This window comes from Herbaspirillum sp. VT-16-41, from assembly GCF_001994935.1.
GTDB lineage: Bacteria > Pseudomonadota > Gammaproteobacteria > Burkholderiales > Burkholderiaceae_D > Herbaspirillum > Herbaspirillum frisingense.
This window is the reverse complement of sequence record NZ_MUXB01000111.1, coordinates 1-115,343: the sequence shown is the minus strand read 5'-3', so window position 1 is coordinate 115,343 and position 115,343 is coordinate 1. Positions and strand designations below refer to the sequence as shown.

Genomic DNA, 115,343 nt, shown 5'->3' with positions numbered 1-115,343 from the left:
CGTGCGCGCCCTTCCATGCCGATACGCGCCAGCCCGCCGCACACCGGAAGCAATTGGCCTTTTTGCCTCCAGCGCTTGAACGGGAACTGCAAAACCACTGCTTTCACGACCCTCTTCGGGGTCCTCGTTCACGCCGGAGCGAACACGCCCTGCTCCGGCCTTTCAAATTTTTCGGACAGGAATTCCGTCACGAAGCCAAACGCCGGATTGCAGCGGGCCAGCGGTGCCAGCGCCTCGTCCAGCGCGGCCGGCCGCAACCACGGGTATGGCAGGAAGGACTGCAGCGTCGTCACCAGACCGCCCGCCCGGTCGGGCAGGCTATCCATGCGGTCGATGCGGATATGCATTTCCGAGATACGCCAGCCTTCACCCTCAGGGACGAATGACCAGCGATAGCTGCCGCGTCCGATGCGCAGCTTGGCCTGGACCTTGTCGCGCATGATGACCAGCCACGGCAGGTGATCGATTTGCGCACCTGCACCGGCTGGCACGTCGGCCAGGTAATAGGTGCGGCATTGCGAGAACTGACGACCAAAATCGGTCACCAGCGTCTGCGCGATCCCTTCGCTGCCCACCACCAGCGGCGGAAACGAAATGCCGTCATCGCACACGGCAATGGTCAACATGGCATTGGGCGCGAAGATGTCGTGGATCAGCCCGGGACTGCGTTTGTCTTTTGCATGGACGTACGCTTCCAGCAGGGATTTATGCGTCAACATAAAAGTCCTTGGTTCATGACGGCCACAGCCGTCGCTCGCGATGTGGAGGGAAGCGGCGTCCCGGGAATGGGACGCCGGCTCGGTCCCGATGGGCTACTCGTTCAGGCGGTCTGTCACGGCTTTCCTCTCGGGCATGGGGTGGGTCTGCATGTCACAGGCCGCCCAGATAGGCTTTCTTGATGTCTTCGTTGTGCAGCAGTTCGTCGCCGCTGCCTTCCATGACGATGCGCCCGGTCTGGATCACATAGCCGTAGTGGGCGATGTCCAGTGCCTTGTGCAGGTTCTGCTCCACCAGCAGGATGGACACGCCCTTGGCGTTGATCTGCTGGATGGTGTCCAACACCTTGGTCACGAACTTGGGTGCGATGCCCCAGGACGGCTCGTCCAGCAGCAGCAACCTGGGCTTGGCCATCAGGCCGCGACCGATGGCCAGCATCTGCTGTTCGCCCCCGCTCATGGTGCCGGCCAGCTGATGGCGCCGTTCCTTGAGGATGGGGAAGGTGGCATACATCTCGTCCAGGGAGGCCGCCACTTCGGCGCTGTCGGTACGGGTGTACGCGCCCAGCTCCAGATTGCGTTCCACCGTCAGGCGCGGGAACAGGCGACGCCCTTCCGGCACCAGCGACAGGCCCAGCTTGACGCGGTCGAAGGAAGGGATCTTGCCGATATCCTGGCGCTCGAAGCTGATCTGGCCGGCGTCGGGCCTGTTCAGGCCGGCGATGGCGCGCAGCGTGGTGGACTTGCCGTTGCCGTTGCCGCCGACCAGCGCCACGATGCTGCCGGCTTTGACTTCCAGGTCGACCTTGGACAAGGCCAGCACGCCGTCATAGCTGGCGCGCAGATTGGTTACTTGCAACATCATTCATCTCCCAGGTAGGCGGCAATCACGTGCGGGTCGTTGGAAACCTCGGTCGGGCTTCCATCGGCGATCTTCTTGCCGTAGTCCAGCACCACGATCTGGTTGGCGATGGGCATGATGCCTTCCAGCACGTGTTCCACGATCAGGCAGGAGATGCCACGGTCGCGGATCTTCAGCACCACCTCCACGGTTTCCTTCACCTCGGTGGGATTGAGGCCGGCCATCACTTCATCCATCAGCAGCAGCTTGGGCTTGACCGCCAGGGCGCGTGCCACCGCCAGGCGGCGTTGTTCGCTGATCGTCATGCTGCCGGCCGGCTTGTCGGCGAAACGTCCCAGGTTGACGAACTCCAGCAGCTGACGCGCCGTGTCCCGCACCTTGGAGACGCTATGCTCGTTGAGGAAGGCGCCGACCATCACGTTCTCCAGCGCAGTCATGCTGGTGAAGGTGCGCGCCACCTGGAAAGTACGGCCGATGCCGATGCGGGCGCACTGCTCCGGGTTCATGCCGGATATCTTCACGTCTTCCAGCCAGATGTCACCGGTGGTCGGCGGCGAATAGCCGGCGATGCAATTGAACATGGTGGTCTTGCCGGCGCCGTTGGGCCCGATCAGGCCAACGATCTCGCCGACCTGGACATTGAAAGAGATATCCTGGTTGGCGGTCAGGCCGCCGAATTTCTTGTAGACGTTCTCGACACGAAGCAGGCTCATTTGCTGCCCTCCTGATGTTGCTTGTTGGCTTTGCGGCGGGCCAGATAGGTCCGCACGTAACCGACGATGCCGTTCGGGTAATAGACCGCGATGGCGATGATCAGCGCGGCGTAGATGATCAGGTCGGTACCACGACCGGTGCCGCCGAAGAGGGTACGCGTGCCTTCCTCGATGGCCGTCAACAGCCCGGCACCGACGATGGGGCCGAACAGGGTGCCGATACCACCCAGGATGGAGACCAGCGCCATCTTGATCGAGATGCCGGTACCGAGTACCGATGCGGGATCGATATAGAGTTCCTTCTGGGCATACAGGCTGCCTCCCATGGCGGTGAAGAAACTGCTCACGGCAAAGGCGATCTGCTTGTACTTGGACAGGCTCACCCCCAGGCTGCGAGCGGCATCCGGTTCATCCTTGATGGCCCGGAAGTAGTAGCCCAGATAGCTGCGCTCGATCCAGGCATTGGCCAGCAAGGTCAGCAGCAACAGGCCCAGCGCGATGTAGTAATAGGGCTCCTTGCCGCTGAAGATCATCTTGGACCAGCCCTCGTCGCTCATGGGAATGGTCAGGCCCACGGCGGCGCCGGCGAAGTCCCAGTTGGTGAAGACGATCTGGATGATCTCGGCCACGGCAATGGTGGCCATCGCGAAGTAGTGACCCTTGAGGCGGAAGCAGGACCAGCCGATCACCAGACTGGTGGCGGCGGCGATCAGTCCGCCGGCCAGCATGGCGATCCAGGGGCTGATGCCCCAGATCGAGAACATGATGGCCGAGGTATAGGCGCCGATACCGTAGAACGCCACGTGGCCCAGCGAGACCTGGCCGGCATAGCCGCCGACGATGTTCCAGGACACGCCGATCTGGGCCGCCATCAGGATCAGGATCGCCAGGTTGAGGTGGGTGGGAGAGGTGACGAACGTGGGCAAGGCCACCGCCACCAGCAGCAGGATCGCCAGGGCGATGCGCATCTTGTTGGCCAGCGCGCCCGACGGCGGCGCTGTGATGATCAGGCCGGATGTATTCTTGGACATGGATTTTCCTTCTTGACTGTATCGGTGGCGTACTCAGGCTTTTCCCATCAGGCCCTGCGGACGGAACATCAGCATCCCCAGGAACAAGGCCAGCACGATCAGCATCTTGTATTGCGGTCCCAGGAGGAAACCGCCCATCACTTCGATCAGGCCCACCAGCACACCGGCGATGAGGGCACCGACCACGCTGCCGAAGCCACCCAGGTTGACCACCACGAAGGCGATCAGGATGAAGTTGGCGCCCACTTCCGGGAAGATCGGGAAGAAGGTCGACAGCAGCACGCCGGCCACGCCCGCGCAGGCCGCGCCGATACCCCAGGCCAGGGCAAACATCTTCTGCGAATCGATACCCATCAGCTGGGCGGCTTCCTTGTCGGCGGCAGTCGCCTCCAGGGCCGCACCCAGACGGGTACGGGTGAGGAAGGTATAGATCACGCCGGTGACGATGATGGCGCCCAGGCCTGCGGTCAGCTGCGGCGTGCCGATCTGGATGCCGGCGATGGACACCTGGCCGCTGACCATCGAGTTCTCGATGGTGCGGAAATCGGCCTTCCAGAAGAACTGGGCGATACCACGGAACAGGATCATCAGACCGAAGGTCGTAAATATCTGCGACACCATCGGTGCATTGGTGATCTTGCGGATGACCAGTTTGTAGAGCAGTGCACCCAGCGCAAAGAGGAACAATGCCGTCAGCGGCAGGGTGAAGATGGGGTCGAGCGCGAACAGGGCGAACAACCAGAAACTGGAGTACATCCCGAACATCAGGAATTCGCCATGCGAGAAGTTGACGATATCCATGACGCCAAAGATCAGGGTCAGGCCGATAGCAACGAGCGCATAGATCAGTCCGATCAGCAAACCGGACGCAAGGGTCTGCGCCAAAATATCCCAAGACATAATTTTTCCCTCCAACGAACTATTCACGCACCGTCTTATCAGCCGCCTGCGATGAAGATTTTTCCGCGGGGAGGCCGGCCCGGCCTACGTCGCCGGCCTGCCGCCCCGTGGCACCATGAGTGCTATCGCCTGCTTACTTGCGTTGATCCCACTTCGGCATCGGCCAGACCACGTCGCGGGTGGCCATGTCGAACGGCCACACGGTGTAGTACTTGCCGTTGATGATCTGCAGCAGAATGCCCGAGCTCAGGGTGTTCTGGCCGTGCTCGTCGAACTTGATGCCCTTCCACGGCATGATCAGCTTGTCGCCCGGGATGTTGGTCTCGGCCAGTGCCTTGCGGATGGCTTCGGCATCGGTCGAACCGGCGCGGTTGATGGCATCGGCCAGGGTCATGAGACCGGTAAAGGTGCGCGAGGAGTTGCCGGTGAAGTTGATCTTGTAGCGGTTGTAGAACAGATCGTTGACCTGCTTGATCAGCGGGTTCTTGGCAGCCAGGTCGAGCGACCAGACATCGCGGGTGATGATGTAGTCGGCGTCCTTGCCCAGCGTCTTGATGAACTCGGTATCGATGAAGCCGGCATCGTTGGCCAGGATCATGTCGGGGTTGAAGCCCAGTTCCTTGTAGGTCTTCATCGACAGGATGGCGTCACCCAGGTAGGACGACTGCAGCACCACCTGCGGTGCGGCCGCCTTGAGCTGCTGCACTTCCGAGGTCAGCTGGGTGCTCTTGGCCGGGTAGACCACGGTCTTGACCAGGTCGAAGCCACGGTCCTTGGACAGCTTGGTCTCCAGCTTGGTGGTTTCGTTGCCCCACAGGGTGTTTTCGTTGAAGGCGCCGAGCTTGTTGACCTTGATGCCCTTCTTGGCTTCCAGCTCCTTGAAGAACTCATAGAAGTTGGTCACGAACAGGTCATCGTGGGCGGTAGTGCGGAAGAACCACTTGAAGCCGCGCTGGGTCAGCGACGCCGAGGACGATTCCGGGTTCAGGTAAGGCACCTTGTAGCGTTCTGCCACCTGGCTGGTGGTGGCGGTGACGTTGCTGAAATAGCTGCCGACCAGGGCCACGACCTTCTCCTGGCTGATCAGGCGTTCGGCTTCGGTAGCACCGACCTGCGGGTTGCCCTGGGAATCGGCGAACACCAGCTTGATCTTGGCGCCCTTCAGGTTGGGCAGGCCGCCACCGGCCGAAAACGGCAGGTTGGGTACGCCCTTGGCACCGTTGTTGATGATGTCGGCAGCCAGTTCCAGCGCGTCCTTCATCTCGGCGCCGGTGGAGGCGGCAGCACCGCTCAGAGGATAGATGACACCGATCTTGATTTCTTGCTGTTGCGCGTGTGCCGCAAACGCGACCAGGGAAAACGAGACCGCTACCCCTGCCGTGCGGACCGCTTTGACGCTGTTGGAGATGAGACCTAGCATGATGAGACGCTCCTTGTTGTATTGAATGACACCCAAAATCCCCCACCGCATGAAGCCTTTAGCGGGAGCTACCCCAAATAACCGGCGCACATTGCAAGCTCTTCCCTGAAGAAGCTTGCACGACGCCCTCCTCCCCGGCGGACCGGCAAGGCTTACTGCCATCTTCGGAACCTGCGCGACATGGCTGCCCTGGCGGAACAGCCCGGCCATCGCGGCTCAGGTGATGCGGTTCTTTCTGCTGACTATCGACTGACGGATTCGGACTGCGGGAATGTCGCTGTGCTGGTTGACAGGACTCCCCGTCAACAAAGCGTCACTCCCCAAATGGCGACGTGCATTGATGCCACGTCCTTATTGCTTTGCTTCTTTTTCCATTTTTTGTCTCTGCTTGTTTTTTTTGTTGAATCCTATATTTTTCATCGATAATATGTCAATAAATTATTTTTTAAAAAAAAACTAAATACCGATAATTTCTTCGCAGTGTTATTAGCAAAGCGCGTGCCAGAATTTGAAGTCGAGTGGGGACAAGGTAGAAAACACAGGCGCAGCAAGGGTTTCAGGCCTGTTCAGGATTTTCGGCGGGGGATCGGCCGGCTCAGCAAGCAGGACTTAATCGCACGTTTTGAGTGCACTATCTCAATAATTCATCAATAAACTGCACTAATAAAGTTAATTCAGAAAGGTTAGGCGTCCATGGAACAAGGTCAGAATTTGTTGGGGGAGCAGCGTTGGCAGTTTTGGATCGACCGCGGTGGCACCTTCACCGACATCGTCGCGCGCAAGCCGGATGGCACGCTGTTGACGCACAAGCTGCTGTCGGAAAATCCCGAGCAATACAAGGATGCGGCCGTGGCCGGCATCAAGCGTCTGCTGGGACTCAAACCCGGTGAGGCGATTTCGCCACAGGTGGTCGAAGCGGTGAAGATGGGTACCACTGTCGCCACCAATGCCCTGCTCGAACGCAAGGGCGATCCGACCGTGCTGTTGATCACCCGGGGCTTCCGCGATGCCTTGCGCATCGCCTACCAGAACCGCCCGCGCCTGTTCGATCGCCACATCGTCCTGCCTGAACTGCTGTTTGAAAAAGTCGTGGAAGTCGACGAGCGCCTGGGCGCCCACGGCGAAGTGATCACGCCACTGGACACCACTTCGGTGCGCCAGCAACTGGCGGCGTTGCACCAGGAGGGCTATCGCGCCGTGGCCATCGTGCTGATGCACGGCTATCGCTTCACCGAACACGAAAAGAAGCTGGCCGACATCGCCACCGAGCTGGGCTACACCCAGGTCTCGGTCTCCCATGAAGTGAGCCCCATGATGAAGCTGGTCTCGCGCGGCGACACCACCGTAGTCGATGCTTACCTCTCCCCCATCCTGCGCCGCTACGTGGACCAGGTCGCCAGCGAGATGGATGGCGTGCGCCTGCTCTTCATGCAGAGCAACGGCGGCCTGACCGACGCCCACCGCTTCCAGGGCAAGGACTCCATCCTCTCCGGCCCGGCCGGCGGCATCGTCGGCATGGTGCGTACCGCCGAGACCGCTGGCTTCAACAAGATCATCGGCTTCGACATGGGCGGCACCTCGACCGACGTGTCGCACTATGCCGGTGAATTCGAGCGCGAGTTCGAGACCCAAGTTGCCGGCGTGCGCATGCGCGCCCCGATGATGAGCATCCACACCGTGGCTGCCGGCGGTGGCTCCATCCTGCATTTCGACGGCACCCGTTATCGCGTCGGCCCGGACAGTGCCGGCGCCAACCCCGGCCCGACCAGCTATCGCCGTGGCGGCCAGCTGGCGGTCACCGACTGCAACGTCATGCTGGGCAAGATCCAGCCGGCCTACTTCCCCAAGGTCTTTGGCCCCGCTGCCGACGAAGCCCTGGATCGCGATGCCGTGGTCGCCAGGTTCAGCGAACTGGCCGAACAGATCTATCAACAGACCGGCAATCGCCGTACGCCGGAAGAAGTGGCCGAAGGCTTCATCGAGATCGCCGTCGGCAACATGGCCAACGCCATCAAGTTCATCTCGGTGCAGCGCGGTCACGACGTCACCGACTACACCCTCACCACCTTCGGCGGCGCCGGTGGCCAGCACGCCTGCCTGGTGGCCGATGCGCTGGGCATGACGCGCGTCTTCGCGCACCCCTTCGCCGGCGTGCTGTCGGCCTACGGCATGGGTCTGGCCGACCAGACCGCCATGCGCGAACAGGCCATGGAACTGCCCCTGTCCGCGCAGTCGCTGGGTCAACTCGATGCCGAACTCGGCAAGCTCTCCGAGGAGGCCAGGAACGACCTCCTCACCCAGGGCGTGGCAGCACAGCAGATCAACGTCATCCAGCGCGCCCACCTGCGCTATGACGGCACCGATTCGGTGATCGTGGTCAACTTCGGCGACCTGGCCGGCATGGTCGAGCAGTTCGAGTCCGCCTACAAGAAGCGCTATTCCTTCCTGATGCCGGAAAAGACCATGATCGTCGAGGCCATCTCGGTGGAAGCCATCGGCATCTCCACCGACCGCGAAGAAAAGCCCGAACACCTGCCCCCGCGCCAGGGACCGTTGACCGTCACCGAAACGGTGCGCCTGTTCTCCGGCGGCCAGTGGCACGACACCGCCCTGTACCGTCGCGAAGACATGCGCCCCGGTGACATCGTCCACGGCCCGGCCATCGTGGCCGAGAAGAACGCGACCAACATCGTCGAACCCGGCTGGCTGGCCGAAGTCACACCGCTGAACCATCTGATGATGCAGCGCTACCAGGCCCGCCCGCAACGCAAGGCCATCGGCACCGACGCCGACCCGGTCATGCTGGAGGTGTTCAACAATCTCTTCATGAGCATTGCCGAACAGATGGGCCTGCGCCTGCAGAACACTGCCTTCTCGGTCAACATCAAGGAACGCCTGGACTTCTCCTGCGCCCTCTTCGATGCCCAGGGCAACCTCATCGCCAATGCGCCGCACATCCCGGTGCACCTGGGTTCCATGGGCGAGAGCATCCGCACCATCATCCGAGAGAACGCCGGCAAGATGCGGCCGGGCGATGTGTTCATGCTCAACGATCCCTACCACGGCGGCACCCACCTGCCCGACATCACCGTGATCACGCCGGCCTTCGACAAGGATGGCCGCGAGATCCTGTTCTATGTCGGCTCGCGCGGCCACCACTCCGACATCGGCGGCATCACCCCCGGCTCCATGCCGGCCAACAGCACCGTGGTGGAGGAAGAAGGCATCCTCATCAACAACTTCCAGCTGGTACGCGGCGGCCGCTTCCTGGAACAGGAAACCGTGGCCCTGCTCGGCTCCGGCCCCTACCCGGCGCGCAACATCGCCCAGAACCTGGCCGACCTGCAAGCCCAGATCGCGGCCAACCAGAAGGGCGTGGAAGAACTGCTGAAGATGGTGGATCACTTCGGCCTGGACGTGGTGAAGGCCTATATGGATCACGTCCAGAACAACGCGGAAGAAGCGGTGCGGCGCGTCATCACCCTGTTGAAGGACGGCAGCTACGACTATCCGCTGGACAATGGCGCCGTGATCAAGGTCGCCATCCGCGTGAACCACGAGCAGCGTACCGCCGACATCGATTTCACCGGCACCTCGCCGCAGCTGAACAACAACTTCAACGCGCCCAGCGCCATCTGCATGGCCGCGGTGCTGTATGTCTTCCGCACGCTGGTGGATGACGAGATTCCGCTCAATGCCGGTTGCCTGAAGCCCCTGAACGTCATCATCCCGGAAGGCTCGATGCTCAATCCGCGCTATCCCGCAGCCGTGGTCTCGGGCAACGTGGAAACCTCCAGCTGCATCACCAATGCCCTGTACGGCGCACTTGGCGTGCTGGCGTCGGCACCGGGCACGATGAACAACTTCACCTTCGGCAACGGCCGTTACCAGTATTACGAAACCATTTCCGGTGGCTCGGGGGCCGGCAAGGGTTTCAACGGTACCGACGTGGTGCAGACCCACATGACCAATTCACGCCTGACCGATCCGGAAATCCTGGAATGGCGTTATCCGGTCCGTCTGGAGAGCTATGAGATCCGTGATGGCTCCGGTGGTGCAGGCGCCTGGCACGGCGGCAACGGCGGCATCCGCAAGATCCGCTTCCTGGAACCGATGACGGCATCGATCCTCTCCAACAACCGCATCGTGCCGCCTTTCGGTGCCGATGGTGGCGATCCTGGCAAATGCGGCCGCAACTATGTGATCCGTAACGATGGTCGGGAAGAGGATGTCGGCTTTGTCGCCAGCACCGAGATGCAGGCCGGCGAAGTGTTCGTCATCGAAACGCCGGGTGGCGGCGGTTATGGAAAGCCCGTCTGAGACTGCCCCGGGCGAGGAGAAGTAGAGAGTAGTGGGTTGTAAGCGCAGTAGCAGTACGGAGTAGTACCGAGCAGTACCGTGTAGTGCCGTAGCAAGTAGTACTTCTGGTGGTAGTGTGTCTCTTTGCGGCGTCCTCTTCGATATCGAAGGCGACGCCGCTTTTTTCTGAAGCGGCCGATACGTCGGGCTTCAGATTCGTTGCCCACCCTGCTTAGCTATTCTTGTGGCTTTGCTGGCCGGCCTTGACGTGTTGCTCGTGTGAGCCACCGCGCGACGAATCGCCTTGCTGCTGACCCGAACCGCTGCTGCTCTGGTTCTGCTGGTCATTCTTGTGGCTCTGCTGGCCAGCCTGCGAGTGCTGCTCGCTCGAACCGCCCCGCGTGCCACCGCCTTGCTGCTGTCCCGCCTGGTTGCTGCTCTGATTCTGTTGATCGTTCTTGTGACTCTGCTGACCGGCTTGCACATGCTGCTCTTGGGAACCGCCGCGGGTTCCGCCTTGATTCTGGTTCGACATGTCTTCGCTCCTGGTTTGATGCTGCGCTCATGCGCAGTAGGTGCATCATCGATCTGCGGCCTCTTCGCGCGTATCGGCCAATGGCTTCTGCTGGCGTAGGCGCCCGCTGTCGGAGACGTCATCGAAATCCGCAGGCTTGCCCCAGTGCTACCGGCCACTGCGCGGCAGGCGAATGGCAAACGTCGTGCCCTCGCCAGCCGATGAGCTCGCCGTGGCAGAGCCGCCGTGTGCGATCGCCACCTCCCGCACGATGTAGAGACCCAGCCCCATGCTGCCGGGCCGGTCCCCCTCCTTGCTGTTGGAGGCCACCAGACGCACCAATGGCTCGAAGATGGCCTGGAGCTGCTCTTCCGGAATCACAGGTCCGCGGTTATTGACGGAAACGACCACCTCCTCATCGCCGGCGTCGATCGCGATGAGGATGCGTTCAGCAGGCAGACCGTGTTGTATGGCGTTGCCAAGCAGATTGGACAAGGCCTGTGCAATACGGCCAGCGTCCCAATGACCGTCCAGCCTCCCCGAACTCTTCAATACGATGTCCCGGTCCGGGTGGGCGCTGCCGATTTCGTCGATCACGCGTCTTGCGATCTCGCCCATGTTGGCGGACTTCACGTCCAGCGGCAGGCCGGCTCCGAGGTGGGTCCTGGTATAGTCGAGCAGGTCGCTGACGAGCTTGCTCATGCGATGACCGCTGTTGTAGATGCGCGCGGCAATCTTGCGGTGCTGATCGTTGATATCGTCCGCCAGCAGCAATATCTGCGCCCCCTGGATGGTCGCACCCAGCGGATTGCGCAGATCGTGGCCCAGGATGGCCAGGAACAGATTGCGCGACTGTTCGAACAGTCTGGTGTAGCGTGCCAGCGATTCGGCCAGCGCCTGATCGATGGCCTCGTTGAAGCGTGTGATGTCGTCCACATTGGTTTCATACCCCTCCTTCCATTCCCGCGCCCAGAGCCGCAAAACACTGGAGCGCAGGGCACGGTATTCGGAAGCCAGCTGCTCCACATTGAAGCCCGACAAGAGCCTGGCGATAGCGTGGGTCTCGGCCGCGGTGTCATCGGCGGCGCGTGGCGCACGCCCTTCCGATTTGACGATGCCCTCGGCCTCGGTCTGAGTATTGTCCAGATCATCGGCAATGGCTCGCAGCATCACCGAGGCGTGGTTCCTCAGTGCTTTCGAATCCATGGTCAAGGCGGGCGTGGTGATCGTTCTGGCGAATTGCTCCCAGGCTTCCAGGATCAACTCCATGCGGGAGCGGATGAAGTCGGACAAGCGCAGCACAGGTCTGTTTGACATTTTTTTTTCTTCCTCCGGATCAGACTTCCAGTTGTTGGAGCTTTAGGAAAATGAGAACGAAAAAGCCAATGGATTGTTCCTGATGAGCGGAAAGATTCCCCGCAGAAACCAGGGATCACGCGTCAATGCCGCATGGTGGACAAACCGCTCCCCCATGCACCAGCTATCCGGACAGCCTGTTCCCTACAGGACGGCCTCAACGGTGGAGAGCAACAAGCTGAAGGCACAAGGCTTGGTGAGCAGGGCCGCAAAGTTTTCGCGTGCCTGCCAGGAGTTCTTCATCGGCGTGGCACTTAGCAGGACCACGGGAATCGCCGCGAATTGGGCCTCGGATTTAAGTTTGGTCGCCAGCTCCAACCCATCCATGACCGGCATGCGCAGGTCGGTAAGGACGACATCCACCCTCTGCTGTGGGTCGAGCAGCAGCTCATAGGCCTGTGCGCCGTTGGCAGCCTCCAGGACCTGATAGCCTTCGGTCCGTAGCACTTCGCAGAAAAGTGCGCGGACATCGGTGTTGTCTTCCACCACCAGAATGGTGCGGGCAATTTCCGTTCGTTGCATGGATGAGTCCGCTCTCTCGTACAGCGCCCGAGATGGGCGTCAATATCGATTATGAGGCGCCCTGATCGCCACCGGGATCAGGGAATCACTCAAAACTCGCAAAAAATCGCCTACGTCGACGTAGGAAAAATCGCACAAAGCGCGACCATGGCACGGCCTGCCGCGCACAAGGATCAGAAACGCCAGTTCGCAGAGACGGCCGCCGTCAGCTCTGCATCACCGCCGCGCCAGAGCGTGCTGGACAAGGATGCGTCGACCACCATGTCCTGCCGTACCCGGTAGGAGGCGCCGGCCTGCAGGTCCAGGCTGTCGCGCTGGATCACTTCACTGCTTGCCGCAAATGCGACGTCGGGATATCCCGCCAGGCGCGCTGTCTGCGTGGTCGTACGCGCCAGCATGTCGCGGCTCACGCCGGCACGCAGATTGGCACGGACCTGCCGCCCCGAGGCCAGCGACAGGTCGCTGCGCCATTCACCCCCCAGGCGTGCACGCATGGAACGGAAGGAATTGCTGTCCAGTTGCAGGCCCGGCCCGTCCGTATTGTTTTCCGTGATCGCAGGCCGCGACAGCACCGTATAGTCGAGACCGGCCAGCGGCCCGGCGCTGCTGCCCTCGCCGATGCGCCAGCGCCAGCCACCACCCAGCGTGGCGCTGGCGACGGTGCCAGTCCAGGTGCCACGCGGCGCGCTCTGATATCCGTTGAAACCGATCTTGCGGTCCAGGCGCCCGTCTTCCACGCCCACGCGGGCCTGGGCAAAGGCATGCGGTCCGGCCAGGGGATCGGCAGCATAGACCAGGTGTGCGCCTACATCCAGCGCCGAGGTCTCACCGGATGCCGGGGTGCGGCCATCGACCCGGGTCGACTGCCCACTGACCGCGCCATGCAGACCCACCGTCCAGCCATCCATGGCCAGGCCACTGCGCTCCACCCCCAGCACCACGCCATAGGTATTGCCGTTGGCGCCCACGGCATGCTCGGACCGGTCGCGCCAGTAGGCACTACCGAAAGGCATGGCGAACGCGGTCCAGTCGCTGCCCGCCGGCACCTGTCCGTCCAGCATCGTTACAGCCGGTGCGCGGGCGGCCACCAGATCACCGATGTGCCGCTCACGCAGCAAGGCGCCGGAGAACATTTCGCCATAGGCCACCGGCGACAGCTGCCGCAATGCCGGCGCGATGGCACTGCCGTCGGCCGCCGAAAAGTCCAGCGCGGCCACCAGCGAACGCAGGTCGCCACGGGCATTGCCCGCTGCCACGTCGAGCGAACGCGCGACCTGCAGCGTCACGTCATCGTTGGCGTAGCGCGAATAGGCTGCATCGCGGCGCTGCACCGAAACGGTATAGCTCAGGCCGCCCGCTGCGCTGACGTCAGCCACCAGGGTGGGCGAAGCCAGCAGGGCGCTGGCCGACGCAAACGCGCCGCTGACGCTGCCGGCCTGCAGCCATTGATCGCTGGTGAGCGCGAAACGGTTTGCGTACCAGCTGCGTTGCGGGGCGATGGTCAGGCTGCCATCCAGCGCCGCGTTGCCGCTGACGACCAGGGAACTGATGTTGCCACTGCCGTCCACGCTGGTCTGCAACCGGCCGTCGGCCCCCTGCGCGTAATTGCCGACCACCGTGATGTTGCTGCCCAGCGTGGGGGCCAGCGTGCCATGGTTGGTGAACAGGCCGGCGCTATTCAAGGTATAGCGGCTGCTGCCACCCAGCAGGGCGCCCTGGGCGATATTGACCTGGTAGATCTGGTGGTCGCCGGTCAGGAAGGTGGTGCCGCCCTCGAACGCCAGCGACAGATTGTCGATGCCCACGATATTGCCGTCATAGCGCAATGCGAAGCCAGGATCGGCCGAAGCGGTGGCGCGGCCATCGCCGTCCGGCAGGTAACCGAAGCTCAGGGTGGTCAGGCGTGGCGCACTACCGTCGAGCTCGGCATAGTCGGAACGGATATCGCCCTGCAGCGAAGCGCCGCGCATGACGTTGATCTGGCCCACATAGGCGTTGCTGGAGATATAGATGGCGGCACTGCGGCCGGCCAGGCGCCCGGTCAGGTCGAAGCGGCTGACCAGCGGGCCATCCAGCTCCGCCAGCAGGGAGCCGGTGGTCTGCGATCCCCGGTAGATGTAGGAGCCACGGTAGTCGCCGTCATTGCCCAGGATATTGTTGCCGAAGTCGAAACTCACTGCGATGCCGTCCTCGCCCAGGGCCTGCACGTCACCGCGCTGGGTGAAGGTGTGGTCCTTGCCATAGGTGAACATCACCCCGCGCCCATAGGCACCATCGGCATAGACCCGGGTACCGGGCAGGATGATGATATGGTTGCCGGCGCCGTCGATACGCATGCCCGCGCCACCTGCGCCAGCCGAGAGCAGGTCGGCGCGCTGGTAGATGGTATTGTTGCTGCCGTAGACATGCAGGCCCAGGCCCAGCGTGGCCAGGTTATAGGTATTGGGCAGGTAGGCGCTGCCTTCTGCATTGCGCTGGAAAAAACCGTCGTCGTTGAGGATCACCTGGCCGTCGGCGTAGACGGAACGCCCGAAGAAATTGCGACGGTCGATGTCATAGCCCAGGTCCTGCAGGATCGCCAGTTCGGCTTCCATGAAGGTGGTGTAGTTGCGGTAGCTCTGATGGCTCATCAGGCTGTTCTTGAGCTCCAGATGCGACATGAATGGCGGATCGGAATCGGTCTCGGTACCGGTGCTGAGCGGTATGCCGCGCATCCCGGAGCCGGCCAGCACCTGCGCCACATTCGGACCGATGAAATACCCCGAGTTCTTGCTGACGTCGAACACATCGGCACCGCTCACCTTGCTGCATGTCATGCACCAGATCACCTGGCCGGGCTGGGCCGCCTTGCCGTTGTCGTCGCGCAGGTGGGAGGTCCACTGGCTGATCTTGTCGCTGAAGTTATACACGGAAGGGCCGGAGGACTGCTCGGTTTCTTTGACATTAGAGCCGATCCCCAGTGCATGTCCGATCTCGTGAAAAGCGACCGCCGGCAGATCCCAGCCTGTGACATTGCGCGGCAGTTGGGAAGGAATGTAGTCGTTGGTACTCACCGGCAGGTTGCCAATACCCACGAAGCCATGCGCACCCAGTGTCAACTTGCCAGCCTGCAGATTCTGCAGCGCCGCCTGCACCTGGGTCGGCGCGATGCGCAGGCCAGGCACCAACGGACTGTCGGCATGGGCGTTGTCGTCGCCATCCTCGCTACCGATATTGATCACCGCCGGGGACGTACCGGGGATCACCTTGATATAGTTGGCCCACTGTCGAAGCCCCGCCAGGGTCTGCTGCTTGAACATGTCCGAGAGCGCAAACGGCGAGGATTGGAACGTGTCCCCCTCTTTCTGGAAGTCACCGTCAGCAGGCCCGTAGAAGCGGGCCTCGAAGATCGGCACCTGATTGCGGTCCAGGATCGTGTGTGATTCATAGGTCTGCGCCTGTGTCTGCGCGCAGGCCAACATCGCCGCTGCGGCGACGGCCTTCAATACCAAGCCCTTCATGCTACCCCCCTGATGGCGCCGGCCGTTCCGGCCTCTGGCGCGTTTCTTAACGTTTTACGTGTTTTTGTAAAGGCGCCACCGTACAACAGCCAGAGAAGGGGCAAAGCCGGCAAATAGGACGGTTTTCCACCCCTGATTGCGCAGATCACCACCAGCCTTGCCTGCAGCCCGATCTATGGGCTGCAGGCAATTACTGCTGAGCATCATTTTTGCGACAGTGGCGATGAATGGCCAGCGGTCACGACTTCGCTTGCTTCCTTGTTACGTCGTTTTTACGTCCCGTGGACGTCGCTGTTACGCGTCTGTCACAGGTCTGTCATGCCGCGGTCATGTGCCTGTCACATGCCTGTCCCGGCAGGCGGGAACACGCTTCCAGCCAGACGAAAAGCGTTCTCATTGGCGCGCAACTTGCTTAGTGTCAATGGGGGTTTCAACGGGTAGTTCACAAGATCATGCATGACAATAAACAGACTGAAGAATTTTTGCGGCATATGCCTGCGGTCGTCGACTGCGAACGTTCGCTCAGGGAGCTCAGCGTTGCCTGGCGCCTGATCGAGTCGACTGCCAAGATGGTATGTCCCACCGAAGCCAAGAGCATCCTGCCCACCATCAAGGTGACGCGCGAGGGCTTCAACCAGTTGGAAAAGAGGCTCATCGCCAATCTGGTGCAACAGAACGTATCGAAAGTGGTGCAGGAGTTCGAATTCAAGGCCCGGGTCATCATCGACATCGTGGTCCGCAACCTGTTCGAGCGCACGGCCGATGTTGGCTTCCTGGCCATGGACGAGGCCATCCGCCAGTTCATCCTGGCCGGGCCGGACGGCGAGCGCCACCAGATCGTGGCGCGACTCAATGCCTACCGGCAAAAGTACACGGTCTATGACGAGATCTTCATTCTCGATCCACAGGGACAGGTGCTGGCCAATCTCGACCCTGCCAATACCGTCACGCAATCCCGCGACCCGCTGGTAGCGCGCACCCTGGCCGCCAACGGTTATCTGGAGACCTTTGCCGTCACCGATCTGCGCGGCGGAAGCGAACGCTCCCTGATCTACTCCCACAAGATCGTCAACCCCGAGGATGGCAAGACCATCGGCGTGCTGTGCCTGTGCTTCCCGGTGGCGGTGGAGATGGACGACGTCTTCGGCGGACTGCGCAAGCCCAACGACCGCAGCGTCATGCTCATGCTGGACCAGGACGGACGCGTCATCGCCAGCAGCGATGTCGAACATGTGCCGGTCGGCCGCACCGTGCCGCTGGCGCTGGAAGGCCCCTACCAGTTGGTGACCCATGCCGGGCGCGACTACCTGGCGCGTACCTGCGCCGCGCGCAACTACCAGGGCTACAGTGGCCCCGGCTGGTACGGCCACGTGATGGTGGCCTGCGATGTGGCCTTCCGTCAGCCTGGCCAGGACATGCTCTCGCAATACGACGCGGACCTGCTGGCCGGCGTGATGTCACACGCCCGCTCCTTCTGCCCGCCCCTGCATGACGTCACGCTGCTGGCCGACTCCATCAACCACTCGCTGCGGCGCGTGGTGTGGAACGGCAAGATCATGGCCTCGGGCGACGCTGGCGACCTGCTGCGGCTCAAGGCCATCCTGCAGGAAATCAGCCAGACCGGTGACGAGACCAACGAGGTCTTCCGCGAATCCATCCTCGACCTGTATGCCACGGCGCTGTCGTCGAGCCTGCAGGACCTGCAGTACATCTCGCGCCTGATGGTCGACATCATGGACCGCAATCTCTACGAACGCGCCAACGATTGCCGCTGGTGGGCACTGACCCCGCGCCTGCGCCAGCTGCTGGCCCAGGAAACGCGGCGGCCCGCCGAACTGGCCGAGCTCCAGAAAATCCTGGCCTCCATCAATGCGCTCTACACCGTCTACACCAGGCTGGTGGTATTCGACAGCCACGGCCACATCGTCGCGATGAGCAAGCCCCTGGCCGAAGACAGCGAGGGCAGCAATCCCGGCGCCTCCGGCGGCAGCCTGCGGGTGGACGAACAACTGCTGCGCAATACCATGCGCCTGAGCGATCCGGGCCAATACTGCGTGTCGCCCTTCGAAGCGACGGCACTCTACGATGGTGCGGCCACCTATCTCTACAGCGCGGCCATCTTCCACCCCGAGCGCAGCGGTCCGCCGGTCGGCGGCATCGCCATCGTGTTCGATGCCACGCCCGAGTTCGCCAACATGCTGGGCTCTGCCCTGCCCGAGCAGCAAGGCGCCTTCGCCGCCTATACCGACCGCCAGGGACAGGTCATTTCCAGCACCCACCCGGGTTACCCGCCCGGCAGCGTGCTGCCGCTAGGCGCGGCCACCAGCAGCAGCGCCAACGGCAGCAGCGCAGCTGAAATCCGCATCCATGACGGCCACTACATGGTGGTCGGCCACACCACCTCATTCGGCTATCGCGAGTACAAGAACAGCGACGATTACGTCAACGACGTGATTGCCATGGTCTTCACGCCCATCGGCCAACAGAGCGGCGCCGTGCGTGCGCTCGACGGCGCCGATATCGAAGTCGCCAGCAGCGGCGGCAAGCTGCGCGAATTCGCCACCGTCACCATCGACGGCGCTGTCTTCGCACTGCCGGCCGGCAACGTGATCGAAGCCATCGAAGCCTCGCGCATGCTTTCCACCTCCACCTTCAAACCGGTGCTGGCGGGTGCGCTGGACTATCACGAAGGAGGCGCGGCCAAATCGGTGTTCGTACCGGTGGTGGATATGCGCCAGCTGTTGCTGTCGACCGCATCGACCACCGCCGACAGCCGCGAGATCGTCATCGTGCGCCATGCCGGACGCCTGGTCGGACTGCTGGTCGATGGTCTGCATGACGTACTGGAATTCGGCGAAAGCCACATCGATGCGCCGCTGATCATGTTCGGCGGTGGCGTCAATTACATCGGCAACCTGATCCGGACCGCCAAGCCTGGCGACACCATCCAGGTGGTGGATGTGGAACGCATCGTCATGAATTTCTTCGGTCCGAGCAAGGAGGCCTACCTGGCCGCATCCTGAGGCGGGGGTGACGGACAGCCGCCCTCGCTTGCCCGCCCTCAGCCGTCACCGCCGGACAGACCCGCGGCATTCCTGACGGCTGTCATCTGCGCCAGGATGGAGACGGCGATTTCAGCCGGCCTGTGACTATCGATAGGCAGACCGATCGGCGCATGCAGCCGCGCAATCTGCGCCGCGCCGAGATCGAACAAGGCCAGCCGCTCGCGACGGCGCTGGCTGCTGGCACGCGAACCCAGGGCGCCGACATAGAAGGCCGAAGAAGTCAGCGCCTCCAGCAGGGCCATGTCATCTAGCTTGGGATCGTGGGTCAGTGCCACGATGGCGGTGTGGGAATCCGGCTTCATCTCCAGCACCACATCATCGGGCATGCCGGCGACCAGCCGGGTACCGGCGATATGCCAGCCCGCCGCATACTCCTCGCGCGGATCGCAGACCAGGACCTCGTAGTCGAGCATCATCGCCATCCTGGCCAGCGCCTGTGACAGCTGTCCGGCGCCGATGATCAAGAGGCGCCAGCGCGGCCCGTAGCATACGGTGAAGTCAGGCTGCGCCAGCACTGGCCCGGGCAAGGCACCGTCGGCATGGCCCAGCCGCGTGCAGCGGGACAGGCCGCTGGCCAGATCGAGCCGGCGCCGGATGCGCCCCTGCGCGGCGGTGACCTCCAGCACGTCGTCGAGCCAGCCGGAGCCCGGCAGCGATTCGCGTACCAGGACCAGGGTTCCTCCACAGGGCAAGCCAAACCGTGCGGCCTGCTCCCGCGTGGTGCCATATTCCAGAACGGTGGGGCGCACAGACGTCGCGCCCTCCTGACGCACGCGCTCGATGAGGTCATCCTCGACGCATCCGCCGGAGACCGATCCGACCACGCGACCATCGTCCCGGATGGCCAGCATCGCCCCGGGACTGCGGGGCGCGCTGCCCCAGGTGCGCGCCACCGTGAACAGGTGTACCTGGTGTCCTTGCCGCCGCCAGTCGCAGGCCGTGCGCAAGACCTCCAGATCCAGGCTTTCCATGTCTGCCCGCCCTGCCTCAGACCGCGGCCAGACGAAATACGCCCATCGACAGCTTCACCGCCCCGGCCTGCTCCACCAGCGACGCCGACGAGGCCGCAGCCTGCTCCACCAACGCCGCATTCTGCTGGGTAATGCGATCCAGCGAAGACAATGCCGCCGCCACCTGCTGCACGCCCTCGCGCTGCTCGATGCTGGCGCGGGAGATCTCGTCGATCAGGCCGCTCACGCCACCGATGGATGAGACCACCTCCGTGATGGTGGTCGCCGAGGTCTTCACCTGCGCCTGTCCCTGGCTCACGCTGCGTAGCGATGCGGTGATCAGCTCGGCGATTTCGCGTGCTGCCGTAGTGCTGCGCTGGGCCAGCGTACGCACCTCGCTGGCCACCACGGCGAAGCCGCGTCCGTTCTCGCCGGCACGGGCTGCCTCCACTGCGGCATTGAGCGCCAGGATATTGGTCTGGAAGGCGATGGCCTCGACCACCTTGACGATCTGTCCGATCTGCGCGGCATCCTCGGCCATCGCCTGCATGGTCTGAACGATGCGATCGAAGGCCTGCCCACCGCGTTGCGCCACATCCGCAGCTGCCATCGCATTGGCCGCCGCAGAGACGGCGTGATCGGCATTGTTCTGGATGGTGGCGGCCAGTTCCTCCATGCTGGAGGCAATCTCCTGCAGCGACGATGCCTGGCTCTCGGTGCGCTGGGACAGGTCCATGTTGCCGGCCGCGATGTCCGAACAGGCCCGCGTCACGCCATGCACATCACGACCGACTTCGCCGATCAGGCTGACCAGGCTGCTCCTCATCAGCAGAAGCGCCCGTACCAGATCGGCGGCATGTGGCTGGGCGGTCTGATCAAGGGGCGCATCGAGATCACCGGCAGCCATCCGATATGCAAAGTCGGTGGCCTGCTCCAGCGGCTGCATCAACTGTCGTCGCTGCCAGAGACTGCCCAGCACCAGCATGGCCAACGCCACCGCCAGCATGACCAGTGCCGGCACCCGGCTTGCTGCAGACCACAGCAGGCCGGCTGCCAGTGCGCTCGCCAACGGCAAGGCCTGCCACAGCACGATCCGCTTGAGCAACCCCGGTCGCCACAGCCGCTGCACCATCCCCGGCAGACCGGTGCGCAGGAACTGGCCACCGCGCACGGTCCAGCCACAGGCGCGCCGCTCCTTGAAGCGGCGCAACATGGCAGCGGCGAAACTGACCTGCTCCGCTGGCGCATGGGTGCGCACCGAGGTCGATCCGATCACGCGCCCGCCTTCCCGCACCAGCGAGACATTGGTCATGGCCCAGATGCGCTGCCCATCGCTGCCCCGGATGCAGGTCAGTCCGGCCCACCGGCGTCCCTGCTCGATCGTGGTACGGCGCATGTCCTTGACGGCTTCGGTCGGCACGTCGGGATCGATCAGGCGCGTGTAGGGCATGCCCACCAACTCCTGCATGGGAATGCCCACCTCGTCGGCGAACGCCTGGTTGGCATAGGTAATGATGCCCTCCGAGCTGGTCCGGCTGATCAGATACTGTCCCGGCCGCAGTGCGCGACCATCTTGCTGCTGGCTCACCATCCCCCTCCTCAGCACCGTCCGGCCAACCCTCCGGCGGCGATAGTTTCCCGCGATTAATAACGAACATCATTCTGTTATTTTGCATCCTTCGATGTCAAGAAGAATTCCGCTATCGACATCATCATCAGGTGGTGCAGCAGCGCTTCGAACTATCCGCGTCACGGCATCGGCAACGCAGCGTCGTACACGAACAACGACGGCGCGCAGAGGTGTGCGATAGCGAGCATTTCCTCACATCGCTCCACAATCCACTACGCATATGGCTTCCATGAGCATGAAGAATAAAAAACGCACCAAAAACGCGAATATGGACAGCTGAACTTCTTTTTTAAGTGCATGTGACGGGACGGCTGCACCATTTGTTTCCCCAGCCATCCTGCCCTGCCTTCCCCGGCAAGGACGCGTGACAAAAAAACTTTCCCCTCACACGACAATAACGATTGACATTCATTTTATTGAGATTAAATAATGTCATTCATTATTTGACGCACATCAAAGCAGGCGCCGCGCCGCCCACTCGTTCAGATCCATTGCAGTCCGATTCATCCGTAGCGCCACCGCCAGCGGTGGTTTTCAACGCTGTCTTGATTGTTCAACCTGAAGGGGAAATAAAAGTGAAGAAACGTCTGTTAGCCGCCGTCTCCGCCGGCCTGTGCCTGGGGGGGCTGGGTACCGAAGCGATGGCCCAGAGCAGTGTCACCATCTACGGCATCATCGATACCGGGGTCGAATATCTCAATCACACCAATGCCGCCGGCCAGGGCAAGCTGCGTACGCTGCCGCTGACCGGACTGCTGCCCTCGCGCATCGGCTTCAAAGGGGTCGAGGACCTGGGTGGTGGCATGCGCGCCTTCTTCAATCTGGAAAGCGGCTTCGTGCCGACCACCGGCGGCATGGGCCAGGGCAACCGCCTGTTCGGACGACAATCCAATGTCGGCCTGATGGACCCGACCTGGGGTACCTTCACGCTGGGTCGCCAGTACAACATGACGGCCATCTCGCTGATCGCCGCCGACATCATGGGGCCGGCCAACCACGGCCTGTCCAACATGGACTCCTACCTGCCCAACACGCGCAGCGACAATGCGCTGGGCTACATGAACAAGATCGGCAACACCACCGTGGGCGCCACCTATAGCTTCGGTCGCGACACCTCCACGGCGGGCGGGCCTGCGGCCACCAATTGCGCTGGCGAGAACGCCGCCGATGCGCAAGCCTGTCGCCAGTGGACGGCGTTGATCAAGTACGACACTGCCACTTGGGGCGTGGCCACCGCCTACGACACCCTGCGCGGCGGCGCCGGGGCGGGCAACCTGCTCACCAGCAGCAACTACAAGGACAACCGCGCCTCGTTCAATGGCTGGTTCAAGGTCGGCGATCTGAAGATCGGTGGTGGCCTGATTGCCCGCCACCTGCAACGTGCGGTCGATATCAACTACAACCTCTGGTATCTCGGCGCCAGCTACGCGCTCACGCCACAGTGGCAGGTCGAAGGCCAGGTGGCCCATCTGGATACCCGCAACTCACCCGACGACAGCACGCTGGGAACGGCACGGGCGATCTACTTCCTGTCCAAGCGCACCAGCCTCTACGCGTCGTATGCGTACATCAAGAATCGCGGCAACGCCGCCATTGCCGTCAGCTCCGGCAGCACGGTCGGTGTCGGCCAGAACCAGTCCAGCGTGATGGCCGGCATCCGGCATACCTTCTGAAGCAGCTTTACTCCTGAGGATCCCTTTGTAGGACTTGGCGGAACGCATCGAGGCGTTCCGTTTTTTTTGGGCGTCCCGGAGGGGCCGGAGAGGGACGAAAAAAAGGCGCCGTCGCGACGGCGCCTGCTCTTCCATCTGGCCAGCCTCAGAAGGGAGGCAGTCTTGCCTCGCCCTGACGCATCTCGGGATGATGCAGTACGTCCAGCACATGTGCCGGTGTAAACGGCTGCTGCCATACACCCTGCCCAAGGGGACGCAAGGCGTCGTTGACGGCGCACCAGATGGCGCCAATGGCTCCCACCGTCCCGGCCTCGCCCACCCCCTTGGCACCGAGACTGGTTTCGCGCTCGGGCGTGGTCACATGGCCCACATGGATCTGGGGCATCTCTGAGGCCATCGGAATCAGATAGTCCGCCAGCGAGGCATTGCTCATCTGCCCGTTCTCGGAATAGATGCACTGCTCGAACAGGGCCGCGCCTATCCCCTGCACCACGCCACCTCGGATCTGCTCATCGGTCAGCAGAGGGTTGACGATACGCCCGCAGTCTTCCACCACCCATACGTCCAGCACGCGGATCATGCCGGTCTCGATATCGACCTCGACCTGCGCCGCCTGCACGCCATTGGCGGCGAAGTAGGGCTTGCCGGTCGGCGCATAGCTGCGCTCCACCGTCAGTTCCGGGATGACGTCCAGCTTGATGGCGGTCGAATCGTAATGCGCCTTGAGCGCCACCTCCGCCAGGCTCATCAAGGCCTCGCCGTCACGCCCGATGATCATGCCATCGACGATATCGAGTCCGTCCTGCGATTGCTCGCCAAGGGCCGCTGCGATCGCCAGGATATTGGCGCGCAGCTGCGCTGCGGCCAGCAGGGCAGCTTCCCCGGCCAGGGAAATGCCGCGCGAGGCCCAGGCACCGCCCCCCAGTGGATCGCGGGAGGTGTCGCCGGCCGCCACCGCCACCGTCTCCAGCGGGCTACCCATGGCCTGGGCCACGATCTGGGTCAGGCCAGTGCGCGTGCCCTGCCCCTGGTCGGTCGCGCTCGTGCGGCACTGGATGTGACCGGAGGGCAGCAGGCTCAGGCGCACTCCCTCCTTGCCGGCCACCCTGACCTGATTGGGTCCATAAAGGCCCGCGCCCACGCCGGTCAGCTCGACGAAGGTGCACAAGCCGATGCCACGATAGACGCCGCGCTGGCGCAGCGCATCCTGCGTGGCACGCAACTGGCGGTAATCCATGTTCTCCAGCAACTGATCCATGCAGGCGTCCAGTGACAGCGGGCCCAGTGGGATGCCGCCGGCAGCAGGCAGCATCGGCGCCTCGGCCGGACGCGCCGGCAGATGATTGCGGCGGCGCATGGTGACCGGATCCATGCCGATGGCCGCCGCCGCGTCATCGATCAGTTGTTCGATGACGGCGCAGGCGATAGGCTGGCCCACGGCACGATAGGCACCGGTCGGTACCTTGTTGACGAAGGCCCCGCGCACCCGCCCGCGGAAGGCGTCGATGCGGTAGGCCGAGCCGCACAGGTCGAGCGCCTGCAAGGCTTCGCCGATACTGGAACGCGGGTAGGCGGACACCGCCCCGAAGCAGAACAGCAGATCCACGTCCAGCCCCAGCAGGTGTCCTTCGGCATCCACCGCCAGTTGCGCCTCGACGCTGGCGTCCCGGGCGTGGACATCGGAGACGAAGGATTCCAGGCGGTCCGCCTGGAATTTGACGGGGCGGCCCAGCAGCATCGCAATGGCGACCACCGCAATCTCGTCGGCATAGGCGTGCAGCTTGATGCCGAAAGCGCCCCCCACGTCGGGGCTGGCGACCCTGACCCGCTCCAGTGGCAGGCCCAGCAGACTGGCGTAGATCTCCTGCATCTGGAAGGGCGCCTGATGGGATTGCTGGATGTCCAGCTCGCCGGTGCGCCGGTCAAAGCTGGCCAGGATGCCACGTGGCTCTAGCGGCACACCGGTCTGGCGACCGAAGCTGAAACGGCGTCGTACCACCTGGGCAGCGCCGGCAAATGCGGCGGCCACATCACCCTTGCCGATCTTGCGCTCCAGCGCCAGGTTGTGCTCGATGGCCGGGTGGCAGGGTGGACAGCCGGGTTCCAGTGCGGCGCTCGGGTCCACCACGGGCTCGCCCTCCTCCCAGTCGATCTCGATCAGTTCGAGCGCGTCCTCGGCCTGCGCGCGCGTAGCGGCCACCACCGCCGCCACCGCTTCGCCCTGCCAGAACACTTCATCGATGGCCAGCGGATTCTGCGGTGCCGAGACATGCTCCGGCCACATGGCAAAGCGGGTGGTCCAGCCAGCGCAGACGGTGGCCAGGTCGGCGCCGGTGACGACCGCACTCACCCCGGGCATGGCCGCAGCGGCGTCGACATTGATCGCGTGCATACGCGCACGCGCGAACGGACTGCGATAGAACACCACATGCTGCATATCGGCCAGCACCAGGTCGTCGAGATAGCGTCCGCGTCCGGCCACGAAACGCTCGGCATCCGCGCGGGCGACGCTACGGCCGATCAGGCCAGCGGCCGCGGTCTGGGCGGCGGCGCTCATGCATCCTCCCCGGCGGCCATTTCGATGGCATCGACGATGGCCTGGTAACCGGTGCAACGGCAGTAATTGCCCGAGATGGCATCGCGGATCTCCAGGCGGCTGGGGCAGGCCTTGGCCTGCAGCAGTTCGTTGGCCGTCATCAGCATGCCCGGCGTACAGAATCCGCATTGCATGGCATTGCGCGTCACAAAGGCGCGTTGCAGGGCGGCGATCTCGCCGCTTTCGGCCAGCCCCTCCAGGGTCTCCACGCTCAGGCCGTCGACCTGCACCGCCAGCATCAGGCAACCGCGCACCACCGCGCCATCGACGCGCACATTGCAGGCACCGCAGACGCCGACCTCGCAGCCGACGTGGGCGGCCGTCAATCCCATGTCCTGGCGCAGGAAGTCCACCAGGTTGCGGCGCACCGGCACCAGGCAATTGACGTCCTTGCCATTGAGGGTGAATTGGATGTTGGCGTGTTCCACGCAACGGACGGACAGGTCATCCATGGCTGGCTCCGTAAGGAATGGTTGAATCGGCCGGCGCGCCGAAGGTCGCCGCCAGCACGCGACGTATCAGGGCGGCCGCCTGCAGGCGCTTGACCTCGGGGCTGCCGAAGTGGTTGTGATCGGGATTGAGCTCGGCCACGGCAGCCCTGGCGATCTCCTCGCCCAGCGCAACGGACCACGCCTGCCCCTGCGCCAGTGCAGCGGCCGCGGTGGACAGGATGGGCATGGGATCGGTGCCGAAGGTGGTCAACCGCAGGTCGCTGATGATGCCCCCGGCATAGCTGGCCCGCAGCGCGACGCCGACCATCGCGAAGTCCCCATGGCGGCGCGCCAGCTCGTCGAAGCCGAAGACCTCCTGCGGCTGGCAGGCCGGATAGAGTGCTTCGATCAGGATTTCGTCATCCTGGCGGGCCGTCTCGTACAGACCGAAGAAATAATCTACTGCCGGCACCTCGCGCACGCCGCCGTCACGGCTCTGCAGCACCAGCAAGGCATCCAGGGTGATGGCGCAGGCCGGCATCTCCGCCGACGGATCGGCCAGCGCCAGACTGCCGCAGGTGGTACCGCGGTTGCGCACCGCCGGATGGGCCACATGGCGCATGGCCATGTGCAGCAAGGGCAGATGTTGTTCCACCAGCGGTGAGCTGGCGGTCTCGGCATGACGCACCAGGGCACCGATGCGCACATGGCTGGCATCCTCGGCCAGCACGATGCCCTTGAGCGCCTCGATGCGATTGATGTCGATGAGCAGGCTCGGCGCCGACAGGCGCAGATTGAGGGTGGCGAACATGCTCTGGCCGCCGGCCAGGATGCGCGCATCGCTGCCGTGTTCAGCCAGCAGCGCGCACGCCTCCTCCAGCGAACTCGGGCGGGCGTATTGGAAACCTGATGCCTTCATGCAATATCCGATAAGTTGTGACAGGCCGGGTGGGCGCAGCCGGGATGCACACGCTCACACGCCCATGTAACGATGCACCAGGGACGGGTCCTGCTGCAACTGCTGTGAGCTTCCACTCCAGGCGATACGTCCCTTCTCGACCACATAATGGCGGTCAGCCAGTCCCATGAGCGACTGGATGTTCTTGTCGATGACGATCATCGACAACCCTTCTTTCTTCAGTTCGTGCAGGGCGCGCCAGATATCGGCACGCGCCACCGGCGCCAGGCCTTCGGTGGCCTCGTCCAGCACCAGCAGGGAGGGATTGGTCATCAGCGCACGCGAGATGGCCAGCATCTGCTGCTCGCCGCCAGACAACTGCGAACCCATGTTCTGACGCCGCTCCGCCAGCCGTGGAAAGAATTCATAGGCGCGTCGCAAGGTCCAGGGCCGACTGTCGGCCTGCCCTGCACGCGCCGGGCGTGCGGTGGCGATCAGGTTTTCTTCCACGGTCAGGTCGGCGAAGATCTGGCGCCCTTCGGGCACCAGCCCCAGGCCACGGCGCGCCACTTCGTGACAAGGCAGGGTATCGATGCGCTGGCCGCCAAAGCTGATGCTGCCGGCACTCGGACGCAGCAGACCGAACAGGCATTTGACGGTGGTGGATCGGCCCATGCCATTGCGACCGAGCAAGGTGATCACCTCGCCGCGCTGCAGGTCCAGCGAGATGTCGAACAGGGCCTGCGCCCGACCGTAGGAGGCCTGCAGCCCGCGGATGGATAACTGTTCAGCCATGAGCGGCTCCGGAAAAAGTCCCTGCTTCATCACCCAGGTAGATGGCGCGGACCTCGGGGTGATTGCGAATTTCATCGGGCGTGCCACAGAAGGCGGCACGACCCGACACCAGCACCGTGATGCGATCAGCCAGGGCGAAGACCGCATCCATGTCGTGTTCGATTAGCAGCATCGAGTAACGACCCTTGAGGGATTGCAAGAGTTGTACCACCGATGCCGATTCTTCGATGCTCATGCCGGCCATGGGCTCGTCGAGCAACAGCAGGCGCGGCTGCGCGGCCAATGCCATGGCCAGCTCAAGCTGGCGTCGCTCGCCATAGCCCAGTTCTCCTGCCAGCGTATCGCGGCGGGCTTCCAGGCGGGTGGCAAGCAGTGCCTGCTGGGCGTCCTGGCAGGCTTGCTCTCGGGCCATCATCGGACGCCAGAAACCGTAGCCGCCAGTGGCGCCGACCGCCGCCAGCACGGCGTTTTCCATCACGGTGAACTCTTCGAAGATGGAGGTGATCTGGTAGGAGCGCAGCAAGCCCCGGCAGGCGCGCTGATGCAGCGGCAGCGTGGTCACCTCCTCATCGCCGAACCAGACCTGGCCGCTGTCGGGCCGCAGCTCTCCGGAGAGCTGGTTGATCAGGGTGGTCTTGCCGGCACCATTGGGGCCGATGATGGCGTGCAGTTCGCCGGGACGGATGTCCAGGCTGACGTCGTCGGTCACCAGCAGGCCGCCGAAGCGCTTGGTCAATCCCTGGGTACGCAGGCCGTTCATTGCTTGGCTCCATTGGCGACGATGGCAGTCGCATCGATACGGCCGGACGCGCCGCGTTGGCAGCACCGCACATCCAGCCAGTGCAAGGCACCCATGAGCCCGTCACGACCGGTGAGCGCAATGAGGATGATCATCGGCCCGAAGATGAGCATCCAGTGCTCGGTATAGGACTTCATCACCTCCTCCAGGCAGATAAACGCCAGTGCACCCAGCAACGGACCGAACACGCTGCCCATGCCGCCCAGCACGACCATGACGATCAGCTCGCCGGACACCTGCCAGCTCATCAGCCCCGGCGAGGCATAGGCATTCAGATTGGCCAGCAGGAAACCAGCCAGGCCGCACAGGATGGCGGAGAGCACATAGGCGATCAGTTGCAGACGGCGGGCCGGGAAGCCCAGTGCGCTGATGCGCGCGAGGTTCTGGCGCGAGCCGCGCAGGGCCATGCCGAAGGGCGCGTGCCGCAACCGGTGCATCCACAGCAGGGTCACCGCCAGCACGCCCCAGGCGGCATAGAACAAAGGCAGCACCGAGCCGAGGTCGATCCCCGCGCCCAGCCGGCTGGTGGCGATGATGGACATGCCATCGTCACCCCCATACTGCTTGAGGCTGACGAAGACGAAATAGCCCATCTGGGAAAACGCCAGGGTGATCATGATGAAGCCGATGCCACGGGTGCGCAGGCTGATGGCACCGGTGAGCGCCCCGATGCAGCCGCACGAAACCAGCACCAGCAGCAGCTGGGGCCAGGCCGATTCCAGCCCGGCCAGCGAGGACAGGGAGACGCAATACGCCCCCAGGCCAATGAAGAGTGCATGTCCGAAGCCGATCAGGCCGGCATAGCCCAGCACCAGGTTGAGCGCACTGGCGGCCAGCGCATAGATCAGCACACGCGCCAGAAAGCCCACGTAGAACTGTGCACCCAGTGCAGCGGCCACCGGTGGCACGGCCAGTAGCGCCAGAAACAGCAGCAGGGGAATGCCCAGGCTGGGACGGAACAGGGAGGAATTCGTCTTCATCGTCTTGCCACGAAAAGGCCTTGCGGACGCAGCGCCAGGACGGCCGCCATCAGCAGGTAGATCAATAGGGAAGCCAGTGCCGGACCAGCCGCATCGGCCAGCTGGCGGCTGACCATCTCACGCAACAGCATGGGCAGGAAAGCCCGTCCCATGGTATCGACGACACCGACGATCAGGGCCGAATAGAACGCGCCCTTGACCGAACCGATGCCGCCGATGACGATCACCACGAAGGTGGCGATCAGGACCGGCTCACCCATGCCGGCCTGGACCGACAGGATGGGGCCGGCCACGGCACCCGCCAGTCCGGCCAGGGCAGCACCGACGGCAAACAGCAGGGCATTGAGGAAGCGGATGTTGATCCCCAGCGCGCCCACCATGGCCGCATTGTTGGCGCCGGCACGGATGAGCATGCCCAGGCGGGTGCGGTGGATCATCCAGTAGCACCCGACGGCCACGGCCAGACCGACCACGATGACCGCAAAGCGATACAGCGGATAGGGCAGGCCGAACAGGTTGATGACACCATCCAGCATCGGTGGCACCGAGACGAACAGGGGCTGCTTGCCCCACAACATCGAGGCCAGTTCATTGAAGAACATGATCATGCCGAACGTGGCCAGGACATGATTCAGGTGGTTCTTGTCGTACAGCCGCGCCACCGCCACCCGCTCCAGCAGCACACCGATGGCCAGACAGCCCAGCAGCGCGGCCAGCAGCCCCAGCAGGAAGCTGCCGGTGGCATTGGCGACCGAGGCCGCAATGTAGGCCCCCATCATGTACAGCGAACCGTGCGCCAGGTTGACGAAGCTCATGATGCCGAACACCAGGGTCAGGCCGGCCGCCAGCAGGAACAGCAAGACCCCGTACTGGAGACCGTTGAGCAGTTGCGCAAACAGTAGCATGATGGCCTCGCTCACTTCAGGGGACAGGCCGCCACGTAGGCGTCCTTGTGGTCCACCAGCGGGGTGGCGACCAGCTTGCCCTTGATCTGATCGCCTTCCTTGACGATCTCGAAGGCATAGTAGTTCTGGATCGGCATGTTATTGGTGTTGAAGCGGAAGGGACCGCGTACCGATTTGAACTCCGCACCGGCCGCCTTGACGGCAGCGGCGAAGGCCGCCTTGTTGGAGGTGTCGCCCTTGAGCTTGCGCACTGCCGTATCGAGCAGGAAGGCCGCGTCATAGGCATTGGCGGCATAGGTACTCGGAACGCGCTTGTAGCGGGATTCGAAGGCTTTGACGAACTTCTGGTTTTCCGGATTCTCCAGCGACGGGTTCCAGGTATTGCCGCTGATCACGCCCACGGCGGCCTCGCGCAGGGCCGGCAGATTGGTGCCATCGACGGTGAAGGTGGAATACACCGGTACCTTGCCGATCACCCCGGCCTGCTTGAGCTGCTTGGTAAAGTTCACGCCCATGCTGCCGGGGTAGAACATGAAGACCGCATCCATCTTGCTCAGCTGCAGCTGGGTGATCTCGGCCGAATAGTCGGTCTGGTTGATCTGCGTATAGACCTCGGCGGCCACGCCTCCCTTGTACCAGCGCTTGAAGCCGGCCAGCATGTCCTTGCCGGCCTGGTAGTTGGGAGCCATCAGATAGACATTCTTGTAGCCCTTGTCCTGCACCAGCTTGCCGATGGCTTCGCCCGAACCGTCATTGGGGTAGGCGATGGAAAACACATTGGCACCACACTCCGCACCGGCCATCGGCGAGGGGCCGCCGGCCACGGCGATGGAAACCACACCGGATTCCTTGAGTCGTCGCAGATTGGCCATGATGATGTTGGAGTAGCCCAGGCCGACGATGGCATCGACCTTGTCCAGCTCGATGAACTTGCGCATTACCTGCGAGCCCACATCCGGCTTCATCTGGTCATCACCCTGCAGCACCTGCACCTTCTGTCCGCCAAGCTGGTTGCCAAGCTGCTCCAGGGCCAGGCCGAAACCGTCGATATATTCCTGGCCGTCGGCAGCCATCGGTCCGGAGAAGGGGCCGGACAGGCCAATCTTGATATCGGCCATGGCCTGCTGCGGAAACGCCAGCACTGCCAGCCCCGCCAACGCCCCCAGGGCACTCACCATCGACTTCACTACCGCAGATCTTTTCATTTTCATTCCTGTTCGTGGCTAAGGTTGAACTACGAATGCTGCTTGCTGCGTGCGGGAAAACTTGAATGTGGGCGACAGTCCTGCCCCACTAGCGTGCTACGCGTGACCACATGCTGCGCAGGGCGCCCTGACGCGGCTGCTCCTGCGCCGGCTCTTCGCCCGGGCCATCGGCCGCGGGCGCGGCGGCGGCCTTCGGTTCGAACAGCTTGACGAAGCGAGCAAAGAAATCATCGGCCATCTTGCGGGCCGAACTGTCGATCAGGCGTGCACCGAGCTGCGCCAGCTTGCCGCCGACCTGGGCCTGTACCTCGTATTGCAACAGCGTGCCCTCGCCTTCTTCCGGTGCCACCAGCCGCACTGCGGCGCTGCCCTTGGCAAAGCCGGCCATGCCGCCCTGGCCTTCGAAGGTAATCGCATAGGACTGCGGCGCCACGATGTCGGTCAGGCTCATGCGTCCCTTGAACTTGGCCGAGACCGGGCCGATCTTGATCGACATGCCCACTTCGTACTCATGCTCGCCGACCTGCTCCAGCCGGTCGCAGCCGGCGATGCAATCGCGCAGGCTGGCCGGATCGTTGAGGGCTTCCCATACCGCCTGCCGGGAGGCGGGTACCAGACGTTCGCTGATCATTTCCATGCTTGATTCGCTCCTCTTTCAATTGCCTGTCATTCGTATAGTCCGCCCAGTCCGTGGGGGCTGAGCTGCGTGCGGCGTGCTACTGACTGCTGGCGGCCTTCAATGCGCCAGCAGCAGCGCCTGTATCGCGGCCGCATCCGGCAATGGCGACTGCGCCAGAATCAGCATGAGCAGGATGCGCAGTTTGGGGGCGGCCAGATCGCCTCCCGCCAACACCCCGTCACGTTGCAGGAAGGCCTGCGGCGGCACCACGCCACGCGCAGCGCGTGCGGCCTGCACCACCACCACCCCCTGCGCCACTGCACGCTGCAGGGCGGCGCGTTCACCATTGGCCGGGCGGCCGGGCGCCAGTCCGATGCTGATGATTCCCCGGGCGCCTGCCGCCAGCACGCCATCGATGGCCGCACCGTCGGCACCGGCATAGGACACCACCATATCCACGCGTGGCAAGGTCCGGCTCGACGACATGTCGAGCGCCGGCAGCATGCTGTGCGATATCGATGAAGTCACGCGGCGGCGCAGCACCACGCTGCCATCAGCGTCCACCCGACCGAGCGGGCCATAGGGCGTGGCCTCGAATGCGTGCAGCTCGAAACTGGCGGCCTTGCTGACATCGCGCGCCGCAAAAACCATGCCATCCATCACCACCAGAACGCCCTGCCCCTGGGCCTGTGGGGCAGCCGCCACCGCCAGTGCTGCGCGCAGATTGGCCATGGCATCGCTGCCCGACGTGTTCAGCGGACGCTGTGCTCCGGTGAGCACGATAGGTTGGCGGATATCGGTGGCCAGCTGCAGAAACCATGCGGTCTCTTCCATCGTCGCCGTGCCATGGGTAACGACGATGCCGGTCAGGCCGGGGTCGTCCTGCACCGTGCGCCTGATCAGCTGCGCCAGCTCCATCCAGTCCTGCGGCAGGATGCCGGTACTGCCGATCATGCGGAAGGACTGCGGCAGGATCTCGATATCCAGGTCGATCCGGTCCAGTTGTTCCACCAGATCGCCGATGGGATGCACCACGCCGCTCTCGCTGTATTCGACCCAGTCGAAGGCATGCCGCGCATGCATGGCGAAGGTGCCACCGGTGCCGATGACGGCAACCCGTGGTTTACCCGATGCGCGGGACAGGCCGCTCATGCAGCCACCAGACGCAGGTGCAGCACACCCTCTGCGAGACGGATCTCGTGGCTGCGTACATCACGTGTCAAGGGCGCCGACAAGGCCTTGCCGGAACGGATGTCGAACAGTCCGGCATGCAGGGGGCATTCGACCTCGAAGCCGTCGATCTCGCCTTCCGACAAGCGCGCATTGCCATGGCTGCAGATGTCGTTGATGGCATAGACCTCGCCATCCACCAGGAACAGGCCGATCTGCACACCGCCCAGCTTCAGCGAGCGACAGGCGCGATCACCAAACACCTCGGCCAGCGGCCCCAGCGTCAGCCAGCCCTGGGCATCGGGCAACGGCGGGGACGCCTGGGCGTCTGCCGCCACGATAGGCAGGATGCCATTCACAGGCCGGCCCTCGCTTCCAGCAATTTGGCCTCATGCACCTTCATCGCGCCGACCAGGTCGCGGATGCGGGTGATGCCGCGACGTACACAATAGGCCTGGAGGTCGTCGATGACGCGCGGCATGGCGCTGGTACTGATGAAATTGGCCGTGCCCACCTGTACTGCCGTGCAACCGGCCAGCAGGTATTCAATGGCGTCCTCGGCGGTGGCGATGCCACCGCAACCGATGACCGGAATGCTGACCGCCTGCGCCGCCTGGTAAGCCATGCGCAATAGGATGGGCTTGGTGGCACTGCCGGTGATCCCGCCCATCAGGTTGGCGACCTTGGGTTGATGACTTTCGATATCGATGGCCATGGCCAGGATGGCGTTGGAACTGACCAGGGCGTCTGCGCCCCCCTGCTCGGCGGCACGGGCGATCACGGCGATGCTGCCGACATTGGGAGAGAGCTTGGCCCAGACCTGCAGGTCGGTGTTGCGCTTCATCGCCTTGATCACCGCTTCGGTGGCCTGTGGGTCCATGCCGAAGGCCTGGCCATCCTTCTTCAGGTTGGGGCAGGAGATATTGGCCTCGATGGCGGCCACGCCCGGCACGCTCAGGCGTGCGGCCAGCTCGCCGAACTCTTCCACGGTATTGGCTGAAATGCTGGCCACCAGAGGGGGCGTGTAATTCCGGTAGAACGGCACCAGCTCTTCCAGATAGTGCTCCGGCCCCTTGCTGGGGATACCGATGGAGAACAAGGTCGAATTGCGCAGCTCGGCCACGCGTGGCGGGGTGTTGCCCTCGCGCAGGTCGCTGGTGATGGTCTTGGTGACGATGGCACCCAGACCATTGAGATCGATCACCTTGGCCATGCCCTCGGCAAAGGTCCCGGAGCCGGGCATGACCGGATTCTGCAAGGTCAGCTTACCGATGGATACGCTCATGTCTACCATGTCACTGTCTCCTGCGCGTCGAACACCGGGCCATCCCAGCACACGCGTCTGTAACTCATCGTTTCCGAACCAGGGCTCTTGCGGAATGGCCGCACGCAGGCAAAGCACATGCCCAGCGCACATCCCATCAATTGCTCCAGCGCCACCTGGGCCGGCACGTCCAGCTCCTGGCCCAGTCGCTGCAACGCCAGCAGGAAGCGGTTGGAGCCGCAGGTGGTCAGCAGGTCGAAGGGCAGCTGCGCATGCCGTTCACGTACCAATTTTTCGATGTGGGCGATGTCACTGCTGCCATCCTGGTCATGCACCACGATGACATCTGCCCCCACCGAGCGCAGGTATTGCTCCGACATCACCAGGGCCGGCGAACGCGCCGAGAGGATGGCCGTCACCCTTGCTCCGCGCTGCACCGCGTGCTGGGCCAGCGGGGCCATGGTGGCCAGGCCCACGCCGCGCGCCAGCACCAGCACATGGCGGGCCTGCGGCGGCAGAGTGAAGCCCTGGCCGACCGGCCCGAAGGCGTCCAGCGTGGCGCCCGGCTCCAGGGTGGCCAGGCCACGGGTACCGGCGCCCTGTACCTTGTAGAGGAATTCGATGGTGCAGTCCTGCGGCGAAACGCGGTACAGGCTCATCGGTCGGCGCAGGTAAGGCACGTCGTTGCCGGAGGGCGGGCAGTTGAGGTGGAAGAACTGACCCGGCAGCACCGCCAGCGCAATTGGCGGCGCCTTCAGGACCAGGTGCTTGTACTCGGCGTTGACCCACTCATTGCTCAGTACCTGGCACAGGTTCTCGGCGATGGTGAAATCTGCGCAGTGGCCGCCGCAGGACGAGGCCGCTGTACTCGGCGCTGGCTGCAGCGGGATAGGGACGCTGTTGGTCATGATCTCTAGAGGTGGGTGGAAGAGGATGCACGCACGGCGGCATCGGTAATCTGCTCGAAGGACGTCACCAGCGGGAAGGCTCCTGCATCGATGGGCAGCATCTGGGTCTGCTCGAAGCGCATGCGTGAACAGAGCCACTGTCCCTGCTGGTCGCGGGCATATTCTTCGTAGGTCAGCGCGCCCAGCAGCACCGCCTTCTTGGTCTGCTCACGCAGCGCGATCTGCCACAGTCGCCAGCGTGCCGACGCGACGTCGCCTTCCACGCTGATCTCCGGGCTGCCGTAGTAATGCAGCGCATAGCACCAGGGCGAGCGCATGAACCATTGCGCCAGCGCATCGCGCCCGACCAGGCTGGCACCGAACTCCGCGCCGCCTTCCCAGATGGCGTCCTCGGTAAAACAGGCGGCCTGGGCAAGCGCGATCTTCTCCATGCGCAGCGGCGGCTGCCGCTGGTAGTTGGTCGTATATTTCTGATCGGCCAGGCTGGCATAGCGTGCCTTGAGCTGGCGGATCGCTTCGGCTGCTTCCAGTGCGGCCACACGTTGTTCCAGGTTGCTCATGAGCGCACCAGTTCCTTGAGCGAAATGGCAGGATCGCGCAGCACCGCTGCATCGATGGTGGAGCCGCGGCGTACCAGTTCTTCAAGCTGGCGGCGCTCCCGGCCACTGTCGACCAGCATGCCGCCGGCCACCCTGCCCTCATGCAGCCAGAGCAGCACGCCGGCCCTCTCCCCTGGCGGAATGCGCGATATCACCAGGTCGCCCGGCGTATAGATGCCGACCACCTGGATATTGCGATCGAGCTGGTCGGTCCACATCCACGGCACTTCGATATACGGCTCCGGCCGGCCGACGATAGCGGCCGATACCGCACGCGCCTGATTCTCGGCATTGCGCCAGGTCTCCTGGCGCAATGCCCGCCCATACAAGGGGCTGAAGCTGTTGGCCACGTCGCCCACGGCATAGCACCATGGCGCATCCGGATTGCGGCACCAGGCATCGGTCAGCACGCCGTTATCCAGGCGTACCGGGCTGCCTTCCAGGAAGTCCGTGTTGAGCGAAATGCCCACCGCCACCAGCACCAGGTCGGCCTCCAGCGCCATTTCCTGTCCGGCGCACTGGGCGTCGATGCGCAATCCTTCGGCCGTCTTCGCGATGCCCGATACGCTCACCCCGGTCAGCACCTTGATGCCGCGCTGTTCGTGCAGCGCCTGCAGCCACTGCGACCCTTCCGGCGGCAGGCAACGCGCCATCACCCGGGCGCCGCCTTCGACCACGGTCACTTCCATGCCCAGGGCAGCCGCCGAGGACGCCGCCTCCATGCCGATCACGCCACCACCGATTACCAGCAGACGACGCTGCTGGGCCATGGCCGGGCGCAACGCGAGGCAGTCTTCGATGGTGCGCAGGACCCTGACTTCGGGCAGATCCGCACCGGGGATCGTCAGGCCACGAGCCTGACCACCGGATGCCACGACCAGAATGTCGAAGGGGATGACCTCGCCGCTCTCCAGATGGGCTTGACGCAAGTCGTCGATACGGGCGACCACACCCTGGCGATGCTCGACCATGACGGGGTCCTCCCAGAAACTGCGTGGCCCCAGCATCAGTTCGTCCACGGTCTTGCTGCCCAGCAGCAGTTCCTTGGACAGGGCCGGCCGTTCATAGGGGGTGTGCGGCTCCGCACCCAGCAGCAGGATGCGGCCACCAAACCCATCCGAGCGCAGGGCTTGCGCCACGCGCCCACCGGCATGCCCGGCACCGACGATCAACACACGCTGATCCTGCGGCGCACCCTGCGCTTGCGGCTGATGGTGGTTCATGACAGCGACTCCTCGACCGGCGGCAGCTGGTCCAGGCGGGTGATGACGCGATAGAGCGCGCCTCGCTCACTCTGACAGGTCCAGCGCCGCGGCTCATTGGGCGGAATGATGATGCCCTCGCCGGGGGACAGCTCGTAGCGCTCGCCAGCGGCTTCAACCAGGAACATGCCTTCCAGTACGGTTGCCACTTCCTCGCCTTGCGGTTGCGGCGGCACTTCGCTGTGCTGGCCACGACGAAAGACGCCGATGCCGATGTTCAGGTGCTGGCCCTCGACGGTATGCATGCCGGGCGCTGCCTGCGGATTCTGCCAGTCGGTTTGCAACGGCTGGCAATGCGGATCGGTCGGGTTCGACAGGCTGGACATCTCAGCGACTCCTGTTCTTGAGGGGGTAATACGGCGTCGAATCCTCCGGGCCATACTCCTTGCGCGCCGGGGTCACCACGTTCAGGCGCAGCGACACGCCCTCGGCACCGAAGCGGTTGCTGCCGTAATGCAAAACCCCGGCAGGAATGATGAGCGCATCACCGCTATCCATCACCGATTCGAGGTCGGTCTCTTCGCTGTCACTGCTTTCGAAAACGGAGCAGCCCCCCAGCAGCTGCAAGGACGCTTCCTCGCCGTGGCTATGCGACTTGGCAGGCAGGTCATGCCCCTGCGCGGCGACGAACTTGACCACCGCCACGCTGACGGACGCGCCGAACATGTGCTTGCCATACAAGCCATCGGCCACGATCTCCTTGAGGTTATCGTCGATGGCGAACACTCTGCATTTGGGCATGAAAGCTCCTTGGTTGATGACAGCGTCGGCTCAGATCGGCGGACGCATGACGAACTTCTCATCGGCCACGAAGCGCGAGAACTCGTAGCCATCGATCACGCCCGGCTGCTGGTAGGCCTCCACCGCCGGCGCCACCTCGGCCAGGGACAGCAGCATGTACATCAGCGCTGCTTCCGGCGGCGGCATGGCATCCAGCTCGAAGCCGTTGAGGTAGGCGACGATGGCATCGACATCGGCCAGCATGGCGTCCTTGAAGGCCACGATGTCGGCGAACGCGCTGGTATTGCGCATGCGGGTGCGCTCGGTCTCGGTGGCCAGGCTCCAATGGCTGAACGGCATCAGATGGGCAAAACCGGCCGGAAGGGTGATGGCACTTTGCGGGCTTGCTGGTTGCGGCGAATTCATGGCGGGCGACTCCTCAGGCCTTGGTTTCTTCATTGACGATGCGATCGACCACGTGGGCGCCGTGGCGCACCAGCAGCTCGTAGTCCTGCAGGATCATTTCCTTCTTCACGCCGGTCTGCACCGCGCTCTGGGTGCGTTCCAAGGTGCTCAAGTCTTCCAGCAGGACATCGCGCAGGGCGACCTTCATGTATTCGAGATAGAAGCGACCGCCGGCAGTCTTCATTTCCGGGTAGTACACGCGCGCCTCCAGCAGGGTCTTGCCCTGGGAGATCGGTCGGAAGTTGTAGGCCTGGAAGTAGTTCGGACGCAGCGACAGGTAGAAGTCCGGAAACACGACATTGATGTCGAAGAGCCAGTTCTCGTGGCCGGTCCAGTTCATGCCCTTGGGCAGGTCTTCCTTGCGGAAGTGGTAGCTGGCCGCCCCCATGCCGGCGCGCAGTGCGGCAGCAGCAATGGGCTTCTTCACGGCCGAGTCGGCGATGGCCTTGCTGGCCTCCGCGCCACCGGCGGTCACCGCATTCGGATTGCCGTAGACCGACTTGGGATTGCCGGCGATGGACAGGCGTCGATGGAATTGTCCGCACAGTGCATCCAGGGGCGGCATGGCGCCGTCTTCGGCGGTATCGATGGCATCGGCGATCGAATGGCCGTGCACATAGGCCACGTGGTAGGCCTCCTGGAATGCGTCCAGCGCCAGCTTCCAGTTGCAATTGACCACCGTGGTCCACTGGAAGCCGGTGGTGATCTTGTCGAAGGGATAGCCTTCGATATCACCGAACATGGGTTGCAGGAACTGCGCCAGCGACAGTTCCGGGGTGGGATCGAGGTTGATGAAGATGAAGCCTTGCCAGACTTCGCAGGCCACGCGCGACAGACCGTGGTCGCACTTGTCCAGATCGAAGAAGGAGCCCTCTTCCGGCACGCCGGTCAGGTTGCCCTGCAGATCATAGGCCCAGCCGTGGAACTTGCAGAAGAACTTGCGCGCCTGGCCACGCTTCTCATAGACGATCTGGTTCATGCGGTGCGAGCAGACGTTATGCATGGCATTGATTGCGCCCTGCTTGTCGCGTACCACGATGATGGAAGCTTCGCAGGCGTCCAGGTCCTTGACGAAGTAGTCGCCGGCGGCGGGAATCTCTTCCACGCGCCCCACGTGCAGCCAGGTCTTCTTGAAGATCCTGGCCTGCTCCTTGTCGTAGTAGGCGGTGGAGATGTACGGCTCGACAGGAACAGGCCCCTTGCCCAGTTCCGGATAGCGATCGTGCAGATGCAGCTTGATGACCTTGTTCATGAGCTCCCTCACTCGTGGATGGCAGGCCCGATCAGAGAGGGGCCTGAGAACAGATGCGTCCTAATAACGAATGTCATTCTGTATTCCGCAAAAATGAATGTCAAGCGTTTTTGATCGATTTCAAGGACAGGTGAAAAAGGTCTGGCGACACGCCTTCAGCATGCTGCACCACAACACGACAGCGGTCTGCAACGACGCACGCCGGGGTAGCGGATTCGCCCTCTTGCCGCACCGGCATCGCACCAATACCGCACCAATATCGCACTCAAAAGCGAATATTGTTTAAAGGATTCACCGTTGTGGGGAAGAGAGAAGATCCGGGGACAGGGACAGCAGGAAAGGGCTTGCGTGCTAGAATCCACGCCATTCATTACCAGCACGCAAGAGGAATCGTGGCGCAAATCAAGAAGAGCGGCATGCGCGAGGCCATCCTGGAGTCGGCCTTCGATCTGTTTTCCCGCAAGGGCTATACGCCGACCACCATGGCCGAGATCGCACGGGCGTCGAACATGACCGTGGCCAATCTCTATGTGTACTTCGATTCCAAGCTGGCCATCCTCTATGAGATCTACCAGCCGTGGCTGGAACAGCAGCTGCAGGCGCTGGCCGAGTCGGTCCGCAAGTTCCGCACGCCGCGCTCACGCCTGCGCCGGGTCTTCACGGGGATCTGGGGCGACATACCAGCCAGCGATCATTCCTTCGCCAACGCGCTGATCGAAGCCCTGGCCGTGTCGCCCCAGGGCATGACCAAGCCCAATACGCTGCTGATGGATGTGGAAACCTTTCTGACGGCCCTGATCAGCGAATCCCTCCCCCCGGAGCGCGCTCACCTGGTGCGCAACGATCTGCTGGCCCATGTCATCTGGATGGCATTCGATGGCTTCACCATCAACCAGCATCTCGGCGACGTGCGCGATGTCAGTGCCATCGCCGACATCATGACCAATCTGCTGCTGGGCGAGACAGAGGCGCCGGCAGCGGCCCCGGAAAATTCGGTCGCCCCCAAGCGAACCGCCCGCAAGGCGCGGGCGGAATAACAAGACAAAACGGAATGCGCGCCCCACGGGCGCGCACACGCGGCGTTCAGGCCACCAGCACCACCTTGCGGCATTCCTCGCGCTTTTCATTGAAGATACGGTAGCCCTCGGCCGCCTGTTCCAGCGGGAGACGATGGGTGATCAGCGCTTCCGGGCGCAGCCAGCCATCCTCGATGCTGTTGAGCAATTCCGGCATGTACTGTTGTACGTGGGTCTGGCCGGTCTTGACGGTGACACCCTTCTCGAAGATGTCGCCGAACAGGAAGCCATGGATGAACCCGGCATAGACACCCGGCACGCTCAGCGTCCCGCCCCGTCGTACCGAAGCGATGCACTGCCGCAGGGCCTGACCGCTGCTGCCTTCCAGCTTGAGGGTGGTCAACGCCGTCTCCAGTACACTGCCCTTGGCCTCGAAACCGACCGCGTCGATCACCCCGTCGACGCCGCGCCCGGCGGTATTGGCGATGATGTATTCACCTGGATCGACATGATCGAAGTTCACCGGAATGACGTCGTACTGCTCCACCGCGAAGCGCAGACGATAGTCATGATGGTCCACCATGAAAATCTTTTCCGCCCCCAGCATGCGCGCACACGCGGCAGCCATCTGGCCGACCGGGCCGGCGCCGTAGATGGCCACGCTGCTGCCCTCGCGCACGCCGGCATTCTTCACCGCCTGATAACCGGTAGGCAGGATATCGCTCAGGAATAGCACCTGCTCATCGGCCAGGGCGGAGTCGATGCGGATCGGGCCGACATCGGCCTTCGGTACCCGCACGTATTCCGCCTGTCCGCCCGGCATGCCGCCATACAGGTGGCTGTAGCCGAACAGCGCGGCTCCCGGGCGTATGCCCTTGGCATTCATGATGGCACCACGGTCGGGGTTGGTGGTCTCGCACGCCGCGTAGAGATGCTGTTCGCAGAAAAAACATTGTCCGCAGGCGATCACGAAGGGCACCACCACGCGGTCGCCCTTCTTGAGTCGCTGTACGGCCGGCCCCACTTCCACCACCACGCCCATGAATTCATGGCCGAGGATGTCGCCGGACTTCATGGCCGGTATCTTGCCGCGATAGAGGTGCAGGTCGGAGCCGCAGATGGCGGTGGCAGTGACCTTGAGGATGATGTCATCGGCTTCCTGGATGATGGGATCGGCGACCGTCTCCACTCGTACGTCGTGGGCCGCGTGATAAAGCAATGCGCGCATGGAATCTCCTTGTTCTGGTGGGCTGATCTGGAACGGGCTCAGCGCGGTGCGCGGACGTCGTCCTGCACGATGTCGAACTCGGGCTTGGCGATTTCCTTGTTGGGGTTGTCGGTGCTGGTCTCGCGATTCTCGATGTGATCGCCACGCGCCGGCTGCGCAGTGGCCTGGTCACTGGATTGGGCGGGGCTGGGGTTGGCGCGGGTGGGCAATTTCGATTCGATGGCCATGGCGTTCTCCTCAAGAGTGATGGGGGATGGTCCCTGCTATCTCGACTAATGGTCTGCCGGACTGAAACCCAGACTAGGCCAAGCCACTCGAACCGGGCCATCAGTGCGACCCGCCAAGGCTTGTGGGCGGCTGCTGTCGGACATGTCGGTCGGACTTGATGAGTCGGCTGGGGGGAGCAGCACCCTCGCTGATTCCGTCGCGCCTGTCGGCGCGAGGGTGCGCATAATCGCGGCGTGCGCCGACATACGCCGCGGCGTGGCTCGGCTAGGATCAATATTCCTCAAAGCAGTTAAAGCAGGCAGCGCAGCCCGCCTGCACCGACATCCGCAACGGAAAAGGAGACGCATCATGACCGACGCCCTGAACAAGCACCACCATCCGGCCGACACCTCTGGTCCCAAGGATCTGGAGCAGAAAGGCAATCCCCCTACCGGGACCAACGAGCGCGACATGCTCGACGGTGGCGAGCGCCACGTGCCGGGGGAAAGCGACAAATACGGCTCCAAAAATAAACCGGAGGGCGGCAATTATTCCGACCAGGACATGCGGGAAAACAGCCCGCAACTGTAATCTGGCAAGTCAGCCGATGAGTCGAGGCCACCGTGGCGTCGCGCTGTGAGCGGCGGAGCCCGCATTACAGGCATTACAGCGCGGACAGGTCGGGACGGGACGGTGCTCAGTCGTCCCGATCAAATTCCGCCAGCACCAATTCCACCTGCAGGCACTGCAGCTTGAGATCCTTGATCGCCCGCCGGTAACGGCGAAAAACCTTCCGGTCGGGGAGCTCATCCCCGCCTTTGCTCATCCTTACCGCATCATGCACGATGCCCTGGAGGATACCCGCCACCTGCTCGTGCGAGGCCTTGAGCCGATTCACGCTTTCGATCAGTGCCTGTCTTTTCTTCATTTCGTGTTCCCGTTACTTGCTTGTACTTGCTAGCGCTTGCTCGTCGTCCGTGCAGGTTTCCCCTGACTGGACAGGCAATGGAGTTTGCCGTCCGTCAGTTTGTTCCACGAAGGTCCAAGCCAATGCTCATCCATAGTGGATCGCGCCGCCTTGGCGGCTTCCTACTGCGGCCCATTGGCGCTACGGCCGGGCATCTGCTCTTCTTCAATCCCGCTGGCATTACTGACAGTCCATACCGACCTCTCGTCGTCCGGTACGCCGATATCACCGATCAAGCCCTCGGCCTAACATGAGGACTCGTAGGGAAACAAAGCCCTGCGATTCATCCCCCTCATCATCACAAGGAGATACATCATGGCAAATCAGAACCAAGGATCGACCAGCAACCGTGGCTTCGCTTCGATGGATGAAAGCAAGCAGCGCGAGATCGCCAGCCAGGGCGGCAAGGCTGCCCATGAAAAGGGAACCGCGCACGAATTCAGTTCCGATGAAGCACGCGAAGCGGGCCGCAAGGGTGGTCAGAACAGCCACAGCGGCGGCAACCAGAGCAACAACCGTTAGTGTTAGTCGTAGCGACTCCCGGGAGTCATACGACTGCGGCTGTGCTCGCTAGTACCGCCAGGGCAGTACCAGCAGCATAGGCAGCGGGCCTTCCTCGGGCCCGCTGTCCTGCCTGGCTGTCTTGCCTTGCTTTCCCGCCCGGGTCACACAATGCTCGCTTTCACCCTACCTTCATCCAGGAGTCCAGCATGACCGTCAAGACCTTGAAAGACCTGTTCATCCACAGCCTCTCCGACGTCTATAGCGCGGAAAAGCAACTGACCCGCGCGCTCCCCCGGCTGGCCCGGGCAGCTACTACGCCCGAGCTGCGCCAGGCCTTCGAACAACATCTGGAAGAGACTCAGGGACAGATCGAACGTATCGACAGGCTGGTGGAAAACAGCGAATTGCGGCTCAAGCGCGTGAAGTGCGTGGCCATGGAAGGGCTGGTGGAAGAAGGTCGCGAGCAGATCGATGAAATCGAAAAAGGAGCAGTGCTCGACGCCGCTCTGATCGGCGCTGCGCAAAAAGTGGAGCATTACGAGATTGCCACCTATGGGACCTTGTGCGCCCTGGCCAAGCAACTCGGGCTGGACGAGGCCGCCAAGTTGCTCGACGAAACCCTGCAGGAAGAAAAGGCGACCGACCAGAAGCTCAGCAAGCTCGCGCTGCAGCAGGTCAACGAGAAACTGGCCGCGTGATCAACCCATAAGGGGTCCGCCGGGGTCACCTCCCGGCCCGGAGCGCGGAGCGCCTTCCGAGCCGATTTAACAGGTCGCTTCCGAAAGGGAGCGACCTGTTTTTTTCTGTGCGCCCAGATCAGGGCGCCTTGACGGTAATGTTGATTCCATGGGCCATCATGTGACCGTAGGAATGGTCTTCTCCATCGGCAAACTGAGCGGTGAGCTTGTATTTGCCGGGCGGGAGGGTGAGCATGGTTTCGCTCTGCCCCTGGTCCAGATGCAGATGGGTGTCGTCATGCGGGATGGTCTCGCCCTTGCCGATGGGCGAATGGTTGATCAGGATGTGGTGATGACCGGTACCCTCGACCAGCTTGCCGGCCGGACGGGTGGTCATCGAGTGGGCTGCCAGGCGGACGCGGAAAGGACTGGTCACCGTCTGACCGCTCTTGGGTTCGAGAATGCTGAGGGTAGGTTCATCGGCGTGGGCCATCTCGCCCCCGAGCGAAAACAGGAGAAGGGCCAGGCAGGGAGCAGTGAAGAACCGGCCTTTGTGGTGCGGGGATTTACGTACAGATAGGAACATAGCGGACTCCTTGATGAGTTGAAATTGTCGAGTTCGGGACGAGCCGTTGCTCACCGTAGCCGTACTGCACAGCTCACAGCGAGAGCGGCCCGCGCTCGGCCGCCGGCAGACCGGCGTGCAGCTTTCCGAGCAGGATGCGCAGTTGCGCACGATAGTCGAGCACCACATTGCGACGGCAATACCGCGCCCATGCCGGGTCGGGTGGCGCCTCCCTTCTGGCCGGCTGCGATTGCGGCATGCGCATCTGGGTGGCCTGGGTCAGGCTGGCGCGCAGTTCCAGCAAGGTCATCGCCACCGTGCGATAGGTGTGGCGGCCTTCTAGCTGAACACCAGAGGCTGCGCAAACCAACGCCAGCCTGCGCAGAACGTCCTGATCCGCATGCGGCGCATCTCCCTCGCGCCAGGCTGCCCCGAAGAGCAGCGAACCGGCGTAGTCGAGATAGGCCTCCAGGCAGAAGGACAACATCACCAGCGCCGAGAGGAACACCCAGCGCGAGCCGGCGACCTCTTCACCGGCTTTTTGGATCAGGAGGTCGGCGCCGTTCCAGAGTTCGACGTAGGTCAATGTCTGCGCATACTGCGGCAGCGGGGGCAGTCTGGCATCGGCAGGATCCCGGGAAGCGTTCATGGCGGCCCTGTTCAGGAAAGAGCGGTGTCCATCACCATCATCAGCACGAAACCGACGAGCAGGCAGCAGGTCGCCGGCAAGGCATCATGACGTCGATGCGGATCGGGAATCACCTCATGCGCCAGGACGAACAGCATGGCCCCTGCCGCGCCGCCCAACGCCCAGGGCAGCATTACCGAGGACCAGGCCACCACCGCCGCGCCAGCGACCGCCGCGAGCGGTTCCACCAGCCCCGAGAGGATGCCGCAACCGATGGCGTCGGCGCGGGAATAACCAATGCCGCGCAGGGCGGTCGCAACGATCATGCCCTCCGGAATATCCTGGAGTGCAATGCCGAAGGTCAGCACTGACGCCTGCTCCGGCGCGACACCACCGTAGGCCACGCCAACCGCCAGACCTTCCGGCAGGTTGTGCAGCCCGACGGTGAGCATGAACACCCACACCCGACGCAGCGCCGCCTGCCGCGTCAACTCGTCATGTCCCTGCCCGGCTCGTTGCAGTGCCAGCACCAGCACGGCGCCGGCCAACACGCTGGCACCGATCACCAGGCTGCCGGTGGACTTGCCCACCCCACCCTGCTCCAGCGCTTGCATGGCGGGCAGGATCAGCGAAAACACCGACGCTGCCAGCATGACACCGGCACCGAATCCGGTGCAGCAGTCCGCCACACGGGCAGAAAAGCGGCGCGAGAAAAGCAGTGGCAAGGTGCCGGCAGCGGTTGCAGCGGCGGCAGCCATGCCACCGCAATACGCAAGCCAGACGCGCTCATCCCGTGCGCTCCACCAGCCCAGGGCACCGGCCACCACGATGACGCCCACCATCACCAACGGCCAGCTCAGGCGCATGGGTTGTGGCTGCGCGGGCAGGTCGCATGACGCAGGCGACTCTGACTGCAGCGCTGCCTGAGGATCAGGCGCGGGGGTCAGGGAATACTCCACTTTCTTGAGCATGCATGTCCTTCTGTTTCCGTAATGCGAGGATGCCGGTCCTGCGGCGGGATGAGCTGACTGCCTGAGGTCATGGTGATCAGGAGGTGACGCGACATGGCCAGTGCGTCACGATCAGGGAAGTCTATCGGGTGCGCACGATCCTCCCCATCGGACGAACACTGAATCGGGGCGCTGTGCTCGTCCGACGCCAGCCTGAAAATTCTGGCTGATCAGCCTGGGCGCTGCTGTTGCGCTAAGGATGTCCGACACCGGTCGGCGTGACCGATCACCGCATGTTTTCCCCTCCCGCCGATGGTATGGCTGAGCACCTCGCTTTTAGAATCAAGGTTCTGTCAATCGCGCCATCCGGCCTCCGGTTGACCGACCAAGTTCGTGCGCTTTGTTTTCAACCCTCGCTTCGACCCTGAAACCGCCAAAGAGACCCTCACCATGTTTGCCCACAACAAACGACTGCAATACACCGTACGCGTTGCCGGCCCAAATCCCGGGCTGGCCAACCTGATGCTGGAACAGTTCGGCGGCCCGCAAGGCGAACTCGCCGCTGCCTGCCGCTACTTCACCCAGGCCATCGCCGAGGATGATCCCGGCCGCAAGGACATGCTCTTCGACATCGCCACCGAAGAACTGAGCCACCTCGAAGTGATCGGCAATATCGTGGTGATGCTCAACAAGGGCGCCAAGGGCAAGCTGGCCGAAGGCGTGGAAGAAGAAGGGACGCTCTACAAGGAGATCACCGGGGCCGGTAACGACAGCCACATCACCCAGGTGTTGTATGGCGCCGGCGCGCCGCTGGTCAATTCGGCCGGGGTACCTTGGACGTCCGCTTATGTGGACACCATCGGCGAACCTACGGCCGACCTGCGTTCCAACATCGCGGCCGAAGCACGGGCCAAGATCGTCTATGAACGGCTCATCAATCTGACCGATGATCCAGGCGTGAAGGAAGCGCTGGGCTTCCTGATGACGCGTGAAATCGCGCACCAGAAATCCTTTGAAAAGGCGCTCTATTCCATTCGCCCAAACTTCCCGCCCGGAAAGCTGCCTGGCGATCCGCGCTTCTCCAAGGTCTACGTCAATCTTTCGCAGGGCTTGGGTGAGCAGACCGGACCGTGGAACGATGGCGAGCAGTGGGAGCGACTCGATGGCGCCGACGCCCTCACGCCGGTCGACGGTGGCGACGGACAGGCGAGCGTGGAACTGAGCGACGACGATCAGGCCGTGCTGGATCAACTGGCGGCGCGTACCGCATCCGCGCAGGATGGCGAGCCGCTGACCGGGGCTGAAATCGGTTCTGCCGATGCTGACTTGAAGGCCAAGCGTCCCTGAGGACTGACTTTCTACTTCATGACGATCTGCCTCGCACCGGCCGGCTGCCGGGTGCGAGGCAGTTTCGTCTGCAAAGAGGATATTCCATGACTAGCGTACAGCCGACCGTGGCAGTCTTTCCCTTCCCCAGCCTGACGATGGCGCAGCGCGCCTATGATGCCCTGCGCGATCGGGGCGTGACGCCGCAACAGATGGAGCTACGGGTGATGGATGATGAGGCTGGGCCCTCCAGCGGCAACTTCATCCTTGAGTACAAGGAGACTGATGTCCACTTCGATAGCAGCTGGATGGACATGCTCAGCAACCGGGATGATCCCAATGTGGGTGCCGGCCGGCAGGAAGTGTTCTGGTCCTGCGAAGCGCTGCTGCTGGTGACCACCGAGGACCCGCATCTGCTCAATGCCTTGCGTGAAGTCTATCGCGCCAGCGGCATGGACTTCGATGCCCTGCACTGATTCCCTGACAGGCGACTAGGTCGCCTGCGACTGCAACCAGGCCTGGACCTGATCGCTGGCCAGCGGCATGGCGAACAGGTAGCCCTGGCCGTGCGTGGCACCCAGTTCGCGCAGGCGTTGCAGATGCTGCGGGGTTTCCACCCCCTCCACCACGCAGGCCAGCTCCATGTCGTGGGTCAGCGCCAGCAAGGACTTGACGATCTTGTAGCTGACTTCGTTGTGTTCGATATCGGCCACGAAGCTCTTGTCGATCTTGATGCGGGTCAGCGGCAGGGCATGCAGGTGACTGAGGCTGGCATAGCCGGTACCGAAGTCATCCAGGGTGATGCCACAGCCGAGCTCGCGCAGGGCTGAGACCAGCTGGCGCGATTTCTCCAGGTCCTGCAGCACGGCGGTCTCGGTGATTTCCAGGTCCAGGCGCGAGGGGCTGAAACCTGAACTGGTGATGACCTTGACGATCTCGGCCATCCCCTCGCTGGTGTTGATGTCGTTGGCCGACAGGTTGAACGACAGGCGCAGCGACGGCGGCCACGTTGCAGCCGCCTGCAATGCCTTCTTCAGCAGAATCACGCTCAGCTGGTTGATGATGCCCATGCGCTCGGCAGCGGGAATGAATTCGATCGGCGCAACGGAGCCCTTGGTGGCGCTGTGCCAGCGTGCAAGGGCTTCGAAGCCGATGGGCTGGCAATCATCCAGGCGTACGATGGGTTGGAAGAACACCGACAGCTCGCGCTCGAAATCAGCCAGCCGCAAGGCCTGTTCGATATTGGCGTTGCGCTGGATCTGTGCCTTGTCGCGCTCGGAGAACAGCGTGATGGTGCCGCGTCGCTCGCGCTTGCCCTGGTAGAGCGCATAGTCCGCATGCTCGTAGAGGGAGGTGGCATCGACCGCCATGTCCGGAAAGGTGGCCACGCCTACCGAGGCTGCAATCTGCACGGTGGCCTTGTAGAGCATGAAAGGCCGGCGCAAGGCGGCGCAGATGCGCGTGCCGAAGGCCTGCAGGGCGGCGTCGCCGAGGTCGTCATCGATGATGACGGCGAATTCGTCGCCGCCCAGGCGCGCCAGGTGGAAACGCTCGTCCTGGCACAGCGCCCAGAGGCGTTGCCCCACCTCCCTCAACAACTGGTCACCATGGGTATGGCCGTACAGATCGTTGACCGCCTTGAAGCCGTCGAGGTCCAGGATGACCACCGCGAAACGCTGGCCGGAGGCGGTGGCGCGGCTACAGATGTGGTCCAGCTGGGAGAAGAACTTGCGGCGGTTGGGGATGTCGGTGAGTGAATCCAGATTGGCCAGGCGCAGGTTTTCGTCGCTCAGCAATGCGGTCTTGACCTGGGCGTCGATGAGGCGGGTGAAATCGTTGTAGTGGCTGTTGACGATGGCCAGCATGCCTATGGTCACCAGCACCACGTTGAGGGCCGCCGCCACGAACACGGGTACATGGGTGGAGATGAAAAAGACGGTGAAGATGCCGTTGACGATCAGGGCCACCGACAGCGCCGCCGAACGCAGATACATCAGGCAGAAGATGCAGCAGATGACAGTGATGCCCATGTAGAACGCCACATGCGCCTGGGCATAGCTGTCGCCGTAGGGGAACAGCATCACCGACCACAAGGAAAAGCCCAGGGCGATGGGAGCCGCCAGGAAATTGGTACGTTTGAGCGCCCGAGCGGCCATGCCCGGTGTCGGGTCGACGTGGCGGCCACGCCACCAGAAGCTCAGCCGGGTGGCGCACAGCACCGTCAGCAGGGCCGGGAAATAAAGCCCCAGCCAGTGCGGTGCCAGATCCAGATAGGTATAGGCCAGCGCCCAGCTGTTGATCAGCAGGATCAGGTACATCATGGGCATCTTCCCGGAGAAGGCCCGGTACTGCGCGATCAGCAGTTCCGGCTGATCGTAGTTCACGCGCCAATAGCGGCGCACCATGCTCATCAATGCGGAGGGAGCCATCCTGTACCCCGTGCCGTGTCATCGTGCGCATCAGCCCGCACAGCGGGCGGAATGGGTAGCGAGATGGCGGCCATCGTTATGTTGTCATTCGGTCAGCTATTATAGCCGCGACCGGTCACCGCCAAGATCAGGAAATGCCTGATACCGTGCGGCTTTCCGGCTTACAACAATACCCGCAGGAAAGCCTGTTGCCGCGTCCTGGTGCCGTCATCCATGCAGCAGCGCAAGTTATCCCGGCACCAGCGTCGAGCTGCAAGTTGCGGGGTTGTCCTACATCGTCCGGCCAAAGGCTCATCTACAATCTGGCGTAACCAGAAATCAAGGTGTGCCATGTCCATGCTCCCCTCCCATGCCGCTCCACAGCCCCCCATCGCCCGATCGCCGGTACCGTCGGTCGCCGTGCCGGCGGCGTTTCTGGCGGTCGACGCGCAGTGGCGGGTGGTCTTCATGGACGAAGCCGCCATGACATTGCTGGCGGTGTCGGCAGGGACGGTGACGGGGCAGTTGATCTGGCAGGTCTGCCCGGCGCTGGTGGGCAGCGCACTGGAAGCACCATTGCGCGCCAGCCTGGCCGATGGCCAGAGCCGGCAATTCCTGTTCACCCCACCGGGCCAGGCGCAATCCTACGAAGTGATCTGCAGTGCCGGCACGCAGGGCCTGTCGGTGAGCCTGCGCGCCGGTGCCCGCCAGCAACAGCAGCAACAGCAGCAACAATCCGAGCGCCGCCTGCATGAGAGCGAGACCCGCTTCCAGCTGATGACCAGCGCCATCCCGCAGATCGTATGGATCACCAATGCCCTGGGCGATCTGGAATTCGTCAATGACCAGTGGCACGCCCATGTCGGCGACACGGCGGCCGAGGACAGCCTGGGCAGCTTCGATGCGCTGGTGGCACGCCACGTCCATCCCGATGATCGCGTACTGACCGCGCAGGCCTGGCAGCACGCCCGTCATACCTGCTGCGAACTGTCGGTGGAACACCGCATCGGCAATGCGCAGGGCCAGTATCGCTGGTTCCTCACACGCGGCAAGCCGCAGCTGGCCGCTGACGGTACGACCATCCTGCACTGGTATGGCACCTCCACCGATATCCACGCGCAGAAGGAAGCGGTGGCCGAACTGGCGCGCCTGACCGATGATTCCGAACGACGTCGGCGCTTCTACGAAAGCTTCCTGTCCACCACGCCCGACCTGGCCTATGCCTGGGACCTGAATCACCGCTTCACCTACGCCAACCGGGTGCTGTTGCAGATGTGGGGCAAGAGCTGGGACGAGGCCATCGGCAAGACCTGCCTGGAGCTGGGCTACGAGCCATGGCATGCCGAGATGCACAGCCGCGAGATCGAGCAGGTGCGCGCCACCAAGCGCCCGGTGCGCGGCGATGTGCCCTTCAACGGCACCTTCGGACGCCGCATCTACGACTACATCATCTTCCCCGTGCTGGGTCCGGATGGCGAAGTCGAGGCCGTGGCCGGCACCACCCGCGACGTCACCGACCGCAAGAACAGCGAAGCCCGCCAGCATGCGCTGTTCCGCCTGGCCGAAGCGATCCGCGCTGCCGAATCACCGGCGGTCATCGCTACGGCTGCCGCCCACATCATCGGAGAGACGCTCAGCGCCCGCTGGGTCAGCTACCGTTCGTTGGGGCCGCAACAGCAAGCCCAGGTCGAAGGCGACTGGTGCTTCCAGGGAAGTGCCGACAATTGCGAGGCACTGGCCCTGCATGACCAGCAGCGCATCAGCCGCGCCCTGCGCAGCGGCAGCGTGGTGCTGGTGGGTGACGTCGCCCGCGACGCGCGCACCGCCGCCATCGCGCAGCAGCACCTGGCGCTGGGGGTGGCAGCCTTCATGGATGTTCCCATCATCGAACAGGGCGAGCTGGTGGGCATCGTCTACGTCAGCAGTCATGCGCCGCGCACCTGGACCGACAACGAACTGGCCATCGTGCGGGAAGTCAGCCAGCAGACCCGCGCCGCCTTCGAACGCATCCACAACCAGCAGGCCCTGGCGGCCAGCGAGGCACGCCTGCGCGAAATCAATGAATCGCTGGAAGCCCAGGTCAGCGCTCGTACCCAGGAACTGATGGCGACCGAGGAGGCGCTGCGCCACTCGCAGAAGATCGAGGCCATCGGGCAGCTTACTGGCGGCCTGGCCCACGATTTCAACAACCTGCTGGGTGGCATCACCGGCAGCCTGGACCTGATGCGCGTGCGCCTGGTGCAGGGGCGTGGTGATGAATTGTTCCGCTACATCGACCTGGCGGCGCGCAGCGCACAACGCGCCGCTTCGCTGACGCAACGCTTGCTGGCGTTCGCGCGTCGGCAGACGCTGGCGCCACGGCCCACCAACGTCAATACCCTGGTGGCGGGGATGGAAGACCTGATCCGCCGCACCATCGGCCCGGCCATCACGCTGGAAGTGGTCGGCGCAGTCGGTCTATGGCCGACCTTCGTCGATGGCCCACAACTGGAAAGCGCGCTGCTGAACCTGTGCATCAATGCACGCGACGCCATGCCCGGCGGTGGACGCCTGACCATCGAGACTGCCAACAAGTGGCTGGAGGACAAATGGGCGCAGGAACGTGACCTGCCGCCGGGCCAGTATGTCTGCATCTCGGTGACCGACACCGGAACCGGCATGCCGCCGGATGTGCTGGCGCGGGCTTTCGATCCCTTCTTCACCACCAAACCCATCGGCGAGGGTACCGGCCTGGGGCTGTCGATGGTGTATGGCTTTGCGCGCCAGTCGGGCGGGCAGGTGCGTCTGTACTCGGAAGTGGGCCAGGGCAGCACGGTCTCACTCTACCTGCCGCGCCATGATCTGGAAGCCGAGGGCGAAGAGCCTGAGACCAGCGAGGCGCACCAGGCCGCAGGCAGTGGCGAGGTGGTGCTGGTGGTGGATGACGAGGCCTCGATCCGCATGCTCACGGCCGAAGTCCTCAATGACGCCGGCTATGCCACGCTGCAGGCCGAGGATGGTCCGGCGGCACTGCGTATCCTGCAGTCATCGGCCCGCATCGACCTGCTGATCACCGACGTCGGCTTGCCGGGCGGTCTCAACGGTCGCCAGGTGGCCGATGCGGCGCGGGAAGCACGCCCTGGCCTGCAGGTGCTGTTCATCACCGGTTATGCGGAAAATGCGGCCTTCGGCAACGGCCATCTGCAGCCGGGCATGCAGTTGCTGACCAAGCCGTTCAAGCTGGAAACGCTGGCACGACGGGTCGAGGCCATCCTGGAAAACCGCAGCACCAGCTCCTGAAAGCTGCCGGCTTCAACGGCCGGGCACCGCCCCTGCTCCGGTGTCGATCGCACCCAGGCGCCACGACACCCGGCGCGCCGAGGCCGCCAGCAGTTGCCCCACTTCGCCTGCAAAGTCCGTATCGTAGCTGCCGCTGCTGCCCATCACCGCCATCACCAGCGCCAGTTGGCCGGCATGGTTGAAGACCGGTGCGGCCAGTGTATTGATGCCCGGCACCGGGCGCCCCAGTGCCTGGTCCATGCCGTCCGCCCGGATCTGGCGCAGGCGCGCTGCGTAGTCATGACGCAGTGCGCCGTCGCCATGGAGGACGGTGTCGGCCTGCACGCCTTCCATGCGGATCGCATCCATCGCCAGCGCTCCGGCCAGCGTGTCGGCCGGCTGATGGGCTGCGCAGACGCGACCGATGGCGGTATGCACCATCGACAGCACGGTACCGATACGCAGGCTGACGTGCTGCGGGCGCGAGGATTCTTCCAGCCGCACCACGGTCGGCCCCAGCGGGCCGAATACCGCCAGCGCCACCGACAGGCCGGTCGCCTCGGCCAGCGGCGCCACTTCGGCCTCGGCCTCGCGCAGCGGTGAGAGGCGCTGCAGGGCCGCCAGTCCCAGTTCCAGACTCAATGGCCCGGGGGAGAAATTGCCCTGGGCATCACGCGCCAGCAGGCCGATCTTCTGCAGGCTCACCAGATGCGGGAAGGCCTTGGCCGCGGGCATGCCGGCCAGTCGCGCCAGGTCGCCCAGTGGCAGCGGACGGGCCGCTTCCAGCAGGGCTTCCAGCAGGGCGCCGGTGCTGTCCAGCGACTGGATGCCGCGCTGCGCCTGCGCTTTGGCGCCGTCATCGGCTTCATCAGCTTCATCGGGCATGTCGTGCAGGCGCGTCATGCGGTGGACTCCCCGCCGACACCGGCCAGCGTGTGACCGATGGCCTCGATGCAGATGCGCAACTGACGCGCCACGGCACCGCGCCAGCCGGCATCGATGACGCCGCTTGTGCCGATCACGGTCACCAGCAGCTGCAATTGGCCGGCCGCATCCAGCAAGGGCATGCACAGGCTGGTCACGCCCGGACTGGGGACATCGACGGCGCGTTCCATACCGCGCTTGCGGATGGCATCCAGCGTTTCAAGGAATTGCTTCAATTGCGACCTGGGCGCGCCGGGATGCTGGGCCTCCCATTGCGCCTGCCATGCGGTCACCGGCCGGAAGGCGCAGCAGGTGCGGCCGGTGGCGGTATCGGCCAGCGCCATCACGGTCCCCACATGCAGGTTCACGTGCAGCGGCTTACCGGCATGGGCGTAATGGACGATGGTCGGGCCTTCCGGCGTAGGCAGGGTGAGCGCCACGCTCAGGCCGGTGTCTTCGCTCAGTTGCTGCACCTGCGGCAAGGCCAGCTGGTAGGCCGGCTCCTGCGCCAGGCGCGCCATGCCCAGACGCAGCGCCAGCGGGCCGGCCTCGTAACGACCATCTGCCGGGGTGCGCTTGATCAAGCCGAGCCGCAACAGGCTGACCAGATAGGTGTGGGCTTGTGCCGACGACAGCGCAGCCGCGCTCGCCAGTTCAACCAGCGGCATGGGCTGGCGGGTCTGGGCCAGGGCCTGCAACAGCCGACCGGCCACTTCCACGCTCTGGATGCCGCGCTGGGGCTTGATGGGGCTTGCACTCATCGGGGATTCCGTTGGGTCATGGAGAAAATCGAACACTGAAAAAGCATATGGGCACAGTGGCAGGCAGGCCCAAGTGGCACGAGACATCAGCGCCCACGCCACCCTGCGCCAGGTCGGAATTCTAATCCATGTCGCCATGGCAAGAACGCGGGATGTCGACGAGCAAACAAAACTGTCGTTAGTGCATAACAAGCAGATTTGACATTGACTAATCATATTCTGCTGACTAAGATGCCATCACCCTGCTCACTCCAGGCAACAACAAGAACGTTTGACCCCCATTGACCCATGACGGCGTGGACGGAGACATCCCCTGATGGCGCAAGCCATGTCCATGCACGTCCCACCTATTTGAACGAGGCAGACATGGCCAAGGCATTTGCATCCCAGGCGGATCTTGACGCCAAGAAAATCACCTTTGAACGCATCTCGGAAAGCGCCTACGCGTACACCGCCGAGGGCGATCCCAACTCCGGCGTCATCATCGGCGACGACAGCGTCATGGTCATCGACACCACCGCCACGCCGGCCATGGCGCAGGACCTGATCGCCCGCATCCGCAGCATCACCGACCTGCCCATCAAGTACGTGGTGCTGTCGCACTACCACGCGGTGCGGGTGCTGGGCGCGTCGGCCTATCTGAAGGAAGGTTGCGAGCAGGTCATCGCCAGCCGCGGCACCTTCGAAATGATCTCCGAACGCGGCGAGGCCGACATGAAGTCCGAGATCGAACGCTTCCCGCGCCTGTTCGCCGGGGTAGAGACGGTACCCGGCCTGACCTGGCCGACCATGGTGTTCGAACGCGAGATGACCCTCTTCATGGGCAAGCTGGAAGTGAAGATCGCCCACCTGGGCGCGGGCCATACCAAGGGCGATACGGTGGTCTGGATTCCCGGGCAGAAGGTGTTGTTCTCGGGCGACCTGGTGGAGTACGACGCCGCCTGCTATTGCGGCGACGCCCAGCTGGAACAATGGCCGGCCACCCTCGATGCCCTCTCGGCGCTACAGGCCGAGGCACTGGTACCAGGACGCGGCCCCGCACTGCGCGGGCGTGAACAGGTCGAGCAGGGCATCGCCTATACCCGCGACTTCGTCTCCACCCTGCTGCGCGCCGGGCGCGAGGCAGTGGCCGCGAAGATGGGCCTGAAGGAAGCCATGGCCCATGCCCGCACGCTGATGGACCCCAAGTTCGCCCAGGTCTTCATCTACGAGCACTGCCTGCCCTTCGATGTCACGCGGGCCTATGACGAAGCCTCCGGCATCCATCACCCGCGCATCTGGACCGCCGCGCGCGACAAGGAGATGTGGACGGCGCTGCAGGCCTGAGCAAAGGGAGAGAGGAGACCGACATGAACAATATCCCTAGCCTCGACACTGTGGCCATCGACTACCAGCAACAACGCTTCCCCTATCAACCCTGCGCCGAACAGACCCGGCCCGGCCATGCTCCTATCCATCCGGTGGTGGTCGTGGGAGCCGGCCCGGTCGGCCTGGTCACCGCAATCGATCTGGCTCGCCAGGGCATCAAGGTGGTGCTGGTGGACGACGACAATACGCTCTCCACCGGTTCAAGGGCGATCTGCTTCGCCCAGCGCACGCTGGACATCTTCGACCGCCTCGGCTGCGGCCAGCGCATGGTAGACAAGGGCGTGGGCTGGAATCGCGGCAAGGTCTTCCTGCGCGACCAACCGGTCTATGAGTTCGACCTGCTGCCCGAACGCGGCCACGCCCGCCCGGCCTTCATCAACCTGCAGCAGTATTACGTCGAGGGCTATCTGCTGGAACAGGCACAGGCCCTGCCCGACATCGACATCCGCTGGAGCAGCAAGGTCAGCGCCATCGAACACCATGCCGACCACGAAACGCTGACCGTGGACAGCCCCGAGGGCAGCTACCGCCTCAAGGCGCGCTACGTGGTGGCCGCCGATGGCGCACGCAGCCCATTGCGCAGGATGATGGGCCTGGAGAGCGTGGGCCACACCTTCCGCGACCGCTTCCTGATCGCCGACGTCCGGATGGACGCGCCCTTCCCGGCCGAACGCTGGTTCTGGTTCGACCCGCCCTTCCATCCCAACCAGTCGGTATTGCTGCACCGCCAGCCGGATGAGGTCTGGCGTATCGACTTCCAGCTCGGCTGGGATGCCGATCCGGTGCTGGAGAAGACGCCGGAAAAAGTGATCCCCCGGGTGCGTGCCCTGCTGGGGCCGGAGGTGCAGTTCTCGCTGGAATGGGTGAGCGTCTACACCTTTGCCTGCGTGCGCATGGCGCGCTTTCGCCATGGCCGCGTGCTGTTCGTGGGCGACGCCGCGCATTGCGTCTCGCCCTTCGGCGCGCGCGGTGCCAACAGCGGCATCCAGGATGCCGAGAACCTGGCCTGGAAGCTGGCCTGCGTGCTGCAGGGCCAGGCGCCGGAAAGCCTGCTGGACAGCTATGCCGACGAACGTGAATTCGCGGCCGATGAGAACCTGCTCAATTCCACCCGCTCCACCGATTTCATCACGCCCAAGAGCGGTGTGAGCCGGCGCTTCCGAGACGCCGTGCTGGACCTGGCGCGGGAACACGACTTTGCGCGCAGGCTGGTCAACAGCGGCCGGCTGTCGCTGCCGGCCACGCTGCACGCCTCGCCGCTCAACACCAGTGACCACGCATCCTTCAGCGCCGGCATGCAGCCCGGGGCAGCCTGCTGTGATGCGCCGCTGGGTGGCACCAATGCTACCGACAGCAACGACGGCCGCGACTGGCTGTTGCGGCATCTGGGCGACAGCTTCGTGTTGATGATCTTCGCCCCTGCTGCCAGCCTGGCGCCTTCACAGTTGCAGGAACTGGCCGGCATGACGCAGGCCCGACTGCCGCTGCGCTTGTTGTTCGTCAGCGCAACACCGGCCACGCTATCGGATTGCCAGATCCTTGAAGGCATGGGCGCGCCGGCCACCCAGGTCCACGACATCGAAGGTCTGGCCGCCCGGCGCTACGACATGCCCGCGCATGCCAGCGCGCCCGGCTGCTACCTGATCCGCCCCGACCAGCATGTCTGCGCGCGCTGGCGTGACATCGATGTGCTCGTCATCCTGCAGGCCCTGTGGCGGGCGACCGGCCATGCCGGCAGCGGCGATGCCATCGCCGTCAAGGATGCCGCCTGAGAGTCCATAACCCCCGATCCCCCCGAGACCTTTGATCCCAACCCCGAGCCTACATCGACCAAGGAGACCACCATGATCCTGAATACCTCGCCCAACCTGGCGCGACCGGACGATTTCTATGAAGCCCTGATCGCCATGCACCGTGACCTGGATGACGATGCCAGCCAGGCCGTCAATGCCCGCCTGATCCTGCTGTTGTGCAATCACATCGGCGGCCACGACGTACTGCTGGAAGCCATGCAGCGCGCCCGCGCCAGCGTGACCCCGGCCACCGTCGCGGCAGCCTGAGCAGTCACCCCTTCCACATCCCCAAGAGCGCCGGCACAGGCGCCTGACAACGGAGACAACCATGATCCACCCATCCCAGGGCGCCGGCACGCTGGCCGCCCAGCCCGCTGACGACCTCGGCGGCAGCACCGAAGATGCCGTCTACCGCAAGGTCTGGCTACGCATCATTCCCTTCCTGTTCATCTGCTATGTCGTTTCCTTCCTGGACCGCATCAACATCGGCTTCGCGCAATTGCAGATGAAACAGGACCTGGGCTTCAGCGACGCCATGTATGGCCTGGGCGCGGCCGTGTTCTACGTCGGCTACGTGCTGTGCGAAGTCCCCAGCAACATGGCGCTGGCGCGCTTCGGCGCACGGCGCACCTTCAGCCGCATCATGATCCTGTGGGGGCTGGCCTCGGTGGGCATGATGGCGGTCACCGATGCCAGCCACTTCTATGCGCTGCGCTTCCTGCTGGGCGTGTTCGAGGCCGGCTTCTTCCCGGGCATCGTGCTGTATCTGAGCTACTGGTTCCCGGCGCGGCGACGTGCGGCGGTGATGGCGATCTTCTTTGCCGGAGTGGCGGTGGCCGGGGTACTGGGCGGGCTGGTCTCGGGCTGGATCATGCGCGACATGGCTGGCGTCATGGGCCTGTATGGCTGGCAGTGGATGTTTGCCATCGAGGGGGCACCGGCGGTGGTGCTGGGGCTGCTAGCCATCTTCTGGCTGGCCGACGGCCCGGCGCAGGCGGCCTGGCTCAGTGTGGAAGAACGCCGCTTCCTGCTGGCCCGGCACAGCCAGGAAGTGCATCGCGGCCAGCACGTCAGTGCCCATTCGCTGCTGGCATTGCGGCAGGCGCTGGCGCACCCGCCGACCTACCTGTTCGCCTTCATCTACTTCGCCCTGACCTGCGGCTCGCTGACGCTGAACTTCTGGATGCCACTGATGATCCGCGACTTCGGCATCAAGGACGTGGTGCAGGTCTCGCTCTACAGCGTGATTCCCAATGCCATCGGCGCGGTCGGCCTGCTGTTGATCGCGCGCCACTCGGACCGGCGCAACGAGCGGCACGGCCACTTCCTGATCTGCACCACCGGCGGCGCGCTGGCACTGGTGGCGCTGACACTGCATCCGTCCAGCCTGGCGGTCTCGCTGGCGCTGCTGTCGCTGGCGGCGGTCCTGATCTTCGCGGCCCTGCCGATCTTCTGGTCGTTGCCCCCGGGCCTGTTGCCGGCCCAGGCCATCGCCCCGGGCATTGCCTTCATCTCCAGCGTGGGCATCACCAGCGGCATCGTCAGCCCCTGGCTGATCGGCCTGGTCAAGACCCGCACCGGCAACATGGATATCGCCCTCTATATCCTGGCGGGCTTGCTGTTGCTCAGCGGATTGACGATGTGGAGCCTGATTCCGAGAAAGCCGGCAGCCGCAGAGCCGGCTTGAGGTGCGGGCCGATATCGCCTGACGGAAGTCATCGGAAGATGTGGCAGGAACCGGCGCCGGGGCTGATTGCTCCGGCGCCGGTTGTCGTTTGTGCATGTGAGCATTTGCACGATCGTTGGCAAGCTGGTCAAGAAACTGTCAGACTCCTTTGCTAAAGTGGCGCCGCCCGTCCTGGGGGCGTTTGATCGAATCTGATCGCGCACGACCGGCATCCGCGAACCCGACCACTCCTTGCAGCGCTATTGCACCTCATCGCCATGAAAATGAAGACCACCTCGCCGCAATTGACGGCCTATGAAGAAGTCAAGCCTGGCTTCGGCTGGATCGATGCGCTGGTGCTGGCGGTGCTGTTCGGGCTGTTGTGGAGTGCCTTGCACTTCGGCAAGGGGATGCTGGTGCATTTCGACCCGTCCGACCAGCTGGAAGTCGACAGCTCGCCGGCCATGATCCCCTATTACGCCGGCCGCACCCTGTTGCGCATGTGGATCGCCTTCGCCTTTTCCCTGTTCTTCGCCATCGGCACCGGTTACCTGGCCGCCAAGAGCCGCCGGGCGCGGGCCCTGATCCTGCCGGCGCTGGACATCCTGCAGTCGGTGCCGGTGCTGGGCTTTCTCTCGGCCACGGTGGCCGGCTTCATGGCGCTGTTCCCCGGCAGCCTGATGGGGGTGGAATGCGCGGCCATCTTCGCCATCTTCACCGGCCAGGTGTGGAACATGGCCTTCGGCTTCTACCATTCCATGGTCACCATCCCAACCGACATGCAGGAAGCCGCCACCACCTACCGCCTCACCGCCTGGCAGCGCTTTCGCACCGTGGAGTTGCCGGCCTCGGCCCACAGCCTGATCTGGAACTCGATGATGTCCTTCGGGGGCGGCTGGTTCTTCGTGGCGCAGAGCGAGGCCATCAGCGTCATGAACAAGGACCTGAAGCTGCCCGGCCTGGGCTCCTACATGGCGCAGGCCATCGACCAGGGCGACCACACGGCGGCGCTATGGGCGGTGATCGCCATGCTGGCGTTGATCCTCATCAGCGACCAGCTGGTATGGCGGCCGCTGCTGGCCTGGGCCGACAAGTTCAAGATCGAACTGACCGAATCGGGATCGGCACCGACGTCCTGGGTCTTCGACCTGCTGCGCGGCTCCTATGTCTTTACCTGGCTCGACGAAAAGCTGTGGCAGCCGCTGGCCGACTGGCTGGCGCGCCATCGGCCGGCCTCACCCGGTGTTCCCACCCCGGCCCGCATCGCGCGCCGGCGCTGGACCCATCGCATCCTGAGCGGCCTGATCTGCGCGCTGCTGATCTTCGAGGCCCTGCGCGGGCTGGTGGCCGCCATCGACGCCCTGCACGGGGCGATGAGCTGGAGCCTGTTCGGGCATATCGTGTGGCTGGGTTTCCTGACCATGCTGCGGGTGCTGGCCATGACCGTGATCGCCACCCTGATCTGGACCCCGGTGGGAGTCTGGATCGGCTCCAAGCCGCACATCGCCCGCTTCGCCCAGCCGCTGGCGCAGATCGGTGCCTCCTTCCCGGTCAACATGACCTTCCCGCTGGTGGTGGGCTGGTTCGTGGCAGGCAACGTCAGCATGAACTGGGGCAGCATCCTCCTGATCGCCATGGGCACGCAGTGGTACATCCTCTTCAACGTCATCGCCGGCGCCATGGCCATCCCCAACGACCTGAAGGAGGCCGCCCGCATGTACGGCCTGTCGCGCTGGAACCTGTGGAAGACTCTGATCCTTCCGGCCATCTTCCCGTTCTGGGTGACCGGGGCCTGCACCGCCGCCGGGGGTGCCTGGAACGCCTCCATCGTGGCCGAACTGGCCAGCTGGGGCGATGTCTCGCTCAAGGCCGACGGCCTGGGTGCCTATATCTCGGCGGTCACCAAGTCCGGTGATACGCCACTCATCATCGCCAGCATCGGTGTGATGTCGATGTTCGTGGTACTGATGAACAAGTTTGTCTGGCGTCGCCTGTATGCCTTCGCCGAACGCCGTTTCCGCCTCGATTGATCCTGAGCCCAGCCATGACCATGACTTCTCCGCAACAACGTCCCGCCGTCGCCGAACTGTGCGCGGTCAGCAAATCCTATAACACCGCCGGCGGCCATGAACTGAAGGTGCTGGACAACATCGACCTGGCCGTGCACGAGGGTGAACTGCTGGCCCTGCTGGGCCAGTCCGGCTCGGGCAAGTCGACCATCCTGCGCTGCCTGACCGGGCTGGTGGAACCGAGCTCGGGCCACACCATGGCGGCCGGCAAGCAGCTCTATGGCGTCAACCGCGATGCCTCGGTGGTGTTCCAGACCTTTGCGCTCTATCCCTGGCTGACGGTGGAACAGAACGTGGCGGTAGGCCTGATGTCGCACAACCCGACCCGCGAGGAGCGCGACGCGGCGGTGGACCGCGCCATCGAACTGATCGGCCTGGGCAATTACCACAGCGCCTATCCGCGCGAACTCTCGGGCGGCATGCGCCAGCGTGTGGGCATCGCCCGCGCCCTGGTGTCCAAGCCCAAGCTGCTGTGCCTGGATGAAGCTTTCAGCGCCCTGGACGTGCTGACCGCGGAAAACCTGCGGCAGGAACTGATCAGCCTGTGGCGCGCACCGGACAGCGGCCTGACCTCGATCTTCATGGTCACCCACAACATCGAGGAAGCGGTGGAGATGGCCACCCGCATCGTGGTGGTGTTCCCGCGCCCGGGCCGCCTGGGCCTGGTGCTGGAAAACCCGCTGCCCTACCCGCGCGACAGCAAGAGCCCGGAATTCCAGCGCCTGGTCAACATCATCCACGAAGCGATCACCACGCTGACCCTGCCCGACCTGCCGCCGGAAGTGCACATGCCGGGCGAGCCGATCTCGCGTGGCCGCAAGCGCATGGAGTCGATCCCGCTGATCCCGGTGGGCCAGATCCTGGGGCTGATGAGCCTGCTGCACGACGAGCCGGAACTGAACAACATCTACGACATCTCCGACGAGATCGGCAAGGAATTCGGCGAGACCATCGCCACCGTCAAGGCCGCCGAAATCCTGGAACTGGTCGATACCCCCAAGCAGGAAGTCTTCCTCACTGACCTCGGGCGCCGCTTCGTGGCAGCCGACCGGCTGGGGCAGCGCGCCATCTTCGCCGAACAGGTCTACAAGCTGCGCATCTTCCACATCATCCTGGCGGTGCTGGGCGAGGCCGAGGAAATCGAGGCCGAGCGCGTGTTGAAGGACATCGGCAGCGCCCTGCCCTACGACAATCCGGAAAAGACCTTCGAGACCATGATCGCCTGGGGCCGCTATGCCGGTCTGATGGATTACAACGCCAAGACCGGCATGGTGTTCGTGCCCAAGGACGAGGACGATGAAGGCGGCCCTTCGGCCTGAGTGTAAAACTAAAACCGGGCCCGACGCTGACATCGTGCCCATGAAAAACGGCTGATCCGCGATCAGCCGTCAAATCGATGCCAGATCGGCGCGCCTGCCTGCGCCGCTGGCCGCACTCAGCGCAGTGCCGACATCGGTGCGGGCGTGCCCATGGCGGGCTGGTCCTGCATCGTGGTCAGCGATTTGTCCTGGCGGATCTTGAAGATCGAGACCACCTTCAGCAAGCCGCTGGCCTGCTGCGCCAGCGACTGCGCGGCCGCGCTGGCCTCCTCCACCAGCGCCGCATTCTGCTGCGTGACCTGATCCATCTGCACCACGGCGGTGTTGATCTGCTCGATACCGCTGCCCTGTTCCTGGGTGGCGGTGGCGATGCTGTTCATGATTTCACCGAAACGCTGTACCGACTCCACGATCTCGCCCATCTGCTGCCCGGCGCTGGCCACCAGCTGTGAACCGGCACCCACGTGGGCCACCGATTCGCCGATCAGATCCTTGATCTCCTTGGCCGCGACCGCGCTGCGCTGGGCCAGCGAACGCACCTCCGACGCCACCACGGCAAAGCCACGCCCCTGCTCGCCGGCACGGGCCGCTTCCACAGCCGCGTTCAGGGCCAGGATGTTGGTCTGGAAGGCGATCCCTTCGATGACGCTGATGATGTCGGCCATCTTGCCCGAGCTGGCGGAGATCCGGTCCATGGTCTGTACCACGCGATCAAAGGCTTCGCTACCGGCGCTGGCGGTCTGCGATGCACCGCTGGCCAGGCGCAGCGCCTCGCCCGCGTGCTGCGTATTCTGGCGCACGGTGGTGGTCAGCTCCTCCATGCTGGCGGCGGTCTCTTCCAGCGAGGCGGCCTGTTCCTCGGTGCGTTGGGAGAGATCGAAGTTGCCCTGCGCGATCTGCCCGCTGGCCACCGAGATGGTTTCGGCGGCCGACTTGATGCCGTGGGCGATCACGTTCAACTGGTGACGCATCTGCTCGATGGACGCCATCAGGCTGGAACCGTCGCCTTCGCGCAGTCGCACCGTGGCGGTCAGGTCGCCACTGGCGATGTCGCGCGCGATGGCCTGGGCTTCGGAAGGTTCGGCGCCCAGCTGGCGCAGGATGCTGCGGGCGATCATGGTCGACGCCACCACACCTACCAGCAGGGCCAGCGCCACGGCGCTGAGCATGATCCCGCGCAGCCATTCATAGGTGGCACGTGCGCTGGTGGCAGCCTCGTCATTGAGCTGTTCTTCGAACTCGGACAGGTCGGTGAGCGACTTGATCCAGGCCTGCTGCCTGGGTCGCACTTCGCCGATAAGCACCTTGATGGCTTCGGCCGGCTTGTTATCCAGGCCCAGCTGCAAGGCCTTGGCCATGAGCGGCACGGCTGCGGCTTCATCGGCCTTGATCTGCGCCAGCAAATTGCGCTCCCGATCGGTGGTGGCGGCTTCGGTGGCAAACATCTTTTCCAGCGTCGTACGAGCATCGCCATAGAGCTTTTCCTGGCGTGCCAGCGTCTGCGCTTCGACTCGCATGCCTTCCTGGTCGTCCAGCAAGGCGATGTTGCGGATGGCGAGGGCACGCTGGCTCAGCGCATTGCGCATGGCACTGACCAGCCTGGTCTCGGCGTTGTTGACGGCGGTGATGTCGGTGAGGGCATCGTTGATGCGCGACATGCCCACCATGCCCAACACGGAAATGCCCAGCAGAAACACGAGAATCAGGCCGAAGCCCAATGCCAGCCTGGTCACGACTTTCAACTTGCCCATGGTATTGCCCCCTTTGCGGTATCCCCCGGCCGGTCTCGGATGGGTCGGGGAGAGTTTGACGGAGCTTGTCGCAGGGAGGCTGCGACGCCAGGTCGCATGAACCTGGCGGCAAAGGATGAGCTGTTGTAATTGTGATGGACATCCGCAGGCAACCGGCACAGCGGCAAGCAGGAGCAGTCTAAGCCCCCATCCTGCGGGACAAAGCGAGAATCAGCGAGGATTTATCCAGTCACTAAAAAGTTAGGTTTTTACGTACCTTTCAGTTTTGTCCCTATGCCCGCCCTAGTGCTGAGCTTTTCTGCGCCATGGGTTGCACTGGCGCATCATGCGGGCGATTGCGCCTTGCGGCGCAGGCGGCTGGCACTGACTGCAGTGGCCAACGCGGTGGCCAGCGCGGCCACCCACAGTGCGACACGGATCGCCTCGCCATCCTGCACCGGGCTCATCTGTAGTTCACCATGGGCCACGGCACCGGCGGTATGGACTGCCAGGATCACGCCCAGCAGCGCGGCGCCCAGGCACTGGCCGAAGGTGCGCATGATGGCCAGCACGCCGGAGGCATTGCCACTGCGTTCGCGCGAGACATTGCCGAGCATCTCGCGGTTGTTGGGGCTCTGGAAAAAGCCGAAGCCCATACCGCACACCAAAGCGCGCCAGCCGATGTCCCAGGCCTGCGCGTGATCGGGCAGCAGGGCTAGCAACACCAGGCCGAGGGTAAATACGGCCAGTCCCAGGCTGGACAGCAGGGCTGGAGAATGACGGTCGGCCAGGCGTCCGGCATGCGGCGCCACCAGCACGATGCCCAGCGGCCAGGGCGTGAACAGCGCCGCCGATTCGAAGGCGCTGTAGGCGTAGGCATTCTGGAACAGGAAAGGCAGGGCCACGAAGGCGATCCCCTGGCCCACGAAGGACGCCAGCGAGGTCAGCGCAGCCAGGGAAAAGCGCGCATTGGAAAAGATGTCCAGCGGCAACAGCGGCTCGCGCACCCGGCGCTGGCCGCGCACGAAGGCCAGTGCAGAGACCAGCGCCACCAGCGCGTAGGCCGCGGCGGTGAGCGCCGCGTGGGCGCCCTGGCCGGGGTCGGCGAAGTGGGCACAGGTGTCGGCGGCCATGATGACCGCGCCCATGGCCAGCGCCGACCACAGTGCGCCGGCCATGTCGAAGGGCGGGCGCAGGCGGCCACGCTGGCGGGTGTCCGGGATGGCGCTCCACGACAGCAGCACCGCTGCCACGCCCAGCGGCAGGTTGATCAGGAAGATCCACTCCCAGCTCAGCGCGGCCAACAGGGTGCCGCCCAGCACCGGGCCGATGGCGGTGCCGGCCGCCACCAGCACTGCGTTGAGCCCGAGGATGCGGCCCAGCAGGCGGTTCGGAAAGACCGTGCGATGGATCGCCGGCGCGATGCTGAGCATGGCCGCGCCCCCCAGCCCTTGCAGCACGCGCATGGCAATGAGCCATTCCACCGTGGGCGACAGGGCACAGCCCAGCGAGGCCAGCGTAAACACCGCCAGCCCGGCCGTGAACTGGTTGCGAAATCCCAGTCGCGACGACATGGCGGCAAAGGCCGCCAGCGTCATGGCGGTGGCCAGCAGGTAGGCATTGGCCACCCAGACGGAGGCGGCGGCCGAGGTCTGCAGTGCCAGACCGATCTGCGGCAGGGCGACATTGATGATGGTGCCGTCGAATACTGCCATGGTGGTGGCGGTCATCACCGCCAGCATGGCGCGACGGCGACGCACGCCCGGCAGGCCTTCGTCGCCGGGCAGGTCGGAAAACAGTTCCATGGGAAAATTTCCTGAAGGATCGAATCAGGTCTTCACTATAGCCACCCACAAGACAAGGCGGAAGACGCACGGCTTGCATTGGATCATTGCATGCGACGCCATGTCATGCCGGGCGTGCTAGGATGCCCGCATGACCGAAACCGACCTCAACCTGCTCATCGCGCTCGATGCCCTCATCGCCGAGGCCAGCGTGGCCGGGGCCGCGCGCCGCCTGGGCCTGAGCGCCTCGGCCATGAGCCGCACGCTGACCCGGCTGCGCCAGGCCACGGGCGACCATCTGCTGGTGCGTGCGGGCCGCCAGATGGTGCTGACGCCCTGCGCCGAGGCGCTGCGCGAGCGGGTACGCAACGTGGTGCATGAAGCCCGCTCGGTGTTGCGCCCTTCCGTCCCCGAGCTGGACCTGGCGCGGCTGGAGCGGGATTTCACCGTGCGCGCCAACGAGGGCTTTATCGAAGCCTGCGGTGCCGCCCTGATCGGCGCCGTTGCAGCCGAGGCGCCGCTGGTGCGCCTGCGCTTCGCGCCCAAGGTGGAACGCAGCCCGCTGCCGCTGCGCGAAGGCAGTGCCGACCTGGAAATCGGCGTGGCCAGCGAGATGGGGCCGGAAGTGCGGCTGCAGACCCTGTTCCGCGACCGTTTCGTGGGTGCGGTGCGCATCGGTCATCCGCTGGCGGCATTGCGCCGCGTGAGTGCCGAGCGCTATTGCAGCTTCGAACACGTGAGTGCATCGCCACGGGGCGACCGCAGCAGCCCGCTGGATGCGGCGCTGGCCGAACGTGGACTGACGCGCAAGGTGGTGGCCATCGTCCCCAGTTTTCCCGCTGCGCTGGCGGTGGTGCGCTCGTCGGATCTGGTGGCCATGGTGCCGTATTCCTTCCTGACCACGGCCGGTGCGCCGCGCAAGGATGGCAGCGCCTCCGGCATCCATTTGTTCGAACTGCCGGTGGCGACCGATCCCATCGTGGTATCGCTGATGTGGCATCCGCGCGTGGAACTGGACCCGGCCCATCGCTGGCTGCGCGAGAAGGTACGCGGCGTCTGCGCCGAGCTGGCGCGCACCGGACCGCGACGTTGATGTCCACGCTTACCTCTTCCCTCTGAAAGACCGCCATGCAACTACAAGGCACTCATCATGTCGCCATCATCTGTTCCGACTACGCGCGCTCGAAGGCCTTCTACGTCGGGCTGCTGGGCCTGCGCGTCATCGCCGAGCATTATCGCGAGGCACGGGACTCCTGGAAGCTGGACCTGGGACTGCCCGATGGCACGCAGATCGAACTGTTTTCCTTTCCCGCGCCGCCGGCCCGGCCGTCGCGTCCGGAGGCCTGCGGTCTGCGCCACCTGTCCTTCGCGGTGGCCAATGTACAGCATTGCAAGGAGCAACTGGAGCAACAGGGGGTGGCGGTGGAGGATATCCGCGTGGATGAATACACCGGCCGCCACTTTACCTTTTTCGCCGACCCCGACGGCCTGCCGCTGGAGCTCTACGAAGTGATCGACCCGGCGCGATCCTGACAACCATCCCAACAACGCCGCCGGCCCCGCCAAAGACATTGCTCCCGCCCCTCCCATGCCAAACCTCAAGACTTCCGCCTTCTCGCGCCTGAGTTCCACCACCCTGCTCGGCGCGGCCGTGATACTGGGCATGCTCTACTTCGGTCGCGACATCCTGGCACCGCTGGCAGTGGCCGGCATTGCCAGCCTGATCATCCTGCCGCTGGTGCGCCAGCTGGACGCCCTGGGCATCAATCGCGCCGCCGCCGCCATCATCTCGGTGCTGCTGGTGGGTGCCTGCCTGGTGGCGCTGGCAGTGGTGCTGGCATTCCAGCTGGTCAGTGTCACCAGTGACCTGCCGCAGTACCGCGAAGCCATCCAGGAAAAGGTGGAGAGCGTGCGCGCCATCACCGAGCGCCCCTTCGCCCGGCTGGAGGCCGAGTTGAGCGCAGTCATTCCGCAGCCGGTGCCGGAGGTCAGTCGCAGCGGCAAGAAGAACAGCCACGCAGCAGCTGCAGCAGCAACCGCAGCCAATGCCACGCCCACGCCGGAAGCCGATACCCGCATGTCGGTCAGGGGTGCCCTGCGACGGCTATTCGCGCTGGCCTGGGGGCCGATCGGCCAGGCCGGCATCGTGCTGGTGCTGCTGGTCTTCATCCTGCTGGAACAGGAGTCGCTGCGCGAACGCCTGATCCGCCTGGCCGGCCTGACGGAAATGAGCCGGACCATGCAGGCCCTGGGCGACGCGGCCGAGGGGGTGTCACGCTTCTTCTTTTCGCAGTTCCTGGTCAATCTGGCATTCGGCCTGATCATGGGCGCGGTGCTGGCCGCCGGTGGCGTGCCGCACGCGGTGCTGTGGGGTACGCTGGCTGGCGTATTGCGCTTTGTGCCTTATCTGGGCGCACTGGCGTCGGGCCTGATGATCTCCATCTTCATCGCCGCCATCGATCCCGGCTGGTGGCTGGCATTGTCCTTCCTGGCCTTCTATGTCTGCCTGGAAGTGATCGTGGCCAACTTCGTCGAGCCGCGCATCTATGGTCATAGCTCCGGCCTGTCGCCGCTGGCGGTGATCGTCTCGGCACTGTTCTGGGGTTCGCTGTGGGGGCCGATCGGCCTGTTGCTGTCGACTCCGCTGACGCTCTGCCTGGTGGTGGCCGGCCGTCATGTGGCGGCGCTGGAGCCGATCACCATCCTGCTGGGCGAGGCCCCTGACATGAGCCACGCCGAACGTTTCTACCAGCGCGCGCTGGCCGGCGAATCCGACGCCATCATCCGCGACGCCCGCAACCATCTGCAGAAGCAGAGCTTTGCCAAGTACTGCGACCAGATCCTGCTGCCTGGGCTGGCGCTGGCGGCGCTGGACCTGCGCCACGGGCGCATCGAGACGGCCCAGCAGGAGCGGCTGCGCGGCTCCGTTTCGCAATTGACCGAGGTGCTTACGCAAACCCCCGGCGCGCCGCGCAGCCTGCGGCGGCGGCGCGAAGTCCCCTTGCTCAACAGCGGCGTGGGTGCGCATCTGCGCGAACTGCGCCTGGCGCGACTGGGGCGCTGGCAGGGCTCGCTGGACGTGCCACTGGGATCGGTGGTGTTGTGCGGCGGTCTGCAGGGCGAACGCGACGACCTGCTCTCCGAACTGCTGGTGCATGCCCTGCGCGTGTCCGGCATCGACGCCCGCAGCATCACGCTGGATCAGCCGGAAGACGAACGCCCGGACAGCAGCAAGGCCGAACTGGTATCCATCGTCTTCCTGGTCTATCCGACCCGCGAACGGCTGGACGCCTGGATGGCGGTGGTGGGGACGCTGCGCAGCAACCTGCCGCAAGCCTTGCTGGTGACGATCCGCCCTTCCTTCTTCAATGAGGAAGTGGACGCGGCAACCGTGAAGGAACAGGTGGACATGGTGCTGTCTTCCTTCGAGGAAGGGCTGGCGCTGGCGTCCACCCATATGCGCCCGGCCATCAAGGTCTGAGCGGCGCGAAAGGTCTCCGGGGCCGGAGCAAAAAATCCTGGCGTAAAAAAATGCCGCCCGCTTGAACGCGGGCGGCATTGTCGTCTGGTGTTGCCGCCAATCAGCGGCATCAGAAGGACGTGGACACTTCTCAGCGCTTCAGTTGCGACAGGTCGCGCACCGCACCGCGATCGGCCGAGGTGGTCAGCGCGGCATAGGCCTGCAGCGCCTGCGACACCACGCGGGTGCGCTCGGCCGGCTTCCAGGCTGCATCGCCACGGGCCTCCATGGCGGCGCGGCGCTTGGCCAGGTCCTCTGCCGTCACACGCAGGTTGATGCTGCGGTTGGGGATGTCGATATCGATCAGGTCACCCTCTTCCACCAGGCCGATGGCGCCACCTTCGGCCGCTTCCGGCGAGGCGTGGCCGATCACCAGGCCCGAGGAGCCACCGGAGAAGCGACCGTCGGTGAACAGGGCGCAAGCCTTGCCCAGGCCCTTGGACTTGATGTACGAGGTCGGGTACAGCATTTCCTGCATGCCGGGGCCGCCCTTGGGACCTTCGTAGCGCACGATGACCACGTCGCCGGCCTTGACCTTGTCACCCAGGATGGCATCGACGGCGGCGTCCTGGCTTTCGAACACGCGGGCCGTGCCGGAGAACTTGAGGATGCTTTCATCCACGCCGGCGGTCTTGACGATGCAACCCTTCTCGGCGATGTTGCCGTACAGGACGGCCAGGCCGCCGTCCTGCGAATAGGCGTGCTCGCGGTCACGGATGCAGCCGTTGGCGCGGTCCAGGTCGTTGTCCTCGAAACGCTCTGCCTGCGAGAAGGCCACCTGGGTGGGAACGCCGCCGGGTGCTGCGCGGAACAGCTTGTGCACGGCCGGATCGCTGGAGACGCGAATGTCGTATTTCTCGATGGCTTCGCCCAGGGTCTTGCTGTGCACGGTGGGGCGCGAGGTATCAAGCAGGCCGGCGCGGGCCAGTTCGCCCAGGATGGAGATGATGCCGCCGGCGCGGTGCACGTCTTCGATGTGGTACTTGTTGGTCATCGGCGCGACCTTGCACAGGCAAGGGACCTTGCGCGAGATGCGGTCGATGTCGGCCATGGTGAATTCGACCTTGGCTTCATGCGCGGCCGCCAGCAGGTGCAACACGGTATTGGTGGAGCCGCCCATGGAGACGTCCAGGGTCATGGCGTTTTCCCAGGTTTCCTTGGTGGCGATGTTGCGCGGCAGGATGGAATAGTCGTCCTGCTCGTAATGACGCTTGGCCAGTTCGACGATCAGGCGACCGGCGCGCAGGAACAGTTCCTTGCGGTCGGCGTGGGTGGCAACGATGGTGCCATTGCCCGGCAGCGACAGGCCCAGCACTTCGGTCAGGCAGTTCATCGAGTTGGCAGTGAACATGCCCGAGCAGGAACCGCAGGTCGGACAGGCCGAGCGTTCCACTTCGGCCACGTCGGCATCCGAGATGTTCTGGTCGCCGGCCTGGATCATGGCGTCCACCAGGTCCAGCTTGATGACCTTCTTGTCGGTGTTGACGGTCTTGATGACCTTGCCGGCTTCCATCGGGCCGCCGGAGACGAAGACCACGGGGATGTTCAGGCGCATGGCGGCCATCAGCATGCCCGGGGTGATCTTGTCGCAGTTGGAGATGCACACCATGGCGTCAGCGCAGTGGGCATTGACCATGTATTCGACCGAGTCGGCGATCAGGTCGCGCGAGGGCAGCGAGTACAGCATGCCGTCATGGCCCATGGCGATGCCGTCATCGACGGCGATGGTGTTGAATTCCTTGGCGACACCACCGGCCGCCTCGATCTCGCGGGCCACCAGCTGGCCCAGGTCCTTCAGGTGCACGTGACCGGGCACGAACTGGGTGAAGGAGTTGACCACGGCGATGATGGGCTTGGTGAAGTCGCCATCCTTCATGCCGGTGGCGCGCCACAGCGCGCGTGCGCCGGCCATGTTGCGGCCCTGGGTGGTGGTATAGGAACGATAGGTCGGCATGATGGGTGTCTCCTCAAGGCTGCTTAGGGAAAATGGGACGCCAAGAGTGCCTCGGGCGCTACCATTTGTCCAATATATAATTCGACTCGAATTAATATCCTATGCATATTTATCCCACATGAAAAAGCCCGCGCGATGGCGGGCACGGGGTAGCCACTGGCGAGGATGTCGCGCCGGACTGAATTCAACCACCTGCGCGGCTCAGGTGTTCATACAGAATGGCCGCGCCGACACCGATCAGCACCACGCCTCCGATGATCTCGGCGCGCTTGCCAATGAGGTGACCGAGCACGCGACCGACCATCACGCCGATGGTGACCATGGTGGTGGTGGCCAGGCCGATCAGCAAGGCCGCTTCCAGGATGTTGACGTCGATGAAGGCCAGGCCCACGCCTACGGCCATGGCGTCGATGCTGGTGGCGACCGCGGTGAGGGCCAGCATCACCACCGATTGCTTTTGCGGGGCGGCGTCGGCTTCTTCGTCTTCATCGTCCTCGCTCATGCCTTCGCGGATCATGCGCGCGCCCAGCACCAGCAGCAGCGTGAAGGCGATCCAGTGATCCCATTCCGACACCCATTTGGTGGCGACCGAGCCGGCGAACCAGCCGATCAGGGGGGTGATGGCCTCGATCACTCCAAACAGCAGACCGATGCGCAGGGCTTGCAGGAAGCGCGGCTTCTGCATGGCGGCGCCCTTGCCGATGGCTGCCGCAAAGGCGTCAGTGGACATCGCAAGTGCGAGGAGAAGGAGTGCGGGGAAATTCATGAAGGGGATTCCTTGGCCGGGCGAAGTCCATGGACGTGCCTGCGCGCCCAGCCTGGCCGCAGGATACGTCTATGGTCTCGCCTACCTGATTGGCTACCCGCGCCACGGCAAGATGTTGCCGAGAATGTTGACACGGGCTCTTCCGGATGACCCGGAAGCTGGCTACTCCCCAAAGAGAAGCCCGGATTTTAAACGAAGACGGTTGGGGTAGACAAGTTGTTGTGCGTCCGCCGTCGGAATGACAACACAACATAGCCGTGCTACGCCGCCCGCGTGCCTTCTGGGCGCAACACATCTCGCAGATTTGGTGGGAACAGGCCCTAGTCGAAATGCTGGCCGGGTGGGCGTCAGTCGCATCGATCAATCCAGGAAGGGGACCCGCGCTCGAATCCAATCGAAACGGGAAGGAGGAATTGCGATACGGATATCTTCCCCAAAGGCATTGGAGATGACGACGGCATCCTTATCGTATTGCAGAGGCTCATGGAAGGAAGTGCCGGCTTCCCAGTTCACCGAATAATGCCGCCGTGCCAGCATTTCCCCTCGCTCATCCCGCACCGTGAGTTGCAAACGGTCATTGTCTCCGTCCTGTGGACGCGGGGCGGAACCACAGACCTGGATGTCGTAAGTGACACCGTTGAAGACCTTGCGACCTGCGTCGAGGGTGGTGGGAGAGTTATAGAATTCGCAACGGCCATATTGCGGGCCAACCAGGCGCATGCCACCGATGGCAAACCCGTAGAAGAGTAGCGACGTGTAGATCGCGGTAGCACTCAGATAGCGACGACGTTGATGCGGCGCCGAGTCCTTGATGATCTCCTTTGCCATCCATACAAAGAAACTGAACAAAGCGACGATCATGGTTCCCCCGAGCAGCGCAACTCTCAGCTGAAGCTCTTTCTCCTCACTGATCCGCCACAAGAACACAGGGAAATCGCCACTGATCGGATGCGGAACAATGAAAAGCAGGGCCAGTAGCACGGGCGGAGTCAGCACCATGAAGATGACGGTGAACAAGCTTCCAATCAGTAATCGCTTTACATAGGTTCTGGGGCTCGACATAAAGTCTCCAGTTCGATTTTGATCGGTTGCTTCAGCTTCAAGTATTTTGTTTAGCCCCGGGCGGAGGGCGATCAAACCTAACCCCAGATGGGGAGTCGAGCGGCACGCAACCGCTTTCCGCCCGCCGAAACCGCAATATATTTCCCTTGAAGGGGACTGAAGATAATTCCAGTTGGTAGTACGGTAGCTTTCTGGACACCATGGAAATTCCGGAAGAAAGAGAATTTTCGATGGTATTGCCGGGAAGACAACCAACTCAAGGTGGTTGCGCACTGCCAGAAGTGAAAGTTCTGACGGAGTCTTTTCTGCGATCAGCAGCGGGCGAACGACACGGCAAGCCAAACAAGCTCGGAGTGCGGGCAGACAGCGCAAGAATCGGACTTACTTAACGACGTTCCACCGGGTCCACATGCGTCATCACATCCAGCACATGATGCGCATCCAGCACCCGGCGCCGGGCATCGGTGGCAATCGCATGGCCTTGCGTGACGCTCAGCGCCCCGTCGATTTCCAGGTGCACGTCCACCTGCGTCAGGTCGCCCATGCGTCGGGTACGCAAGTCATGCAGGCCTTGTACGCCCGGGGTGGCGAGGATGGTGGCGCGGATCGCCTCTGCCTCTTCGGCCGAGACGGCGCGATCCATCAGGTCGTGCAGGGCGCTCCAGAAGAAACCCCAGCCGGTGCGCACCACCATCAGGCCGACCACTGCTGCGGCCACCGGATCTAGCAGAGTGAAACCGGCCAGGCTGCCGACGATGCCCAGCGCTACCACCAGCGACGAGGCGGCGTCCGATCGCGCGTGCCAGGCATTGGCCACCAGCATGCTGGAACGCACGCGCTCGGCGATGCGCAACATGTAGCGGAACAGCAGTTCCTTGGCCAGCAAGGCCACCAGTGCCACCCACAGGGCGGTGATGTGTACCGGGGGAGTATGTCCGTAATGCTGGATCTTTTGCGCAGCGGAGATCAGCATGCCCAGGCCGACGGCCAGCAACAGGGCGCCCAGCGCCAGGGAGGCGGCATTTTCGTACCGCTGGTGACCATACTGGTGATCGTCGTCGGCCTGCTTGCGGCTGTGGTGCCCGGCAAGCAGCACCACGAAATCCGAGACCAGGTCCGAGAGCGAATGGATGCCATCGGCAATCAGGGCCTGCGAACCGGTGAACACGCCGGCCGTAACCTGCAGCATCACCAATACGATATTGACCACGATGCTGACCAGCGTACTGATACGTCCGGCGCGGTGGCGGGCGGGATCGCCCTTGAAGTCTTCTATTTGGGTACTTAACATAAAACCAACGATAAGAGCCTAATCTAGAGTCAAAGTCGGCAAAACTTGTGCTATCCATCAAATTACTGGATCATCTTGCCACATTACAATGTCAGCTGTATTGCGCCAGGGGGTGGCGTCGCCGCTTTTTTACGGTCCGGCGTACGCAGGACCGCGCAGACGAGGTGACCAACGAGCGACAACAGCATGCGCCCCCTTCGCATGAAATAACAGCACGGCGCCCCTGGCGAACTGTGTACATCCGCGGCAGCGACGGTGGCGACAACGTCGCGCAAGCAACCCGCGGCAGACCCGGTGCAGCCATTCATCGAGGAACAGCATGAACCAAGCAACTCCGCAACCGCTGTCGTTTGCGTTCGACAGGGCCAGCGGCGAACTGAGCGCAACGTTTACTCCGACGGCGGGCTTCCCGCCGCTGACCCTGGCCTTCCTGAAGCAAGCCATGACCGACCATGGCCTGACCAAGCTGTTCTTCCAGGACTCGGTCCTCAACGCCTTCGTACGCAAGGCCGAGGATGCCAAGGAAGCCGTCACCCAGGTCATCGCCGAGCGCCGTGATGGCGAGTTCTCGCTGGACGTGGCCGACGACCTGATGACGGCATCGCTGACCCTGGTGCCGCCCTACGGCGGTCGCGCCAAGAGCGTGGAAGTGGTCAATGCGATCCGCGCCGCCGGCATCACCTACGGCATCCTGCATGAACAATTGCGCGGTGCGCTGTCCGCCGGTTTCTGCAACAAGCTGGTGGTAGCCCAGGGCTTGATGCCCACGCCTGCCGAGCCGGCCCGTTTCGAGAGTCTGCTGGAAGAGAAGGAAGAAGAGCTGGCGGACATCGAGGAAGATGCGGTGGTTTCCTACGCCGACATGGGCCATATCCTGCTGGTGAAGGTGGGCGACCCGCTGATGCGCCGCATTCCGCCCGTGCCGGGCAAGGATGGTATCGACATCCGTGGCGGCAAGGTGCCGGCGCGGCCGATTGCCGATGTGGGCTTCGCCAAGGAAAGCATCGGCGCCGAACCCAGCGAGGACGATCCCGATCTGCTGGTGGCGATCGTGCCGGGCCAGCCGACGGTGATCAAGAACGGCGTGAAGGTCAACCCGGTGCTGGATGTGGAGAACGTCGACCTGTCCACCGGCAACCTGAGCTTCGAAGGCACGGTGCGCGTCTCCGGGGATGTGCTGACCGGCATGAAGCTGCATGTCGGCGGCGACGTGGTCGTCAACGGTACGGTGGAAGCGGCCGAGATCGTGGCCGGGGGCAGCGTCACCGTCAAGGGTGGCGTGATCGGCCACAGTGAAGGCGTGACCGCACAGGCCGGCACCACCGCCATCGCCTCGCGCATCAGTTCACAGAAATCGGTGCAGGTGATGTTCGCCGAAAGCGCCCACATCGAAGCCGCCGACGACATCCTGGTGCTGGGCAATGCGCGTCACTGCGAACTGCTGGCCGGTAACGAGATCACGGTCGGCAAGGGCAATCCGCGCACCGGCCACATCATCGGCGGCCGGGTGGAGGCCACCAACATCATCCGTGCCAACGTGATCGGCGCCTCCACCAGCACCCATACCCGCATACAGGTCGGCCTGGATCCCTACCTCGAAGAAAAGATCGCCATCAAGGAACAGGAATACACCCGCAAGGTGTCCGAACTGGACCGCACCATCAAGCAGCAGAGCTACTACAAGCTCAATCCCGAGAAGGCCACGCCGGAACTGCTGCACGAAACCAGCGACAAGCGCAAGGCGCTGGCCTACGAGGTCAAGGTGCTGCTGGAAGAAGTGGGGCAGATGAAGGAAAACATGGTCGCCGCGGAAGATGCGCGCATCATCGTGGCCAAGGCGGTCCATGAGGGTACGGAGCTGCGTATCGGACACGAGGTCTGGCCGGTGCAATCCGACCTCGGTGGCGGTACCGCGCAGTTGTTCGAAGGCGATATCCGCTACAACCCGAAAAAGTGATGCGGCGCCAGTGCGCCTGTGGATAAATCGTTTATACGGTTACACTTGCACTTATCCACAGGCCCGACCACTCTCCCATGCAAGATCAGCTTCCCCACGCCACGCCACCATTGCTGCGCGAACTGGCCACCCGTTCCGCCGACATTTCCCAGGACTGCAACTGCCGTGCCGTCGACACCAGCGGCTGGATCAGCCTGCCGCTCTCGCTGCCGGAGACGCAGCTGGCCGACGTCGCCACCCTGATCACCGATCCCTACGCGGAACCGACCTTCACCGAATATCACCCGGAGGGTACCCGTTACGATTCACCGACGGCGCCCATCGCCCCCGCCTGGTATCCCTACAACCGCTGCAATGTCGCCCGCTGCACGCAGTGCGGTCGGCATTACCTGCGCTACATGGAGGCCGGCGGCTACTTCGTCGACCGCCGCATCCGTGCCCTGGAAAATCCGGCACTGGTGGTCGACCCGGCATAAGCGCCCTGCCCTTCAGCCGCGACTGAGGCGGCTCGACATCAGGATCTGATACAGCGTATCGGCCGGTTGCGACAGGCGGCGCGCCGTCAGGGCCACATATTCCACATTCGGCAGGCGCGGCAGGGCCGCGTGATTGAGTGGCGGCACCAGGTCACGTGAGGACAGGTGCTGCGGCAGGGCCGCCAGTCCCAGGCCACCCCGTGCAGCCGCCATGCAGCCAGCGTGGCTGCCGCTGGTGCAGACGATGCGCCAGTGATGCCCGGACTTGCCCAACGCCTGCAAGGTCGCGGCCCGGGTGATGCTGGGTTCGGGCAGCAGGATCAGGGGCAGTGGCTCGGTCAGGTCCACCAGCGTGTCCGGCCGGGTCAGCCACTGCATCGGCGTGGAAAACATGCTGTGACCGCGCGATTCGCCGGCACGGCGCTTACCCACCAGCAAATCCAGCTTGCCCTGGTCCAGCGAGGCATAGAGATCGCTGGTCAGGCCGATGGTGATCTCCAGTTCCACTTCAGGATGCTGGCTGCGGAAAGCGGCCAGCATGTCCGGCAGCGGCCCCATGGCGAGATCGTCGGAAGTGCCGAAGCGCACCCGGCCGCGCAGGCGGGGGGCGCTGAACTGGGCCTCGGCGCGGGCATGTGCCTGCAGGATCAGGCGCGCATGCACCAGCAGGCTCTCGCCGTCGGCGGTCAGCGCCAGCGAGTGGGTATCGCGCACGAAGAGGCGCCGCCCGAGGCTTTCTTCCAGCCGGCGGATGTGATCGCTCACGGTCGACTGGGTCAGCCCGAGCTGGCGCCCGGCCTCTGTAAAGCTGGCAGAGGCGGCGGCGGTGGTAAAGGTCTGGAGCCAGAGCGGATTGAGCATGGGGCATTATCATCGGACTTTCCGATGACAGTCAACGCGATCAGAGGGGTTCCCGATGGCAGGCGAATTTCCTATCATGACGACAAACCCCTTTTCCATTGCGAGTACGTCATGAACCGCTTCCTCCCAGACCGCTTCACCCAGTTGCTGATCGGCACCGTGCTGCTGGCTACGCTGTTCCCGGCCACCGGGAGCTTCGAGCATTTCATGCACCTGGCCAGCAATGCGGCCATCTCGCTGCTGTTCTTCCTGCATGGCGCCAAGCTCTCGCGCGAGGCGGCGCTGTCGGGCCTGAAGCAACCGCGTCTGCACCTGCTGACGCTGGGCTCGACCTTCATCCTGTTCCCGCTGCTGGGTCTGGCGCTCAAGAGCGTGGTGCCGGACCTGTTGACGCCGCAACTGTGGATGGGCGTGCTGTTCGTCTGTACGCTGTCGTCGACGGTGCAGTCCTCGATCGGCTTCACCTCGATCGCCCGTGGCAACGTGCCGGCAGCGATCTGCGGCGCCACGGCGTCCAACCTGCTGGGCATCGTGATCACGCCGCTGCTGGTGACGCTGCTGCTGCACCGGCACCACGAGGCCAATGGCCTGTCGCAGGTACTCAGCATCCTGCTGCAATTGTTGCTGCCCTTCGTGCTGGGCAACCTGATGCGTCGCTGGATCGGCGAGTGGATCAACCGCCACAAGGTGATCGTCAACGTGGTCGATCGCGGCGGCATCCTGCTGTCGGTCTATGCCGCCTTCAGCGTGGCGGTGGCACAGGGCGTGTGGCACCTGTTCCCGCCGGGCCAGCTGGCCTTGCTGGTGCTGGTCAATGCGGTGCTGCTGGGCGCGGTACTGCTGATCACCACCTTCGGCGCACGCGCCCTGAAGATGCCGCGCGGCGATGAAATCGTGCTGGTGTTCTGTGGTTCCAAGAAGTCGCTGGCCTCCGGCATCCCCATCGCCTCGGTGCTGTTTGCCGGCAGCGGTGCAGCGGTGGTGCTGTTGCCCATCATGCTGTTCCACCAGATGCAGCTGATGCTGTGTGCCGTGCTGGCGCGGCGTTACGCGGCGCAGCTGGAAGGCGTGGAGGCTGCCGAGGCTGCTGAGGCTGCGACAGCTGGCAAGCCCGGCGCACCGCTGGCGACCTCCCGCTGAAGCGACTCGATTCTTCCCATTTCTTCTTCCCAGGCGAGGGCTACTGACAGAACGTTGTCAGTAGCCCTCGCGCATGATACGTCGCATGCCACACGGCATGACAAATCCCTCATCAACGACGCAAAGGAAGAAGAACATGCAAACCCAAGTCAACTGGTTCGAGATCGCCACCAAGGATCTGCAGCGCGCCACCCGTTTCTACGAAGCCGTGTTCGCCACGCAGTTGCGCCAGGAGCAGATCAGCGATAGCGGTCCGATGGCCATCTTCGTGCGTGACGACGGCCGCTCGGTCGGCTGCCTGACCGGCCCCGGCTGGCTGGAGCCGACCCGCCAGGGCACACTGATCTATCTCGATGCCGGACCGTCGATCCAGGCGGTGCTCGACCGCGTGGTCGCCGCCGGTGGCGAGCTCACCATGGAACGCACGCAGCTGCCCAACGATATCGGCTATATCGCGCAATTCATCGACAGTGAAGGCAACCGCATGGCGCTGCACGCCATGCACTGAGCGACTGGCCCGGCCAGGTGACGAGCATGCCGGCATCTTGCACAGCAGCATCGAAGTCTGTGGCGGGCCTGCAGCGTGCATGCCAGAATGGCGCGCATCAATTTTCCGCCCGCCTTCCATGCGCCGAGCCGACCGCCTGTTCCAGATCACCCAGTATTTGCGTGGACGCCGTCTCACCACGGCGCGCCAGCTGGCGCAATGGCTCTCGGTCTCGGAACGCACGGTCTATCGCGATATCCGCGATCTGTCGCTGTCGGGCGTGCCGGTCGATGGCGAGGCCGGCGTCGGTTATCGCATCAAGCCGGGCTATGACCTGCCGCCGCTGATGTTCAATGCCGATGAAATCGATGCCCTGGTGATCGGCATGCGCATGGTGCAAGCCTGGGGTGGCCCGCAGCTGGGCGCCTCGGCCGCGTCCGCGCTGGCCAAGGTGGTGCTGGCACTGCCCAAGGAAAAACGCGACTTCGTCGAAGCCACACCGTTGTTTGCACCGACCGCACCAGATGCCGATGGCCAGGGCGAGCGGCTGGAGGCGATCCGCCAGGCCATCGGCAGCCGCCACAAGCTGCTGCTGCACTACACCGATGCCCAGCAGCGCCCCAGCCAGCGTGTGGTCTGGCCGCTGGCGCTGGCTTTCTTCGGCGGTACCTGGCTCCTGGCGGCATGGTGCGAACGGCGCGACGACTTTCGCTCCTTCCGCCTGGACCGTGTGCAACAGATGAGCGAGCAGGGCCATTACCCGGACCGCAATGGCCGGCGTCTGCCCGACTTCGTACGGGCCATGCAACGCCAGGCCCGCAACCAGCCGGCGGCCTGAACCATACGGGCTTGCGGCACCTGCAACGCAAATCGCATATGTAGCTGCAAATTGATTCGTTCGCGCCACAAGTGGCGGCGGGTAGGCTGGAACCGTCCTCTACTTCCGGCGAGTCTGTCTCATGCGTGCTGCCCTGTCCTCCCCTGCCCAAGCTGCCGTTTCGCTGGCCGACCGCTGCGTGTTGTGCGTGGGCGGCCTGACCGGCGCCCGCAATCACTACCGGGCCGAGATCGAAATACGTGCCGGCCGTTTCCTGCATCACGATGGTGGCCGCGAAGACAACCTGCATCGGCTCACGCCCATGCTGGCGGCGGCCGACATTGTCATCTGCGCCTCCGGCAACATCAGTCACAACGCCTATCACCTGGTCAAGAGCACCTGCAAGAAACTGGGCAAACCCTGTGTATTGGTGAAGGGGACGGGCATCGCGTCCTTCCTCGACGGACTGGGTCACCTGGCCGCCGAGGATGCACCGGCCGACGGTCCCTCGGCACGCGGCGACCGGGTCTTGCGGCGCAAGCGCTAGCGGCCTATCCGCCGCAAAAAATGCCGCGCTGCAGTACGGATTGGAAAAATCGGCAAAAGCCCCCTACAATCGACTCCCTGGCCCGCATTGCCTGGCCGCACAGACAACATGCCGTCACGGCAATTTCCGGGAGTCCGTTTGAAGATCGTAACCCGCCTGAGCAATCGCCTCCTGGCGCTGGTGCTGGCCTGCGCGGCCACCGTCGCACCGGCGGCGCACGCTGCACCGCAGCCCAGTTTCGGCATCGAGGTCGGCAATGCCCTGCTGTGCCTGAACCAGCTCAACAGCAAGTATTTCTTCGATTATCTGGTGGCAGCTTTCGGCCCTCCGTACAAGACCGAGGGTGGCGCCTACTGGTTCAAGGCCACCAATGTCTCGCTGTGGGGCATGCAGGCGACCGACTTCCTGGTCAATGACAGCAGCAGCCAGGCCGATTTCATCGGGGCCTACTTCAACACCACGCCGGTCAAGCTGACCGATGCCATCAAGGCGGCGCTGGGCATCCGCTTTACGCCCGATGATGACACCGCCTACCCGGTGCGACAGTCGCAGGCGGGCAGCAAGATCGTCTACAACGATACCAATGCCAAGATGTATTGCGCCAAGTCCAAATTCCTGGTGCCGGGGCCGGAACAACCCTGAGGTGGTGCCGTAACGGCGCCCCCGCCCGTCCAAGAAAAATGCCGCGCGCTGCAGATTGCAACGCGCGGCATTTGTCCATTTGCACTCCGCGTGACCCTGGCGCGATCAGCCCGGGTCAAGAGGGGACGGGGACCGGCTCAGGCCTGCGCCTTGACCAGATCCTCGGTGGTGCGGATGCAGTCACGGCCGGAGGCCTTGGCCAGTGCCAGTGCCTGTTCCGATTCGCGCAGCACCGTTTCGGGCTCGTCCACCTGGCGCTGTGGCGTCACCGAGGCGATACCGATGCTGATGGTCACCCGTCCGGTCGGGCTGGCGCTGTGGGTGATGTCGAGCTGCTCGATCGACTTGCGGATGCGTTCGGCCACGATCAGCGCGCCTTCCAGCTTCGACCCCGGCAGCAGGACTGCGATTTCCTGGGTCCCGAACCGCGAGAGCAGGTCTTCCGGTCGCACGTTGGTATCGCGGATGGCGCTGCCCACCCGGCGCAATACCTTGTCGCCGGCCATGCGACCGTAGGCGGCGTTGTATTCGTCGAACAGGTCGATGTCGATCATGATCACCGCCAGCGAAAGATTGGTGCGGGCGGCGCGGTTGAATTCCTCCAGCAGGCCACGCTCGAACTGACGACGGTTGGCCAGGCCGGTGAGGGCATCTTCCAGGCCGACGCGGGCCAGGGTCTTTTCCATTTCTTCCAGATGGACGCGCGCATCGTCGCGCTCCTCCACCAACTGCTTGCGCTCGCTCTGCAGGTTCTGCAGTTCGCTTTCAAGACCGCCCAGCGGCCGCAGCAACTGCCCCAGCAGCAGCCAGGACAGCAATGCCGACAGCAGCACCAGCACGATGGCGGCGCCAGCCAGGCCCTGCGTGCCGCTCCACGCCATGGCGGTCAGGACGGCAGCGGTGACGACCACGGCGGCGGTAGCGGCCAGGGTCAGGCGAGTTTGAAGTGTTCGGGACAGGGACATAGGCAGAAACCGATTTTCCTTAAAGAATTCCGGCGCCGGGGGCTGCAAGCGCGGCAGTGACGGCCGGCAATACGGCCACGCGAAATGCTACAGGCTCGGACGCTGCGATGCAACGCGCAATGTCATCCGGGGCGTGGACGCCCTCCCCGTTCTGCCGCACCGTTCACCGCGCCGTGAGGATTGTGGTGAGGATTGCCTTGAGGATGGCCGTCGTGATTGGCGCGCCTGGCCTGCCATCAGGCCACCTGCAGGGCCTGCAGCAACGGCAGCCGGGTGCGGGCGAACAGCCGGGCCTGGGTCGCCAGTTCGGCCAGGTTTTCCTCTTCGCCTTCCAGTCGCACACCGTCGCGCACCAGCCGCTTGCCCTGCGCCGCGACGTGGCGCCAGACCTGGGCCGGCCAGGCGTCGATGTCATCGCCGCAGTGCTGGCGCGCCAGCAGGAACAGCTGCTCGACGCGATCCACGCGCACGCCACCACCGGTGAGCGGGCTGACCAGATGACTGATGTCACCCTCGTCACTCCCGAGGCCATGGGTTGGCGCCAGCGCTGCACGCTGCAGCAGCCAGGCGTTCAAATCGCCGGTGCGGCGCGCGATCTGGGCCTGGGTGGCGGCATCCGACTCGGCAGGCAACGGCGCGGCATGGCCGGTGCCGATCAACATCAGGGCCGAATCGATCACCTGCGAGAGGTTCAGGTTGCGATGCGCCAGCGTCGCCGCCAGGTCGACCAGGGTATGCGGCTGGTAGTCCGACAGGGCTTGCAGGATGGGCTCGTAGATCAGGCGGTTGAGGGTGATCTCGGAGGCCACGTTCTGGATGGTCAGCGGCACCTTGTCCGGCTCGGTCAGCAGGACCACGCTCTGCAGCGCCAGCGCCTGTACCCGCTGGCGCTCGTCGAGGACCTCCCCGCCGCGCACCCAGTAATCGCGCCGGAAGGTCTGGTTGACCATGAAATCGCGCACGCTCTGGTACAGCACCGGGTCGCTGATCCCGGCCAGGCACTGGCGCTGGGCGGGAGTCAGGTTGGCCATGTCGAGATGGTCTATGTAATGCGCCGGGCAGGCGAACTGCAGGCCGGCGCGCGCCAGGCAGCGATGGATGTCGGCGAAGGCCTCGGCATGCCAGTCGCGATTGAAGTATTCGTGGGCGAGGTAGCTGCGCGGTTGCTGCTGCAGGATCTTGAGGCGATCGCGCATGAAGGGATTGGCCTGGGCATAGACCGGATCGGTCTCGAACATCTGCGCAGCGAAGGCCAGCGCGGCATCGATGCGGGCTGCGGTGGGCAAACCCTGCTCGTCATTGCCCACCTGCTGGGTGTGCTGCACCAGCAGGTCGCGCAGCGGCATGAATGCCGACCAGCCGGGCTGGGTGTTGTAGCTCAGGTAGAGCACGCCACCGGGCTTGAGCTTGCGGTCGATGAAGTCAAAGATGATCTCGCGGTTTTCCTGCGAGACCCAGCTCCAGATGCCGTGCAGGGCGATGAAGTCGAAATCGGGCAGGTCGTCGCGCCGGCAGAAGTGCGAGAAGCTGGAATCCTCCAGTTGCGCCCCGCTACCGCTGGCCGCCGCCAGTTCGCGGGCGAAGGCCGCCTGCAGCGGGTTGAAATCATTGCCCCACCAGCGCGTGCCGGATGCAGCCGCGTGGAAATTGGTCGACAGCCCCTGGCCGAAACCCAGCTCACAGGCGGTCTGGATGGCCGGCGCACGCAAGCCGTGAAAGGCGAAGGCCAGCGGCAGGCGTGCCGGGTTCAGGCCCGGGTAGTAGCCATAGGTGTAGGCGATGTCGACGACGTAACCGTCATTCCAGTTGTTCAAGGCGGGCTCCGTACGGCAGGGAAGACTGGCTAAGGGATAAGGGACGACTGCCGGCTCAGCGCGCCTGACCGGCATCGCCGCCGGTGGCGTCGGCCGCTGCCGAAGCGGCCAGCACATCGTATTTGCGGGCGTTGCCGCGTGCCAGCTCCACGGGGTACTTGCGGCGGTTCAGTTCCATCTTCTCCAGCACGGCGCTGCGCAGGTCGACGCCGGTATGGTCGGCCAGCTGGATCAGGTAGACCAGCACGTCGGCCATCTCGTGCCGGATGCCTTCGCGCGCGGCGTCGTCAAGCTCGTGCATGGCACCGGTCGGCAGCCACTGGAAATGCTCCATCAGCTCGGCTACCTCCACCGACAAGGCCATGACCAGGTTCTTGGACGTGTGGAAGCGCAGCCAGTCGCGCTCACCGGAAAAGCGGCGGATGATGTCGCGCAGTTCATGCAGGTCGGAGACAGGGGTGGCTGGGGCGGCTGGAGTGGTGGAGCTGGCAGCGGCTGCAGCGGGATCGGCAGGGGGCTGGGCGGAATGATCAGTCATGGCGTCTTGTCCGGGGAGTGCGCTATGGCGCTGTTGTATTGATGCGCATCGGCTTGGCTCGACACTTTATCACCAACCCACACAGACGCAGGCGGGACGATTGATCTGGGACAGTTCCCGTGTTGCCGTAATGAGGCACAATGAGCAAAACACGCGACATTTCGATCACCATGCCGACATCTCTTCGCTCCCCGCTGCGTCTCCTGTCCTGCGTCACGCTGATGCTGGCCCTGCTCGCGGCCGGCTGCGACCGACACGTCGACCAGCAACTGGCCGAGCACGAAGCCGCGCAGACCACCCTGGGCATCACGCCCAAGCAATTCGCGGCGCGCTTCAATGAGCGCCTCGCCGACGTGCTCAAGGACATGCAGGTAGAAGAGCCCGAGCACATGGCCCGTCTTTACATGCTGGACGCGGACCGCCTGCATCCCGGCCAGTACGACTATGTGCTCGACGCCAAGGTCGGTCCGGCCCAGACCACCATCATCGGTACCCTCAACAAGAGCGGCGAGCTGCGCAACGTGGGCGTGATGCTGACCAACAAGACACAGGGCGCCCGCGACGAATTCCTCATCTGTGCCTCCAGCGCCGCGCGCAGCTTCATTACTTCCGGCCAGGACAAGCTGCTGCCCCTTATTACCCGCCTGACCACGGTCGCGCTGGACAATCCGGGACAACGCATGACCGAGGTCGTGGCCGATCAGTTGCTCTCGGTCGAACTGGTGCCGCAAGGTGTGTTGTTCCAGGTGCAGCCGCGCCAGTGATCCCCGCTCGGCGCGACCGATGACGCAGGGAAACTCTGCGGTCGCGCAGGTACAGCACAATAAAACGCCAAGACCGCGAAGGTTTCAACGGGAAATGCCTGCCTGTTTCTCGGATCGAAAAGGCAAGCCAACGTTTAGATTCTGGACATCGTGGTTTCCGTGTTTCCCCGATCACGCCGGGACAGGCTGACGGGAAACATCCATTGCGGAACGGCCATGGATCGCCTTCTTACAAACTCGGGATTCCACGTCAGGTCCATAATCAGCCATGGCCTGTCTTGAAAAACGGGGCTGCAGCACTTGGGGAAGAAGCGCTGCAGCTTTCTATAACAGCGGCAGGACCGTAGCCCGGGCAGGGTCGGGCGGTCCGAGGGCACGGGGGCAAGCATGCGCACGAATCTACCTATCACCACCAATGAACGGTTGCTGGAGGATGGCAAGTCCATCGTTTCCAAGACCGACCTGCAGGGCAACATCCTCTACGTCAATCCTTACTTCGTGGAAATCAGCGGCTTCGAGGAGGCCGAACTGATCGGCGCGCCGCAGAATATCGTACGCCATCCGGAAATGCCGCGCGAAGCCTTTGCCGACATGTGGACCACGCTCAAGGCCGGGCTGCCCTGGAACGGGCTGGTCAAGAACCGCTGCAAGAACGGTGACTTCTACTGGGTACAGGCCAACGTGACGCCGGTGCGGGAAAACGGCCGCGCTGTCGGCTACATGTCGGTGCGTACCCGTCCTTCGCGGGAGCAGGTGCAGGCCGCCGATACCGCGTATCGACGCTTTGTGGCCGGTCAGGCGCGTGGCGTGCGTATCCATCGCGGCGCTATGGTCCGTACCGGCCTGGTGGGATGGCTGCAAGGTCTGCGTGACCTGTCGGTGGCGCGGCGACTGGGCTGGACCATGAGCTTGCTGACACTGATGTTCCTGCTGGGCGGCGTCGTTGCCGGGGCCGCCGTGCAGCGCGCTGGCGGCAGCCCGTACGCGGTGTGGCTGGGGACAGCGCTGGGCGCCATCCTGCTATTGGGTTCGTGGGCGCTGCTGCACGCGAGCATCGTGGCACCGTTGCAGAGGGCCATCCGGTCCGTGCATGGTCTGGCCGGTGGCGACCTCGACCTGCATATCGATACCGACGCTCGCGGCGACATGGGCTTGCTGCTGCAGGCCTTGCAGCAACTCAACGTCAACCTGCGCGCCATCATCGGCGACGTGCGACGCAATGTGGAATCGATGACCATCTCGACCGGTGAGATCGCCAGCGGCAACATGGACCTTTCCGGGCGCACCGAATCGCAGGCCTCGGCGCTGGAGGAGACCGCGTCCAGCGTCGAGCAGTTCGCCGCCACCGTGCGCCAGAACGCCGACTCCGCCGCCAATGCCGACCGCCAGGCACAATCGGCCTCCTCCATTGCCCAGCGTGGCAGCCAGTCGGTGCAGCGCATGGGCAAGACCATGGAAGAAATCGATACGGCCTCGCACAAGATCGTCGACATCATCGCGCTCATCGATGGCATTTCCTTCCAGACCAACATCCTGGCCCTGAACGCGGCCGTCGAGGCAGCCCGCGCCGGCGAACAGGGCCGCGGCTTTGCCGTGGTGGCGTCGGAAGTGCGCACGCTGGCGCAGCGTTCGGCCTCGGCCGCCAAGGACATCAAGGGACTGATCGACGACTCCCGCGCCAAGGTGGAGAGCGGCAACCAGCTGGTGCGGGAGACCGCGCAAGCCATGGGTGACCTGGGCGGTGCAGTGGAAAACATGGCGGTGACCATGGCCGAGATCACGGTGGCCAGCAATGAGCAGAGCGGCGGCATTGAACAACTGAACCAGGCCGTCAATGCCATCGACGAAACCACGCAGCAGAATGCGGCGCTGGTGGAGCAGGCCGCGGCGGCCGCCGAAAACCTGCGCGACCAGGCGGTCAAGCTGAGCCAGGCCATGTCGGTATTCAAGATCAGCCACGGCGCTACGCGCCCCGGCGCATCGGCGGCGCTGCGGCCATCGCGCGCGCAGGACCCGGGCCTGATGCTGGCGCAATAAAACCGCAGCGAGGAAGCCTGCTTTACACAGCATTGCATATCTTTACGCGCATGGCAGGGGGTGGCACCTTTGCACGGCTGTCGCGCTTGCTTATGATGAACTCCCGCCCGGTGGTCTGCGGTATCGCTGACGATATCGATGCAATCTGCCGGGTGCCTTCGATCTCATCACAAGGGAGTTTCACATGAGCGTATCTTCCGTTTCCTCCGGCAACAGCGGCTTCTACAACACCGTCATCGCACCGATCAAGAAGGTCGCCGTGGAAGTGGGCGACGACATCGAAAGCGCCTACGACACCACGGCCGACGCCGTCTCCTCGGCTGCACATGCGGTGGCCGATAGCGTCAGCTCGGGTATCAAGGCGATCGGCAACATCATCGATACCACGGCCTGAGCCAACCGTTTCACGCGAGCGCATCACCCATGGTGGTGACGGTCGCGTTGGCATTGCGTGACGGAATGCGTATCCGGCCATCGCGGTCCGCAGGGCGACATGCAATAATCCGGGCAATCCGACTTCTTCGGCTCGCCCGGACCCTGCCATGCTGCTGTACACCATCTATCTGATCGCCATCTGCGCCGAAGCCGTCTCCGGCGCGCTCATGGGTATCCGCAAGGATATGGATATCTTCGGTATCTGCCTCATCGGTACGGTCGCCGCGCTCGGTGGCGGCACCGTGCGCGACATCCTGATCGGTCACTATCCGCTGGGCTGGGTGGCGCATCCGGAATACCTGGCCTTTACCATCTGCGCGGCCATCGTGGCGGCAGTCGCGGCGCGTGCCTTGCATCACTTCAAATCGGCCTTCCTGGTAGTGGATGCGCTGGGGCTGGTGGCCTTCACCATCATCGGCTGCGACATCGCCCGCAGCTTCGACAACTTCCATCCCGCCATCGTGGTCATGCTGGGGATGGTCACCGGCGTATTCGGTGGCCTGCTGCGCGACGTGCTGTGCAACGAAATCCCGCTGGTGCTGCGGCGCGAGATCTACGCCAGCGTCTCGCTGCTGACCGGCGCCCTGTATGTGCTGATCCTGCATCTGCAGATCGACAGCCGCATCGCCACCCTGAGCTCGCTGCTACTGGGCTTTTCGGTACGCCTGCTGGCCATCCGCTTCCATTGGGAATTGCCGCGCATGGACAAGGAACGGGTGCGCGGCTTCGACTGAGCTCCGCGCCGTCCACAACGCCCCAGAACGCAAAAAGCCCGCCTCGGATGAGGCGGGCCGTTCATTGATTAACGCTGGATTCACCGCGACCCATGCTATCTGCAAGGTGTCGCCGATCCGACCTGCCCGGCCTATCTGGCCGGTGCGGTCCTGCTCCAGGTGTTCGTCTTGTCCTGGTTCCGGCAGATCTCAGGGATCGGCGGTCCAGTCACTCCATCTACGAGCGATTAATTAACTATTTGCTCCACGGGACAAGCCCGTGATCGGCGGACGATTTGCTGTACCTGCCACATGCCCGCGCTATCTGCACGGCCACATGGGGCTGGCCACTGGCGATCGCCGGCCGCGCCCTGTGCATCCTGAGCGCAACGAAACGCCGCGCGGCTGATACAGGAAGGGCTGGCATCCCCTCTTCCGGATCGGGATCGGCCCTGACTATCTGCCAGGTGCCGCTCCGAGGAAGCCCTCGCCCGGAGTGAGGTGATGCCGCTTGGTGCTGCCGGCCTGGCCATCGGAACGTATGGAATACCTTGGCGTTCAGGCGCGGGCAGCGGGGATGTTCGGGTTCGCTTGCGCGAAGATCGAGGTCTTAGATGACCTTGATGTTGGTGGCCTTTTCACCCTTGGGGCCGACACCGCGGTCGAACGACACGCGCTGGTTTTCCGACAGGCTGCGGAAGCCATTGGACTGGATGTCCTGGAAGTGCGCGAAGACGTCGGCGCCGCCGGCATCAGGAGTGATGAAGCCGAAGCCCTTGGCATCGTTGAACCATTTGACTACGCCGGTTTGAGTGCTCATGTTTATTCCTTTGGAAAAGTTTGGGACGAATGAAGGCAACATGCCTGCAAGGCACTTGAGACCAAGAACTGAAACCGAAGGAAAGAAAACAGAACGACCGAGGAGGGAACGACAGTCAGGCGGAATTGGAACCAACAAGAATACAACTTGATGCAAGTACAACCAGTATTGTACACGACTTGCAGCAAATTGCCTCTCCTTGTCAACAAATGTGTGGTTTTTATGAAAAACAGGGCGTCGTCACACTGCCTTCCATCAGTGACATTCCGTCCTCTTACGCGATAAATCGAAACGGCGATCAGGGGGAAGAAAAACCGCTTAACCACTTTATGCGACTCCAACGTAATTCCGGTATATTCAGTCGAATGGCCGTGTCCCGTTTGCGCCTGTGCGTGGCGCTGCAAACGGCATCGCGGGTTTCGCTGCATGTCACCAGTCCCTGCGTGCTCAATGCCCCTCTCCGAACGCCCTTTGCCTGATACGAGCGACGACGATGCCAGCCTGCCTGGCTTGCCGGTACGCTTTGGTATTTCAGCACTGGTGATGGCAGGCATGATCCTGCTGGCGGTGGTGCTGGTGTCGGTGGGCTGGTGGGGCGCGCGTCAGGTACTACTGGACATGGCCGAACGCTCGGCCGAGGACGCCGGGCGCATCATGACGGAGCGCTCGCGCCGCATCATCGACCCTGCCGTAGCCACGCTGCGCCAGCTGGCATTCGATCCCATCACGCAGGCCGGCACAGTGGACGAACGGCTCACTCGGATTGCCGCCTTCTCCATCGACATGGTTGCCAACCCGCTGGTCTCGGCGGTCTATGTGGGCTATCCCAATGGTGACTTCCTGCTGGTGCGGGCGCTACGCGGCGCCGAGCAGCGCGAGTTCTTTGGCGCACCGGCGGCAACCGCTTTCCTGGTGCAGACCATCACCGTCAATGGCGCCGGCCAGCCGAAGGGCCAATACCGTTTCTATAGTGCCGAGCTGAAACTGCTGGCCCTGGAAGACCAACCCGCTTACCGTTTCGATCCCCGCACCCGCCCCTGGTACGCCAGCGCGGACCGTTCGCTGGCACCCGCGATTTCGGCACCCTACGTGTTCTTTACCACGCGCCAGATCGGCATCAGCCTGTCGCAGCGCGCCCGTAACAGCGACGCAGTGGTGGCCATCGACATGACGCTCGATGACCTGGCGGCCAGCCTGGGAAATCTGCGCCTGACGCCCCACAGCGAACTGGCGCTGGTGGACGAGAACGACAAGGTGATCGCCTACGGTGACATGGGTCGGGTACTGGAGCAGGACGGCGACAACTTCCGCTTCCGCAGCCTGGCCGAACTGGACGTGTCGAGCCTGTCACTGTTGTCGGCCAAGTCCAGGGCGGGCGAGCAGCGCGCCCTCTACGATGTCAACGGCAGGGAATGGCTGGGCCTGTCACTGCCCTTCAACGTGATCGACGGCCACACCCTCAATCTGCTGATTGCCGCGCCCGGCGACGAACTGCTGGGTCAACTGGATCGCAATCGCAAGACACTGGTACTGGTGGCGCTGCTGCTGGTGATCGCCTTCCTGCCGCTGGGCTGGTGGGCGGGCCGTGCCATCGGGCGCAGCATGGAACGGCTGGCGCTGCAGGTCGGGCGCATGTCGCGCTTCGACTTCCGTACCCAGGACCGCAAACGCAGCGTGCTGCGCGAAGTCAATATGCTGACCCAGATGGTGGACCACGTCAGCCTGACGGTAGAAGCCTTCCTCGATATCAGTGCCATCCTCAGCACGGAAATCCATGTTGAAGAAATGCTGCAGCAGGTGCTGGAAAAATTCGTCCAGGCCACCCGCTGCGATGGTGGCGCAGTCTACCTGTGGCAGCGCGAGAGCCGGCAGATGCAGCGTGCGGCCGCCTACGGGCAGCAATGCGGGCTGACCGATACCATGGCCTACGAGGAACACGGCCCCGCCGCCGGCACGGCCCGCGAAACCGACGACAACCGCCTGCGCGTGGAACTGGACCTGCGCGGCCGCAATGGCTCGCTGGAAGGGCTGCTGGTGCTGATGCATGCACACGACAGCGCGCATGAGGATCCGCGCTTCCTGGCCTTTGCGCGCAGGCTGTCGGGCATGCTGGCCGTGGCCATCGAGACGCGCCAGCTGATCGCCGGACAGAAGGCTCTGCTGGAATCCTTGATCCGCCTGATGGCCGACGCCATCGATGCCAAGAGCCCCTATACCGGTGGCCACTGCGAACGCGTGCCGCACCTGGCCATCATGCTGGTGGAGAGCCTGGAACAGGAGCGCGACGGTCGCTACGCCGACTTCAGCCTCAACGAGGACCAGCGCTACGCCTTCCAGCTGGCCGCGCTGCTGCACGATTGCGGCAAGGTCACCAGTCCCGAGCACATCGTGGACAAGGCCACCAAGCTGGAAGTGATCCACAACCGTATCCACGAAGTGCGGATGCGCTTCGAGGTCCTGTGGCGCGATGCCGAACTGGAGCTCCTGCACGAGTACCTGCCTGCGCTGGCACCAGCACAGGCCGAGGCGCTGCGACTGCGGCTTGAGGAAAGGCGCAAGCGGCTGCACAAGGATTTCGCCTTTGTCGCGCAATGCAATGTGGGGGGCGAGGCGATGTCGGAACAGGCCATCGCGCAGTTGCGCCAGATTGCCGCGCAGACCTGGCAACGTCACTTCGACGACAGCCTCGGACTGGCCGATGAAGAAGCCCGGCGCCTGGCGGCAGCGCGTGGCGGCCAGCCGGCGCAGGCATTGCCGCAGACCGAGCAGCTGCTGGCCGATCGGCCGGAACACATGGTGGCGTGGGATGAGGAACATCGTCCGGCGGTCGAACGCGATGACCCGCGCAACACACTGGGTTTCAACATGAAGCTGCCGCGCTATCGGCAGAACATGGGCGAACTGCACAACCTGACGGTGCGGCGCGGCACGCTGACCGAGGAAGACCGCTTCGCCATCAACAACCACATCGTGCAAACCCTGGTGATGCTCAAGAGCCTGCCCTGGCCCGATTCGCTCAAGAGCGTGCCTGACACGGCCGCCAACCATCACGAGAAAATGGACGGCACCGGCTACCCACGTGGCCTGCTGGCGGGCGATCTGCCCTTGCAGGACCGCGTGATGGCGCTGGCCGATGTGTTCGAAGCGCTGACCGCGGCCGATCGTCCCTACAAGCCGGCCAAGACCTTGTCGGAATCGCTGCGCATCATGGCCTTCATGTGCCGCGACCGCCATCTGGATGCGGATTTGTTCCGCTATTTCCTGCGCAGCCGGCTGTGGCAGAACTATGCCGATGACATGCTGCGACCGGCGCAACGCGACGAGGTCGACATCGCAGGCATCGAAGCATTGCTGGCGCCCCCGCCGGCCTGAAGCGCGGGCAGGCCTGGGCCGGCCAGCACTTCCGGCGTAGAATCGACGGCTGCCGACATTGGCACACCCTCTTATCCCTTGCGAACGCATTCCATGACGCACAATATCTTCTGGTCGGCGCCCTACCAGACCGAACTTGATACCGTGATCACCCACCTCGATGGCGATCAGGTGCAAGTAGCCGACACCATCTTCTTCGCTTTCTCCGGCGGGCAGGAGAGCGACGCCGGCACACTCGGCGGCCATCCTGTCCTCACGGCGGAAAAGCGCGACATGTCCATCGTCTACACGCTGCCGGCCGGGCATGGATTGCAGGTCGGCGATGCAGTGAAGATGAACATCGACTGGGAGCGCCGGTACCGCCTGATGCGCCTGCATTTCGCCGCCGAGATGGTATTGCAGCTGGTGTACCAGTTGCGCCCCGGGATCGAACGCATCGGCGCCCATATCGCAGCGGACAAGGCGCGCGTGGATTTCGCCAGCGAGACCAGCCTGGCGCCGTTGTTCGGGGAAATCGAGGCCGCCACGCAACGACTGGTTGCAGCGGGATTGCCTATCGTCACTGCCTTCAGCGATGAACAGGCCGGGCGTCGCTATTGGGAAGTCGAAGGCTTCGCGCGCATGGCCTGCGGCGGCACGCACCCGCGCACCACGGCCGAAGTGGGCCAGATTCGGCTCAAGCGCAAGAACACCGGCAAAGGCAAGGAACGCATCGAGATCATGCTCGATGCCGGCCTGCAGACAGCCTGAATATCAACAGAGGGCTTGACCATTTCCATCCCGTTGATCCCCGAGGAAGAAGTCGAACTGACGGCCATCCGCGCACAAGGCGCAGGCGGACAGAACGTCAACAAGGTATCGAGCGCGATCCACCTGCGCTTTGACATCCACGCCTCTTCCTTGCCGGATGAGATCAAGCAACGTCTGCTGACATGGTCGGACCAGCGCATCAGCAAGGACGGCGTCATCATCATCAAGGCGCAGACACATCGCAGCCAGGAAAAGAACAAGGCGGAAGCCTTGCAGCGCCTCCAGGAAATGCTGGCCCTGGCCGCGGCGGTACCGGTGCCGCGCCGCCCGACCCGCCCGACCCGTAGTTCCCAGCGGAAACGACTGCAGAGCAAGACACAGCGCGGCGAGATCAAATCGATGCGCGGCAAGGTGCGCGACTGATGCCGGCCCGGGCCGCTGAACAGGGTCAGCGAGGACCGCAAGAATTCCCGCCTGGCTCCAGGGTAACGAGGTAACATGGACTTTTGCATCGCAAAGGGATGATCCATGGGCAAGCCATCAAGCGAGCAAGCCATGGTCAGGCGATGAACACACCGGGTCAATTTCATCAATGGAGGGGGATGTCACCATGTCGGAAGCAAAGAAATATCGTCTCGTCACGCGCAGCGACTTCGATGGTCTGGTCTGTGCAGTCTTGTTGAAGCATCTGGACATGATCAACGAGATCCTGTTCGTCCACCCCAAGGACATGCAGGATGGCAAGATCGCCATCAGCGACAACGACATCACCACCAACCTGCCCTTCGTTGCGGGCGTGCATCTGGCCTTCGATCACCATCTGTCCGAAACCATCCGCAACACTGGTGAACGCAAGAACCACGTGATCCATCCGGAGGCGCCGTCGGCTGCGCGCGTGGTGTATGACTACTACGGTGGTGACAAGACTTTCCCGGCGGCATGGGCCGACATGATGGCCGCCGTCGACAAGGGCGACTCCGCCCGCTTCAACGAGGAGGAAGTGCTCAACCCGCAAGGCTGGGACCTGCTGAACTTCCTCATGGATGCGCGCACCGGCCTGGGGCGCTTCCGCGATTTCCGCATCTCTAACTACAACCTGATGATGGACCTGATCGAGCTGTGCAAGACGCACACCATCGATCAGATCATGGATTCGCCGGACGTCAAGGAACGTCGCGAGCTGTATTTCGAACATGCGGAGAAATGCAAGGAGCAGATCCGCCGCTGCGCCACGATACACAAGAACCTGGTCGTGCTGGACCTGCGCAAGGAAGAGACCATCTTCGCCGGCAACCGCTTCATCATCTACGCCCTGTTCCCGCAGACCAACATTTCCATCCACGTACTGTGGGGCCTGAAGAATCAGAACACCGTCTTCGCCACCGGGAAGTCCATCCTCAACCGCAGCTCCAAGACCAATATCGGTGCACTGATGCTGGAATACGGCGGCGGCGGACACGAGAACGCCGGTACCTGCCAGGTGGACAACGAACGTGCAGAAGAGGTGCTGGAGGCCTTGATCACACGGATCAACAAGGACGGCTGAAAAGCACGTAGCGCCTGCCGTGCGCCCCCCGACTTGGGCCGCACGGCGGTCCGCACCGCCACGGTACCGCTACGCCATCAGCGCTGCCGACCGACAGGCGTTTCGTCTTTCAGCAAGAACCATCACGCTCGCGCATGAGCGTGCATGCTTCATCAATTCAACCACCCGCCCGTCGCTGCATGTCTTCATGCGACGCCAGCGCGGAATTTGCCTTTGGCGGCTCTTCAGCCCGCCGTCTGCCGTGCCGTTAACTGTCTGTGATGTCTGCGATGTCTGTGAAATGAGGTGCAGCACTTCCGGGGGGAATGATGAAGCTCAACGATTTCAGGATTGGCATGCGACTGGGGTTCCTGGCGGCACTGTTGCTAACAGCGACCGCCTTCGTCGGAGTACGTGGCTGGCTGGTGCTGGACGAGATCTACGGCCAGGGCGCTCAGGCGATGCAGAAAGGCGCGCTGATTGAGCAGTCGGTGGACGCCGCTCGCAGTGCCCAGGTGCAATTCAAGATCCAGGTGCAGGAGTGGAAGAACACCCTGTTGCGCGGCAAGGACCCCGACGCCTTCAACAAATATCGCCAGGCATTCATCGATGAGAGCGCCGCCACCCAGGCCTCGCTGAAAAAGCTGGAGAAGCTCATGCCGCAGATCGGCATGAGCCAGGAGGCAGCGCGCAAGGCACAGGAGGCGCATGCCGAGCTGCTGACCAAGTATCTCGATGCCTTGAAGGCCTATGCCTCCGACGACCCGGCATCGGTCGCCCGGGTGGACGAACAGGTCAAAGGCGTGGATCGCCTGCCGACCAGGATGATCGACGACATCGTCGCCGCCGTACTGGCCCATGCTCACCAGATGCGCGACGAGATCAACGCCGACAGCCAGGCCGACTACCTGCATGCGCGGGCATTGCTGAGCGCGTCCATTGCGCTGTCGTTGCTGGTGGGCATCGGCATCACCTGGTGGCTGGTGCGCAGCATCGTGCGACCGCTCGGCGTGGCGGTGCAGATTGCGCAGACCGTCGCCGCAGGTGACCTGCGTTCGGACGTCGCTGTATCGGGCAAGGATGAAACCGCGCAGTTGCTGCATGCGTTGAAGGAGATGAACGGCAACCTGGCCAACATCGTTTCGGAAGTGCGACACGGTACCGGCGCCATCACGGTCGCTGCCACCGAAATCGCCAACGGCAACCGCGACCTGTCGGAACGCACCGAGGAGCAGGCCAGCTCGCTGGAAGAAACCGCAGCCTCGATGGAGGAGATCACCTCCACCGTGCAGAAGAACGCCGACAACGCCCACCATGCCAACCAGCTTGCCGGAGCCGCCTCCGGTGTCGCCGTACGCGGTGGGCAGATGGTCGGGGCGGTGATCGAAACCATGCAGGCCATCGAAGAGAGTTCGCGCAGGATTGTCGACATCATCGGAGTGATCGACGGCATAGCCTTCCAGACCAATATCCTGGCGCTCAATGCGGCGGTGGAAGCCGCACGCGCCGGCGAGCAGGGGCGCGGCTTTGCGGTGGTGGCGTCCGAGGTGCGCTCGCTGGCCCAGCGATCGGCCACGGCGGCCCGGGAAATCAAGGAACTGATCAACGACTCGGTCGGCAAGATCAATGCCGGTACCTCGCTGGTCGGTGGCGCCGGCGATACGATGCAGGAGATCGTAGCCTCGGTCCAGAAGGTCGCCACCATCATGGACAACATCACCGATGCCAATCGCGAACAGAGCGCCGGCATCGACGAGGTCAACAAGGCCGTGGTGCAGATGGATATGGTCACCCAGCAGAACGCGGCGCTGGTCGAGCAGGCCGCAGCGGCGGCCGAGAGCCTGCAGGTTCAGGCCGAAGGCCTGGAGCGGGCGGTGGCGGTGTTCAAGCTGAGGTAGGAAACGCTGGCGGCGTAAGGAAAAAAGGCATGTCGAAATTCGACATGCCTTTTCATTTTTTGCCCCGACGCCGGGTTACCGGGCTTACGCCAGCTTTTCAAACACCAGGTCCCAGACCCCATGCCCCAGACGCAGGCCACGGTTCTCGAACTTGGTGGTGGGACGATAATCCGGACGCGGTGCATAGCCCGAAGGATCGGTGGAGGTGTTCTTCAGCGTAGGCTCCGCACCCAGCACGTCCAGCATCTGGATCGCATAGTCTTCCCAGTCGGTGGCGCAGTGGATGTAACCGCCCACGGCCAGGCGCGAGCTCAGCAGCTGCACCAGCGGCGCCTGGATCAGGCGGCGCTTGTTGTGGCGCGCCTTGTGCCAGGGATCGGGGAAGAACACGTGCACACCCGCCAGGGCGCCTGGCACGATCATGTTGTTGAGCACTTCCACGGCGTCGTGCTGGATGATGCGCACGTTATCCAGGTTGCCTTCACCAGCCAGCTTCAGGTAGCTGCCCACGCCGGGCGTATGCACTTCCACGCCGATGAAATTCTTTTCCGGCATCAATGCAGCGATCTTGGCGCTGGTCTCGCCCATGCCGAAGCCGATCTCCAGCACGGTCGGCGCCGAGCGGCCGAAAGCGGCCTGCAGATCCAGGGCTTGCTTGGCATAGGGCAGCATGAATTTCGGCCCCAGCTCTTCCAGCGCACGGCCCTGTGCATTGGAGACGCGCCCGGTGCGCGTGACGAAGCTGCGGATGCGGCGCTCGCTCGGATCATAGAAAAGCGGCTTGCCGGATTTGTTCTCAGACATGGATGACTCGTGAATCGGTGAAGCGCGGCCCTGACCCCCTCTTGTGCCGGAGGCTTCCGGCGGCAGGCCGCATGCGGTATGGAGCGGGTGAAGGGGATCGAACCCTCGTCTTAAGCTTGGGAAGCTTCTGCTCTACCATTGAGCTACACCCGCGTGTGGGTGGGCATTATACCGGGTTACGGCGGGTCTTTTCCAGCATCGGGGATTGGCCAAGGGGAGGATTGACGAGAAGCCTGCATCGTCAGGACCGCGGCCAGCCTGTCCAGCACGCAGCGATCTGCACATGCTTGAGCTGATGGAAGCGGTTCGCTACCTCACAGGCCTGACTCGACGATCAGTGGCGCATGACGATGCTGAATCGGGCTCATCCACCCCTCAACGATCTTCCGGCGACAACCCATGCTCCTCAATCGCCTTGCGCGTCGCCGGCTCTGCAAACATCGTCAGAAAGGCACGTGCGGCGACGGCAGAAGCAGAGTGCGCACCCACTGCACCGGCATAGACGGTGTAGTTCTGGATGGCGGCGGGTAAGGGGCCGACCAGGCGGGCGCCTTTGACCTGCAGGATTTCGCTCTGCTGATGCAGTGCCAGCGCGGCGCTGCCATCGACCAGCTTTTCGGCCACCAGACCGCCAGGCACCAGGACTTCCTTGGCATGCATCTGGGCGGCGATCCCGAGTTTCTCAAACAGTTTTTCCAGATAGATCCCGCTTGACCCTCCGGCCTTGGGATCGATCAGCGCTACCGAGGGCGCGTCCAGCAATGCCTTCCTGAACTGGGCGACGGTGGCGATGGCCGGCGACGGGGCGCCCTGCTTTACCGCAACCGCGATGCCCACGCGGGCAATCGGGCGGCTGCTTGCCAGGTTGAGATAGCCATCCTTGCCCAGGCCATTCAATACGCCGTCTGGCACGACGAGCACATCAAAAGCGGCGCCTGAGCGCACACGTTTGTCCATGACGCCCGCGGTGGCGTTTTCCACTGTCACATGGATGCCGCTGCGCTGCTCAAAGTCGGCTGCCACGGTGCGGACGACGGGTGCAATGGCGCCGGCAGCAAGGATCTTGAGATCGTCGGCCGCGGCGGGCAGTGCGATCAGGGCGGACAAGGCGGCGGCTACAAGAAGCGGGAGACAGAACGGGCGCACGATTTCTCCAGAGGTGGAAGTGCAGCGGATGGGAACAGCGGAAGGAAAGCAGAAAGCGCGTCGGCGCTGATTATACGACGCGTGAAGGTGGGGCGTTTGTTCCCTGCTGGCAGGCCTTGCATGAAGACGACCGGCGACGTTGACGTAGAACGGACTGGACCGGATTGCGCCGATGGCGACGACAATCCCGATCCATCACCCGCCCCGCTCAGGCCTGCATTTCTGCGATCAATGCGATGATCTGATCGCCGTAGGTTTCCAGCTTCTTCTCGCCCACGCCGGTGACGTGGCGCAGGTCGTCCAGCGATTGCGGTCGGGCCTTGGCGATTTCGCGCATGGTCGCATCGTGGAAGATGACGTAGGCCGGGACGTTGTGGGCGCGCGCGGTTTCGACGCGCCACCAGCGCAGTTTTTCGAAGAGCGCCTGTTCTTCGGTGTTGAGATCGGTCTCGACGAAACCGGAACGTTGGGAGCTGCGCTTGGCCTTTTCCGGCTTGCGGTAACGGCGCAATTGCACCTGCTGTTCACCCCGCAGCACCGGCCGGGCAGCTTCGGTGAGTTTGAGGGCGCTGTAGTTCTCGGCATCCACCGTCAGCAGTCCCAGGGCGATGACCTGGCGCAGGATGGCGCGCCATTCGGCTTCGCCACGATCGCTGCCGACGCCGAAGACGGAGAGCTGGTCGTGCCGCCACTGCTTGACGCGTTCGCCATCGATACCGCGCAGCACCTCGATCACATGTCCAGGCGCGAAGCGCTGGTCAACCCGATAGACGGTGGACAGCAGCTTCTGCACCTCGACGGTGGCATCGAAGGACACCGGGGGGGTGAGGCAGGTATCGCAATTGCCGCAGGGGCCGGACTTCTCGCCGAAGTAATCGAGCAGGTGCACGCGCCGGCAGTGCAGGGTTTCGCACAGGGACAGCATGGCGTCGAGCTTGGTGCTCTGTACGCGCTTGAAGGCGTCGTCGGCTTCGGATTCGTCGATCATGCGGCGCTGCTGCACCACGTCCTGCAGGCCATAGGCCATCCAGGCGTCGGCGGGCAAGCCGTCACGGCCGGCGCGGCCGGTTTCCTGGTAATAGCCTTCCACGCTCTTGGGCAGGTCCAGGTGGCAGACGAAGCGTACGTCGGGCTTGTCGATACCCATGCCGAAGGCGATGGTGGCGACCATCACGATCCGGTCCTCGCGCAGGAAGCGCGCCTGGTTGGCGGTACGCAGCGCGTAGTCCATCCCGGCATGGTAGGCCAGGGCATTGATGCCTTCGCCGCGCAGGAATTCGGCGGTTTCCTCGACCTTCTTGCGCGAGAGGCAATAGACGATGCCGGCATCCTCGGGGTGTTCGCTCTTGATGAAGTCCAGCAGCTGCTTGCGACCGTTGGCCTTTTCCACGATCTGATAGCGGATGTTGGGGCGATCGAAGGAAGAAACGAATTGGCGTGCATCTTCGAGTTGCAGGCGGTGGATGATTTCTTCGCGGGTCTGCTGGTCGGCGGTCGCCGTCAGGGCGATGCGCGGCACCTGCGGGAAGCGCTCGTGCAGTACCGACAGCTTGATGTATTCCGGCCGGAAATCGTGGCCCCATTGCGAGACGCAGTGCGCTTCGTCGATGGCGAAGAGGGAGATGCGTGAGGATTCGAGCAGTTCCAGGCAGCGCGGCGTCATCAGCCGTTCGGGGGCGACGTAGAGCAGGTCGAGGTCGCCCTGGCGCAGGCGGCGCTCAATCTGCATGGCTTCGTCGAAGCTCTGGGTGGAATTGAGGAAGGCGGCGCGCACGCCGACTTCGGCCAGCGCGTCCACCTGGTCCTGCATCAGGGCGATCAGCGGCGAGACCACCACGCCGGTGCCGGCGCGCAGCAAGGCCGGTACCTGGTAGCACAGCGACTTGCCGCCGCCGGTGGGCATGAGCACCAGGGCATCACCGCCGCCGGCGACGTGCTGGACGATCTCGCCCTGATGACCGCGAAAGGACGAATAACCGAACACCGTCTCCAGCACATGCAATGCGCGTTCTTGCTGGGTGGCGCCGGCGGGCAGGGAATCGAAATCGACCATGGAAAAACCTGAAGCTGCTGCGTAGCGAAGGCGCTATTTTATTGCAGCCAGCCCCGGGACACCGCGAACAACAGGAAAACACCCAGTACGGCTCGATAGATGATGAAGGGCCAGGTCGAGAAACGCTCCAGGAATTTCATCAATCCCCAGATGGCGGCAAAGGCCGAGACGCTCGCCACGGCCAGGCCGAACAGCAGGACACCCCAGGCTTCCAGGGGGATGTGGGCGTGCAGCAGCACGGCCAGTTCCTTGAGGCCCGCCAGGGCGATGGCCGGCAGCCCCAGCAGGAAGGAGAAGCGCGCTGCCTCTTCCCGGCGGAAATTGAGGAACAGGGCCGCGGTGAGCGTGGAACCGGAGCGGGAAACGCCCGGGATCAGCGCGCCGACCTGGGCCAGGCCGACGATAAGGGCGTCGCGCAGGCGCATCTGGTCGACGCTGCGGCGATGCCGGCAGACCAGTTCGGACAGTGCCAGCAGCAGCGCCATGACGATGCAGGACCAGCCGATCACGGACAGGCTGCGCAGCGGCGAGCCGCAGGCGTTGAGTACGTGCGACAGCGCCAGGCCGGCAATGCCGATGGGGATGGTCGCCAGGATGATGGCCACGGCCAGCTTGAACATGGGGTCGCTGAAATCGCGACGGCGCCAGGCCGCCAGGCTGCCGCCGGTGACGGCCGATACATCGCGCCGGAAGTAGCTGATCACGGCGGCCAGGGCTGCGAGCTGCATGGCGGCCGAGAAGGCAGAACCCGGATCATGCCAGCCGAGAAAGGCCGGCACGATGCGCATGTGGGCGGTGGAGGAAATGGGGAGCAGTTCGGTGATGCCCTGGACGATGCCGAGGAAACCGATCTGCGCGTAGCTCAGGGAGGCAAAGCCGATATCAAGCCCGGCGCTGCAGACGTTGGCCATGGGTGTGCTCTGAAGGGGGTGGCGAAAGAGAGTTGTGAACGCCGCCGGCGTCGAGGCCGGCGGCGGGTGCTGCAGTGTACCGCGCCGCAGGCGGCGCTGGCTGACAGGGTCCTGACGCGGGCGTTTTACTCGACCCAGGCCACCACGCCGGTGTAGGCGGTGACCAGCACGATGATGCCGAAGACGATGCGATACCAGGCGAAGATCGTGAAATCGTGCGAGCTGATGTAGCGCAGCAGCCAGCGTACGCACAGGAAGGCGGAGACGAAGGCGGCAACCGTGCCCACCGTGAACAGGGGGACGTCGGCCGCCGACAGCAGCGCGCGCTCCTTGTAGAGCGAATAGATGGTGGCGGCGAACAGGGTCGGGATGGCCAGGAAGAAGGAAAACTCGGTAGCGGCCTTGCGCGACAGGCCGAACATCATGCCGCCGATGATGGTGGCACCGGAGCGGCTGGTGCCGGGGATCAGGGCGAAGGCCTGGGCGATGCCGACCTTCAGCGCGTCCAGCGGGGTCATGTCGTCCACGGTTTCGACGCGGGCCGAGGCCATGCTCATGCGATCCTTGTTACGGCGCTCCACCCACAGGATGATCAGGCCGCCGACGATGAAGGCAATGGCCACCGAGACTGGATTAAACAGCACTTCCTTGATACGGCGACTGAACAAAAAGCCCAGGATGGCGGCCGGCAGGAAGGCAATGATCAGGTTGATGACCAGGCGCTGCGCCTTGCGGTCGGTGAACATGCCGCAGAGGACAGTGGCGATGCGCACGCGATATTCCCAGCAGACGGCGAGGATGGCACCGGCCTGGATCACGATTTCGAAGACGTCGGCTTTTTCCTTGGAGAAAGAGGGGCCGGTGAATTGCAGGAGGCTGTTGGCCAGGATCAGGTGGCCGGTGGAGGAGATGGGAAGGAATTCGGTCAGGCCTTCGACAATGCCCATGATGAGCGCCTTGAGCGCGAGGATGGTATCCATACGGTAGCTGGGGGTGGCTTTTTCTGAGGAGTTGAAGGGAAATGGTGCTGATCACGCAGGCTGGCCAGCGAAATCGGTACCGATATGGCCGGAATCGTTCAATTGCACCCTCAAGAAGGCACATCGACAAGCCCGCATCGGTGCAAACCGGCGTTTCGACCGCACGAACCTGAAAAAAGTGCAGTCGGTGCAGTGCAACAAATTCGGATTCTACCTTAGCAACGTGACAAAACTCGCGTTTTCCTTTGGTAATAACGCGCTACCATGCGGTTTTTCATTCACCTGCGGGAATCTGCATGAGCGCTTTCACCATCTATCACAACCCGCGTTGCGGCACCTCGCGCAATGTGCTGCAGGCGCTGCGGGACGGCGGCGTCGAGCCGACCATCATTGAATATCTGAAGACCCCGCCGGACCGGGCGACCCTCAAACAGCTGATCGCCGCCATGGGCGTGCCGGTGCGCGAGGTGGTGCGGACCAAGGAAGCGCTGTACCAGGAACTCGGGCTGGATGCGGCCACGGTCAGCGATGAGCAATTGATCGATGCCATGCTGGAACATCCTGTGCTGATCAACCGCCCTATCGTTGTCGCGCCCAAGGGAACGATGCTGGTGCGTCCCAGCGAGCGGCTGGCGGAAATCTTTCCCTGAGCTTCCTTCCTGACATTTCCTGAACGCAATCGGGAGGCATCGGGACGGTATCCGCACCGTATCGGCAGTCATTTGACCTCAATCGCGCTATACTTGGCTGATCCGTGGTACAACGCGGGAGTTCTCTCCCCATCGAATCAGGAGCAGCGGTGCATCATCGACACGAAGAAAGTACTGCCGATCTGAAGGAGCTGACGACCATCGCTCCGATCAGCCGAGAAGCCCATGCCGCCCACCTCAAGGAAAAGGTGGATACCCGGCGCCTCATCGAAGATATCCGCGATGAAGCGCGACGGCGGCGCGAGGAAGCCTACTAACTACTTAGGGGCGAGTCTACCGCCGTCGGGTTGTGGCGCGGGCGCAGTCAGCGCCTCCAGACTTGTAAGCCAGGCGATGGCCTGGCTACGGTCGTCGCCGCACATCTCTGCCGAAGGCTGCAGCCCTGCGCAGAAAGCCGGTCGCCCGGCCTGTCCGAATATCTTGCATCGCATGTCCTGATCCAATTGCACACACGGCACGTTGGCCGGCTTGCCGTCGGGCATGCCGGGGATCGGGCTGGTGATGGAGGGGGCGATGCAGCAGGCGCCGCAGGCATCTCGGCACTTCATGGGGCTTCCTGGTGGGACGGTGGGCCTGCATTGTAGTCCATCGCTGCCTGCGGGCAGTGAAAGCCCACCGCTGTCACACTGCTTGCGTCCTGCTTGTGCCGCGCTTGCGCCAGCGGCTTGACGTCGGCGCAGCTTGCCACTTACAGTGCCCCGTCCCGGTCATTTTGCTTCTCATGTCTGCCTTATCCAAAGAACCGCGTTGGGAACGACGCAAGCAGGACCGCCCCCAGGAATTGCTGGCGGCGGCCCTGGAATTGTTCGTGGAGCGCGGCTATGCAGCGACCCGCCTGGAAGATGTGGCTACCCGCGCCGGTGTTTCCAAGGGCACCCTCTATCTCTACTTCGACAGTAAGGAAAGCCTGTTCAAGTCGGTGGTGCGCACCAATATGCTGCCGCTGCTGGATCAGGCCGAAGCGCGCATCGCCGGCCACGCCGGCAGCAGTGCCGACCTGCTGCGCGACCTGATCATGCACTGGTGGGAGGCCGCCTCGCACTCCGGGGTGATGGGCATCGCCAAGCTGATGATGGCCGAATCCGGCAACTTCCCCGAACTTGCGCGTTTTTACCATGAAGAAATCACTGCCCGGGGCGACGCCACCGTGGTCCGCGTGCTGGAGCGCGGCATGGCATGCGGGGAGTTCAGACAGATCGATGCAGAAGCGATGAAAAAGGTCATCGTGGCTCCGGTGGTCATGCTCATGCTCTGGGATCAGTCACTGGCCCCCTGTGCAGTGGCCCCGATCGATCCACGCAGCTATCTGGAGAACATGATCGACCTCTGCCTCAATGGGCTGAAGGCCTGAAGCACGGGCTACAGATGGCCGCCCGCTACGCATCCGCCCCCGGATCGGCACGCAACAACAGGCCCATACTCGCATTGCATTGAGGAAAACCCGCAACAGAAGCGCCGGCCGCCGCTTTTTCCCGGCATAGATGGGCTGATTAGCTGGGCGGTGTTTGATAAAATGCTGCCTTTCCGTCGCTATTAGATTAGATCGAGCCACCGCCATGAATATCGAACAAGCCCGCTTCAACATGATCGAACAGCAAATCCGTCCCTGGAATGTGCTGGCGCAGGATGTGCTGGACCTGCTGATGGTCGTCAAGCGTGAAGAATTCGTCCCGGCCGCCTATCGCAGCCTGGCGTTCTTCGACACCGAGATCCCCCTGCCGGGCGGTGAAAACATGCTGGCCCCCAAGATCGAAGCGCGCATGCTGCAGGAAGCCAACGTCAAGAAGCACGAATACGTGCTGGAAATCGGCGCCGGTTCGGGATACATGGCGGCACTGCTGGCGCACAAGGCGCGTCACGTGACCACCGTGGAAATCTCCCCCGAGCTGAAGGCGCTGGCCGAGCAGAACCTGTCCGACTACGGCGTGGCCAACGTGGATGTGCAACTGGGTAACGGCGCCCAGGGCTGGACCGGCGCCGACGGCAAGGCCGGCGAATACGACGTGATCGTCATTTCCGGTTCGCTGCCACTGCTGCCGGAAGCCTTCGGCAAGCAACTGAAGGTGGGTGGCCGCCTGCTGGCCATCGTCGGTTCCGCGCCGGTGATGGAGCTGCAACTGATCACCCGCACTTCGGAACATGTCTTTGAAACCGTGAACATCGTGGAAACCATGGCCAAGCCGCTGCATGCAGCGCTGGTGCCGTCCCACTTCACGTTCTGAACCTGACAGGAAAGCATCATGGAGCACATCTCCGCCCCGGAACTGGCCGCCTGGATCAATGATCCCGACCGCCCCACGCCCCTGCTGCTGGACGTGCGCGAGCCCTGGGAACACCAGACCTGCCACATCGCCGGTACGCAACTGGTGCCGATGAACACCATTCCCGGCCGTTTTTCCGAGCTCGACGAAGAACAGCCGGTAGTGTGCATCTGCCACCATGGCGGCCGCAGCATGCAGGTCGCGGCTTTCCTGGAGCGCCAGGGCTTCACCAAGGTCATCAACCTGAGTGGCGGCGTGCATGCCTGGGCCACGCAGGTCGATCCGACCATGCCGACCTACTGAGTCGACGCTTCCCTCCCGCCATGTGGCCCGGTCAGACCGGATCGCATGGCGCGGCAAGGCGGCCTGCCTTCTTCTACGGGTCGCCCTTCCCTACCTCGCTCAGCTCACCACTTCCTTCACTTCTTGCACTTTCTGCAGTGAAGGTGCCGCCTTCAAGGCGTACAAAGACGCTGCCAGCACGCGTTCACCTTCCACGACCAGGTCAAAACTCTCGGGTGAAAAGAACCAGTCCGTCAGCAAGCCACTGAAGGTCGCATGGGCCATCAGGCAGGCCAGGCGGATGTCCAGCGTGGCCGGCAGTTGCCCACGCGCTACCGCATTGCCGAGGATCTGCTCGAGTCGCAACATACCGTCGACGTGGCACTCACGCTGCCGGATCAGGATGGGGTCGTGGGCATCGGCAAACTCGCACTTGTTGAAGATGATGTCGAACACGCGCCGACAGCGCTCATCGGTTGCGGCCATCGTCAGCACGTAGATGCCGCTGCGCAGGAACTGTCCCAGCGGATCGGCCACCTGCGGGCTGGCGTTCTCTTCCAGCACGGCCTCCATCGGCAGGCGCACGCGCTCGCACATGGCGTCGAAAAGGTCGCTCTTGTTCTTGAAATGCCAATAGATCGCGCCCCGCGTGACGTCGGCCGCCTTGGCGACGTCGGCCAGCGAGGTCTGCGAAACACCGCGTTCATGGAATACCTGCTCGGCAGCATCGAGGATGCGGGCGCGCGTTTCCAGTGCTTCTTCCTTGGTGGAACGGGCCATCTCAGCAACCTCCGGAGAGCATCCAGTCGGAATCATCCATCGGCAAGCTTTGCTGCGTGCGCACATCTTCAGTGAACATTATTTGAACCTGAACAATCGCGCTTAAGCAGAAATTGTCATGGAGTGGAAAGAATTCGTCGTACACAATATCGGGCCATCTGTTTTGTCTTGCCGAGACCCGCTTATCGCGACGGGCCATGCGGAAGAGCTCGGTTTCAACACTGCGGAAACGGTATCAGAGTGCCTTCTGCAGGAAAATGCAAGGAATCGCTCATATTTAGCTACGCCGTTTCGAACAAGTTTGTTAAATTAATGTGATGTTTTGGAGAAATACATACATACATGAATGTATGTATAATAGCATCCGCTTCAAGCCCCTGTCGTAAGTCCTTCGCAAAAATTCGTCGCCCTAGCCGGGAAGCGGGCGGGGGATTTTTCGCATTGCAACAATGCCTCATCCTGCCGTCCCGCCAACTTCAGCCGGCGACGACAGGCACAGCATCATCGTCATCACCGGTTTTACCGAATTCGTTTCATCGCCGCCCTGGCGGCTTCAACTTTACTTTCGTGCGAGATATCTATGAGCTCAGTCAGTCGTTTCACGCGCCTTACCATGACCGTCGCCGTTGCCGCTGCGCTGGTCGCCTGCGGACAGAAACCCGCCGCCCAAGGCGGCCAGATGCCGCCGGCCGAGGTGTCGGTGGTGACCATCGCCCCGCAACGCGTGGCCATTACCAATGAACTGCCGGGCCGGGTGGAAGCCTTCCGTGTGGCGCAAGTACGCGCACGGGTGGCCGGTATCGTGCAAAAGCGCGTCTTCAAGGAAGGCAGCGAGGTCAAGGAAGGCCAGGTCCTGTTCAAGATCGATCCGGCCCAGTACAAGGCCAGCCTGGAAAGCGCACAAGCCACACTGGCACGTGCCCAGGCCAACCTGACGCAGACCTCGTTGACGGCGCAACGCTACAAGCCGCTGGTGGAAGTCAACGCCGTCTCCAAGCAGGAATATGACAACGCGGTCGCTGCCCAGAAGCAGGCAGAAGCTGACGTGGCCGCCGGCAAGGCTGCCGTGCAGACCGCCAGCCTGAACCTGGGCTATGCCACCGTGACCTCGCCCATCTCCGGCCGCATCGGTCGCGCGCTGGTGACCGAGGGCGCGCTGGTGGGTCAGGGCGATGCCACCCAGCTGGCGCTGGTGCAGCAGCTCGATCCGGTCTATGTCAACGTCACCCAGTCCAGCGCCGACCTGTTGAAGCTGCAGCAGGCCATGGCGGCGGGCCAGTTGAAGAGCGTGGGCGAGAACAAGGCCAGCGTGACCCTGGTGCTGGAAAACGGCCAGCCCTATGAACAACCGGGCAAGCTGCTGTTCTCCGACATCAGCGTAGACGAGAGCACCGGTTCGGTCTCCCTGCGCGCCGAGTTCCCCAACCCCAAGCGCCTGCTGCTGCCGGGTACCTATGTGCGTACCAAGATCGAACAGGCAGTGGACGAACAGGCCCTGCTGGTGCCGCAACAGGCTGTGATGCGTGATGCCGGCGGCTCGTCGGTGCTGGTGGTCAATGCCGAGAACAAGGTCGAGCCACGTCCGGTCAAGACGGGCGGTGCGCGTGGCAACAACTGGCAGGTCCTGGATGGCCTGAAAGAGGGTGACCGCGTGATCGTGGAGGGCCTGCAGAAGGTTCGCCCGGGCGCTTCGGTCAAACCGGTGCAATGGAATCCCGCGGGCGCTCCCGCACAAGCGCAAGGCCAACCGGCCAAGCAAGATCCGAGCGCCCAACCGAAAGCTAACTAAGAGGCTGCCAGATGGGAAAGTTTTTTATTGATCGCCCCGTATTCGCGTGGGTGCTAGCGATCTTCATCATGCTGGCCGGTGCGCTGGCCATCACCGGCCTGCCGGTGTCCCAGTACCCCAACATCGCGCCGCCGACCATCGTGGTCACGGCGACCTACCCGGGTGCGACCGCACAGACCCTGGACGATTCGGTGACCAGCCTGATCGAACAGGAAATGAACGGCGCCGATGGCCTGCAATACATCGAGTCGCAAAGCCAGGCCAATGGCCAGGTGCAGATCACCATCACCTTCTCGCCGGAAACCAATCCGGACCTGGCGGCGGTGGATGTGCAGAACCGCCTGAAGCGCGTCGAGGCCCGTCTGCCGGCCGCGGTGACGCAACAGGGCGTGCAGGTGACCAAGTCGCGTTCCAACTTCCTGCTCTTCATCGGTCTTTCCTCGACCGATGGCAAGCTCGATCCGGTGGCGCTGGGTGACTATCTGTCGCGTAACGTCCTGAACGAAATCAAGCGTGTCCCGGGCGTGGGTCAGGCACAGCTGTTCGGTACCGAACGCGCCATGCGCATCTGGATCGATCCGAACAAGCTGATCGGCCTGAACCTGACCCCGGCCGACGTGACCGCGGCCATCCAGGCACAGAACGCGCTGGTGGCCGGCGGTACACTGGGCGCCCTGCCCAGCCCGGGCACCCAGCAGATCGCCGCCACCGTGGTGGTGAACGGTCAGCTGACTTCGCCCGAGCAGTTCGGCAACATCGTGCTGCGCGCCAATGCCAACGGCTCGTCGGTGCGACTGCGTGATGTCGCCCGGGTCGAGGTCGGTGGCCAGAGCTATGACACTTCCGGTCGTCTGGACGGCAAGCCCTCCTCCTTCATCGGCGTGCAGCTCTCACCCACTGCCAATGCGCTGGGCACCGCTACGGCCGTACACAAGAAGATGGACGAGCTGGCCAAGTACTTCCCCACTGGCGTGAAGTACACCATCCCCTACGACACCTCCAAGTTCGTCAAGATCTCGATCGAAGAAGTGGTCAAGACCCTGATCGAAGCGATCGTGCTGGTGTTCCTGGTGATGTTCCTGTTCCTGCAGAACATCCGCTACACCATCATCCCCACCATCGTGGTGCCGGTGGCGCTGTTGGGTACCTTTGCCACGCTGCTGCTGTTCGGCTTCTCGATCAACGTGCTGACCATGTTCGGCATGGTGCTGGCCATCGGTATCCTGGTGGACGATGCGATCGTGGTGGTGGAAAACGTCGAACGCATCATGAGCGAGGAAGGTCTCTCGCCGGCTGACGCCACCCGCAAGGCCATGGGCCAGATCAGCGGCGCGCTGATCGGTATCACCCTGGTGCTGATCGCGGTGTTCATCCCGATGGCCTTCTTCGGCGGTGCCGTGGGTGCGATCTACCGTCAGTTCTCGCTGTCGATGGTGGCTTCGATGGTGTTCTCGGTGCTGATGGCCTTCACGCTGACGCCGGCGCTGTGCGCCACCATCCTCAAGCCGGTCGAAAAGGGACATCACCACGAGAAGAAGGGCTTCTTCGGCTGGTTCAACCGCAAGTTCAACAGCACCGCCGCCGGCTATCAGGGCGTGATCGCCCGCATGCTGAACAAGGCTGGCCGCTACATGATCGTCTATGTCGTGATCGTGGCCTGCGTGGGCCTGCTGTACGTGCGCCTGCCCGCCTCCTTCCTGCCCAATGAAGACCAGGGCTACATCATCACCAACGTCCAGTTGCCGCCGGGCGCAAGCACGGCGCGCACCACCGAGGTGGTCAAGAAGATCGAAGAGTATTACCTCAAGGACCCGGCAGTGGAACACGCCATTGCTGTGCTGGGCTTCTCGTTCTCGGGTAATGGTCAGAATGCGGCACTGGTGTTCACCCCGCTGAAGGACTGGTCCGAACGCGACAAGTCGCAGTCGGCCGACGCCGTCGCGGGCAAGGCCTTCGGTGCGTTCTCGCAGATCAAGGATGCGATCGTGTTCCCGCTGAACCCGCCACCGATCCCGGAACTGGGTAATGCTACCGGCTTCACCTTCCGCCTGCAGGATCGTGCCGGGATGGGCCACGCTGCACTGGTGCAGGCCCGCAACCAGATTCTGGGCATGGCTTCGCAGAGCAAGGTGCTGGCCGGTGTGCGTCCGGAAGGTCTGGAAGATGCGCCGCAGTTGCAACTGGACATCGACCGCGACAAGGCCAACGCCCTGGGCGTGCCGTTCTCGGCGATCAACAGCGTGCTGTCCACGGCGCTGGGCTCGTCCTACGTGAACGACTTCCCCAACCTGGGTCGTCAACAGCGCGTGATCGTACAGGCTGACGCCACCCGTCGTCTGCAACCGGAAGACCTGACCAACCTGTACGCCCGCAATTCCAATGGCGGCATGGTGCCGTTCTCGGCCTTCGTCACCGCGAAGTGGATCAATGGTCCGGTACAGCTGATCCGCTACAACGGCTACCCGGCCATGAAGATCGCCGGTGGCGCTGCTCCTGGCCGCAGTACCGGTGAGGCGATGGCGGAGCTGGAATCCTTTGTGGCCAAGCTGCCGCCTGGCTTCGGCTTCGAATGGACTGGCCAGTCGCTGGAAGAAAAGACCTCCGGCAACCAGGCTCCTGCCCTGTATGCACTGTCGCTGATCGCGGTGTTCCTGGTGCTGGCGGCGCTGTATGAAAGTACCTCCATCCCGCTGGCGGTGATGCTGGTGGTGCCGCTGGGTATCCTGGGTGCACTGCTGGGCGTGACGTTGCGCGCCATGCCAAACGACGTGTACTTCAAGGTGGGCATGATCGCGGTGGTGGGTCTGTCGGCCAAGAACGCGATCCTGATCATCGAATTCGCAAAGGATTTGCAGGCGCAGGGCAAGGGGTTGATCGAGGCGACGCTTGAGGCGGTTCACCTGCGTTTCCGTCCGATCATCATGACCTCGCTGGCCTTCATCCTCGGCGTGCTGCCGCTGGCGATTGCCTCTGGCGCCGGCTCTGCCAGCCAGCGCGCCATCGGTACCGGCGTGATGGGCGGCATGATCACGGCGACCGTACTGGCGGTGTTCCTGGTGCCGATCTTCTTCGTGGTCGTGCGCAAGATATTCAAGGGTAGCGATCGTCAGCGCAAGTTCGACGCTGACCATTCGCCCAAGATCAATGTGGAGAACAACAATGGCTAATCTCTCGTTGCCGCGCTCGCCGCGCCTGCTGCAAATGTGCGCAGCGCTGCTGGTGGCCGGTGTCCTGGGGGGCTGCTCGCTGGCCCCCACTTATGAGCGTCCGCAAGCGCCGGTGGAAGCCGCCTATCCGGCGGATGCCGCCGGTCGTGCCGAACTGCAGGCTGTCAACCTGGGCTGGCGCCAGTTCTTCCCCGACCAGCGGCTGCAGCAGCTGATCGCGACCGCTCTGGAGAACAACCGCGACTTGCGTACTGCCGTGCTCAACATCGAAGAAGCCCGGGCGCAATACCAGATCGCCCGTGCCGATCTCCTGCCCAATCTGAACGTCACTGGCAATGCTGCGCGTACCCGTACGTCGGCCAGCCAGTCGCTGACGGGCCAGCCTGTGATCAGCAACAGCTACCAGGTGGGCCTGGCGGTGCCAGCCTACGAGCTGGACTTCTTCGGTCGCGTGCGCAACCTCAAGGATGCGGCGCTGGCCAGCTATCTGAGTACCGAAGAGGCACAGAAGTCGGCACAGATCAGCCTGGTCGCGCAGGTGGCGCAGGCCTACCTGTCCGAGCGCTCCTATGCCGAGCAGCTGCAACTGGCCAATGACACCCTCAAGTCGCGTGAATCCAATCTGGATCTGGCGCAAAAGCGTTTCGACGTGGGTGCCAGTTCTGCGCTGGATTTTCGCCTGACGCAGACGCTGGTGGAATCGGCTCGTGTGGCCAAGGCCCAGTTGGAACGTCAGCGTGCACAAGCCGAGAACGCCCTCACGCTGTTGGTGGGCAAAAAGGTGGGCGACCTGCCACCCGCGCAACTGCTGTCGGATGAAAAGATCGTGACCGACATCCCCGCCGGACTACCTTCGGAGCTGCTGACCAATCGCCCTGACATCCGCTCGGCCGAGCAGAGCCTGCTGGCAGCCAATGCCAACATCGGTGCGGCGCGTGCGGCATTCTTCCCGCGCATCTCGCTGACAGGCAGCTTCGGCAGCGCCAGCAGCACACTGGGTGGATTGTTCGAGAGTGGTTCGGGCGCATGGAGCTTCGGCCCCTCGCTCTCGCTGCCCATCTTCGATTTCGGCCGCAACAGCGCCAATCTGGATCTTGCTGAAGTACGCAAGAACAAGGCTGTAGTGAGCTATGAGAAGACCATCCAGACGGCCTTCCGCGAAGTTGCCGACGCGCTCGTCGCGCGTGGGACTCTGGATGACCAGGTCAAGGCGCAGGAGGCTTTCCTGGCGGCCCAGCAGGAGCGGCTGAAGCTGACTGATCTGCGTTTCAAGAACGGGATTGCGTCTTCACTGGATCAGCTTGATGCACAGCGGGACCTGTTCTCTGCACAACAGGCCTTGATCCAGGCTCGCCAGCTGCGCTTGAACAATGCCATTGATCTGTATAAGGCATTGGGTGGCGGCATCAACGAGAACACCTTGAGTGTTGCAGCCAAGCAGTAAGTTTTATGGCGATCTGTTGAGATCTTGTTGTGGATGGAAGTAAAAAAGCCGGCATTGCCGGCTTTTTTATTGTCTAGTGGTTTAGAGGGTTGGGTGCCTGGGTGAGGTCACTCAGTGCTCGTTAGTGCTCGTTCGTATGTTGCTCGATCAAGTCATCAGTGATGGGTTTCGAGGGAGTGTCTCGGGGCTGTGGATAAGATAAGTCCTGCGCAAACTCGAAGGGTGCCCTGTGCATAAACTAAGTTGTCTAATTATTGAGGCCACACTGGACGCTACTTTGCGCCTTGTTTGTTCCCCGAATACTAAGTTTTCAAGTTGATGTCGTGCCATCGATGCGTCGGACTGTCGACGCGACAGGCGGTGGACAAGATATCCAATCAAGGGGTTGTATCGCCTCGGCGCTTTCGCCCGGCCGGTTCAACGGGCGATATCTCAGCCGCAATTCATGTTCATCAGAAGTGATGACGTGCAGCCCGTAGGAACGGCTTTCCCTGTTCAGGATGAGGGCGACGGAGTGTCCGCCTTACCAGCTCTGCAATCCGCGTCACTGGAACCCAAGTCGAGGTCAGCCTAATGAGAGCAGGGAGCGCGATGCTCATCAGCGCGGACCTGTTGAGTTGTATGCAGCCGGGTGGGATGGGTGCGTGTTTTTGCCGCCGCAAAGCAAAAACCCTCGCTACTTTCGTAACGAGGGTTCT

The 115,343-nt window shown here is 63.5% G+C and carries 101 protein-coding genes, 1 tRNA gene and 1 pseudogene; 44 read left to right on the top strand and 59 right to left on the bottom strand.

The window, feature by feature from the left end; genetic code table 11:
- Positions 1-128 precede the first annotated feature (128 nt).
- From BTM36_RS15145 to BTM36_RS15120, 6 genes are all read right to left on the bottom strand, one after another.
- Positions 129-719: a nuclear transport factor 2 family protein gene (locus BTM36_RS15145; protein ID WP_077236953.1), complete on the bottom strand. Its 591-nt coding sequence runs from the start codon at positions 717-719 to the stop codon at positions 129-131.
- Positions 720-870: 151 nt separating this feature from the next.
- Entirely contained in the window at positions 871-1,578 is a 708-nt protein-coding gene (locus tag BTM36_RS15140) for an ABC transporter ATP-binding protein (RefSeq protein ID WP_077236952.1), read from the bottom strand.
- Positions 1,578-2,291, bottom strand: coding sequence for an ABC transporter ATP-binding protein (locus BTM36_RS15135; RefSeq protein WP_077236951.1), 714 nt, complete (start codon positions 2,289-2,291; stop codon positions 1,578-1,580). Before BTM36_RS15135 ends, BTM36_RS15140 begins: the two co-directional genes overlap by 1 nt.
- On the bottom strand, positions 2,288-3,322 hold the full coding sequence (locus tag BTM36_RS15130; RefSeq protein WP_077236950.1) for a branched-chain amino acid ABC transporter permease: 1,035 nt from the start codon (positions 3,320-3,322) through the stop codon (positions 2,288-2,290). Before BTM36_RS15130 ends, BTM36_RS15135 begins: the two co-directional genes overlap by 4 nt.
- Before the next feature lie 33 nt (positions 3,323-3,355).
- Complete coding sequence (locus BTM36_RS15125) at positions 3,356-4,222, bottom strand: branched-chain amino acid ABC transporter permease (RefSeq protein WP_006461845.1); 867 nt, start codon at positions 4,220-4,222, stop codon at positions 3,356-3,358.
- A 133-nt stretch (positions 4,223-4,355) separates the two neighbouring features.
- On the bottom strand, positions 4,356-5,642 hold the full coding sequence (locus BTM36_RS15120) for an ABC transporter substrate-binding protein (protein WP_006461846.1): 1,287 nt from the start codon (positions 5,640-5,642) through the stop codon (positions 4,356-4,358).
- 180 nt (positions 5,643-5,822) lie between these two features.
- On the opposite strand from BTM36_RS15120, the gene BTM36_RS28755 reads away from it, so the two are divergent.
- Together BTM36_RS28755 and BTM36_RS15115 are read left to right on the top strand one after the other, a co-directional pair.
- Complete coding sequence (locus tag BTM36_RS28755; protein ID WP_139347165.1) at positions 5,823-6,068, top strand: hypothetical protein; 246 nt, start codon at positions 5,823-5,825, stop codon at positions 6,066-6,068.
- 267 nt (positions 6,069-6,335) lie between these two features.
- Positions 6,336-9,962: a hydantoinase B/oxoprolinase family protein gene (locus BTM36_RS15115; RefSeq protein WP_077236949.1), complete on the top strand. Its 3,627-nt coding sequence runs from the start codon at positions 6,336-6,338 to the stop codon at positions 9,960-9,962.
- 211 nt (positions 9,963-10,173) lie between these two features.
- On the opposite strand, the gene BTM36_RS15110 is transcribed toward BTM36_RS15115, so the two are convergent.
- From BTM36_RS15110 to BTM36_RS15095, 4 genes are all read right to left on the bottom strand, one after another.
- Entirely contained in the window at positions 10,174-10,476 is a 303-nt protein-coding gene (locus BTM36_RS15110) for a hypothetical protein (protein WP_077236948.1), read from the bottom strand.
- A 147-nt stretch (positions 10,477-10,623) separates the two neighbouring features.
- Positions 10,624-11,772: a sensor histidine kinase gene (locus BTM36_RS15105; protein WP_168189790.1), complete on the bottom strand. Its 1,149-nt coding sequence runs from the start codon at positions 11,770-11,772 to the stop codon at positions 10,624-10,626.
- A gap of 183 nt (positions 11,773-11,955) precedes the next feature.
- Entirely contained in the window at positions 11,956-12,333 is a 378-nt protein-coding gene (locus tag BTM36_RS15100) for a response regulator (RefSeq protein WP_077236946.1), read from the bottom strand.
- A gap of 173 nt (positions 12,334-12,506) precedes the next feature.
- On the bottom strand, positions 12,507-15,833 hold the full coding sequence (locus BTM36_RS15095) for an autotransporter domain-containing protein (RefSeq protein ID WP_077236945.1): 3,327 nt from the start codon (positions 15,831-15,833) through the stop codon (positions 12,507-12,509).
- 491 nt (positions 15,834-16,324) lie between these two features.
- Between BTM36_RS15095 and BTM36_RS15090 the strand changes: the two genes are divergently transcribed.
- Positions 16,325-18,856: a chemotaxis protein CheW gene (locus tag BTM36_RS15090; protein WP_077236944.1), complete on the top strand. Its 2,532-nt coding sequence runs from the start codon at positions 16,325-16,327 to the stop codon at positions 18,854-18,856.
- A gap of 38 nt (positions 18,857-18,894) precedes the next feature.
- On the opposite strand, the gene BTM36_RS15085 is transcribed toward BTM36_RS15090, so the two are convergent.
- Together BTM36_RS15085 and BTM36_RS15080 are read right to left on the bottom strand one after the other, a co-directional pair.
- A complete protein-coding gene (locus BTM36_RS15085; RefSeq protein ID WP_077236943.1) occupies positions 18,895-19,869 on the bottom strand; it encodes an XdhC family protein in 975 nt (324 codons plus the stop codon).
- A 16-nt stretch (positions 19,870-19,885) separates the two neighbouring features.
- Positions 19,886-21,436: a methyl-accepting chemotaxis protein gene (locus BTM36_RS15080; RefSeq protein ID WP_168189789.1), complete on the bottom strand. Its 1,551-nt coding sequence runs from the start codon at positions 21,434-21,436 to the stop codon at positions 19,886-19,888.
- A 617-nt stretch (positions 21,437-22,053) separates the two neighbouring features.
- Between BTM36_RS15080 and BTM36_RS15075 the strand changes: the two genes are divergently transcribed.
- Positions 22,054-23,151 (top strand): porin, encoded by a 1,098-nt coding sequence (locus tag BTM36_RS15075; protein WP_077236941.1) that lies wholly within the window; start codon positions 22,054-22,056, stop codon positions 23,149-23,151.
- Between the two features lie 145 nt (positions 23,152-23,296).
- Here BTM36_RS15075 and BTM36_RS15070 read toward each other — a convergent pair whose 3' ends face one another.
- The 19 genes from BTM36_RS15070 to BTM36_RS14980 all read right to left on the bottom strand — a co-directional run bounded on the left by BTM36_RS15070 (position 23,297) and on the right by BTM36_RS14980 (position 40,019).
- Positions 23,297-25,708, bottom strand: a complete 2,412-nt coding sequence (locus BTM36_RS15070; protein WP_077236940.1) for a xanthine dehydrogenase family protein molybdopterin-binding subunit — start codon at positions 25,706-25,708, stop codon at positions 23,297-23,299.
- Complete coding sequence (locus tag BTM36_RS15065) at positions 25,705-26,199, bottom strand: (2Fe-2S)-binding protein (protein ID WP_006461857.1); 495 nt, start codon at positions 26,197-26,199, stop codon at positions 25,705-25,707. Before BTM36_RS15065 ends, BTM36_RS15070 begins: the two co-directional genes overlap by 4 nt.
- Positions 26,192-27,097, bottom strand: coding sequence for a xanthine dehydrogenase family protein subunit M (locus tag BTM36_RS15060; RefSeq protein WP_077236939.1), 906 nt, complete (start codon positions 27,095-27,097; stop codon positions 26,192-26,194). Before BTM36_RS15060 ends, BTM36_RS15065 begins: the two co-directional genes overlap by 8 nt.
- Before the next feature lie 54 nt (positions 27,098-27,151).
- Positions 27,152-27,871 carry an ABC transporter ATP-binding protein gene (locus BTM36_RS15055; protein WP_006461859.1) on the bottom strand — a complete coding sequence of 240 codons (720 nt, stop codon included), beginning with the start codon at positions 27,869-27,871 and terminating at the stop codon, positions 27,152-27,154.
- Entirely contained in the window at positions 27,864-28,631 is a 768-nt protein-coding gene (locus tag BTM36_RS15050; protein ID WP_006461860.1) for an ABC transporter ATP-binding protein, read from the bottom strand. Before BTM36_RS15050 ends, BTM36_RS15055 begins: the two co-directional genes overlap by 8 nt.
- Entirely contained in the window at positions 28,628-29,650 is a 1,023-nt protein-coding gene (locus tag BTM36_RS15045; protein ID WP_077236938.1) for a branched-chain amino acid ABC transporter permease, read from the bottom strand. The genes BTM36_RS15050 and BTM36_RS15045 overlap by 4 nt, the downstream gene beginning before the upstream one ends.
- Positions 29,647-30,555, bottom strand: coding sequence for a branched-chain amino acid ABC transporter permease (locus tag BTM36_RS15040; protein WP_077236967.1), 909 nt, complete (start codon positions 30,553-30,555; stop codon positions 29,647-29,649). Before BTM36_RS15040 ends, BTM36_RS15045 begins: the two co-directional genes overlap by 4 nt.
- Positions 30,556-30,566: 11 nt before the next feature.
- A complete protein-coding gene (locus BTM36_RS15035; protein ID WP_254427016.1) occupies positions 30,567-31,760 on the bottom strand; it encodes an ABC transporter substrate-binding protein in 1,194 nt (397 codons plus the stop codon).
- Between the two features lie 88 nt (positions 31,761-31,848).
- On the bottom strand, positions 31,849-32,397 hold the full coding sequence (locus BTM36_RS15030) for a carbon monoxide dehydrogenase subunit G (RefSeq protein WP_077236936.1): 549 nt from the start codon (positions 32,395-32,397) through the stop codon (positions 31,849-31,851).
- A gap of 99 nt (positions 32,398-32,496) precedes the next feature.
- Entirely contained in the window at positions 32,497-33,531 is a 1,035-nt protein-coding gene (locus tag BTM36_RS15025; RefSeq protein ID WP_077236935.1) for an asparaginase domain-containing protein, read from the bottom strand.
- Positions 33,528-33,908: a non-heme iron oxygenase ferredoxin subunit gene (locus BTM36_RS15020; protein ID WP_077236934.1), complete on the bottom strand. Its 381-nt coding sequence runs from the start codon at positions 33,906-33,908 to the stop codon at positions 33,528-33,530. The genes BTM36_RS15025 and BTM36_RS15020 overlap by 4 nt, the downstream gene beginning before the upstream one ends.
- Positions 33,905-34,843, bottom strand: a complete 939-nt coding sequence (locus BTM36_RS15015) for a dihydroorotate dehydrogenase (protein WP_077236933.1) — start codon at positions 34,841-34,843, stop codon at positions 33,905-33,907. Before BTM36_RS15015 ends, BTM36_RS15020 begins: the two co-directional genes overlap by 4 nt.
- Positions 34,837-35,721 (bottom strand): dihydroorotate dehydrogenase electron transfer subunit, encoded by an 885-nt coding sequence (locus BTM36_RS15010; protein WP_077236932.1) that lies wholly within the window; start codon positions 35,719-35,721, stop codon positions 34,837-34,839. The genes BTM36_RS15015 and BTM36_RS15010 overlap by 7 nt, the downstream gene beginning before the upstream one ends.
- A gap of 5 nt (positions 35,722-35,726) precedes the next feature.
- On the bottom strand, positions 35,727-36,281 hold the full coding sequence (locus BTM36_RS15005; RefSeq protein ID WP_006461869.1) for a nuclear transport factor 2 family protein: 555 nt from the start codon (positions 36,279-36,281) through the stop codon (positions 35,727-35,729).
- Positions 36,278-37,543: an NAD(P)/FAD-dependent oxidoreductase gene (locus BTM36_RS15000; RefSeq protein ID WP_077236931.1), complete on the bottom strand. Its 1,266-nt coding sequence runs from the start codon at positions 37,541-37,543 to the stop codon at positions 36,278-36,280. The genes BTM36_RS15005 and BTM36_RS15000 overlap by 4 nt, the downstream gene beginning before the upstream one ends.
- Positions 37,540-37,908 (bottom strand): cupin domain-containing protein, encoded by a 369-nt coding sequence (locus BTM36_RS14995; protein WP_077236930.1) that lies wholly within the window; start codon positions 37,906-37,908, stop codon positions 37,540-37,542. The genes BTM36_RS15000 and BTM36_RS14995 overlap by 4 nt, the downstream gene beginning before the upstream one ends.
- Position 37,909: 1 nt before the next feature.
- Positions 37,910-38,323 (bottom strand): cupin domain-containing protein, encoded by a 414-nt coding sequence (locus tag BTM36_RS14990; RefSeq protein WP_077236929.1) that lies wholly within the window; start codon positions 38,321-38,323, stop codon positions 37,910-37,912.
- A gap of 30 nt (positions 38,324-38,353) precedes the next feature.
- Positions 38,354-38,728, bottom strand: a complete 375-nt coding sequence (locus tag BTM36_RS14985; RefSeq protein ID WP_006461873.1) for a hypothetical protein — start codon at positions 38,726-38,728, stop codon at positions 38,354-38,356.
- A 13-nt stretch (positions 38,729-38,741) separates the two neighbouring features.
- A complete protein-coding gene (locus tag BTM36_RS14980) occupies positions 38,742-40,019 on the bottom strand; it encodes an SRPBCC family protein (RefSeq protein ID WP_077236928.1) in 1,278 nt (425 codons plus the stop codon).
- Between the two features lie 392 nt (positions 40,020-40,411).
- On the opposite strand from BTM36_RS14980, the gene BTM36_RS14975 reads away from it, so the two are divergent.
- Positions 40,412-41,056 carry a TetR/AcrR family transcriptional regulator gene (locus BTM36_RS14975; protein WP_254427017.1) on the top strand — a complete coding sequence of 215 codons (645 nt, stop codon included), beginning with the start codon at positions 40,412-40,414 and terminating at the stop codon, positions 41,054-41,056.
- A 46-nt stretch (positions 41,057-41,102) separates the two neighbouring features.
- Here BTM36_RS14975 and BTM36_RS14970 read toward each other — a convergent pair whose 3' ends face one another.
- Together BTM36_RS14970 and BTM36_RS14965 are read right to left on the bottom strand one after the other, a co-directional pair.
- Positions 41,103-42,263: a zinc-dependent alcohol dehydrogenase gene (locus BTM36_RS14970; protein ID WP_077236927.1), complete on the bottom strand. Its 1,161-nt coding sequence runs from the start codon at positions 42,261-42,263 to the stop codon at positions 41,103-41,105.
- Positions 42,264-42,301: 38 nt separating this feature from the next.
- On the bottom strand, positions 42,302-42,490 hold the full coding sequence (locus BTM36_RS14965) for a hypothetical protein (protein ID WP_077236926.1): 189 nt from the start codon (positions 42,488-42,490) through the stop codon (positions 42,302-42,304).
- 349 nt (positions 42,491-42,839) lie between these two features.
- Here BTM36_RS14965 and BTM36_RS14960 point away from each other — a divergent pair, with 349 nt between their 5' ends.
- A complete protein-coding gene (locus BTM36_RS14960; protein ID WP_077236925.1) occupies positions 42,840-43,061 on the top strand; it encodes a hypothetical protein in 222 nt (73 codons plus the stop codon).
- A 106-nt stretch (positions 43,062-43,167) separates the two neighbouring features.
- Here the strand turns inward: BTM36_RS14960 and BTM36_RS14955 are convergent, their stop codons facing one another.
- Positions 43,168-43,398, bottom strand: a complete 231-nt coding sequence (locus BTM36_RS14955; protein WP_077236924.1) for a hypothetical protein — start codon at positions 43,396-43,398, stop codon at positions 43,168-43,170.
- Positions 43,399-43,752: 354 nt separating this feature from the next.
- On the opposite strand from BTM36_RS14955, the gene BTM36_RS14950 reads away from it, so the two are divergent.
- Together BTM36_RS14950 and BTM36_RS14945 are read left to right on the top strand one after the other, a co-directional pair.
- Positions 43,753-43,959 carry a KGG domain-containing protein gene (locus BTM36_RS14950; RefSeq protein ID WP_006461880.1) on the top strand — a complete coding sequence of 69 codons (207 nt, stop codon included), beginning with the start codon at positions 43,753-43,755 and terminating at the stop codon, positions 43,957-43,959.
- Between the two features lie 188 nt (positions 43,960-44,147).
- Positions 44,148-44,639, top strand: a complete 492-nt coding sequence (locus tag BTM36_RS14945) for a ferritin-like domain-containing protein (RefSeq protein WP_077236923.1) — start codon at positions 44,148-44,150, stop codon at positions 44,637-44,639.
- Positions 44,640-44,757: 118 nt separating this feature from the next.
- Here the strand turns inward: BTM36_RS14945 and BTM36_RS14940 are convergent, their stop codons facing one another.
- From BTM36_RS14940 to BTM36_RS14930, 3 genes are all read right to left on the bottom strand, one after another.
- Positions 44,758-45,111, bottom strand: a complete 354-nt coding sequence (locus BTM36_RS14940; RefSeq protein ID WP_006461882.1) for a DUF4399 domain-containing protein — start codon at positions 45,109-45,111, stop codon at positions 44,758-44,760.
- Between the two features lie 166 nt (positions 45,112-45,277).
- Positions 45,278-45,832 (bottom strand): hypothetical protein, encoded by a 555-nt coding sequence (locus tag BTM36_RS14935; protein WP_077236922.1) that lies wholly within the window; start codon positions 45,830-45,832, stop codon positions 45,278-45,280.
- An 11-nt stretch (positions 45,833-45,843) separates the two neighbouring features.
- On the bottom strand, positions 45,844-46,782 hold the full coding sequence (locus tag BTM36_RS14930) for a ZIP family metal transporter (RefSeq protein WP_254427015.1): 939 nt from the start codon (positions 46,780-46,782) through the stop codon (positions 45,844-45,846).
- A 429-nt stretch (positions 46,783-47,211) separates the two neighbouring features.
- Between BTM36_RS14930 and BTM36_RS14925 the strand changes: the two genes are divergently transcribed.
- Positions 47,212-48,108, top strand: a complete 897-nt coding sequence (locus tag BTM36_RS14925; protein ID WP_077236921.1) for a manganese catalase family protein — start codon at positions 47,212-47,214, stop codon at positions 48,106-48,108.
- 86 nt (positions 48,109-48,194) lie between these two features.
- Entirely contained in the window at positions 48,195-48,563 is a 369-nt protein-coding gene (locus tag BTM36_RS14920; RefSeq protein WP_077236920.1) for a hypothetical protein, read from the top strand.
- A gap of 15 nt (positions 48,564-48,578) precedes the next feature.
- Here the strand turns inward: BTM36_RS14920 and BTM36_RS14915 are convergent, their stop codons facing one another.
- Entirely contained in the window at positions 48,579-50,516 is a 1,938-nt protein-coding gene (locus BTM36_RS14915) for a bifunctional diguanylate cyclase/phosphodiesterase (protein WP_077236919.1), read from the bottom strand.
- Positions 50,517-50,846: 330 nt separating this feature from the next.
- Here BTM36_RS14915 and BTM36_RS14910 point away from each other — a divergent pair, with 330 nt between their 5' ends.
- Entirely contained in the window at positions 50,847-53,774 is a 2,928-nt protein-coding gene (locus BTM36_RS14910; RefSeq protein ID WP_077236918.1) for a PAS domain-containing protein, read from the top strand.
- A gap of 12 nt (positions 53,775-53,786) precedes the next feature.
- Here the strand turns inward: BTM36_RS14910 and BTM36_RS14905 are convergent, their stop codons facing one another.
- Positions 53,787-54,656, bottom strand: coding sequence for an IclR family transcriptional regulator (locus BTM36_RS14905; protein WP_077236917.1), 870 nt, complete (start codon positions 54,654-54,656; stop codon positions 53,787-53,789).
- Positions 54,653-55,438 carry an IclR family transcriptional regulator gene (locus BTM36_RS14900; protein WP_077236916.1) on the bottom strand — a complete coding sequence of 262 codons (786 nt, stop codon included), beginning with the start codon at positions 55,436-55,438 and terminating at the stop codon, positions 54,653-54,655. The genes BTM36_RS14905 and BTM36_RS14900 overlap by 4 nt, the downstream gene beginning before the upstream one ends.
- 366 nt (positions 55,439-55,804) lie before the next feature.
- On the opposite strand from BTM36_RS14900, the gene BTM36_RS14895 reads away from it, so the two are divergent.
- The 6 genes from BTM36_RS14895 to BTM36_RS14870 all read left to right on the top strand — a co-directional run bounded on the left by BTM36_RS14895 (position 55,805) and on the right by BTM36_RS14870 (position 63,653).
- The gene (locus BTM36_RS14895; protein ID WP_077236915.1) at positions 55,805-56,764 is read left to right on the top strand and encodes an MBL fold metallo-hydrolase; all 960 of its coding nucleotides are present in this window, start codon (positions 55,805-55,807) and stop codon (positions 56,762-56,764) included.
- Between the two features lie 23 nt (positions 56,765-56,787).
- Positions 56,788-58,578: an FAD-dependent oxidoreductase gene (locus BTM36_RS14890; RefSeq protein WP_077236914.1), complete on the top strand. Its 1,791-nt coding sequence runs from the start codon at positions 56,788-56,790 to the stop codon at positions 58,576-58,578.
- 72 nt (positions 58,579-58,650) lie between these two features.
- The gene (locus BTM36_RS14885; protein WP_006461893.1) at positions 58,651-58,866 is read left to right on the top strand and encodes a DUF2783 domain-containing protein; all 216 of its coding nucleotides are present in this window, start codon (positions 58,651-58,653) and stop codon (positions 58,864-58,866) included.
- Between the two features lie 61 nt (positions 58,867-58,927).
- Entirely contained in the window at positions 58,928-60,286 is a 1,359-nt protein-coding gene (locus BTM36_RS14880; protein WP_139347163.1) for an MFS transporter, read from the top strand.
- 257 nt (positions 60,287-60,543) lie between these two features.
- Positions 60,544-62,295, top strand: coding sequence for an ABC transporter permease subunit (locus BTM36_RS14875; RefSeq protein WP_254427014.1), 1,752 nt, complete (start codon positions 60,544-60,546; stop codon positions 62,293-62,295).
- A gap of 14 nt (positions 62,296-62,309) precedes the next feature.
- Positions 62,310-63,653 (top strand): nitrate/sulfonate/bicarbonate ABC transporter ATP-binding protein, encoded by a 1,344-nt coding sequence (locus BTM36_RS14870; RefSeq protein WP_006461896.1) that lies wholly within the window; start codon positions 62,310-62,312, stop codon positions 63,651-63,653.
- Positions 63,654-63,769: 116 nt separating this feature from the next.
- Here BTM36_RS14870 and BTM36_RS14865 read toward each other — a convergent pair whose 3' ends face one another.
- Positions 63,770-65,404 (bottom strand): methyl-accepting chemotaxis protein, encoded by a 1,635-nt coding sequence (locus BTM36_RS14865; RefSeq protein ID WP_077236912.1) that lies wholly within the window; start codon positions 65,402-65,404, stop codon positions 63,770-63,772.
- Between the two features lie 323 nt (positions 65,405-65,727).
- A complete protein-coding gene (locus BTM36_RS14860; protein WP_077236911.1) occupies positions 65,728-67,188 on the bottom strand; it encodes an MFS transporter in 1,461 nt (486 codons plus the stop codon).
- Positions 67,189-67,318: 130 nt separating this feature from the next.
- Between BTM36_RS14860 and BTM36_RS14855 the strand changes: the two genes are divergently transcribed.
- The 3 genes from BTM36_RS14855 to BTM36_RS14845 are packed head-to-tail and all read left to right on the top strand — an operon-like array spanning position 67,319 to position 70,648.
- Entirely contained in the window at positions 67,319-68,260 is a 942-nt protein-coding gene (locus tag BTM36_RS14855) for a LysR family transcriptional regulator (protein ID WP_077236910.1), read from the top strand.
- Positions 68,261-68,295: 35 nt separating this feature from the next.
- Positions 68,296-68,700, top strand: a complete 405-nt coding sequence (locus BTM36_RS14850) for a VOC family protein (RefSeq protein ID WP_077236909.1) — start codon at positions 68,296-68,298, stop codon at positions 68,698-68,700.
- 55 nt (positions 68,701-68,755) lie between these two features.
- Positions 68,756-70,648, top strand: a complete 1,893-nt coding sequence (locus tag BTM36_RS14845; RefSeq protein ID WP_077236908.1) for an AI-2E family transporter — start codon at positions 68,756-68,758, stop codon at positions 70,646-70,648.
- Between the two features lie 130 nt (positions 70,649-70,778).
- Here the strand turns inward: BTM36_RS14845 and ilvD are convergent, their stop codons facing one another.
- From ilvD to BTM36_RS14825, 4 genes are all read right to left on the bottom strand, one after another.
- Complete coding sequence (gene ilvD, locus BTM36_RS14840) at positions 70,779-72,641, bottom strand: dihydroxy-acid dehydratase (RefSeq protein WP_077236907.1); 1,863 nt, start codon at positions 72,639-72,641, stop codon at positions 70,779-70,781.
- Positions 72,642-72,825: 184 nt separating this feature from the next.
- Positions 72,826-73,407: a manganese efflux pump MntP gene (gene mntP / locus BTM36_RS14835; RefSeq protein WP_006461904.1), complete on the bottom strand. Its 582-nt coding sequence runs from the start codon at positions 73,405-73,407 to the stop codon at positions 72,826-72,828.
- 360 nt (positions 73,408-73,767) lie between these two features.
- Positions 73,768-74,469 carry a hypothetical protein gene (locus BTM36_RS14830; protein WP_077236906.1) on the bottom strand — a complete coding sequence of 234 codons (702 nt, stop codon included), beginning with the start codon at positions 74,467-74,469 and terminating at the stop codon, positions 73,768-73,770.
- A gap of 385 nt (positions 74,470-74,854) precedes the next feature.
- Positions 74,855-75,760 (bottom strand): cation diffusion facilitator family transporter, encoded by a 906-nt coding sequence (locus BTM36_RS14825; protein ID WP_077236905.1) that lies wholly within the window; start codon positions 75,758-75,760, stop codon positions 74,855-74,857.
- A gap of 319 nt (positions 75,761-76,079) precedes the next feature.
- On the opposite strand from BTM36_RS14825, the gene BTM36_RS14820 reads away from it, so the two are divergent.
- The gene (locus tag BTM36_RS14820; protein ID WP_077236904.1) at positions 76,080-77,717 is read left to right on the top strand and encodes a DUF342 domain-containing protein; all 1,638 of its coding nucleotides are present in this window, start codon (positions 76,080-76,082) and stop codon (positions 77,715-77,717) included.
- A gap of 77 nt (positions 77,718-77,794) precedes the next feature.
- Complete coding sequence (locus tag BTM36_RS14815; RefSeq protein WP_051110868.1) at positions 77,795-78,193, top strand: hypothetical protein; 399 nt, start codon at positions 77,795-77,797, stop codon at positions 78,191-78,193.
- A 12-nt stretch (positions 78,194-78,205) separates the two neighbouring features.
- Here BTM36_RS14815 and BTM36_RS14810 read toward each other — a convergent pair whose 3' ends face one another.
- Complete coding sequence (locus tag BTM36_RS14810; RefSeq protein WP_077236903.1) at positions 78,206-79,054, bottom strand: LysR family transcriptional regulator; 849 nt, start codon at positions 79,052-79,054, stop codon at positions 78,206-78,208.
- A 111-nt stretch (positions 79,055-79,165) separates the two neighbouring features.
- Here BTM36_RS14810 and BTM36_RS14805 point away from each other — a divergent pair, with 111 nt between their 5' ends.
- The 5 genes from BTM36_RS14805 (at position 79,166) to BTM36_RS14785 (ending at position 82,687) form a co-directional block, all read left to right on the top strand.
- On the top strand, positions 79,166-80,194 hold the full coding sequence (locus BTM36_RS14805; protein ID WP_006461910.1) for a bile acid:sodium symporter family protein: 1,029 nt from the start codon (positions 79,166-79,168) through the stop codon (positions 80,192-80,194).
- A gap of 136 nt (positions 80,195-80,330) precedes the next feature.
- Positions 80,331-80,702, top strand: a complete 372-nt coding sequence (locus BTM36_RS14800; RefSeq protein ID WP_006461911.1) for a VOC family protein — start codon at positions 80,331-80,333, stop codon at positions 80,700-80,702.
- Between the two features lie 118 nt (positions 80,703-80,820).
- The gene (locus BTM36_RS14795; protein WP_077236902.1) at positions 80,821-81,519 is read left to right on the top strand and encodes a YafY family protein; all 699 of its coding nucleotides are present in this window, start codon (positions 80,821-80,823) and stop codon (positions 81,517-81,519) included.
- A 121-nt stretch (positions 81,520-81,640) separates the two neighbouring features.
- Positions 81,641-82,045, top strand: a complete 405-nt coding sequence (locus BTM36_RS14790; protein WP_077236901.1) for a DUF2325 domain-containing protein — start codon at positions 81,641-81,643, stop codon at positions 82,043-82,045.
- A 138-nt stretch (positions 82,046-82,183) separates the two neighbouring features.
- The gene (locus BTM36_RS14785; RefSeq protein WP_077236900.1) at positions 82,184-82,687 is read left to right on the top strand and encodes a hypothetical protein; all 504 of its coding nucleotides are present in this window, start codon (positions 82,184-82,186) and stop codon (positions 82,685-82,687) included.
- Between the two features lie 137 nt (positions 82,688-82,824).
- Here the strand turns inward: BTM36_RS14785 and BTM36_RS14780 are convergent, their stop codons facing one another.
- The 3 genes from BTM36_RS14780 to BTM36_RS14770 all read right to left on the bottom strand — a co-directional run bounded on the left by BTM36_RS14780 (position 82,825) and on the right by BTM36_RS14770 (position 86,004).
- Positions 82,825-83,652 carry a diguanylate cyclase gene (locus tag BTM36_RS14780; protein ID WP_006461915.1) on the bottom strand — a complete coding sequence of 276 codons (828 nt, stop codon included), beginning with the start codon at positions 83,650-83,652 and terminating at the stop codon, positions 82,825-82,827.
- Positions 83,653-83,888: 236 nt separating this feature from the next.
- Positions 83,889-85,466 carry a methyltransferase regulatory domain-containing protein gene (locus tag BTM36_RS14775; RefSeq protein WP_077236899.1) on the bottom strand — a complete coding sequence of 526 codons (1,578 nt, stop codon included), beginning with the start codon at positions 85,464-85,466 and terminating at the stop codon, positions 83,889-83,891.
- 55 nt (positions 85,467-85,521) lie between these two features.
- Positions 85,522-86,004, bottom strand: coding sequence for a nucleotide pyrophosphohydrolase (locus BTM36_RS14770; protein WP_077236898.1), 483 nt, complete (start codon positions 86,002-86,004; stop codon positions 85,522-85,524).
- Positions 86,005-86,144: 140 nt separating this feature from the next.
- Here BTM36_RS14770 and BTM36_RS14765 point away from each other — a divergent pair, with 140 nt between their 5' ends.
- The 4 genes from BTM36_RS14765 to BTM36_RS14750 all read left to right on the top strand — a co-directional run bounded on the left by BTM36_RS14765 (position 86,145) and on the right by BTM36_RS14750 (position 89,974).
- Positions 86,145-86,768 (top strand): attG domain containing protein, encoded by a 624-nt coding sequence (locus BTM36_RS14765; protein WP_077236897.1) that lies wholly within the window; start codon positions 86,145-86,147, stop codon positions 86,766-86,768.
- Between the two features lie 387 nt (positions 86,769-87,155).
- On the top strand, positions 87,156-88,805 hold the full coding sequence (locus BTM36_RS14760) for a PAS domain-containing methyl-accepting chemotaxis protein (RefSeq protein ID WP_077236896.1): 1,650 nt from the start codon (positions 87,156-87,158) through the stop codon (positions 88,803-88,805).
- 184 nt (positions 88,806-88,989) lie between these two features.
- Positions 88,990-89,199 (top strand): protamine P1 domain containing protein, encoded by a 210-nt coding sequence (locus BTM36_RS14755; RefSeq protein WP_077236895.1) that lies wholly within the window; start codon positions 88,990-88,992, stop codon positions 89,197-89,199.
- 148 nt (positions 89,200-89,347) lie between these two features.
- On the top strand, positions 89,348-89,974 hold the full coding sequence (locus BTM36_RS14750; protein WP_006461921.1) for a trimeric intracellular cation channel family protein: 627 nt from the start codon (positions 89,348-89,350) through the stop codon (positions 89,972-89,974).
- Positions 89,975-90,563: 589 nt separating this feature from the next.
- On the opposite strand, the gene BTM36_RS14745 is transcribed toward BTM36_RS14750, so the two are convergent.
- Positions 90,564-90,773: a cold-shock protein gene (locus tag BTM36_RS14745; protein WP_006461922.1), complete on the bottom strand. Its 210-nt coding sequence runs from the start codon at positions 90,771-90,773 to the stop codon at positions 90,564-90,566.
- Positions 90,774-91,223: 450 nt separating this feature from the next.
- Between BTM36_RS14745 and BTM36_RS14740 the strand changes: the two genes are divergently transcribed.
- The 5 genes from BTM36_RS14740 to BTM36_RS14720 all read left to right on the top strand — a co-directional run bounded on the left by BTM36_RS14740 (position 91,224) and on the right by BTM36_RS14720 (position 98,318).
- Positions 91,224-94,145, top strand: coding sequence for an HD domain-containing phosphohydrolase (locus BTM36_RS14740; protein ID WP_077236894.1), 2,922 nt, complete (start codon positions 91,224-91,226; stop codon positions 94,143-94,145).
- A 93-nt stretch (positions 94,146-94,238) separates the two neighbouring features.
- Entirely contained in the window at positions 94,239-94,895 is a 657-nt protein-coding gene (locus BTM36_RS14735) for an alanyl-tRNA editing protein (RefSeq protein WP_077236893.1), read from the top strand.
- 15 nt (positions 94,896-94,910) lie between these two features.
- Positions 94,911-95,318, top strand: coding sequence for an alternative ribosome rescue aminoacyl-tRNA hydrolase ArfB (arfB, locus tag BTM36_RS14730; protein WP_006461925.1), 408 nt, complete (start codon positions 94,911-94,913; stop codon positions 95,316-95,318).
- A 187-nt stretch (positions 95,319-95,505) separates the two neighbouring features.
- Positions 95,506-96,441, top strand: a complete 936-nt coding sequence (locus BTM36_RS14725) for a hypothetical protein (protein WP_006461926.1) — start codon at positions 95,506-95,508, stop codon at positions 96,439-96,441.
- Positions 96,442-96,776: 335 nt separating this feature from the next.
- Positions 96,777-98,318 (top strand): methyl-accepting chemotaxis protein, encoded by a 1,542-nt coding sequence (locus BTM36_RS14720; protein ID WP_254427013.1) that lies wholly within the window; start codon positions 96,777-96,779, stop codon positions 98,316-98,318.
- Positions 98,319-98,402: 84 nt separating this feature from the next.
- Here the strand turns inward: BTM36_RS14720 and trmB are convergent, their stop codons facing one another.
- The 6 genes from trmB to BTM36_RS14690 form a co-directional block, all read right to left on the bottom strand.
- Positions 98,403-99,122 (bottom strand): tRNA (guanosine(46)-N7)-methyltransferase TrmB, encoded by a 720-nt coding sequence (trmB, locus tag BTM36_RS14715; RefSeq protein ID WP_077236892.1) that lies wholly within the window; start codon positions 99,120-99,122, stop codon positions 98,403-98,405.
- A 79-nt stretch (positions 99,123-99,201) separates the two neighbouring features.
- Positions 99,202-99,275: transfer RNA gene (locus tag BTM36_RS14710), tRNA-Gly, on the bottom strand.
- A gap of 222 nt (positions 99,276-99,497) precedes the next feature.
- Complete coding sequence (locus BTM36_RS14705) at positions 99,498-100,229, bottom strand: substrate-binding domain-containing protein (protein WP_077236891.1); 732 nt, start codon at positions 100,227-100,229, stop codon at positions 99,498-99,500.
- Between the two features lie 247 nt (positions 100,230-100,476).
- Positions 100,477-102,321, bottom strand: coding sequence for a DNA helicase RecQ (gene recQ, locus BTM36_RS14700; RefSeq protein ID WP_077236890.1), 1,845 nt, complete (start codon positions 102,319-102,321; stop codon positions 100,477-100,479).
- 38 nt (positions 102,322-102,359) lie between these two features.
- Entirely contained in the window at positions 102,360-103,232 is an 873-nt protein-coding gene (locus BTM36_RS14695) for an undecaprenyl-diphosphate phosphatase (protein ID WP_077236889.1), read from the bottom strand.
- Between the two features lie 125 nt (positions 103,233-103,357).
- A complete protein-coding gene (locus BTM36_RS14690; RefSeq protein ID WP_006465546.1) occupies positions 103,358-104,212 on the bottom strand; it encodes an undecaprenyl-diphosphate phosphatase in 855 nt (284 codons plus the stop codon).
- Between the two features lie 296 nt (positions 104,213-104,508).
- Between BTM36_RS14690 and arsC the strand changes: the two are divergent.
- Together arsC and BTM36_RS28375 are read left to right on the top strand one after the other, a co-directional pair.
- Positions 104,509-104,859: pseudogene (gene arsC / locus BTM36_RS14685) on the top strand (arsenate reductase (glutaredoxin)); the annotation flags it as partial.
- Positions 104,860-105,011: 152 nt separating this feature from the next.
- Positions 105,012-105,179: a hypothetical protein gene (locus tag BTM36_RS28375; RefSeq protein ID WP_166758416.1), complete on the top strand. Its 168-nt coding sequence runs from the start codon at positions 105,012-105,014 to the stop codon at positions 105,177-105,179.
- On the opposite strand, the gene BTM36_RS14680 is transcribed toward BTM36_RS28375, so the two are convergent.
- Positions 105,180-105,470 carry a YkgJ family cysteine cluster protein gene (locus BTM36_RS14680; protein WP_077236887.1) on the bottom strand — a complete coding sequence of 97 codons (291 nt, stop codon included), beginning with the start codon at positions 105,468-105,470 and terminating at the stop codon, positions 105,180-105,182.
- 173 nt (positions 105,471-105,643) lie between these two features.
- Between BTM36_RS14680 and BTM36_RS14675 the strand changes: the two genes are divergently transcribed.
- The 3 genes from BTM36_RS14675 (at position 105,644) to BTM36_RS14665 (ending at position 107,486) form a co-directional block, all read left to right on the top strand.
- Positions 105,644-106,273, top strand: coding sequence for a TetR/AcrR family transcriptional regulator (locus BTM36_RS14675; protein ID WP_077236886.1), 630 nt, complete (start codon positions 105,644-105,646; stop codon positions 106,271-106,273).
- Positions 106,274-106,478: 205 nt separating this feature from the next.
- Positions 106,479-107,144 (top strand): protein-L-isoaspartate O-methyltransferase, encoded by a 666-nt coding sequence (locus BTM36_RS14670; protein WP_077236885.1) that lies wholly within the window; start codon positions 106,479-106,481, stop codon positions 107,142-107,144.
- An 18-nt stretch (positions 107,145-107,162) separates the two neighbouring features.
- Positions 107,163-107,486 (top strand): rhodanese-like domain-containing protein, encoded by a 324-nt coding sequence (locus tag BTM36_RS14665; RefSeq protein WP_077236884.1) that lies wholly within the window; start codon positions 107,163-107,165, stop codon positions 107,484-107,486.
- A gap of 99 nt (positions 107,487-107,585) precedes the next feature.
- Here the strand turns inward: BTM36_RS14665 and BTM36_RS14660 are convergent, their stop codons facing one another.
- The gene (locus BTM36_RS14660; protein ID WP_077236883.1) at positions 107,586-108,245 is read right to left on the bottom strand and encodes a TetR family transcriptional regulator; all 660 of its coding nucleotides are present in this window, start codon (positions 108,243-108,245) and stop codon (positions 107,586-107,588) included.
- A 580-nt stretch (positions 108,246-108,825) separates the two neighbouring features.
- On the opposite strand from BTM36_RS14660, the gene BTM36_RS14650 reads away from it, so the two are divergent.
- The 3 genes from BTM36_RS14650 to adeC are packed head-to-tail and all read left to right on the top strand — an operon-like array spanning position 108,826 to position 114,645.
- Positions 108,826-110,034 carry an efflux RND transporter periplasmic adaptor subunit gene (locus BTM36_RS14650; protein ID WP_077236881.1) on the top strand — a complete coding sequence of 403 codons (1,209 nt, stop codon included), beginning with the start codon at positions 108,826-108,828 and terminating at the stop codon, positions 110,032-110,034.
- A gap of 11 nt (positions 110,035-110,045) precedes the next feature.
- Positions 110,046-113,201: an efflux RND transporter permease subunit gene (locus tag BTM36_RS14645; RefSeq protein WP_077236880.1), complete on the top strand. Its 3,156-nt coding sequence runs from the start codon at positions 110,046-110,048 to the stop codon at positions 113,199-113,201.
- Positions 113,194-114,645, top strand: a complete 1,452-nt coding sequence (gene adeC / locus BTM36_RS14640) for an AdeC/AdeK/OprM family multidrug efflux complex outer membrane factor (protein WP_006465537.1) — start codon at positions 113,194-113,196, stop codon at positions 114,643-114,645. The genes BTM36_RS14645 and adeC overlap by 8 nt, the downstream gene beginning before the upstream one ends.
- Positions 114,646-115,343 lie beyond the last annotated feature (698 nt).

Bases quoted from the DNA above. Each gene is read 5' to 3' on its own strand.
- BTM36_RS15145 (WP_077236953.1), bottom strand. From the start codon at position 719: ATGTTGACGCATAAATCCCTGCTGGAAGCGTACGTCCATGCAAAAGAC.
- BTM36_RS15140 (WP_077236952.1), bottom strand. From the start codon at position 1,578: ATGTTGCAAGTAACCAATCTGCGCGCCAGCTATGACGGCGTGCTGGCC.
- BTM36_RS15135 (WP_077236951.1), bottom strand. From the start codon at position 2,291: ATGAGCCTGCTTCGTGTCGAGAACGTCTACAAGAAATTCGGCGGCCTG.
- BTM36_RS15130 (WP_077236950.1), bottom strand. From the start codon at position 3,322: ATGTCCAAGAATACATCCGGCCTGATCATCACAGCGCCGCCGTCGGGC.
- BTM36_RS15125 (WP_006461845.1), bottom strand. From the start codon at position 4,222: ATGTCTTGGGATATTTTGGCGCAGACCCTTGCGTCCGGTTTGCTGATC.
- BTM36_RS15120 (WP_006461846.1), bottom strand. From the start codon at position 5,642: ATGCTAGGTCTCATCTCCAACAGCGTCAAAGCGGTCCGCACGGCAGGG.
- BTM36_RS28755 (WP_139347165.1), top strand. From the start codon at position 5,823: ATGGCTGCCCTGGCGGAACAGCCCGGCCATCGCGGCTCAGGTGATGCG.
- BTM36_RS15115 (WP_077236949.1), top strand. From the start codon at position 6,336: ATGGAACAAGGTCAGAATTTGTTGGGGGAGCAGCGTTGGCAGTTTTGG.
- BTM36_RS15110 (WP_077236948.1), bottom strand. From the start codon at position 10,476: ATGTCGAACCAGAATCAAGGCGGAACCCGCGGCGGTTCCCAAGAGCAG.
- BTM36_RS15105 (WP_168189790.1), bottom strand. From the start codon at position 11,772: ATGTCAAACAGACCTGTGCTGCGCTTGTCCGACTTCATCCGCTCCCGC.
- BTM36_RS15100 (WP_077236946.1), bottom strand. From the start codon at position 12,333: ATGCAACGAACGGAAATTGCCCGCACCATTCTGGTGGTGGAAGACAAC.
- BTM36_RS15095 (WP_077236945.1), bottom strand. From the start codon at position 15,833: ATGAAGGGCTTGGTATTGAAGGCCGTCGCCGCAGCGGCGATGTTGGCC.
- BTM36_RS15090 (WP_077236944.1), top strand. From the start codon at position 16,325: ATGCCTGCGGTCGTCGACTGCGAACGTTCGCTCAGGGAGCTCAGCGTT.
- BTM36_RS15085 (WP_077236943.1), bottom strand. From the start codon at position 19,869: ATGGAAAGCCTGGATCTGGAGGTCTTGCGCACGGCCTGCGACTGGCGG.
- BTM36_RS15070 (WP_077236940.1), bottom strand. From the start codon at position 25,708: ATGAGCGCCGCCGCCCAGACCGCGGCCGCTGGCCTGATCGGCCGTAGC.
- BTM36_RS15065 (WP_006461857.1), bottom strand. From the start codon at position 26,199: ATGGATGACCTGTCCGTCCGTTGCGTGGAACACGCCAACATCCAATTC.
- BTM36_RS15060 (WP_077236939.1), bottom strand. From the start codon at position 27,097: ATGAAGGCATCAGGTTTCCAATACGCCCGCCCGAGTTCGCTGGAGGAG.
- BTM36_RS15055 (WP_006461859.1), bottom strand. From the start codon at position 27,871: ATGGCTGAACAGTTATCCATCCGCGGGCTGCAGGCCTCCTACGGTCGG.
- BTM36_RS15050 (WP_006461860.1), bottom strand. From the start codon at position 28,631: ATGAACGGCCTGCGTACCCAGGGATTGACCAAGCGCTTCGGCGGCCTG.
- BTM36_RS15045 (WP_077236938.1), bottom strand. From the start codon at position 29,650: ATGAAGACGAATTCCTCCCTGTTCCGTCCCAGCCTGGGCATTCCCCTG.
- BTM36_RS15040 (WP_077236967.1), bottom strand. From the start codon at position 30,555: ATGCTACTGTTTGCGCAACTGCTCAACGGTCTCCAGTACGGGGTCTTG.
- BTM36_RS15035 (WP_254427016.1), bottom strand. From the start codon at position 31,760: ATGAAAAGATCTGCGGTAGTGAAGTCGATGGTGAGTGCCCTGGGGGCG.
- BTM36_RS15030 (WP_077236936.1), bottom strand. From the start codon at position 32,397: ATGGAAATGATCAGCGAACGTCTGGTACCCGCCTCCCGGCAGGCGGTA.
- BTM36_RS15025 (WP_077236935.1), bottom strand. From the start codon at position 33,531: ATGAGCGGCCTGTCCCGCGCATCGGGTAAACCACGGGTTGCCGTCATC.
- BTM36_RS15015 (WP_077236933.1), bottom strand. From the start codon at position 34,843: ATGGTAGACATGAGCGTATCCATCGGTAAGCTGACCTTGCAGAATCCG.
- BTM36_RS15010 (WP_077236932.1), bottom strand. From the start codon at position 35,721: ATGACCAACAGCGTCCCTATCCCGCTGCAGCCAGCGCCGAGTACAGCG.
- BTM36_RS15005 (WP_006461869.1), bottom strand. From the start codon at position 36,281: ATGAGCAACCTGGAACAACGTGTGGCCGCACTGGAAGCAGCCGAAGCG.
- BTM36_RS15000 (WP_077236931.1), bottom strand. From the start codon at position 37,543: ATGAACCACCATCAGCCGCAAGCGCAGGGTGCGCCGCAGGATCAGCGT.
- BTM36_RS14995 (WP_077236930.1), bottom strand. From the start codon at position 37,908: ATGTCCAGCCTGTCGAACCCGACCGATCCGCATTGCCAGCCGTTGCAA.
- BTM36_RS14990 (WP_077236929.1), bottom strand. From the start codon at position 38,323: ATGCCCAAATGCAGAGTGTTCGCCATCGACGATAACCTCAAGGAGATC.
- BTM36_RS14985 (WP_006461873.1), bottom strand. From the start codon at position 38,728: ATGAATTCGCCGCAACCAGCAAGCCCGCAAAGTGCCATCACCCTTCCG.
- BTM36_RS14980 (WP_077236928.1), bottom strand. From the start codon at position 40,019: ATGAACAAGGTCATCAAGCTGCATCTGCACGATCGCTATCCGGAACTG.
- BTM36_RS14970 (WP_077236927.1), bottom strand. From the start codon at position 42,263: ATGCGCGCATTGCTTTATCACGCGGCCCACGACGTACGAGTGGAGACG.
- BTM36_RS14965 (WP_077236926.1), bottom strand. From the start codon at position 42,490: ATGGCCATCGAATCGAAATTGCCCACCCGCGCCAACCCCAGCCCCGCC.
- BTM36_RS14960 (WP_077236925.1), top strand. From the start codon at position 42,840: ATGACCGACGCCCTGAACAAGCACCACCATCCGGCCGACACCTCTGGT.
- BTM36_RS14955 (WP_077236924.1), bottom strand. From the start codon at position 43,398: ATGAAGAAAAGACAGGCACTGATCGAAAGCGTGAATCGGCTCAAGGCC.
- BTM36_RS14950 (WP_006461880.1), top strand. From the start codon at position 43,753: ATGGCAAATCAGAACCAAGGATCGACCAGCAACCGTGGCTTCGCTTCG.
- BTM36_RS14945 (WP_077236923.1), top strand. From the start codon at position 44,148: ATGACCGTCAAGACCTTGAAAGACCTGTTCATCCACAGCCTCTCCGAC.
- BTM36_RS14940 (WP_006461882.1), bottom strand. From the start codon at position 45,111: ATGGCCCACGCCGATGAACCTACCCTCAGCATTCTCGAACCCAAGAGC.
- BTM36_RS14935 (WP_077236922.1), bottom strand. From the start codon at position 45,832: ATGAACGCTTCCCGGGATCCTGCCGATGCCAGACTGCCCCCGCTGCCG.
- BTM36_RS14930 (WP_254427015.1), bottom strand. From the start codon at position 46,782: ATGCTCAAGAAAGTGGAGTATTCCCTGACCCCCGCGCCTGATCCTCAG.
- BTM36_RS14925 (WP_077236921.1), top strand. From the start codon at position 47,212: ATGTTTGCCCACAACAAACGACTGCAATACACCGTACGCGTTGCCGGC.
- BTM36_RS14920 (WP_077236920.1), top strand. From the start codon at position 48,195: ATGACTAGCGTACAGCCGACCGTGGCAGTCTTTCCCTTCCCCAGCCTG.
- BTM36_RS14915 (WP_077236919.1), bottom strand. From the start codon at position 50,516: ATGGCTCCCTCCGCATTGATGAGCATGGTGCGCCGCTATTGGCGCGTG.
- BTM36_RS14910 (WP_077236918.1), top strand. From the start codon at position 50,847: ATGTCCATGCTCCCCTCCCATGCCGCTCCACAGCCCCCCATCGCCCGA.
- BTM36_RS14905 (WP_077236917.1), bottom strand. From the start codon at position 54,656: ATGACGCGCCTGCACGACATGCCCGATGAAGCTGATGAAGCCGATGAC.
- BTM36_RS14900 (WP_077236916.1), bottom strand. From the start codon at position 55,438: ATGAGTGCAAGCCCCATCAAGCCCCAGCGCGGCATCCAGAGCGTGGAA.
- BTM36_RS14895 (WP_077236915.1), top strand. From the start codon at position 55,805: ATGGCCAAGGCATTTGCATCCCAGGCGGATCTTGACGCCAAGAAAATC.
- BTM36_RS14890 (WP_077236914.1), top strand. From the start codon at position 56,788: ATGAACAATATCCCTAGCCTCGACACTGTGGCCATCGACTACCAGCAA.
- BTM36_RS14885 (WP_006461893.1), top strand. From the start codon at position 58,651: ATGATCCTGAATACCTCGCCCAACCTGGCGCGACCGGACGATTTCTAT.
- BTM36_RS14880 (WP_139347163.1), top strand. From the start codon at position 58,928: ATGATCCACCCATCCCAGGGCGCCGGCACGCTGGCCGCCCAGCCCGCT.
- BTM36_RS14875 (WP_254427014.1), top strand. From the start codon at position 60,544: ATGAAAATGAAGACCACCTCGCCGCAATTGACGGCCTATGAAGAAGTC.
- BTM36_RS14870 (WP_006461896.1), top strand. From the start codon at position 62,310: ATGACCATGACTTCTCCGCAACAACGTCCCGCCGTCGCCGAACTGTGC.
- BTM36_RS14865 (WP_077236912.1), bottom strand. From the start codon at position 65,404: ATGGGCAAGTTGAAAGTCGTGACCAGGCTGGCATTGGGCTTCGGCCTG.
- BTM36_RS14860 (WP_077236911.1), bottom strand. From the start codon at position 67,188: ATGGAACTGTTTTCCGACCTGCCCGGCGACGAAGGCCTGCCGGGCGTG.
- BTM36_RS14855 (WP_077236910.1), top strand. From the start codon at position 67,319: ATGACCGAAACCGACCTCAACCTGCTCATCGCGCTCGATGCCCTCATC.
- BTM36_RS14850 (WP_077236909.1), top strand. From the start codon at position 68,296: ATGCAACTACAAGGCACTCATCATGTCGCCATCATCTGTTCCGACTAC.
- BTM36_RS14845 (WP_077236908.1), top strand. From the start codon at position 68,756: ATGCCAAACCTCAAGACTTCCGCCTTCTCGCGCCTGAGTTCCACCACC.
- ilvD (WP_077236907.1), bottom strand. From the start codon at position 72,641: ATGCCGACCTATCGTTCCTATACCACCACCCAGGGCCGCAACATGGCC.
- mntP (WP_006461904.1), bottom strand. From the start codon at position 73,407: ATGAATTTCCCCGCACTCCTTCTCCTCGCACTTGCGATGTCCACTGAC.
- BTM36_RS14830 (WP_077236906.1), bottom strand. From the start codon at position 74,469: ATGTCGAGCCCCAGAACCTATGTAAAGCGATTACTGATTGGAAGCTTG.
- BTM36_RS14825 (WP_077236905.1), bottom strand. From the start codon at position 75,760: ATGTTAAGTACCCAAATAGAAGACTTCAAGGGCGATCCCGCCCGCCAC.
- BTM36_RS14820 (WP_077236904.1), top strand. From the start codon at position 76,080: ATGAACCAAGCAACTCCGCAACCGCTGTCGTTTGCGTTCGACAGGGCC.
- BTM36_RS14815 (WP_051110868.1), top strand. From the start codon at position 77,795: ATGCAAGATCAGCTTCCCCACGCCACGCCACCATTGCTGCGCGAACTG.
- BTM36_RS14810 (WP_077236903.1), bottom strand. From the start codon at position 79,054: ATGCTCAATCCGCTCTGGCTCCAGACCTTTACCACCGCCGCCGCCTCT.
- BTM36_RS14805 (WP_006461910.1), top strand. From the start codon at position 79,166: ATGAACCGCTTCCTCCCAGACCGCTTCACCCAGTTGCTGATCGGCACC.
- BTM36_RS14800 (WP_006461911.1), top strand. From the start codon at position 80,331: ATGCAAACCCAAGTCAACTGGTTCGAGATCGCCACCAAGGATCTGCAG.
- BTM36_RS14795 (WP_077236902.1), top strand. From the start codon at position 80,821: ATGCGCCGAGCCGACCGCCTGTTCCAGATCACCCAGTATTTGCGTGGA.
- BTM36_RS14790 (WP_077236901.1), top strand. From the start codon at position 81,641: ATGCGTGCTGCCCTGTCCTCCCCTGCCCAAGCTGCCGTTTCGCTGGCC.
- BTM36_RS14780 (WP_006461915.1), bottom strand. From the start codon at position 83,652: ATGTCCCTGTCCCGAACACTTCAAACTCGCCTGACCCTGGCCGCTACC.
- BTM36_RS14770 (WP_077236898.1), bottom strand. From the start codon at position 86,004: ATGACTGATCATTCCGCCCAGCCCCCTGCCGATCCCGCTGCAGCCGCT.
- BTM36_RS14765 (WP_077236897.1), top strand. From the start codon at position 86,145: ATGAGCAAAACACGCGACATTTCGATCACCATGCCGACATCTCTTCGC.
- BTM36_RS14760 (WP_077236896.1), top strand. From the start codon at position 87,156: ATGCGCACGAATCTACCTATCACCACCAATGAACGGTTGCTGGAGGAT.
- BTM36_RS14755 (WP_077236895.1), top strand. From the start codon at position 88,990: ATGAGCGTATCTTCCGTTTCCTCCGGCAACAGCGGCTTCTACAACACC.
- BTM36_RS14750 (WP_006461921.1), top strand. From the start codon at position 89,348: ATGCTGCTGTACACCATCTATCTGATCGCCATCTGCGCCGAAGCCGTC.
- BTM36_RS14745 (WP_006461922.1), bottom strand. From the start codon at position 90,773: ATGAGCACTCAAACCGGCGTAGTCAAATGGTTCAACGATGCCAAGGGC.
- BTM36_RS14740 (WP_077236894.1), top strand. From the start codon at position 91,224: ATGCCCCTCTCCGAACGCCCTTTGCCTGATACGAGCGACGACGATGCC.
- BTM36_RS14735 (WP_077236893.1), top strand. From the start codon at position 94,239: ATGACGCACAATATCTTCTGGTCGGCGCCCTACCAGACCGAACTTGAT.
- BTM36_RS14725 (WP_006461926.1), top strand. From the start codon at position 95,506: ATGTCGGAAGCAAAGAAATATCGTCTCGTCACGCGCAGCGACTTCGAT.
- BTM36_RS14720 (WP_254427013.1), top strand. From the start codon at position 96,777: ATGCGACTGGGGTTCCTGGCGGCACTGTTGCTAACAGCGACCGCCTTC.
- trmB (WP_077236892.1), bottom strand. From the start codon at position 99,122: ATGTCTGAGAACAAATCCGGCAAGCCGCTTTTCTATGATCCGAGCGAG.
- recQ (WP_077236890.1), bottom strand. From the start codon at position 102,321: ATGGTCGATTTCGATTCCCTGCCCGCCGGCGCCACCCAGCAAGAACGC.
- BTM36_RS14695 (WP_077236889.1), bottom strand. From the start codon at position 103,232: ATGGCCAACGTCTGCAGCGCCGGGCTTGATATCGGCTTTGCCTCCCTG.
- BTM36_RS14690 (WP_006465546.1), bottom strand. From the start codon at position 104,212: ATGGATACCATCCTCGCGCTCAAGGCGCTCATCATGGGCATTGTCGAA.
- BTM36_RS14680 (WP_077236887.1), bottom strand. From the start codon at position 105,470: ATGAAGTGCCGAGATGCCTGCGGCGCCTGCTGCATCGCCCCCTCCATC.
- BTM36_RS14675 (WP_077236886.1), top strand. From the start codon at position 105,644: ATGTCTGCCTTATCCAAAGAACCGCGTTGGGAACGACGCAAGCAGGAC.
- BTM36_RS14670 (WP_077236885.1), top strand. From the start codon at position 106,479: ATGAATATCGAACAAGCCCGCTTCAACATGATCGAACAGCAAATCCGT.
- BTM36_RS14665 (WP_077236884.1), top strand. From the start codon at position 107,163: ATGGAGCACATCTCCGCCCCGGAACTGGCCGCCTGGATCAATGATCCC.
- BTM36_RS14660 (WP_077236883.1), bottom strand. From the start codon at position 108,245: ATGGCCCGTTCCACCAAGGAAGAAGCACTGGAAACGCGCGCCCGCATC.
- BTM36_RS14650 (WP_077236881.1), top strand. From the start codon at position 108,826: ATGAGCTCAGTCAGTCGTTTCACGCGCCTTACCATGACCGTCGCCGTT.
- BTM36_RS14645 (WP_077236880.1), top strand. From the start codon at position 110,046: ATGGGAAAGTTTTTTATTGATCGCCCCGTATTCGCGTGGGTGCTAGCG.
- adeC (WP_006465537.1), top strand. From the start codon at position 113,194: ATGGCTAATCTCTCGTTGCCGCGCTCGCCGCGCCTGCTGCAAATGTGC.